The organism is Pseudoalteromonas sp. 2CM39R (genome assembly GCF_023161845.1).
The window spans coordinates 173,015-288,357 of the sequence record NZ_JALNTM010000003.1; the positions used below are offsets into that span (position 1 = coordinate 173,015).

General features: G+C 39.6%; 100 protein-coding genes and 1 pseudogene (2 of these 101 running past the window's edge). 52 read left to right on the forward strand and 49 right to left on the reverse strand.

Annotated features, from left to right (window positions below; all coding sequences use genetic code 11):
* The 3 genes from MTF66_RS08095 to MTF66_RS08105 form a co-directional block, all read right to left on the reverse strand.
* Positions 1–1,595, reverse strand: the 5' portion of a protein-coding gene (locus MTF66_RS08095; RefSeq protein ID WP_248527000.1) for a M28 family metallopeptidase. It extends 262 nt beyond the left edge of the window; only the first 1,595 of its 1,857 coding nucleotides appear in the window; it begins with the start codon at positions 1,593–1,595; its stop codon lies beyond the left edge, outside the window.
* A gap of 71 nt (positions 1,596–1,666) precedes the next feature.
* Positions 1,667–3,850: a pre-peptidase C-terminal domain-containing protein gene (locus MTF66_RS08100; protein WP_248527001.1), complete on the reverse strand. Its 2,184-nt coding sequence runs from the start codon at positions 3,848–3,850 to the stop codon at positions 1,667–1,669.
* Positions 3,851–4,282: 432 nt separating this feature from the next.
* Positions 4,283–4,516, reverse strand: coding sequence for a hypothetical protein (locus tag MTF66_RS08105; RefSeq protein ID WP_055012049.1), 234 nt, complete (start codon positions 4,514–4,516; stop codon positions 4,283–4,285).
* 397 nt (positions 4,517–4,913) lie between these two features.
* Between MTF66_RS08105 and hisG the strand changes: the two genes are divergently transcribed.
* From hisG to hisIE (MTF66_RS08145), 8 genes are read left to right on the forward strand one after another with little or no spacing between them, the layout of a single operon-like run.
* Positions 4,914–5,813 carry an ATP phosphoribosyltransferase gene (gene hisG / locus MTF66_RS08110; protein WP_076920229.1) on the forward strand — a complete coding sequence of 300 codons (900 nt, stop codon included), beginning with the start codon at positions 4,914–4,916 and terminating at the stop codon, positions 5,811–5,813.
* A 5-nt stretch (positions 5,814–5,818) separates the two neighbouring features.
* The gene (gene hisD / locus MTF66_RS08115; protein WP_248527002.1) at positions 5,819–7,120 is read left to right on the forward strand and encodes a histidinol dehydrogenase; all 1,302 of its coding nucleotides are present in this window, start codon (positions 5,819–5,821) and stop codon (positions 7,118–7,120) included.
* On the forward strand, positions 7,110–8,198 hold the full coding sequence (gene hisC, locus MTF66_RS08120) for a histidinol-phosphate transaminase (RefSeq protein WP_248527003.1): 1,089 nt from the start codon (positions 7,110–7,112) through the stop codon (positions 8,196–8,198). Before hisD ends, hisC begins: the two co-directional genes overlap by 11 nt.
* Positions 8,195–9,256: a bifunctional histidinol-phosphatase/imidazoleglycerol-phosphate dehydratase HisB gene (hisB, locus tag MTF66_RS08125; RefSeq protein WP_010388866.1), complete on the forward strand. Its 1,062-nt coding sequence runs from the start codon at positions 8,195–8,197 to the stop codon at positions 9,254–9,256. The genes hisC and hisB overlap by 4 nt, the downstream gene beginning before the upstream one ends.
* Positions 9,253–9,843, forward strand: coding sequence for an imidazole glycerol phosphate synthase subunit HisH (hisH, locus tag MTF66_RS08130; protein WP_054201601.1), 591 nt, complete (start codon positions 9,253–9,255; stop codon positions 9,841–9,843). The genes hisB and hisH overlap by 4 nt, the downstream gene beginning before the upstream one ends.
* 32 nt (positions 9,844–9,875) lie before the next feature.
* Entirely contained in the window at positions 9,876–10,610 is a 735-nt protein-coding gene (locus MTF66_RS08135; RefSeq protein ID WP_138570578.1) for a 1-(5-phosphoribosyl)-5-[(5-phosphoribosylamino)methylideneamino] imidazole-4-carboxamide isomerase, read from the forward strand.
* Positions 10,592–11,371, forward strand: coding sequence for an imidazole glycerol phosphate synthase subunit HisF (gene hisF, locus MTF66_RS08140; RefSeq protein ID WP_010388869.1), 780 nt, complete (start codon positions 10,592–10,594; stop codon positions 11,369–11,371). The genes MTF66_RS08135 and hisF (MTF66_RS08140) overlap by 19 nt, the downstream gene beginning before the upstream one ends.
* The gene (gene hisIE / locus MTF66_RS08145) at positions 11,362–11,976 is read left to right on the forward strand and encodes a bifunctional phosphoribosyl-AMP cyclohydrolase/phosphoribosyl-ATP diphosphatase HisIE (RefSeq protein WP_138570579.1); all 615 of its coding nucleotides are present in this window, start codon (positions 11,362–11,364) and stop codon (positions 11,974–11,976) included. Before hisF (MTF66_RS08140) ends, hisIE (MTF66_RS08145) begins: the two co-directional genes overlap by 10 nt.
* 496 nt (positions 11,977–12,472) lie before the next feature.
* Here hisIE (MTF66_RS08145) and MTF66_RS08150 read toward each other — a convergent pair whose 3' ends face one another.
* Positions 12,473–13,012 (reverse strand): cytochrome b, encoded by a 540-nt coding sequence (locus MTF66_RS08150; protein WP_248527004.1) that lies wholly within the window; start codon positions 13,010–13,012, stop codon positions 12,473–12,475.
* 16 nt (positions 13,013–13,028) lie between these two features.
* The gene (locus tag MTF66_RS08155; protein WP_109874962.1) at positions 13,029–14,036 is read right to left on the reverse strand and encodes a catalase family peroxidase; all 1,008 of its coding nucleotides are present in this window, start codon (positions 14,034–14,036) and stop codon (positions 13,029–13,031) included.
* 556 nt (positions 14,037–14,592) lie between these two features.
* Here MTF66_RS08155 and MTF66_RS08160 point away from each other — a divergent pair.
* The 7 genes and pseudogenes from MTF66_RS08160 to MTF66_RS08190 all read left to right on the forward strand — a co-directional run bounded on the left by MTF66_RS08160 (position 14,593) and on the right by MTF66_RS08190 (position 23,350).
* Positions 14,593–15,663 (forward strand): efflux RND transporter periplasmic adaptor subunit, encoded by a 1,071-nt coding sequence (locus tag MTF66_RS08160; protein ID WP_075170191.1) that lies wholly within the window; start codon positions 14,593–14,595, stop codon positions 15,661–15,663.
* Positions 15,664–15,673: 10 nt separating this feature from the next.
* Positions 15,674–18,721 (forward strand): efflux RND transporter permease subunit, encoded by a 3,048-nt coding sequence (locus tag MTF66_RS08165; RefSeq protein WP_248527005.1) that lies wholly within the window; start codon positions 15,674–15,676, stop codon positions 18,719–18,721.
* Positions 18,722–19,403: 682 nt separating this feature from the next.
* Positions 19,404–20,888 carry a diguanylate cyclase domain-containing protein gene (locus MTF66_RS08170; RefSeq protein WP_248527006.1) on the forward strand — a complete coding sequence of 495 codons (1,485 nt, stop codon included), beginning with the start codon at positions 19,404–19,406 and terminating at the stop codon, positions 20,886–20,888.
* 303 nt (positions 20,889–21,191) lie between these two features.
* Positions 21,192–21,878, forward strand: a pseudogene (gene hisF, locus MTF66_RS08175) (imidazole glycerol phosphate synthase subunit HisF).
* A complete protein-coding gene (gene hisIE / locus MTF66_RS08180) occupies positions 21,869–22,483 on the forward strand; it encodes a bifunctional phosphoribosyl-AMP cyclohydrolase/phosphoribosyl-ATP diphosphatase HisIE (protein WP_248527007.1) in 615 nt (204 codons plus the stop codon). The pseudogene hisF (MTF66_RS08175) and the gene hisIE (MTF66_RS08180) overlap by 10 nt, the downstream one beginning before the upstream one ends.
* A gap of 148 nt (positions 22,484–22,631) precedes the next feature.
* Complete coding sequence (locus tag MTF66_RS08185) at positions 22,632–23,147, forward strand: hypothetical protein (protein ID WP_010388878.1); 516 nt, start codon at positions 22,632–22,634, stop codon at positions 23,145–23,147.
* 14 nt (positions 23,148–23,161) lie between these two features.
* Positions 23,162–23,350 carry a DUF1289 domain-containing protein gene (locus MTF66_RS08190; protein WP_075170194.1) on the forward strand — a complete coding sequence of 63 codons (189 nt, stop codon included), beginning with the start codon at positions 23,162–23,164 and terminating at the stop codon, positions 23,348–23,350.
* A 16-nt stretch (positions 23,351–23,366) separates the two neighbouring features.
* On the opposite strand, the gene MTF66_RS08195 is transcribed toward MTF66_RS08190, so the two are convergent.
* Both MTF66_RS08195 and MTF66_RS08200 read right to left on the reverse strand, forming a co-directional pair.
* Positions 23,367–24,026 (reverse strand): NADPH-dependent FMN reductase, encoded by a 660-nt coding sequence (locus tag MTF66_RS08195; RefSeq protein ID WP_248527008.1) that lies wholly within the window; start codon positions 24,024–24,026, stop codon positions 23,367–23,369.
* Between the two features lie 68 nt (positions 24,027–24,094).
* On the reverse strand, positions 24,095–25,366 hold the full coding sequence (locus tag MTF66_RS08200) for an O-acetylhomoserine aminocarboxypropyltransferase/cysteine synthase family protein (protein ID WP_248527009.1): 1,272 nt from the start codon (positions 25,364–25,366) through the stop codon (positions 24,095–24,097).
* Between the two features lie 325 nt (positions 25,367–25,691).
* Here MTF66_RS08200 and MTF66_RS08205 point away from each other — a divergent pair, with 325 nt between their 5' ends.
* Both MTF66_RS08205 and MTF66_RS08210 read left to right on the forward strand, forming a co-directional pair.
* The gene (locus tag MTF66_RS08205) at positions 25,692–26,597 is read left to right on the forward strand and encodes a hypothetical protein (protein ID WP_248527010.1); all 906 of its coding nucleotides are present in this window, start codon (positions 25,692–25,694) and stop codon (positions 26,595–26,597) included.
* Between the two features lie 132 nt (positions 26,598–26,729).
* Complete coding sequence (locus MTF66_RS08210) at positions 26,730–27,560, forward strand: hypothetical protein (protein WP_248527011.1); 831 nt, start codon at positions 26,730–26,732, stop codon at positions 27,558–27,560.
* A 489-nt stretch (positions 27,561–28,049) separates the two neighbouring features.
* On the opposite strand, the gene MTF66_RS08215 is transcribed toward MTF66_RS08210, so the two are convergent.
* Positions 28,050–28,850 (reverse strand): chromosome partitioning protein ParA, encoded by an 801-nt coding sequence (locus MTF66_RS08215; RefSeq protein ID WP_248527012.1) that lies wholly within the window; start codon positions 28,848–28,850, stop codon positions 28,050–28,052.
* Between the two features lie 97 nt (positions 28,851–28,947).
* Between MTF66_RS08215 and MTF66_RS08220 the strand changes: the two genes are divergently transcribed.
* Positions 28,948–29,841 (forward strand): response regulator, encoded by an 894-nt coding sequence (locus tag MTF66_RS08220; protein ID WP_075170202.1) that lies wholly within the window; start codon positions 28,948–28,950, stop codon positions 29,839–29,841.
* A gap of 316 nt (positions 29,842–30,157) precedes the next feature.
* Here the strand turns inward: MTF66_RS08220 and MTF66_RS08225 are convergent, their stop codons facing one another.
* Both MTF66_RS08225 and MTF66_RS08230 read right to left on the reverse strand, forming a co-directional pair.
* A complete protein-coding gene (locus MTF66_RS08225) occupies positions 30,158–32,329 on the reverse strand; it encodes a S46 family peptidase (RefSeq protein WP_248527013.1) in 2,172 nt (723 codons plus the stop codon).
* A gap of 160 nt (positions 32,330–32,489) precedes the next feature.
* Entirely contained in the window at positions 32,490–34,280 is a 1,791-nt protein-coding gene (locus MTF66_RS08230; protein ID WP_248527014.1) for a M61 family metallopeptidase, read from the reverse strand.
* 225 nt (positions 34,281–34,505) lie between these two features.
* Between MTF66_RS08230 and MTF66_RS08235 the strand changes: the two genes are divergently transcribed.
* The 8 genes from MTF66_RS08235 (at position 34,506) to ilvN (ending at position 44,224) form a co-directional block, all read left to right on the forward strand.
* A complete protein-coding gene (locus MTF66_RS08235; RefSeq protein ID WP_248527015.1) occupies positions 34,506–36,014 on the forward strand; it encodes a GGDEF domain-containing protein in 1,509 nt (502 codons plus the stop codon).
* 77 nt (positions 36,015–36,091) lie between these two features.
* Entirely contained in the window at positions 36,092–37,435 is a 1,344-nt protein-coding gene (ppnN, locus tag MTF66_RS08240) for a nucleotide 5'-monophosphate nucleosidase PpnN (protein WP_054201618.1), read from the forward strand.
* A gap of 8 nt (positions 37,436–37,443) precedes the next feature.
* Positions 37,444–38,217 (forward strand): flap endonuclease Xni, encoded by a 774-nt coding sequence (gene xni / locus MTF66_RS08245; protein WP_054201619.1) that lies wholly within the window; start codon positions 37,444–37,446, stop codon positions 38,215–38,217.
* A 69-nt stretch (positions 38,218–38,286) separates the two neighbouring features.
* Positions 38,287–38,682: a DUF3192 domain-containing protein gene (locus tag MTF66_RS08250; protein ID WP_054201620.1), complete on the forward strand. Its 396-nt coding sequence runs from the start codon at positions 38,287–38,289 to the stop codon at positions 38,680–38,682.
* Positions 38,682–40,364, forward strand: a complete 1,683-nt coding sequence (locus MTF66_RS08255) for a hypothetical protein (RefSeq protein ID WP_248527016.1) — start codon at positions 38,682–38,684, stop codon at positions 40,362–40,364. Before MTF66_RS08250 ends, MTF66_RS08255 begins: the two co-directional genes overlap by 1 nt.
* A gap of 179 nt (positions 40,365–40,543) precedes the next feature.
* On the forward strand, positions 40,544–41,551 hold the full coding sequence (locus MTF66_RS08260) for an isocitrate dehydrogenase (RefSeq protein WP_008112567.1): 1,008 nt from the start codon (positions 40,544–40,546) through the stop codon (positions 41,549–41,551).
* Positions 41,552–41,999: 448 nt separating this feature from the next.
* The gene (locus MTF66_RS08265; RefSeq protein ID WP_054201622.1) at positions 42,000–43,724 is read left to right on the forward strand and encodes an acetolactate synthase 3 large subunit; all 1,725 of its coding nucleotides are present in this window, start codon (positions 42,000–42,002) and stop codon (positions 43,722–43,724) included.
* Positions 43,724–44,224, forward strand: a complete 501-nt coding sequence (gene ilvN, locus MTF66_RS08270) for an acetolactate synthase small subunit (protein ID WP_008112561.1) — start codon at positions 43,724–43,726, stop codon at positions 44,222–44,224. Before MTF66_RS08265 ends, ilvN begins: the two co-directional genes overlap by 1 nt.
* A 65-nt stretch (positions 44,225–44,289) precedes the next feature.
* On the opposite strand, the gene MTF66_RS08275 is transcribed toward ilvN, so the two are convergent.
* The 15 genes from MTF66_RS08275 to MTF66_RS08345 form a co-directional block, all read right to left on the reverse strand.
* Positions 44,290–44,565: an HU family DNA-binding protein gene (locus MTF66_RS08275; protein WP_008112559.1), complete on the reverse strand. Its 276-nt coding sequence runs from the start codon at positions 44,563–44,565 to the stop codon at positions 44,290–44,292.
* A gap of 205 nt (positions 44,566–44,770) precedes the next feature.
* Positions 44,771–45,313, reverse strand: coding sequence for a DUF3833 domain-containing protein (locus tag MTF66_RS08280; protein ID WP_010388902.1), 543 nt, complete (start codon positions 45,311–45,313; stop codon positions 44,771–44,773).
* A 1-nt stretch (position 45,314) separates the two neighbouring features.
* The gene (locus MTF66_RS08285) at positions 45,315–45,803 is read right to left on the reverse strand and encodes a chalcone isomerase family protein (RefSeq protein ID WP_248527017.1); all 489 of its coding nucleotides are present in this window, start codon (positions 45,801–45,803) and stop codon (positions 45,315–45,317) included.
* 23 nt (positions 45,804–45,826) lie between these two features.
* Positions 45,827–46,327 carry a DUF2878 domain-containing protein gene (locus MTF66_RS08290; protein ID WP_248527183.1) on the reverse strand — a complete coding sequence of 167 codons (501 nt, stop codon included), beginning with the start codon at positions 46,325–46,327 and terminating at the stop codon, positions 45,827–45,829.
* Positions 46,305–47,567, reverse strand: a complete 1,263-nt coding sequence (locus MTF66_RS08295) for a cyclopropane-fatty-acyl-phospholipid synthase family protein (protein ID WP_248527018.1) — start codon at positions 47,565–47,567, stop codon at positions 46,305–46,307. Before MTF66_RS08295 ends, MTF66_RS08290 begins: the two co-directional genes overlap by 23 nt.
* A gap of 49 nt (positions 47,568–47,616) precedes the next feature.
* Entirely contained in the window at positions 47,617–48,354 is a 738-nt protein-coding gene (locus tag MTF66_RS08300) for a DUF1365 domain-containing protein (protein ID WP_248527019.1), read from the reverse strand.
* The gene (locus tag MTF66_RS08305) at positions 48,347–49,600 is read right to left on the reverse strand and encodes an NAD(P)/FAD-dependent oxidoreductase (RefSeq protein WP_248527020.1); all 1,254 of its coding nucleotides are present in this window, start codon (positions 49,598–49,600) and stop codon (positions 48,347–48,349) included. Before MTF66_RS08305 ends, MTF66_RS08300 begins: the two co-directional genes overlap by 8 nt.
* Entirely contained in the window at positions 49,597–50,307 is a 711-nt protein-coding gene (locus MTF66_RS08310; protein WP_248527021.1) for an SDR family NAD(P)-dependent oxidoreductase, read from the reverse strand. The genes MTF66_RS08305 and MTF66_RS08310 overlap by 4 nt, the downstream gene beginning before the upstream one ends.
* Before the next feature lie 2 nt (positions 50,308–50,309).
* Positions 50,310–50,738 (reverse strand): nuclear transport factor 2 family protein, encoded by a 429-nt coding sequence (locus MTF66_RS08315; RefSeq protein ID WP_248527022.1) that lies wholly within the window; start codon positions 50,736–50,738, stop codon positions 50,310–50,312.
* 1 nt (position 50,739) lies between these two features.
* Positions 50,740–52,134: a deoxyribodipyrimidine photo-lyase gene (gene phrB / locus MTF66_RS08320; RefSeq protein WP_248527023.1), complete on the reverse strand. Its 1,395-nt coding sequence runs from the start codon at positions 52,132–52,134 to the stop codon at positions 50,740–50,742.
* Positions 52,134–53,087: a DUF523 and DUF1722 domain-containing protein gene (locus tag MTF66_RS08325; RefSeq protein WP_010388912.1), complete on the reverse strand. Its 954-nt coding sequence runs from the start codon at positions 53,085–53,087 to the stop codon at positions 52,134–52,136. The genes phrB and MTF66_RS08325 overlap by 1 nt, the downstream gene beginning before the upstream one ends.
* A gap of 8 nt (positions 53,088–53,095) precedes the next feature.
* Positions 53,096–53,770 (reverse strand): ChrR family anti-sigma-E factor, encoded by a 675-nt coding sequence (locus MTF66_RS08330; RefSeq protein ID WP_010388913.1) that lies wholly within the window; start codon positions 53,768–53,770, stop codon positions 53,096–53,098.
* Positions 53,763–54,386 carry a sigma-70 family RNA polymerase sigma factor gene (locus MTF66_RS08335; RefSeq protein WP_010388914.1) on the reverse strand — a complete coding sequence of 208 codons (624 nt, stop codon included), beginning with the start codon at positions 54,384–54,386 and terminating at the stop codon, positions 53,763–53,765. The genes MTF66_RS08330 and MTF66_RS08335 overlap by 8 nt, the downstream gene beginning before the upstream one ends.
* A gap of 70 nt (positions 54,387–54,456) precedes the next feature.
* Complete coding sequence (locus tag MTF66_RS08340) at positions 54,457–55,053, reverse strand: LON peptidase substrate-binding domain-containing protein (RefSeq protein WP_054201633.1); 597 nt, start codon at positions 55,051–55,053, stop codon at positions 54,457–54,459.
* Positions 55,054–55,263: 210 nt separating this feature from the next.
* Positions 55,264–55,542 carry a hypothetical protein gene (locus tag MTF66_RS08345; RefSeq protein ID WP_010388916.1) on the reverse strand — a complete coding sequence of 93 codons (279 nt, stop codon included), beginning with the start codon at positions 55,540–55,542 and terminating at the stop codon, positions 55,264–55,266.
* 281 nt (positions 55,543–55,823) lie between these two features.
* Here MTF66_RS08345 and MTF66_RS08350 point away from each other — a divergent pair, with 281 nt between their 5' ends.
* The 5 genes from MTF66_RS08350 (at position 55,824) to MTF66_RS08370 (ending at position 59,858) form a co-directional block, all read left to right on the forward strand.
* Positions 55,824–56,453 carry a hemolysin III family protein gene (locus MTF66_RS08350; protein ID WP_248527024.1) on the forward strand — a complete coding sequence of 210 codons (630 nt, stop codon included), beginning with the start codon at positions 55,824–55,826 and terminating at the stop codon, positions 56,451–56,453.
* A 299-nt stretch (positions 56,454–56,752) separates the two neighbouring features.
* Positions 56,753–57,187, forward strand: a complete 435-nt coding sequence (locus tag MTF66_RS08355; protein WP_198527814.1) for an HIT family protein — start codon at positions 56,753–56,755, stop codon at positions 57,185–57,187.
* Between the two features lie 50 nt (positions 57,188–57,237).
* Positions 57,238–58,011, forward strand: coding sequence for a hypothetical protein (locus MTF66_RS08360; RefSeq protein WP_248527025.1), 774 nt, complete (start codon positions 57,238–57,240; stop codon positions 58,009–58,011).
* Between the two features lie 60 nt (positions 58,012–58,071).
* Entirely contained in the window at positions 58,072–59,097 is a 1,026-nt protein-coding gene (locus MTF66_RS08365; RefSeq protein WP_138594608.1) for a hypothetical protein, read from the forward strand.
* Positions 59,098–59,246: 149 nt separating this feature from the next.
* On the forward strand, positions 59,247–59,858 hold the full coding sequence (locus MTF66_RS08370; RefSeq protein ID WP_171040310.1) for a MalM family protein: 612 nt from the start codon (positions 59,247–59,249) through the stop codon (positions 59,856–59,858).
* Between the two features lie 271 nt (positions 59,859–60,129).
* Here MTF66_RS08370 and MTF66_RS08375 read toward each other — a convergent pair whose 3' ends face one another.
* Together MTF66_RS08375 and MTF66_RS08380 are read right to left on the reverse strand one after the other, a co-directional pair.
* Positions 60,130–60,435: an MGMT family protein gene (locus tag MTF66_RS08375; RefSeq protein ID WP_054201638.1), complete on the reverse strand. Its 306-nt coding sequence runs from the start codon at positions 60,433–60,435 to the stop codon at positions 60,130–60,132.
* Positions 60,425–61,327 carry a LysR family transcriptional regulator gene (locus MTF66_RS08380; protein WP_054201639.1) on the reverse strand — a complete coding sequence of 301 codons (903 nt, stop codon included), beginning with the start codon at positions 61,325–61,327 and terminating at the stop codon, positions 60,425–60,427. Before MTF66_RS08380 ends, MTF66_RS08375 begins: the two co-directional genes overlap by 11 nt.
* A gap of 122 nt (positions 61,328–61,449) precedes the next feature.
* On the opposite strand from MTF66_RS08380, the gene MTF66_RS08385 reads away from it, so the two are divergent.
* Positions 61,450–62,532, forward strand: coding sequence for an efflux RND transporter periplasmic adaptor subunit (locus MTF66_RS08385; protein WP_248527026.1), 1,083 nt, complete (start codon positions 61,450–61,452; stop codon positions 62,530–62,532).
* A 2-nt stretch (positions 62,533–62,534) separates the two neighbouring features.
* A complete protein-coding gene (locus tag MTF66_RS08390; protein ID WP_248527027.1) occupies positions 62,535–65,603 on the forward strand; it encodes an efflux RND transporter permease subunit in 3,069 nt (1,022 codons plus the stop codon).
* A 61-nt stretch (positions 65,604–65,664) separates the two neighbouring features.
* On the opposite strand, the gene rluF is transcribed toward MTF66_RS08390, so the two are convergent.
* The 10 genes from rluF to MTF66_RS08440 all read right to left on the reverse strand — a co-directional run bounded on the left by rluF (position 65,665) and on the right by MTF66_RS08440 (position 81,086).
* Complete coding sequence (rluF, locus tag MTF66_RS08395) at positions 65,665–66,654, reverse strand: 23S rRNA pseudouridine(2604) synthase RluF (protein WP_075170220.1); 990 nt, start codon at positions 66,652–66,654, stop codon at positions 65,665–65,667.
* 43 nt (positions 66,655–66,697) lie between these two features.
* Positions 66,698–67,783 (reverse strand): DUF418 domain-containing protein, encoded by a 1,086-nt coding sequence (locus MTF66_RS08400; protein WP_054201642.1) that lies wholly within the window; start codon positions 67,781–67,783, stop codon positions 66,698–66,700.
* A gap of 26 nt (positions 67,784–67,809) precedes the next feature.
* Positions 67,810–69,024 (reverse strand): EAL and HDOD domain-containing protein, encoded by a 1,215-nt coding sequence (locus MTF66_RS08405; protein WP_075170221.1) that lies wholly within the window; start codon positions 69,022–69,024, stop codon positions 67,810–67,812.
* 83 nt (positions 69,025–69,107) lie between these two features.
* Complete coding sequence (locus tag MTF66_RS08410) at positions 69,108–70,640, reverse strand: glycogen synthase (RefSeq protein WP_138623389.1); 1,533 nt, start codon at positions 70,638–70,640, stop codon at positions 69,108–69,110.
* Positions 70,641–70,687: 47 nt separating this feature from the next.
* Entirely contained in the window at positions 70,688–71,962 is a 1,275-nt protein-coding gene (gene glgC, locus MTF66_RS08415; protein ID WP_010388932.1) for a glucose-1-phosphate adenylyltransferase, read from the reverse strand.
* A gap of 20 nt (positions 71,963–71,982) precedes the next feature.
* Positions 71,983–74,508, reverse strand: a complete 2,526-nt coding sequence (locus MTF66_RS08420) for a glycogen/starch/alpha-glucan phosphorylase (RefSeq protein ID WP_248527028.1) — start codon at positions 74,506–74,508, stop codon at positions 71,983–71,985.
* Positions 74,501–76,564, reverse strand: a complete 2,064-nt coding sequence (gene glgX / locus MTF66_RS08425; RefSeq protein ID WP_055012004.1) for a glycogen debranching protein GlgX — start codon at positions 76,562–76,564, stop codon at positions 74,501–74,503. The genes MTF66_RS08420 and glgX overlap by 8 nt, the downstream gene beginning before the upstream one ends.
* Positions 76,557–78,779: a 1,4-alpha-glucan branching protein GlgB gene (gene glgB / locus MTF66_RS08430; protein WP_138623395.1), complete on the reverse strand. Its 2,223-nt coding sequence runs from the start codon at positions 78,777–78,779 to the stop codon at positions 76,557–76,559. The genes glgX and glgB overlap by 8 nt, the downstream gene beginning before the upstream one ends.
* Entirely contained in the window at positions 78,780–80,774 is a 1,995-nt protein-coding gene (gene malQ, locus MTF66_RS08435; RefSeq protein ID WP_248527029.1) for a 4-alpha-glucanotransferase, read from the reverse strand.
* Positions 80,775–80,783: 9 nt separating this feature from the next.
* Positions 80,784–81,086 carry an isoamylase early set domain-containing protein gene (locus tag MTF66_RS08440; protein WP_010388937.1) on the reverse strand — a complete coding sequence of 101 codons (303 nt, stop codon included), beginning with the start codon at positions 81,084–81,086 and terminating at the stop codon, positions 80,784–80,786.
* Between the two features lie 377 nt (positions 81,087–81,463).
* On the opposite strand from MTF66_RS08440, the gene MTF66_RS08445 reads away from it, so the two are divergent.
* Complete coding sequence (locus MTF66_RS08445) at positions 81,464–82,387, forward strand: hypothetical protein (RefSeq protein ID WP_248527030.1); 924 nt, start codon at positions 81,464–81,466, stop codon at positions 82,385–82,387.
* Between the two features lies 1 nt (position 82,388).
* Here MTF66_RS08445 and MTF66_RS08450 read toward each other — a convergent pair whose 3' ends face one another.
* The 3 genes from MTF66_RS08450 to MTF66_RS08460 all read right to left on the reverse strand — a co-directional run bounded on the left by MTF66_RS08450 (position 82,389) and on the right by MTF66_RS08460 (position 84,619).
* On the reverse strand, positions 82,389–83,414 hold the full coding sequence (locus MTF66_RS08450) for a GGDEF domain-containing protein (RefSeq protein WP_010388940.1): 1,026 nt from the start codon (positions 83,412–83,414) through the stop codon (positions 82,389–82,391).
* A 143-nt stretch (positions 83,415–83,557) separates the two neighbouring features.
* The gene (locus MTF66_RS08455) at positions 83,558–83,935 is read right to left on the reverse strand and encodes a hypothetical protein (RefSeq protein ID WP_010388941.1); all 378 of its coding nucleotides are present in this window, start codon (positions 83,933–83,935) and stop codon (positions 83,558–83,560) included.
* Between the two features lie 255 nt (positions 83,936–84,190).
* Entirely contained in the window at positions 84,191–84,619 is a 429-nt protein-coding gene (locus MTF66_RS08460; RefSeq protein ID WP_010388942.1) for an Lrp/AsnC family transcriptional regulator, read from the reverse strand.
* Between the two features lie 188 nt (positions 84,620–84,807).
* Between MTF66_RS08460 and MTF66_RS08465 the strand changes: the two genes are divergently transcribed.
* The 4 genes from MTF66_RS08465 (at position 84,808) to MTF66_RS08480 (ending at position 89,423) form a co-directional block, all read left to right on the forward strand.
* Entirely contained in the window at positions 84,808–86,013 is a 1,206-nt protein-coding gene (locus tag MTF66_RS08465; protein WP_248527031.1) for an aspartate aminotransferase family protein, read from the forward strand.
* A 69-nt stretch (positions 86,014–86,082) separates the two neighbouring features.
* Positions 86,083–87,117: an arginine N-succinyltransferase gene (astA, locus tag MTF66_RS08470; protein ID WP_010388944.1), complete on the forward strand. Its 1,035-nt coding sequence runs from the start codon at positions 86,083–86,085 to the stop codon at positions 87,115–87,117.
* Positions 87,118–87,125: 8 nt separating this feature from the next.
* The gene (gene astD, locus MTF66_RS08475) at positions 87,126–88,592 is read left to right on the forward strand and encodes a succinylglutamate-semialdehyde dehydrogenase (RefSeq protein ID WP_248527032.1); all 1,467 of its coding nucleotides are present in this window, start codon (positions 87,126–87,128) and stop codon (positions 88,590–88,592) included.
* Positions 88,593–88,619: 27 nt separating this feature from the next.
* Complete coding sequence (locus MTF66_RS08480; RefSeq protein WP_010388946.1) at positions 88,620–89,423, forward strand: DUF1338 domain-containing protein; 804 nt, start codon at positions 88,620–88,622, stop codon at positions 89,421–89,423.
* 71 nt (positions 89,424–89,494) lie between these two features.
* On the opposite strand, the gene MTF66_RS08485 is transcribed toward MTF66_RS08480, so the two are convergent.
* Entirely contained in the window at positions 89,495–90,775 is a 1,281-nt protein-coding gene (locus MTF66_RS08485; protein ID WP_248527033.1) for a flavohemoglobin expression-modulating QEGLA motif protein, read from the reverse strand.
* Between the two features lie 145 nt (positions 90,776–90,920).
* Here MTF66_RS08485 and MTF66_RS08490 point away from each other — a divergent pair, with 145 nt between their 5' ends.
* The 7 genes from MTF66_RS08490 (at position 90,921) to MTF66_RS08520 (ending at position 97,727) form a co-directional block, all read left to right on the forward strand.
* A complete protein-coding gene (locus MTF66_RS08490) occupies positions 90,921–91,178 on the forward strand; it encodes a DUF3081 domain-containing protein (RefSeq protein WP_010388948.1) in 258 nt (85 codons plus the stop codon).
* On the forward strand, positions 91,178–91,480 hold the full coding sequence (locus MTF66_RS08495) for a hypothetical protein (protein WP_248527034.1): 303 nt from the start codon (positions 91,178–91,180) through the stop codon (positions 91,478–91,480). The genes MTF66_RS08490 and MTF66_RS08495 overlap by 1 nt, the downstream gene beginning before the upstream one ends.
* 439 nt (positions 91,481–91,919) lie before the next feature.
* On the forward strand, positions 91,920–92,495 hold the full coding sequence (gene betI, locus MTF66_RS08500; RefSeq protein WP_081374111.1) for a transcriptional regulator BetI: 576 nt from the start codon (positions 91,920–91,922) through the stop codon (positions 92,493–92,495).
* A gap of 1 nt (position 92,496) precedes the next feature.
* On the forward strand, positions 92,497–93,960 hold the full coding sequence (betB, locus tag MTF66_RS08505) for a betaine-aldehyde dehydrogenase (protein WP_248527035.1): 1,464 nt from the start codon (positions 92,497–92,499) through the stop codon (positions 93,958–93,960).
* 9 nt (positions 93,961–93,969) lie between these two features.
* Positions 93,970–95,631: a choline dehydrogenase gene (gene betA, locus MTF66_RS08510; RefSeq protein ID WP_248527036.1), complete on the forward strand. Its 1,662-nt coding sequence runs from the start codon at positions 93,970–93,972 to the stop codon at positions 95,629–95,631.
* A 165-nt stretch (positions 95,632–95,796) separates the two neighbouring features.
* Positions 95,797–97,014 carry a BCCT family transporter gene (locus tag MTF66_RS08515; RefSeq protein WP_010388954.1) on the forward strand — a complete coding sequence of 406 codons (1,218 nt, stop codon included), beginning with the start codon at positions 95,797–95,799 and terminating at the stop codon, positions 97,012–97,014.
* Positions 97,015–97,022: 8 nt separating this feature from the next.
* Positions 97,023–97,727 carry a TorF family putative porin gene (locus tag MTF66_RS08520; protein ID WP_075170234.1) on the forward strand — a complete coding sequence of 235 codons (705 nt, stop codon included), beginning with the start codon at positions 97,023–97,025 and terminating at the stop codon, positions 97,725–97,727.
* A 98-nt stretch (positions 97,728–97,825) separates the two neighbouring features.
* Here the strand turns inward: MTF66_RS08520 and MTF66_RS08525 are convergent, their stop codons facing one another.
* Both MTF66_RS08525 and fdxA read right to left on the reverse strand, forming a co-directional pair.
* Positions 97,826–100,072 carry a carbohydrate binding family 9 domain-containing protein gene (locus MTF66_RS08525; protein WP_138623408.1) on the reverse strand — a complete coding sequence of 749 codons (2,247 nt, stop codon included), beginning with the start codon at positions 100,070–100,072 and terminating at the stop codon, positions 97,826–97,828.
* Positions 100,073–100,213: 141 nt separating this feature from the next.
* Complete coding sequence (gene fdxA, locus MTF66_RS08530; protein WP_010388957.1) at positions 100,214–100,537, reverse strand: ferredoxin FdxA; 324 nt, start codon at positions 100,535–100,537, stop codon at positions 100,214–100,216.
* A 188-nt stretch (positions 100,538–100,725) separates the two neighbouring features.
* On the opposite strand from fdxA, the gene MTF66_RS08535 reads away from it, so the two are divergent.
* Positions 100,726–102,333 (forward strand): NAD(P)/FAD-dependent oxidoreductase, encoded by a 1,608-nt coding sequence (locus tag MTF66_RS08535; protein WP_010388958.1) that lies wholly within the window; start codon positions 100,726–100,728, stop codon positions 102,331–102,333.
* A 92-nt stretch (positions 102,334–102,425) separates the two neighbouring features.
* Complete coding sequence (locus MTF66_RS08540) at positions 102,426–103,931, forward strand: amidase family protein (RefSeq protein ID WP_248527037.1); 1,506 nt, start codon at positions 102,426–102,428, stop codon at positions 103,929–103,931.
* Between the two features lie 28 nt (positions 103,932–103,959).
* On the opposite strand, the gene MTF66_RS08545 is transcribed toward MTF66_RS08540, so the two are convergent.
* On the reverse strand, positions 103,960–105,261 hold the full coding sequence (locus MTF66_RS08545; RefSeq protein WP_054201651.1) for a DEAD/DEAH box helicase: 1,302 nt from the start codon (positions 105,259–105,261) through the stop codon (positions 103,960–103,962).
* A gap of 317 nt (positions 105,262–105,578) precedes the next feature.
* Here MTF66_RS08545 and MTF66_RS08550 point away from each other — a divergent pair, with 317 nt between their 5' ends.
* Together MTF66_RS08550 and MTF66_RS08555 are read left to right on the forward strand one after the other, a co-directional pair.
* Positions 105,579–106,046, forward strand: a complete 468-nt coding sequence (locus tag MTF66_RS08550; protein ID WP_010388962.1) for a DUF3015 family protein — start codon at positions 105,579–105,581, stop codon at positions 106,044–106,046.
* Between the two features lie 39 nt (positions 106,047–106,085).
* Positions 106,086–107,903, forward strand: a complete 1,818-nt coding sequence (locus MTF66_RS08555) for a DUF4105 domain-containing protein (RefSeq protein WP_138623412.1) — start codon at positions 106,086–106,088, stop codon at positions 107,901–107,903.
* Positions 107,904–107,975: 72 nt separating this feature from the next.
* Here the strand turns inward: MTF66_RS08555 and dapA are convergent, their stop codons facing one another.
* Positions 107,976–108,893 carry a 4-hydroxy-tetrahydrodipicolinate synthase gene (gene dapA, locus MTF66_RS08560; RefSeq protein ID WP_138623414.1) on the reverse strand — a complete coding sequence of 306 codons (918 nt, stop codon included), beginning with the start codon at positions 108,891–108,893 and terminating at the stop codon, positions 107,976–107,978.
* Positions 108,894–109,065: 172 nt separating this feature from the next.
* On the opposite strand from dapA, the gene MTF66_RS08565 reads away from it, so the two are divergent.
* Complete coding sequence (locus MTF66_RS08565; RefSeq protein ID WP_076919783.1) at positions 109,066–109,719, forward strand: DUF6058 family natural product biosynthesis protein; 654 nt, start codon at positions 109,066–109,068, stop codon at positions 109,717–109,719.
* 37 nt (positions 109,720–109,756) lie between these two features.
* Here MTF66_RS08565 and MTF66_RS08570 read toward each other — a convergent pair whose 3' ends face one another.
* The 3 genes from MTF66_RS08570 to MTF66_RS08580 form a co-directional block, all read right to left on the reverse strand.
* A complete protein-coding gene (locus MTF66_RS08570) occupies positions 109,757–110,044 on the reverse strand; it encodes a putative quinol monooxygenase (protein WP_248527038.1) in 288 nt (95 codons plus the stop codon).
* Positions 110,045–110,110: 66 nt separating this feature from the next.
* Positions 110,111–110,926 (reverse strand): 2,5-didehydrogluconate reductase DkgB, encoded by an 816-nt coding sequence (dkgB, locus tag MTF66_RS08575; RefSeq protein WP_010388971.1) that lies wholly within the window; start codon positions 110,924–110,926, stop codon positions 110,111–110,113.
* Positions 110,927–111,075: 149 nt separating this feature from the next.
* Positions 111,076–112,248 carry an MFS transporter gene (locus tag MTF66_RS08580; protein ID WP_010388973.1) on the reverse strand — a complete coding sequence of 391 codons (1,173 nt, stop codon included), beginning with the start codon at positions 112,246–112,248 and terminating at the stop codon, positions 111,076–111,078.
* A 115-nt stretch (positions 112,249–112,363) separates the two neighbouring features.
* On the opposite strand from MTF66_RS08580, the gene MTF66_RS08585 reads away from it, so the two are divergent.
* Together MTF66_RS08585 and MTF66_RS08590 are read left to right on the forward strand one after the other, a co-directional pair.
* Entirely contained in the window at positions 112,364–113,251 is an 888-nt protein-coding gene (locus MTF66_RS08585; protein WP_248527186.1) for a LysR family transcriptional regulator, read from the forward strand.
* 113 nt (positions 113,252–113,364) lie between these two features.
* Positions 113,365–114,405 carry a metal-dependent hydrolase gene (locus MTF66_RS08590; RefSeq protein WP_248527039.1) on the forward strand — a complete coding sequence of 347 codons (1,041 nt, stop codon included), beginning with the start codon at positions 113,365–113,367 and terminating at the stop codon, positions 114,403–114,405.
* A 342-nt stretch (positions 114,406–114,747) separates the two neighbouring features.
* On the opposite strand, the gene MTF66_RS08595 is transcribed toward MTF66_RS08590, so the two are convergent.
* Positions 114,748–115,343, reverse strand: partial view of a GGDEF domain-containing protein gene (locus MTF66_RS08595; RefSeq protein ID WP_138621378.1) — the 3' portion only. Its footprint extends 313 nt past the window's final position; only the last 596 of its 909 coding nucleotides appear in the window; its start codon lies beyond the right edge, outside the window; its stop codon occupies positions 114,748–114,750.

A 115,343-nucleotide genomic window follows, 5' to 3' on the forward strand; every position in this document is an offset into this window, starting at 1 on the left:
GCATTTACGCTAATGTTATCTTCTACGCGATTGATTGGCTCTAAAGCACCAGCTTGCTCAAAACTACCTATCAAAGAAATATTGTTAATTGCGCTATATGCCTCAACCATTACATAGTAAGTTCCATCATCGCTGGTAGGAATATCACAACGTTCATTACTTGTGGCAGACGTACTTTTACAATCGAAATCGCTTAATGTTGGCGCCTGATTAAACTTAACGTATAAATCGGCATCGCCATTATCACCTGAGGTTTCAAAGCTTAAATTTTGCGCTCCTTTTGGTACATTTAATGTATAGATAAGCTGCTCTTTAGCAGTAGCATTGATACCAGAAATTGGCTCTCCATTTACTAACTCATTATTACTTGGCGGTGTTACATCACCAGCGTTTTTTGCCAATTCAGCTACAAAGCTTACAGCTAAGTTAGCAAATTTTATTGCATGATCAGCATCGAAATTACTGTCATTTTGTGTATGAATGAGTGGATTAATATCATTCATTTTTGATTCAAACGGCATAGAGGCAGCAAAGCCTTGTTGGTACCATGAAGCATGATCGGAGCAACCATAACCACATTGGTCAAAGCCATAACTAATTTGGGGTAAGTATGTATCTATAAGCTGCGCTAAAAACTGGTTTTGAGCATTATTTGTGTAATCCGTCATCATAATAATATCTTCGATACTGCCGTTGTTGCCGGTCATATCAAATTGCACCATACCCACTACATTTTTACCCTGCGCACGATAACTACTGGCTATATCTTTAGAGCCTCTCAGACCTACTTCCTCTGCCGCAAATGCTATAATTTTAATGGTTTTTTGCGGTTTATAATTTGTTTCAACTATCGCTTTTAAAGCTTCAGTTAACACTGCAATACCCGATGCGTTATCATCCGCGCCAGGAGAGCGTCCTTGTGCAGGATTCGCTTGGTTAATCGAGTCTAAATGGCCTCCAATAACTACAACCTCATCTGCATTTTCAGCACCGGCAATGGTTACAATGACGGATGATTGCGCCCAACTATGCTGATAACTTTCAATGGTTATATCACTTCGGGTAGTTGCAATTTGTTGCCAATAACTTTGCAACCATTGTGAAGCATCAACACCGGTTTGCGAGGTATAATAACGATTATTAAAGTTAGTCAGTGAATTTACTGTGCTTTGTAAGTTAATCGGACTTTGTGCATTAATTAAACTTTGTACCGTCTGCGCATTATCAATAGAATAATTGTAAGCTAATAATGCTTGGCTATTTTGAACGACCGCTAATTGTTTTGCGTAATCACTCGCTTCTTCAAACGAGCTATGAGCAACAAACCCACCACAACGATTGTAGTTATGATGCATAAACTCACTCAAATTATTTACCGTGTTACTAGGTACACTGAGTAAATCAACATCTGGTATAGGGCTTGATTTTCTGTGAGAAAAAGGTATTTTTTGTAAAAATGTACCTTGTTCATGTTGATAATGCTGGGCTGCAGTTGAATCAATAGTTACCCAAATATTGTCTGGATTTTCATTTGCTAAGCAATTAAAACTCATAGTTAAAGTAGTAATAACTGCTAGTTGTTTAAAGTAATTCATAAATATTCCTTATCATTTCACTTTTATTTTAAGCATTAAAAAAAGGGGCTAAGCCCCTTTTATAACTATGCCTAATTAGCAGTTACATTGAGTGTTACACCGCTTGCTATGCTGTAGCCTCTAAGATCAATGTACCAAGTACCCGATTGCGGGTTCTCAAATGTACACTCTTCATTGTTGCCATTTTTGTAAGGTCTACATAGATAAGAAGACGTACTTGAAGGCGAACCAAAGTTTACATAAAGATCAGCATCACCACTGCCACCAGCAATACTAATATTTAAAGTGCTATACCCTGCGGATAAATCTTGAGTGAAGCGACTCCAATTATTAGTTGTCACATTAATATTAGACTCAGTTCTGTTGATAGGCGTTACCCCACCATTATCACCTGAGTAACTACCCGTTAATGATACGCCAGATATAGCATCCCATGCTTCAACCATTACATAATAAGTTCCCGCTTGTGCATTACTTATGTTACAGCTTTCTGTACTAGTAGATGTTGTGCTATTACAGTCGTAACTATTTAAGGTCGGTCGGCTTGCAAATTTAACGTATAAGTCTGCATCACCTGAGCCGCCAGTAGTATTGAACTGAAGATTTGTCGCGCCAGCGGGAACATCTAAAGTAAAGAATAGTTGCTCTTTTTCAGCGCCACTGATACCCGTACGCGCTACCCCATTGGTTAATGCTTCATCGTCAGTCGGTGGTTGTGTTGTTGCACATTCACTACCTGAACTAAGATTTGAATTAACCCCAACGGCAGCTAAAGCAGCTTTAACATCATTTGGGTCATAATTTAAATCACAGGCTGCATCCATCACCCCGTTACCGGCTAAATCCCAGCCTACACCCGCACTCCAATATAGTTGGTTGGCACGAGCCATTACGATAAAGGCTTTTTGCGTATCCCAACCCGGCGTGGTTGCTAAATTATAAAATGCCTTATTATAAACCCCTGAACTATAATGCACGTCCATACCTGAATAATAGTTGCTTTGGTTATCTATTGAACGGCCATCTTGGGTAGGGTTATTCATGTAACGCAGCGCACCATTACCTTTAAAAATATCCTTACCAACTAGCCAATCGTTGCTGCCTTTCATATAAAATTCAGCAGCTTCACCAGCCATATCCGAAAATGCTTCATTTAATCCACCTGGTTTACCATTGTAAATCAAACCTGAATTTTGCTCAGTAAAGCCATGGCTAACTTCATGTGCAGATACATCTAAACTTACCAATGGATAAAACGTATTTTGGCCATCGCCAAAGGTCATTGCACTGCCATCCCAAAATGCATTTTCATAATTACTTGAATAATGAACGCGCATTTGTAACTGAAAACTCAAGGGTGCTGTACCTACCCAATCGTTATACATATTAAAAATAACGTTACCAAAAAAATGAGCATCATTTAGCGGTGAATATGCGCCATTAATTTCTTTGACCGTATTCTCAGGACACGTAAATGAATGTGCGGAAGAGCCACTCGTTCCACCATTTAAATTAATAGTGCGAACATTTGCGTTATTCATGGTACAAGTATTACCCGATTGACTAACATCTAGACTGTCAAAATCAGTTCCATAAATATACTTGCCTGTCTTTAGATTTCCGCCTGGACCTGTTGCATTGGCATGTTGTAAGTTATCGTAACTAAGTAATACCTCACCAGTATTAGCATCAATGATCTGATATGGTCTTGATGGTGACTTGCCATAAGTAACATAAGACACCTCATAAACTAAATGCGCCTTATTCTGATCGTCAACCCAAATAGCGAGCCTTGATTGCTCGTTATGTTTTTTCAAGCCGACTGATTTTGCTGCAATGCCAGTTTTTGATCCTTTTAAAATCGCATCTTTTTTTGTCAACTTAGCTGAAACGTCCGCTAAATCTTCATCAATGTTGTAAACAGCGGCACCATGGGCTTTTTTAAGCATCCCATTGTTAAATGTTAGGCTGACTGTATCACCAATAACAGGAATGCCTTGATACGTTTGTTGGTAACGACGTGTTACTTCTCCGTTATTGCTAGTAAACTCTTTTAATACAACTAATTCGTTCCCTACACTTAACCCAATCAACTGATTTGGACTTACTGATAGCAAGGAAGCAGAGTTTGATTGCACCATGTTATTAATTGTCGGTTGTTGATTTAGATATTTCTTATTCGCAGCTACTGCATTTGTTGCTTGAACCAAAGTTAAAGCAGCAAAAGTTGCTATTGTGATTTTAGATAAATTCACGTTTACGCTCCGTTAAAGTTTAAGTTTTTAGTATATTTGTATTAATCGGCACACCTTGTACCCGATTAGGGATCAGCATAGACCGCAAACTGCAATAACGAAAATTAAACATTTAATTTACAATTAAAGTATTAGTAATAATATTTAGTGCTTTATTTACAGTGTGTTACAACTAACCCTATTTACAGCAAAAACAAAATATAACATTATGTATACATATATTTACATTCTAAAGTTCAACAAGGGGATTGGTTTTATAAGTTGCACTAGTAAATTTTCATCACTCAACGATGACTAAAAAGTCGTGTTCTTGCTGTAAAAATTTAAACTAATGTGATTTGTAGAGAGTTAAACGGAATTTAAGCCGAGGGCTTAATTAAGTGAAGGAGGTTTTGTAATTACCTTTATACTCTGACAGGCAATAAACTTTATTTAAGCCCATGTATCTAGATGGGGTTTGTCGTCATCTTCTTCAGCGGTGTTATTGCGCGATTTATTTTCGTCAAACGACAGCTTATGTTGTTTTTCTACCTCTTTTTTTCTCCGCTCTTCTAGCTCTACTTTTTTGGCACTGGCACTTTGTTGAACCCCTGCAATATGAAAAGCCCCTTTAGATTCAAGCGTCAAACGCGTAATAGGCCCTAAATAAGGGATCATTATATCCATGCATGCCTCCATTGAATTGAACGTAATTTAATCACTATAAAGCTGTTGATAAATAAAGCAATACTCTAATTATTATCGGCAGTTATAAGATATTCTTTAATTAAAGAATATTTTTCTTGCCATGATGTTAGTGAATGTGTTTTTATAAATGCGAAATTTATTAAACAAACAGCAGCTAAGCGTTAACATAGTAACGAATAGCTAAACAGGATATAAAAATGCTTAATTCACTGACAGTTGTACATCACCACCATCATTCATCGGAATAACCTGTCAGGTCTTTCGCTGAGAGGTTGTTCCTAAAAGGAAACCTCTGGCGAATCAACATACCAAGATTCATTTTCGCCCTGAGGTTTCCCTCGGGGTTTTTAGTTTTTAAATTAAAGGAAAATGAGTAATGAATAATAGTAATCGTCTTCGTATCGCCATCCAAAAAGGTGGCCGCCTATCTAAAGATTGTCAAGATCTACTTAAACAACTGGGTGTAAAACTCAATCTTCGTGAGCAGCGTCTAATAGCACACTCAACCAACATGCCTATCGACGTTTTGCGTGTGCGCGATGACGATATTCCAGGCTTAGTTATGGATGGTGTATGTGATTTAGGTATTGTTGGCGAAAACGTATTAGTTGAAGTACAAGCAGAAAGAGAACGCCAAGGTGTACCGAGTGAAGTAACAAAGCTTGCTAAACTTGACTTTGGTTACTGTCGTTTAGCACTCGCATGGCCACAAGAACTTGGTAAGCAAGACAAGAGCTGGTTTGAAGGCAAACGCATAGCAACCACTTACCCAGAAATTTTAAGCCAATACCTAAAACGCGAAGGCATCAACGCCAGTACAGTAATGTTAACAGGTTCAGTGGAAGTAGCACCACGAGCAGGACTTGCCGATGCTATTTGTGATTTAGTTTCTACAGGCGCAACGCTTGAAGCAAATGGCTTAATGCAGGGTGATACAATTTTAGAGTCAAATGCTTGTTTAATCCAAAACACTCAACTACAAGATCCTGAAAAATTAGCGCTCATCAATAAACTAATGCCTCGTTTACGTGGTGTAAAGCAAGCTAAAGAAAGCAAATACATTATGTTACACGCACCAAAAGACAAGCTTGATGAAATTTGTGAAATTTTACCTGGCGCTGGCCAACCTACATTATTGGCTCTTGCGGGTAATGATGAATATGTTGCCCTACACATGGTGAGCAGTGAAACCCTATTTTGGGAAACCATGGAACAACTTAAGGCCCTTGGTGCCAATTCTATTTTAGTTATGCCAATTGAAAAAATGATGGAGTAACAACAATGCTTCGTTGGAATGAGGAATCATCACAAGTTCAAGCAGCGGCGCTTATGCGCCCTGCTGTATCAGCGAGTGAAAAAGTAGAAAGCATTTGCCAGACTATTTTGGCAAAAGTAAATGCGCAAGGCGATGCCGCTCTACTTGCATTAGCAAAAGAGTTCGATAATAGAGCCGAGCCGCGTTTACGTGTACCACTTGATGAAATTAATGCCGCTGAGAAAATGCTAAGCCCAGAGCTTAAGTATGCAATTGATACCGCTTATGCCAATGTGAAATGTTTTCACCAAGCGCAACTGCCAAAAGATATTAAGTTATCGACTCAACCAGGTGTTGACTGTGAACTGAAATATCAAGCCATCGAAGCAGTCGGTATTTATGTACCAGGAGGGAGTGCCCCTCTTCCATCATCGGTTATTATGCAAGGTGTATTGGCGCAGTTAAGCGGTGCAAAAACCGTGGTATTAACCACCCCAGTACAAGGTGATAAAGCAATTAACCCGGCTATTTTATATGCCGCTAAATTATGTGGTATCACTACAATTATTGAAAGCGGCGGTGCAGGCGCGATTGCTGCTATGGCCTATGGCACAGAGTCTGTTCCTAAAGTGAATAAGATTTTTGGTCCAGGTAACAGCTTTGTCACCATGGCAAAGCAATTAGTTGCACAAACGATTCCAGGTATGGCGATTGATATGCCAGCAGGGCCATCAGAAGTGTTAGTGATTGCAGATGAACGTGCAAACCCAGAGTTTATTGCTGCCGACTTACTCTCTCAAGCAGAACACGGGGCTGACTCACAAGTTATTTTATTATGTAACAGTGAAACCATTATTGAACAAACGCAAGATGCACTCACTCGTCAACTTGCCAACTTAAGCCGAAAAGACACTGCCGAACAGGCATTGGCTAATTCGTCACTTATTCTAGTTGATTCAGTAGCCCAAGCGTTTGACGTATCAGCGCAATATGGGCCAGAGCACTTAATATTACAGCTTGGCGATGCCACTCCTTATTTAGATAAAGTAAAGAATGCAGGCTCTGTATTTGTTGGCGATTACACCCCAGAGTCAGCGGGCGATTATGCCTCAGGCACTAATCACGTGTTACCCACTTATGGTTACAGTGCAACTTATTCTAGCTTGAATTTACTTGATTTTTTCCGTACTTACACAGTACAAACCATCAGTAAACGTGGCTTAACTGAGCTTTCAAAAGCTATTTTACCCTTAGCAGATGCAGAAGGCCTAGATGCCCACGCTAATGCGGTTTCAATTCGTTTAGAGGCAATAAAAAATGAGCAATGAGAGCGGCTTATTACCTGATAATATTGCAGCGCTTGCTGCGTATAGCTCAGCTAAAAGTGAAAAACTAACCGGCACAACCTGGCTTAATGCGAACGAAAGCCCGTATGCTAAAAACCTTGAAATAACAATTGAAGACTTGAATCGTTACCCCGATCCTCAGCCTCAATTGGTTATTGACCGCTACGCTGCCTATGCTGAGCTTGAAAACGAAAATGTATTAATGACTCGCGGCGCAGATGAAGGCATTGAATTATTAGTACGTACCTACTGTGAACCTTCAAAAGACAGTATTGCATTATTTTTACCAACATATGGTATGTACAAAGTAACGGCCGATACACACAACGTCGCAATCAATGGCCTAACACAAGCGCTTTTATTAAATGGCAGCGTGGATGAAATAATTGCCGCTGTGGGTAGCTCAAAACTAGTGTTTATTTGTAATCCAAATAATCCAACTGGAAGCTTAACGCCGCTAGATAAAGTAAAAGCCATTGCCACTGCGCTTGCAGGTAAAGCATTAGTGATTGTTGATGAAGCCTACATAGAGTTTTGTCCAGAGCAAAGTGCAACACAACTTATAAACGAGTTCAGTAATATTGTTGTGCTTCGTACACTCTCAAAAGCGTTTGCACTTGCGGGTTTAAGAACAGGGTTTACTCTCGCTCAGGCTAGTGTATTAGCGCCTATTCGTAAAGTCATTGCACCGTATCCGGTATCGGGTGTGGTGGCCAGCATTGCAGCGCAAGCCATTGCCCCTGATGCGATTACCTCAATGCGTCGCCAAGTGACGATTTTAAATAGCTTAAAGTTAAAGCTTATTGACTGGTTAAACGCCTCTCCTGCAGTATTAAAAATACTCACTGGTGAAGGCAACTTCGTTACTTTAAAATTAACGAACAAAGATTACTTTAAACAAGCGCTTAAACAAGGCTTAGTAATGCGCGCCTTCACCTTATTTAATGAAGACGACTGGCTACGTATTTCAATTGGTAATGAACAAGAATTAGAACAAGTAAAAATTTGGTTAGATGGCCTGCAATTGCCACAAACCGCAGCACAACAGGAAGTATCATGAGTAACCCCTATTTATTTATAGACCGCGATGGCACTATTATTGAAGAGCCAATCACCGATAAACAAGTCGACAGCCTTGAAAAACTAGCGTTTTTACCAGGTGTCATTCCTGCCTTATTGCAACTGCAAGCCGCAGGCTATCGCTTAGTGATGGTATCGAATCAAGATGGCTTGGGCACAGACAGCTTCCCAACTGCCGATTTTGACATTGCGCAAGACAAAATGATGGACATCTTACAAAGCCAAGGCATCAGCTTTGAGTCAGTATTAATTTGCCCACATTTTGATGAACAAAACTGTGATTGCCGTAAACCAAAAACAGGCTTACTCACTGAACTGATGCGCTCAGGCAAAGTTGATTTAGCACGTTCTTTTGTGATTGGTGATCGCCAAACCGATATTGGCCTTGCACAAAACTTATGTTGTGAAGGTATTTTATACGACGGCAGCTGGCCTGCCATTGTCACTAAACTGACCACGGCAAACCGTGAAGGTCGCGTAACACGCAACACTAAAGAAACACAAATAGATGTAGCGGTTAACCTTGATCAAACGAAAAATGGCAGCATCGAAACTGGCCTAGGTTTTTTTGATCACATGCTGGATCAAATTCGCACTCACGCCAATATTGGCTTAAATATTAAAGCCAAAGGCGATTTACACATAGACGAGCACCACCTTGTTGAAGACATTGGTATTGCTTTAGGTGTTGCCCTTAAACAAGCGCTTGGCACCAAATCGCAAATTGCGCGTTATGGTTTTGCCTTGCCTATGGATGAATGTAAAGCCGAGGCACAAATTGATTTATCAGGTCGGGCATCATTTGTATTAAACGCCAACTTTAGCCGTGAAAAAGCCGGTGATTTAGACGTACAAATGGTTGAACACTTTTTTAAAAGTTTAAGTGATAACGCCGCAATTAGCCTTATTTTATCGGTAAGTGACGGCAACTGTCATCACCAAGTGGAAGGCTTATTTAAAGCGTTTTCTCGTGCTTTGCGCATGGCTATTGCGCAAGATACCAGCCAACAAACAGCCAGCTCTAAGGGATGTTTATGATAGCGATAATTAATACCGGTTGTGCCAATATTAACTCAGTGCGGTTTGCATTTGAGCGTTTAGGGCAAAACCCTACGGTGATTACTTCGCCAGAACAATTAGCAGGCTATGAACGTGCTATTTTACCCGGTGTTGGTCATGCATCTGTTGCTATGAAGCGTTTGGTTGATAATGGTTGGCAGCAAGCAATTAACGAATATCAGCGCCCGCTAATGGGAATTTGCTTAGGCATGCAACTACTGTGTGAAAGCACTGAAGAAGGTAACGTGCAATGCTTAGGTAAAATACCAGGCCAAGTAAAATCACTGGATGTAGGGAGTTTAACGTCACCGCATATGGGCTGGAATAACCTATCTGTTCAACAAGCGCACCCGTTGACTCAAGGTTTGCACGCAGACGATCAGGTTTATTATGTGCACAGTTTCGCCCATACCGTTAATAACGCCACACTAGTCAGCAGCGAATACGGGCAAACATTTTCTGCAATTGTAGCTAAAGACAATTATGCAGGCATGCAATTTCACCCTGAACGCAGCGCTAAAGTGGGCACGCGTTTATTACAAAATTTTATTGATTGGCAACTTTAGGTTGCTCTTCATGCTTTTAAAAGAGAAATACAGTGATTATTCCAGCATTAGATGTATTACAAAATCAAATTGTCCGTTTGTATCAAGGTAAATACGATACTGCACAGTTTTATCCCTTTGAGCTTGGTGCTCGCTTAAAAGAGTATGCCGACAGTGGTGCCACTAAATTACATTTAGTTGATTTAGAAGGTGCACGGGATCCAAGTAAAAAACAGTGGCAACATATTCAAGCAGCAACAAAAGCTCTCAATGTACCTTACCAAGTAGGTGGCGGTATTCGTTCAGAGCAAGACGTGAGAGATTGGCTAAAAGCAGGTGCAAACCAAGTGGTTATTGGCTCAATGGCGGTTGAAAAGCGTGAGCAAGTGAAAGCTTGGATTGAACAATTTGGCGCCGAGCACTTTGTAATTGCCCTTGATGTAAATAAAACAGCCACAGGATGGGCACCTGCTACTCACGGTTGGCTAAGTGAATCTGAGTTTGGTTTACTTGAGCTTGTTGATTTTTACGTTGCTCTGGATGTTATTGACTTTTTATGCACGGACATCAGCAAAGATGGCACCATGTCAGGCCCTTCTTTTGCGCTTTATGAAGATTTAATTAATCATAATGCAAATATTAAAGTGCAAGCCTCAGGTGGGGTAAGCTCGTTAGATGATATTAAAAAGCTCAATGAACTTGGTGTGGGCGGCGTAATTTTAGGTAAGTCACTACTTGATGGAGCATTTAGTGTTGAGGAGGCGTTAGCATGTTATCAAAACGCATAATCCCGTGTTTAGATGTAAAGGACGGCCAAGTAGTAAAAGGCGTTAAATTTAAAGGCCATGAAATAGTGGGCGATATTTTAACAATGGCAAAAGCATACAGCGATGCTGGTGCCGATGAACTGGTTTTTTACGAAATCAGCGCAAGTGTTGAAAAGCGCCTACTTGATGTTAACTGGGTTGAAAACATTGCCCGCCACATTGATATTCCATTTTGTGTGGCTGGCGGTATTAAATCGGTAGCCGATGCAGCACGGGTTTTAGAGCGTGGTGCCGATAAAATAAGTATCAACAGCCCTGCTATTGCACGCCCTGAACTCATAAAAGAGCTACACGATGAATTTGGTAAGCAATGTGTTGTTGTAGGTATTGACAGCTTTTACGATGAAGTAACCGGCGAATACTTAGTGTATCAATTAACCGGCGATCCTAATGCATCAAGCCGCACCCGTTATAAAACCGAAGAATGGGTTAAACGCGTACAAGACTTAGGTGCAGGCGAAATCGTTTTAAATTGTATGAACCAAGATGGTGTTCGCAACGGTTACGACAACGAGCAACTCAGCAAAATACGCCAGCTGTGTGATATTCCTTTAATCGCCTCAGGCGGTGCAGGCAGTATGCAAGACTTTGTTGATGTCTTTCAACAAAGCGAAGTCGATGGCGCATTGGCAGCAAGCGTTTTTCACAAAAATGTGATTAACATTGGCGAATTAAAACAATATTTAACCGATAACCAAGTGGCAGCAAGATTATGCAATTAACACAACAAAACCAAACCCAAGTTGATTTTGCTAAAAGCGAAATGATCCCTGCTATTGTTCAAGATGCCCGCTCTGGCGTTATTTTAATGCAAGGCTTTATGAACAGCGAAGCGTTAAAAGTTACGCTTGAGAGCAATAAAGTGACCTTTTATTCGCGCTCTAAATCGCGTTTATGGACCAAAGGCGAGTCATCAGAAAACTTTTTAAACGTGGTATCGGTGCATACCGATTGTGACTACGACTCAATTTTAGTAATGGCTAACCCAGAGGGCCCAACGTGCCACTTAGGCACACAAAGCTGCTTTGGCGATGATGCTAAACCAAGCTTAAGCTTTTTAGCACAATTAGAAGATGTCATTGTTGAGCGTAAAAATGATGACCCATCAAAAAGCTACACTGCGTCACTGTTCGCAGAAGACTTAAGCCGTAGCTGTCAAAAAGTAGGTGAAGAAGGTGTAGAAGTGGCACTTGCAGCAATGAAACATGACAACAATGAACTTACCAACGAATCGGCCGATTTGTTGTATCACCTCGTTGTACTACTACAACGCCAAGGGTTAGAACTCACTGATGTAGTTGCTTGCCTACAAGGTCGTCATAAGTAAATACAACGATTACTGTGTGCGCCATTATGTGGCGCACATCGTTATAAAAAGCCATAATTTTTCTTTTTAATTCAGCCTCTCAATAGCATTTAATCCCTCCCTTAGGTATCCTTTAACTAGGGTCTGCTGACCTTTGCGGATTAATATTTGTTCAAACTAGGGGCGGTTTAATCGCGGCGCGAGGTTTGCAACCTAGTGGGCTCGATAACTGCTCCTGCGTTATTCTACTGGCTTACATCCATGTAAGAATAAGTAAAAACCGAGCAAAGCTTCCGCGTCCAGCTCACGCCCCTTACCTACATCCATGTAGGCAACAAAGAGTAAATAGCCTCTAGGCAGAACCCTTCGGGTAGCGCCTGTTTGGCATTGATGCTGCGTTATCGCCTATATATGTGGAATATTCACACTACTTAGGCTCTTCCTTGCCTAAATACCAAACAGACTGCTGCAAATTTAATCTCAAAAGGTCAACAGTCCCTAATTAACTTTGACTAAATTATTTATGCTTACCCGGTAACATAGAGCCCAATACGCCATCTTGCTTTATTAAACCATGATAAAGTGCAGCGCTTACATGCATAAAAATAAACAGTAAAAATGCATAAGCAATGAGGCCATGTGCTTCACGAAAAAACGCATAGGTCTCAATATTTTTACTAACTAAATTAGGCAAAGTAAATATACCAAAAAAGCTCACAGAACGTTCATCAGCACTTTGCATTAACCAGCCTGAAATTGGCATCAAAATCATAGACGCATATAAACCCACTTGGGTTAAATGTGCCGCTAAAGCTTGTGCTTTAGGCACACTTTGGGGTAATGCAGGGCTTTTATACAGTACTTTATTAATTAATCTTATCGTAACTAATATCAGTGCTAACACACCAAACGATTTATGTAGCTGTATAGCTTCTACTTGCCATACGGCTAAGCTTTGTACCATCGATAAACCAAGAAATAACATAGAAAGAATAATTAATGCCATTGCCCAGTGAATAAGCATACTCGACACTGAGTATTTTGTAATTGTGTTCATTGACTCGTTCCTGTGATTAATTATTTAAAAGTACTTCTTTAGCACGACGACGAAATGACTCTGCATACGCAGCGCCACGGGCACGTAAAATAGGATCGGCACTTGGCTCAATGCCTGTTGGTAATACCAGCGGATCAAAGTTCATGTTTTCACATACCCCCCCCTCTTGTGCTTGCAAGCGTGATATTACTAACGTACCGGCGTTGATGGTTTTGCGCGATTGTGGCCATAAAACAGTTGGGTTGTTTTCATCATCTTCTTCGGTTGCAAAACTAAACAGCATATCGAACTTAACCGAAGACTGAGCTACTTGGTCTTTAAGTTGTAGCTGCAACGCATCTGGTGAATCATTATTAAGTGGTTGGATGTTTTCATCACTTAATTGCGGTTTAGCTATCCAGCGTACGGCGTGCTTTTCATCATTTTTATCCACTAAATAAAAGGCATTAATGCTGTGATACTGCTCAGTGGCAAAGCTATTGGTTGGTGTATAGCTTGCCTTCCAGTTATTAAAAGCGGCACTTTCAGGGTGCGCTGCAAAAAACGCTTTAATTTTTTCTGGGCTGCGCTTTTTAGTCACCGGATCGGGTGAAAGTGCTTGAAGTTGTTTAAAAAACGCATCTGGCGTAGCTACAGCCATAACCGGAGGCGTATTCATTGCCACCCGCCATTCTTGGTTATCATCAGTAGTTATAGAAAACGCTAAACTACGCACAGGCGCTTTTAAATCAGGTGCAGTTGGATTATTACCCGCAATAGAAAAGCGACCTACAAAAGGGGTGGCCCCTAAATCAAATACCTTAGCTTGCGAATACTTAGCAAGTTCACCCGTTGACTCAAAAGAGCCAGCTAAACAAATACCTTTTGCATGTGCACGACGAAACCCCTCATGGGCATTATCGCCTTGCTGTAAATTAACAAAACGCTGTGCAGTTACTACGTCACGATTAAATGCGCCGGTAAAATATAAAATCGTTAAAGCAAATAAAGTGATTATTGCCATTAAGGTGATTTTTTTACTCATGGTAGGATTAGACCTCGTGTGATTATTTTTTAATGATTATGTTAGGAGTTATTCATAGTTAACATTACGTCTGTAAATAAATGGCTAACCATTACTGAGTGATGCCTTACGTTGAAGCGCTTTTATCAAGCGATACCAACATGACTTTTACAAGACCGCTGCTAAGCAATTAATATTTCAATTTAATTAATAAAAAATACAGTTTATGGTTTTAAATCTATAAACAACTTATGTTTACAGGCTTACACTTTTAAAAAACTGATTGTTAATTATACTTAGGCCTATATGAGCAAGTACTAAGTTGTAATTTTGGTGCTTTCTACACAATCAAACAAATTAATACAAAACCGTACAAGTAATAATAAACTGTTGAAATTAAAATGTTATTTATTCCTCATTAGCTAACGGCTGCTTCCATTCAAGTAGTCAGTAGTTACTACTTAATACATTGCATTTAAGGTAAATTTGAAAACAAACTCAATTGGCTATTTTATAATTTTTAATTGCTTAAAAATGCCAACAATTAACAACGCACTTTTTATTTAAGGTAAACCAGATGATCAAAACACCTTGTTTTACTCAATTTAATTTGATTAGTATCATGTTTCTATTTTTATTAGCCGGTTGCTCAGAAAGTGAAGTCAGCACGCAAAAACAAAACGAACCACGTGCGGTTAAACTAATAACCATAGGTGATGAGTCGCAATCAAAAACGCTCACCTACCCCGCCACTATCGACACTATAAATAGCTCAAAGCTTGCTTTTCAAGTTAGCGGAAAGCTAGAAACGCTTAACGTTATTGCCGCACAAAACGTAAAAAAAGGCGATGTAATAGCCGTATTGGAGCAACGAAACTTTATTAATGAGGTTAAGTCGAGCAAAATTCAGTTTGAAACCGCCGACAATGATTACCAACGTGGTTTAAAGCTCGCTAAAGATGGGGTTATTTCACAACGAGATATAGAGCAACTAAAATCTAAAAAAGAAGTAGCAGAATCACAGTATGACTCAGCACAAAAAGCACTATCTGACAGTAAAATTATAGCGCCTTACGATGCCATTGTTGCTGAGGTGCCAGTAAAGCAGCTTGAAAACATAAGCGCGGGTCAACATGTTGTTACTTTATTTGGTAAAGGCGAAATGGAAGCGGTGGTAAATATTCCCGCTTCAATTGTGGCCACGGTTGACTCTAAGCAAAACAATGTAGCGTCAGTTATTTTACAAGATGTATCGACTCCCCCCATTCCAGCAACATTTAGACGTGCCAATTTAGAAGCTGACTCTGCGAGTCAAACTTATGAAGTGCGATTTGCATTTGCTGTACCAAATAACCTTAATATATTGCCAGGTATGAATGCCAGTTTAAAACTTACACGTGAAGCCAGCTCAGCATCCACTCGTTTATTAGTGCCAACCTTTGCTATTTTTGAACAAAATGGTGAACACTTTGTATGGACGGTTGACGCTCAAACTATGCAAGCTTCTAAAACTCCCGTTACTATTGAAAATGGCATTGGAGAACAACTCATTGTCACTGACGGTTTAAGTGCTGGCGATGTAATTGTTGGTGCAGGTGCAAACTATGTAACTGAGGGTATGAAAGTACGTCCTTGGACTAAAGCATAGGAGCGCGGTAATGGATTTAGCAAAATGGACAATCAATAATAAATTAATTAGCACCATACTCATTATTTTAACGCTAGGGTTTGGTTTTTCATCCTATAAAAATATGGCGCGGTTTGAAGACCCCGAATTTATAATTCGCACCGCGCAAGTGTTTGTCTCGTACTCAGGTGCAAGCCCACTAGAAGTTGCAAAAGAGGTAACTGAGCCACTTGAACGTGCAATTCAAGAACTACAAGAAGTTGATACTATATCGTCCACCTCATCTACAGGTTTATCTGAAATTAAAGTAGAGATTAAATCAGAGTTTTCCCCGACTAAATCTGAGTTGCAAGTTATTTGGACTAAGCTCAGAAACAAAATAAATGACACACGTCCAACATTACCGCCTGGTACTGGCACGCCACAAGTTTATGACGATTTTGGTGATGTGTATGGCCTGAGCTATTTAATAACCGCCGAAGGGTACTCACCCGACGAGTTACATGCCTACGCTAAAGATTTGCAAAGTGACATTTTACAAGTAGAGGGCGTAGCCAAAGTTGCTATGACAGGCGTGCAGCAAGAAGGCATATTTGTAGAAATAGCTCGTGAAGAGTTAGCCTCTTTAGGCGTGTCTATTAATAATATTTACGGCATTTTAGATGAGCAAAACGCTGTATTGAGCGCTGGTAACACTCAAATTGGCGATCAACGTATTTTTATCGACCCTACCGGAGAAATAAACTCCGTTGATACCATTAAAAATCTATTGGTTAGTGCCAGCGGTGAAGGTAAAACAATTTATCTTAAAGATATTGCTAATGTATACCGTGGCTTTCAAAGTCCAGCAACCAAGTTAGTCCGTTATAACTCTAAACCTGCAATTTCACTTGGGGTCGCCAGTGTATTGGGTGCTAATGTGGTTAAAGTATTTGACCGCGTTGATGACAAAGTAAAACAAACTGAAAACCTCAGACCGCTGGGTATCACAGTGCATGAGTTTTACCACCAAGGTAAAGTAGTACAAGATTCAGTCGACAACTTTGTAGTGAATGTTTTAGTCGCACTGGTGATCGTAATGGTTACCCTGCTGCTATTTATGGGTTTGCGCTCAGGAGTTATTATTGGCGCCGTATTACTGCTAACCATTTTTGCGACCCTTGCAACCATGGATTTGAGCGGTATACCCATGCATCGAATTTCTCTTGGAGCGCTGATTATCGCGTTAGGAATGATGGTTGATAACGCCATAGTTGTGACCGAAGGGATTTTAGTTGGTACACAAAAAGGCCGTAAAAAGTTAGAAATTGCTAGCGAAGTCGTCAAGCAAACTAAATGGCCACTACTGGGTGGTACCTTGGTAGGCATTGTTGCCTTTGCGCCTATTGGTCTTGCCCCAGGTGATACCGCTGAATTTACCGGCCATTTATTCTGGGTTATTTTAATTTCTCTATTATACAGCTGGTTATTTGCCATTACCCTAACCCCCTTATTTTGTTATTGCTTGTTTAAAGAGCAAGATAGCGACACCTCAGGCTCAGCAAAACCAAATAAACTCATGGTGTTATATCAGTCTGTTGTGGTTTCGGCATTGCATCACCGCTGGCTTAGTATTGCCATTGTGGTTGCCACTTTCAGTGTGTCTATGTGGGGATTTCAATTTGTAAAATCAGGTTTTTTCCCAGCTTCTACTACACCGCAAATGGTAGTTGATTTTTGGCTACCACAAGGTACCGATATTGAAAAAACCAAAAAAGATATGCTCAAGTTAGAGGAATTTGTAAAGCAACAAAATGGCGTTGAAGGTATACAAACGCTTATTGGTGGCGGCGGGCTTCGCTACATGCTTATTTATGGTAGTGAGTCACCAAATAGTTCTTATGGGCAAATTTTAGCTAAAGTCGATGACTACAAAAAGCTAGATCAACTTTTACCTACCGTACAAAATTACATTGACGATAACTTTGTCGATGCTCAAGGCAAAGCATGGCGCTTTGTGATGGGCCCTGGTGGGGGCTCTAAAATAGAAGCCACATTTAAAGGCCCAGACCCAGATGTATTAAGAGAGCTAGCTGCACAAGCAAAAGGAATATTAATTGATGATGGCGGCGCTCTATCAATTAAAGATACATGGCGACAACGCATTAGTGTTATTGAGCCACAGTATTCTGCCATTAATGCACAGCGCGCTGGTGTAACGCGTAAGGCAGTTGCTGAAGCCTTACAGCAAAATTTTTCGGGGCAAATCGTCGGGCAGTATCGTGAAGGTGAAGAGCTCATTCCTATTATTGTTAGAGCACCACAAGCTGAACGTGTCGACATAAACGATATTGGCAACATTCAAGTACAAAGCAATATCACTGGTGAAACACTGCCCCTTGCGCAAGTAACCAATGGGTTTAAAACCGTCTGGCGCGATGGTATTTTAAAGCGTGAAGACCGCGAATGGACTATAAAAGCCCAAGCCGATCCACTACCAGGTGAACTAGCCTCAGAGTTATTTAATCGGGTAAGGCCTAAAATAGAAGCCATTGACCTACCTCAAGGGTATCGACTTGAATGGGATGGCGAATACGGACAATCGAAAGAATCTAACGAAATGCTGGCCTCAACTATTCCGCTGGGCTTTTTAGCCATGGTGCTGATTGTTATTGTGTTATTTAACGCTTTAAAACAACCAATTATTATTTGGCTTGTCGTGCCATTAGCCTTAATTGGTGTTGTTTTTGGACTGGTAACCACACAAATTCCACTAGAGTTTATGGGCATATTAGGATTGCTATCGCTCTCTGGTTTGTTAATTAAAAATGCCATTGTATTAGTAGATCAAATGGACATGGAAATTCGCCAAGGTAAAGCTGCATATAATGCCATTATCGATTCGGCAAATAGTCGGGTAAGACCGGTAATGATGGGCACACTGACCACGGTGTTAGGGGTTATTCCACTGTATTTTGATGCATTTTTCCAATCAATGTCTGTGGTTTTAGTATTTGGATTACTGTTTGCTACCCTGCTGACTTTAATCGTGATACCCGTGCTATATGCTATTTTTATGAATGTTAAACAAAATCAGTAAGCGAGTAATTAAGCTCTAAATTGTAGGATTCGGTTAAACAATGTTCTGCTTTGACCGGATCCTTATTATACTTTAGTCAAAACTACAGTTAATTTAATAAACTTTATAGTAATTCTCATCCTTTATAATTATTATATAGTTACAAAATGTTTTCGTTTTGAAATTCAATAATAACACTTACTCCACGGATACTTTCATGCCAATAAAACGCTTACTGATCCTCTTTTTATCTTTAGCGTTTAGTGAAGCTGTTATTATGCTTTTTTTAGCCGCATTTGTTACCCAGTTTACCGGTGTTTGGCTTTCAGTAATATTAGATTCCAGCCTTATCGCGTTAGTAGCGATTGTCACTACCCTTTACTTATTTCGCGATAATGACTTTGTAACTCACCAAAAGCTCAGAACTGAGTTCCTTATTATAAAAATAGCTATGATTGTGTTCACTGTTGAAGCAATCATAATGTTTGCCTTTAATTTTGATGCTCTCATGTTAAAACAATGGCAAATCATGCTCATTGACGGCTTAATTTTAAGTAGCTTAAGTGTCTCGCTTATTTATTTATTCGTAATTAAATATGCTTTTTCATTAAACCAATCACATAACACACAAAAAAACACGACAAAACTGACTAGTTCATTGGCCTACTTTTGCTCTGCGGTATTGTTATATATCGCCTTATATATGTTTTACCAAAGCCAATTACAAACACGTATTAATAATGTTATACAACATGAAAAAAATGAATTAAAACAAGCAAAAAAAGCTTTTTTACAACAACTTAATCATGCCTCTCGTGACTTGCTGATTTTAAGAAACAATCATCATTTTAAAGATCATGACATTTTGAGTTCGGTCAATAGAGCTCAGCTAGAGCAAGACTATGCTAACTTTATTTCTATTAAAAACTTTTATACACAAATTCGAATTCTTGATCTAACAGGTAAGGAACTATTAAGGGTGCATAGAGACAAGCACAATGTTGCTATAGTCTCAGCAGAGCAGCTACAAGACAAAAGCCATCGTTACTATTTTAAACAGGCTATAAAAATGAACCCGTCAGCTATTTTTATTTCCCCATTAGATTTAAATTTTGAAAACGGTGAGATAGAACGCCCTTTTAAACCAATGATACGTTTAGCTTCTGTGCTAATGGGACCCAAAGGAACTAAAATAGGGCTACTTATCGTCAACCTTGAAGGAGCTCACTTACTTAGCCAATTAGACAATATCTCAAAAAATTCATCAGGCAATATTATGCTGCTTAATAAGGACAGCTATTGGTTATTTGGAGATACCAATAAGCAATGGTCATTTATGTTTGCTAACAAACCGCAACACCGTTTTAAAGATCAACAGCCACACATATGGCAAAGCATGCAAACCCAAGCGAATGGAATTATTGAAAATGAAAACAATGTTTATATTTATGAGCACTTAACTTTATTAAACGACATGTTGCTCCCAAATAATATCGCTAATAGCCTAATAAACAGACCCGAATGGACATTAATAAATAAAGTTCCGCTGGCTAAAATTGAGAGTGAGTTTAGTAGCTTAAAGAAACTTATTATCGCTCTTTATCTTGGTATTATGACGTTAATGATATTTGTTATTTATACTTTTGCCATCCACACAATTAAAAGAAGAAAATATCAAGCCAAAGTAGAAAACTATGCTTATTTTGACAGTTTAACAGGGCTTTATAACCGCCGTATTTTTTTAGAGCAGCTTGATTTAGAAATCATAAAAGCAACGCAGCTTTCCTGCCCTTTGGTACTTATGTACCTTGATTTAGATTACTTTAAACCCATCAATGATGAACTAGGCCATGGTGCAGGTGATGAAGTTCTTAAAGAGGTGGCGATTCGCATCAAAAGTTGTTTGCGACAACAAGATATTATTGCGCGCATTGGGGGAGATGAATTTGCAGCAATTCTTCCTCAGTTAAACGATAAAAAAGCAATAGCGGATATTGCAGAGCGAATTATCACAAGTATTAACACCCCCTTTACTATTTTTGATCAGCAATGCAGCTTAGGTATAAGCATTGGTATTGCAACCAGCGCGTCAGAAACTCAAACCAGCATTAAGCTTAAAACACAGGCAGACCAAGCCCTTTATGAAGCTAAAAACTCCGGCAGAAACTGTTATCGCTTTTCCAAATAAACATTTTAAATTTAGTATTTTATAAATTTAAAATAAGCTTTGAAGCGAATACTTTTTTAAGGCATTAATTATCACTTTAAGTTCTAGCTTTAAGTATTAATATAGCCGGAGTTCTATTATATGGTGAGGCTAAGAATTCATTGCATAGTAATGCATTAAGATTCATTCATTAAATGAACTATTCAAATTTATCAAATAAATAACATATCAAGTGCAGTCTATGTGTCTTCTATTTAGTCATACAAACGATAAATGTAAAAACAGCTTTATTTCAAATCAAAATTTTAAAAACTAGGCATTCTCATGTTATCAAAACGCATAATTCCTTGTTTAGATGTAAAAGACGGCTAAGTCGTTAAAGGGGTTAAATTTAAAGGCCACGAAGTGGTTGGCGATGTACTTACCCTAGCTAAAGCTTACAGCGAAGCCGGTGCTGATGAACTGGTGTTTTACGAGATCAGTGCAAGTGTTGAAAAACGCCTACTCGATGTCAATTTGGTGGAAAACATTGCCCGCCATATCGATATTCCATTTTGTGTAGCCGGTGGTATTAAATCGGTGGCTGATGCAGCTCGTGTGCTTGAACGTGGCGCTGACAAAATCAGTATTAATAGCCCTTCTATTGCGCGTCCAGAGCTAATTAAAGAATTACATGATGAGTTTGGCAAGCAGTGTGTAGTTGTTGGCATTGACAGCTTTTTTGACGAAACAACCTGTGAATATCTAGTTTATCAGCTTACTGGCGATCCTAATGCGTCAAGCCGCAACGGTTACGACAACGAGCAACTCAGCAAAATACGCCAGCTGTGTGATACTTCTTTAATCGCCTCAGGCGGTGCAGGCAGCATGCAAGATTTTGTTGATGTATTTCAACAAAGCCAAGTGGATGGTGCGCTCGCAGCCAGTGTTTTTCACAAAAACGTGATAAACATCGGTGAACTAAAACAATTTTTAATCGATAACCAAGTGGCAGCAAGACTATGCAAGTAACCTTAGAAAAACAAACTCAAGTTGCTTTCGCTAAAAGCGAAATGATCCCTGCCATTGTTCAAGATGCCCGCTCTGGCGTGATTTTAATGCAAGGCTTTATGAACAGCGAAGCGCTTAAAGTAACACTTGAAAGTAATAAAGTGACTTTTTATTCGCGCTCTAAATCGCGTTTATGGACCAAAGGCGAATCATCAGAAAACTTTTTAAACGTGGTATCGGTGCATACCGATTGCGATTACGACTCTATACTCGTACTTGCAAACCCAGAGGGCCCAACCTGTCATTTAGGCACGCAAAGCTGTTTTGGTGATGATGCAAAACCAAGCTTGAGCTTTTTAGCGCAACTTGAGGATGTCATTGTTGCTCGTAAAAATGATGATCCAGCTAAAAGCTACACTGCGTCACTGTTCGCAGAAGACTTAAGCCGTAGCTGTCAAAAAGTAGGTGAAGAAGGTGTAGAAGTGGCACTTGCGGCAATGAAACACGACAACAATGAACTTACCAACGAGTCGGCCGATTTGTTGTATCACCTTGTTGTACTATTACAACGACAAGGGTTAGAACTCACTGATGTAGTTGCTTGCCTACAAGGTCGTCATAAGTAAATACAACGATTACTGTGTGCGCCATTATGTGGCGCACATCGTCATAATTTTTCTTTTTAATTCAGCCTTCTCAATAGCATTTATTCTCTCCCTTAGGTATCCTTTAGCTAATATTCAAGGAATAGCTATTACAAAAGGATAGCGCACTATGAAAACTTATATATCGCTTATACTCACTGGTCTTATTTTGTCTGGCTGTAGCAGTTTAACCAGCGAGCAAAAAGCCAAATTAGACAGCTTAACGCCCTGTGAAAAAATGGATGGCTTAATAACCGAATTCGATAATCGCTTTGATGCGTTAAAAGACACCAAAGTACAAAACTCATATTTAGATGTGTGGACTGCAAAGTACAACGTTTTTGGCGATAACTGCCAAGTGACTAGCTTTAACAATCAAACTGTGACCTATCAATGCCAAGAAAGCTACAAAGATCAACAGCAGGCGGTAGCTATGCATCAACAAGCAGTTGAACTCACTCGCCAATGTTTAACCAAAAAAAATAACTGGTTAGAAACACAAAAAGAGTCAGAAACGTCGCTGCGTACCACCTTTGTACTTGATGATAAGTCGCCGGTTATTTCTGTTTATACCAGCAAAACGTTATCAAAAATTAAAACTTGGTCGACCTCTTTAGAAGTAGGAAAGCCCGTCGCCACTAAATAATAACGAGAGAATTTATGCGCCAAACACCCAGTAAACAATCCACTCATTTAAAAACAGACTGTATCGGTGAATGTTATAGAATGAATGGCTACTGTACTGGGTGCGGGCGCACAAGTGACGAAATATTCGACTGGATTATTTTAACCGATGAGCAAAAGCAAGCTATATTGGCCTCCCCTCGTGAAGACGCCAAAAAAGACTAGCTTAAATTTTTAACCGTTAAGGCGCATTACGCTGTGATGGGTCACGTTTAAAATCTTTGCTTAATTGCTTAGGATCTAACGCTTCACGTTGTTTGCTAGCACCTTCTGCCCACCACATTAATTGATTAAAGGTGCGCGAAAAATAGCTATCCCACGATGTTTGCTCTGCCGCATTGTTTGCTTCACCACTTTCAATAAACACATCTTGCGCTTTTGGTACATGGATCATTGCTGATACCGGTAAACAACCCAGTTCGCTTAAAAAACTGCGCATACCAACAGCAGCGCGTACGCCGCCCCATTGCCCTGCAGAATAGGTCACAATCGCGCTGGGTTTATAGCCAAATAGAGAACTTCCAAAGTGGTTTAGCAAATTAGCGAGTGCCGGACTCATAGAATGATTATATTCAGGGCTTACCATAACAAAGCCATCACATGCTTTAATTTTTGCAGCTAAATCAGCTAGCTGTTTAGGTGCCTCAGCCTGCGAATAGGCAAAGTGCGGTTTAAACACAGGGTCTAAATCATAATCGAGCGGATCAATAAGCTCTATTTTATGCTCAGAGTAATGCTCAAGCAAACAACGCTCACATGCTTTCGCTACCCTTTCCCCTAAACGCGCAGGCTTAGGTGGGGTACTTTTTCTAACCGAACCGAGAAAAATTAAAAATTTCATGTATCAGCACTCCTTTTTAATTGCAAAAATAAATACCTCATAAAAGTTTGAGGTATTTACTGTACGATTTAAGCTTTATCGAGCGCTTGGCTTACATCGGCAATAATATCGTCAATGTTTTCAATACCCACCGATAAACGAACTAAATCGCGGCTAACGCCAGCATTGGCCAGCTCGTCATCATTTAATTGGCGGTGAGTGGTAGATGCTGGGTGGCAAGCAAGCGATTTAGCATCGCCAATATTTACCAAACGTAAAATCATGTTTAGAGCATCAATAAACCGCGTACCGGCTTCAAGGCCACCGGCAATACCAAAACTTAAAATACCTGACGCTTTACCATTGGTAATTTTTTGGCTCATTTCGTTATACGGGCTTGATTTTAATCCCGCATAATTAACCCAAAGCACCTTAGGATGGCTCTCTAAATATTCAGCAATTTTTTGCGCGTTTTCGCAGTGGCGATCCATTCTTAACCCTAACGTTTCAAGGCCAATTAAAATATCAGAGGCGTTTTTAGGCGCAAGCGCCGCACCGGTATTTCTAAGTGGTACAACGCGGCAACGACCAATAAACGCCGCCTCAGCAAACGCATCGGTATACACTACATTATGGTACGACGGATCAGGCTCATTCATCATCGCAAAACGGGTGGCATTGGCTTTCCAGTCAAACTTGCCCGAATCAACAATCATACCGCCAATCGCGGTTCCATGGCCGTTAATGTATTTAGTAAGTGAGTGCACCACAATATCGGCACCTAACTCAAATGGCCGACATAAATACGGCGTAGCCACAGTGTTATCTACAATTAAAGGCACCCCTTTGCTGTGGGCAATTTTCGCAAGGCGAGCAATATCAACTATATTTCCTGCAGGGTTACCAATTGACTCACAAAAAACTGCACGGGTGTTTTCATCAATGGCATTTTCAAAACTGTCAAAATCATCGGCTTTAATCATTCGCGCTTCTATACCTTGGCGCGGCAAGCTGTGAGCAAATAAATTATAAGTGCCGCCATACACTTGGCTGGTGCTTACAATATTAGTGCCCACTTCACATAAACATTGAATCGCATAGGTAATCGCCGCCATACCCGAAGCCACAGCCAGCGCACCAATGCCGCCTTCCATCGCGGCAATACGCTGCTCAAGTACCGCATTGGTTGGGTTCATAATGCGGGTATAAATATTACCTGGCACTTTTAAATCAAATAAATCAGCGCCATGCTGGGTATTATCAAAGGTGTACGAAGAGGTGTTATAAATCGGCACCGCCGCCGACTTAGTGGTGGCTTCAGATTCATAACCATGGTGCAACGCTAAAGACTCAAGTTTCATAATTTATTCCTTCAATATAGTTACATCTAACGTAGCATTTAATGGTTACAAAGTGCACATGAAATATACTAAAGAATGTTGAAGTAATTTGATTGAATGCTGTATCTAGGTAAGTGTTAAAACTATCGTTTGCTCATATATTCAAGAAAATGAGCCAAACGCGCATGTTACTCCTCTAAATAATTATTAAATACAATAAAAACTTAGTGATAGTAATATGTTAGGTAATTTGTTAAAACTATATAAAATAGAAAAGTGAGCGCGACATTGGCAGAGATATGCGCGATGAGCGCACTATTAAATTGTTAGCTCTCTAAGGAGCACGATGAACTCTGAATTGAAAAATAACCTTATAATGGCGTTAGTAGGAGCAATACTCGCATCAGCTGGTTTTCTCGTGAAGGGCCATTTTGAGGCAGAGGGAAAAAAGGAAAAGTTTGTCTTTGACCTTCATAAAAAGCTCTATGATGACGGTGCTGCATCAATTAAGGATCTGAATAGGGCGTATTCAGAACTCTATGCCTTGTATAGTGAAGGCTATGGGCTAACTCCGCTTGAGCTATCTGAAAAGCAAGAAGCTTTTCGTGAAACTCTAAAGAAATATTCAGATTATATTGATGAACTGGAACGTTATGGCACTACTGGGCAAGTTGAAGTAGCTAAAAACCATATTGAGTGGTTTTGGGGGATTTATTCAGAACTGGAGTTACAATATAAGACTGCTAATCGGGTAGAAAAGAGAGCTAAAGAGTTGTTGCTAATTAAGGATGTTGAGTCTGAACATTTTGATTTCGTTAATAAAGCTCTCGAATCTGAAGTAGAAAATTTGGTCAGAAGTGAAAACAGGCTATTTTATTCAGTAGGATGGTATAAAAAGCCTGTAGTTAATGGGATAGAGCAGTACTTGAACTTTCAGTTTAGAGAAGCCCTTGGCTTACCTGCAACAAGGGATATGGCGAATATAATTAATTCACTTCCCGAATTGAGTGAAAAAAGTAAGAGTTTTGAGTTTAAAGAAAAAAAGCTTCCGTTTATGTTTGCGGAAGGAAGGTCATTTCAAGCTCCAACATTAGAGTTTCAAGGTGGGGATGACTTTTTTAAAGAAAAAAATGATGTTCTCGCAGCAAATGTAAAAATGAAATTTATTGCTTCCGCTATTGAAAACGATAAATGGCTTCAAGAGGAGCTAAAGAAAAGGAAAACAGAAGCTGAGAGTGCGAACGAGAGCTAACAAGTTGATTAATCGGACAAATTTTACTGTACCGCTTTCGCGTTTCCGCTTCGCGGGCAAAAACCAGCCCAGAAAAATTTGCCAATTATCAAGGCGTTAGCTAGTTTAATTCACTTCACTCATAAGTTGCCAATGACGACACTCAAAAAAAATTTTGCCCACTTAGGAGCAATAACAAATTCAGAAGGCCTATTAAAGACGATTAAATCTTTTTTGGAAGCCAACGAGGTAGAACGTTCCACGAGAATTTGGGGCATAATAATTCTTTTTGAGGAAAAGGAATTAAAGAGCTGGACCGACTTACCAAAAACATTAATTTTCCACGAAGTATTAGAAGTTTTTGAAATTATTTCTATTCTTGGTCATATATGCCCAAAAATGATAGTAGAAGCAATTTCAAAAGATCATGTTAATGAATTATCAGGGAAAAGCCAAAAAGGTAGAAACACTCAGTTTGAACTATTTATTGCTTCTAAATACATACAAGCGGGATATAACGTTCAATTCGGTGAGCCTGATTTATTCTTTTATCACCTAGGTAATAGATACAATATTGCTTGTAAACGTCCTCAAAGTAAGAACAAAATATTGAGTAATATTAAAAAGGCATCAAAGCAAATTTCGTTACATGATGGCTTTGGTATCGTAGCCCTCGATCTAACTCCTACATCGATTAGAAACTTCGACTGGAGGAGTCCAGACTCGAGTAATGTATTTGAATCTGGTCAGGATTTAATTTGGAATAACTTTTTAAACTCAAACCGTAGAAAAATTAACGAATTAGTTGGGAAATACGTGTCGATCGTACATGTATATGGAGGCTTGAATCACAAGATAAAAAATAATTATGCATACTCTTTGTTTGATTATGCGCTTGAGATAAAAAGTAATAGGACCGAAAATGACTATTTTCACGAAATTATAAATAAAGTTCAAAGCGTTCGCCCTTGTAGAACAAGCTAACAAGAAATTAAACAAGGAAATTTATGAGTCTATGTCCTCGCTGTGAACATAAAATAGATGTTTTTAGCTTTTCTTTATCTGCATTCCCCTTTTACTTTAAATGTACCAGTTGCAAGACGAGATTGAAACTTATCAGCTCAAAATTATTTTGGGCTATATTTTTATTGTATTCGGCAGTCGTGTTTACATTGATAATGTATATTCCAATTTTTAGCAAATATGGTTTAGGCGTAATATTAGCCGTATCAGGCTGGTACTTTGTTTACTATAAATCGTCACCTTACATACTCAGCAAAGATAACGTAGTAATACATAGCAGCGACTAGCTAAAAACAGCTTTGTTTTATATCTTCCTCTAAAAGCGCAGCGTCTTTTCGCCCTCTTTGTGCATAAATCACTAAAAAGACCTTATTTAACAAAGAGAAGTGAATGAGCACAAAACACAGTAATAACGTTTACTCGCTCAGACTAAAAAAACAAAGTCGTTAGCTAGCTTGGCTTTTGGCTATTTTTCATCATTTCTAAATAGCGTCCTTCAATGAATTTTTTTTCTTTTGTAAGGTGTTTAAGTGCGTACTGGGTTTTTTCTAGCTCTTGCTTTAGAGTATCTAATTCCTCACTACTTTCTGGCCCGTCAGTTTGTAACTGCAATTGCTGTAGCAGTTGGTCTTGCTCTGCAATTTGCCTTTTATATTCGTTTAAAGTATTAAGTAATCTTGTTTGATCGAGCGTTGAGGATGCATCTGCGTTTGATGTTTTATCACTATTTTTGCTTGCGGTTTTAAGCGCTTCGTAATCTGCTTGTAACTGATCTTTTTCTTCTTGAAGTACAGTCACTGCATCATATTGTGCATATAGTTTTTGACGGGTAACTTTTAATTTTTCAACACTTTTATCCAAATCCCCTTTAAGTTTGCGAATTAGCTTATGCGAGCGTTTTAATTTTTTATTGAGATCATCGATTAGCTGTTGTTCTTTTTCGGTAACATGATCTTTGGTTGATGAAGTTACCTCAGTTAATTGCTGTTGTAATAGCATTTGTACACTGATTAACTCAGCGATAGTTTTTCGATTATCGTTAACATAGCTCATAGCATTTTCAACAGATTCTCTGCACATAGCTAACGTCGCATCATCCATTGTTCCGTTACTTTTAACCATGCTAAGTGCAAATGCCCTAAACTCTCTGAGTATCAATAAAAGAATATAAAACCACGCGGCTAAAATAAGTAGCCCAAAATTTATAGCAATATAATGATAAACCTCTGGCGGAAATACGGCATATGGCATTATTTAGTTATCTTAAATTAAGTGTTTATTTACTAGAGTTTAGCGCTGTGAAAAAAATCTGCCATAATAACAACAACATTAAAAAAAAGTTACCCGTGTGAAAATACTTATCGTGGATGATAGCCATGCAACACTTGAAATAGTACGCCGAGGGTTGGAAAAGTTTGGCTATCGGAAGTTATTAATAGAAAAAGCCAACAATGCTAAATCTGCGTTAACGCTGATTGGTAGTTGGCACCCCGATATTGTCCTTACAGACTGGCATATGCCTGATATGTGTGGAGTGACGCTATTACGTGCAATAAAGCAAAGACAACTTAATATAATAGTCGCGATGCTAACCACTGTTGATGAAAAGTCTCAAATTGAAGAAGCTATTAGCTTTGGCGCATCTTTTGTTCTATCAAAACCTTTTACCGATGAACAACTTCACGATAAGTTATTACCTCTGGTGCAACTTGTAGAAAATAACGAAGTCATTCCTGATGAAATTGAATTAAATGATGATTTAGCGTTACCAAAGCTGTCGCAATTAGAACGATTGTTTCATAAACATATAAGTCAGTCTTTAATCGTAAACACAATTCAACCGCAGGTATTCGATGAATCTAAAGTACCCTGTGTAATGGCTGTTTATGAGGATCCAAAGAGTCAAAAAGTACGTGCCATTGCCATACTTGATATTTACGCCGCGTGCGTAATGGCAAGTGGCTATAGCAGCTTGTCGGCTGAAGATATTAGTAACTCAATATTATCGGGCGTTGTAACGAATACAGCATTAAGCGCATGTAAAAAAGCGTTAACGGAAACGGCTTTTGCCTTTTTAGACAAACGAACACGCGTTAGTTTACAAATCAAAACGGTCAAAGTGATTACCACGCCTTTTCGTAAGCTCACTTTGCTGTATAAAACACCTGCTGAAAAGCGCATTGATTTTAGCTGCCAGCTTGAGGGGATGGCACAAGGTAAAATAATGTTGGTTGGCATTTAATAAATTAAACGTAACGTATTTACCTTTATCAAAGAAGTTTAAATTTAAAAACACCCTGCTCCTACAAAAGCGCAGCGTCTCTGCACCCTCATGGTAAATCAATTACTTAAAAACCTTATTACACAAAGAGAAGTGAATGAGTAAAAAATGAGAAACAAAAACCATCACACAGTCTTAAACGCGCCAGTGAAAAGTCAAATATTAGCTCCCTCGAACCCCGTAGCCCGTACCCTAAGTTAGATTAATCGCCAAAAATGTTTAAACAAAAAAGGCGCTTCCGGTTAAGGTAAGCGCCTTTTGTTATTTTAACTGCTGCTTATTTTACGATTTTCATTTCGTCTAATAAGTTTTGGGCGTTATCTACTTTATCCATTAGCCACAGCATGTAGCGTGAATCTACATGAATTGAGCGATTTAGTTCAGGGTTATAATCCCAATCACCAATAATGCTTTCGTACACACCGTCAAACAGTAAACCCACCAGCTCAGCATTGCCGTTAAGCGTTGGCGAACCTGAGTTACCACCTGTCGTGTCTACATTTGATAAAAAGTTAACTGGAACAGTATTCATGCCACCAGTGTAATCACCATAAAGCTTCGCTTTAATTTGCTCTTGCAGCTTTTTAGGCGCATTAAATGGGTCAACATCGGTGTTTTTAGCCAATAAGCCTTCAAGTGAAGTAAACGGCGTAGCCACTAATCCATCTTGCGGAGAATAACCGCCTACCGTGCCGTAAGTTACACGTAATGTGCTGTTTGCATCGGCGTAAACCGGTTTGTTTTGCGCTTTGTTAAAGGCAATAATTGCACTCATTAACTCTGGGCGAGCAGCTTGTAACTTACCTGCCAGGGCTTTTGACTTATCTTCCTCGGCTTTCATCACAGCAAATATAGCTTTTGCATATTGCATGAATGGGTCTTGGCTTTGGTTAAGCTGACTTAGTGTTTGTTCAAATAATGAATTACGTACAATTTCGTTATCTAATCTTGATTTGGCATACATTTCATCTAACAATGCACTTTGTTTTGCTTTATCAAAACCGTTTTCTAAAGCAAAAGCTTTATCAATTTCACTAAATCGCTCTGCTTTAGGTAATGCTGCATATTGCTCTAAAAAGTGCAGTAATATAGCTTTATCTACATTGGCATCAAAGCGACGTGACATACGCTCAAGAGAAGATTTAATCCGCGGTAAATCGCGTTCTTGGTAACCTGATTCGCGCTCACTATTTGGCTTTTGTTTTTCAACCGCTAAGCGGTATAAACGACGTGCCGTGCTGATCATTTGTGAGCGATGAACATAGCCTACCATACGGTCGCGCTCACTGTGCTCTTGCGATTGTGCTACTAATGCCGATAACTCATTAAGCACATTCCCGTAGCGCTGTTTACGCTCGCTATCGCTGTTTATCCAGCTTGTAAGCTCTTGTTCAAACTGTTTTTTACGCTCAAACATGGTGCCTTTTTTGAAGCTTTCAATCATCGAACCATAGTTTTTAATGTAGTTGTTGTAACCTGCTATGGTGCTTTCGTAAGCAATACGGGCTTTGCTGCCATCTTCTGAGTTTTCTTCAATTAGTGACACGTATTTAGTATTGTGCATGCGCGCTTTAGGGTAACTGTCGTTAAATACGTAATCAACCTCTGCGGCAATACGGTAACGATTGGTACGCCCTGGATAGCCAGTTACCATAACAAAGTCGCCCTCTTGCACGCCTTTAGCACTTACACTTAAGTAAGACTCTGGCACGTACGGTACGTTATCTTCGCTGTACTCTGCTGACTTGCCATCTTTACCTACATAGGCGCGGTAAAAACCAAAATCGCCTGTATGGCGCGGCCACATCCAGTTATCGATATCGCCACCGTATTTACCTACGCCCATGGCAGGTGCATACGCTAAACGTATATCTTTAATTTCCAGTGATTTAATGAGGTAAAACTCTAAACCACCATGAAACGAATACACATTACAACGGTAACTAGCATCAGCTTCACACTGTGCAACGAGTGCTTTTTGATTCTTTTCTAACGCATCATAGCGTGCTTTTGCGCTTAGCTCGTTAGTGCCGCTAATCACTTTATCGGTCACATTGGTCACTGTTTCGGTTACGTACACACGTGAACCTGGCGCAGCTGGTAGGTCTTCAGCCGGTGTTTTTGCTAAAAAGCCATTTTCTAAAATGTTATTTTCAGGCGTTGAATTATATTGCACCGAACCATAAATACAGTGATGGTTAGTTACAACTAAGCCTTTTGGCGAAACAAACGAGGCTGTACAACCGCCTAAGCTGATAACCGCATTCATTGGAAATTCGGTTAATTTTGAAATTGAATCAACGCTAATTTCAAGCCCTTTGGCTTTTAAAATTGACTCAAGCTCTGGTAGTTGATGAGGTTGCCACATGCCTTCATCGGCATGAGCCGTAGAAGAAAGAGCCAGTGAACAGGTTGCTACCAACGTGGCAACAAGAGGTTTTAAACGCATTATAGAATCCCTTTTATTATTGAACCAGCAGATTACTCATTAAGTATGAGTCAGGTCAACTGCGCTGAGATAAATTGTTACAATATAGCGCCCAATAAACAAAAAAGGAGCTCAGGCTTTGTGACCCTAAACTCCTTTTTAAACAAAATGATATACGATGTTAGTCGTCTTTTTTCACATCATTTGGATGCGCTACGCCCATCCATGCTTTAAACAGCGCTTTTTGCTCAGCAGTAGCATTTTTATTCGCGACTACTTTTTTTGGTTTGTCGAAATCTTCAGACAACACAAGCTCAGTCGACATTAATGCGTCACGGCGAATAAAATCAACGGTTACCTTGTCCCCTGCTTTAAAGGTTTCTAGGCTCGCGGTTAAGTTTTTCCCTACATGCTTTTTGTTAATAGCGACGAGTTTATCGTCGGTAGTTAAGCCACCTTGCCATGCTGCGCCATCGCGACGAACATGGGTAAGTGTAAGTAACTCGCCAGTATTTTTAGTAAATGCATCTAAGCTTGGTGTGGCCTTGGCTTTTTCAGGTAGCTCAAAGCTCAAACCTACTTTTGCTAGTAGTGCATCAAAATCTAGGCTAGCTGGTGAGCTAACATTTGTTTGCCACCAATTGCTGTAATCACGCCCTGTTAGTTGCTTTAAAATAGCTAATACGTCTTGCTCAGTAAAACCCGCTGGTAGCTTATGTTGCTTATAAAGTTCGTTGTGTACGTCTTTATAGCTTATTTTACCTTGGCTTTTTTCAAGTAGGTCTATATCTAACGCCATCGACAATAACGAGCCTTCAAGATAAATATTAGTGCCGTAATTACGTGCATGATCGCCACCTTGATTTATCCATTTATCAAAGCTGGTTTCACTTGCACTTTGCACTTCACGACCAGGGGTAGTGAGGTGGCGATTAATGGTTTTACTAAAGTTCTTAAAAAATTCATCGGTGGTTTGAATACCCGAACGCACTAATAAATGATCTTCAAAATAGCTTGTAGACCCTTCAGCAATCCACAGCAATTTTGAATAATTAATATTAGTGTAGTCATATGGCGCAAGCCCTTTAGGACGGTATGCTTTTACATTCCAAGTATGAATAAATTCATGTGCCGCTGTACTGATAAAAGCTAAATAGTCTTCACGTTTAGCAAAGCGATCACGTGGGCGTTGAATAATAGTTGAGTTTAAGTGTTCGGTTGCACCGCCCGCGCCCGATGTAGCATGCACCATAAATACATAACGCTCATACGGGTAGCTGTCCCAAATTACATTGCCCGTTGCCACTAGCTTTTTAAGATCGGTTAGCATCAGTTCTATGTCGTAATTACCTTCGCCCCACACCACTAGCTCATACTCACGGCCATCAACCTCAAAAGTACGCAGTTCATTAACACCGGTTTCTATTGGTGAATCAACAAGCACGTCGTAGTCGCTGGCTTTAAAGCTGTGTTTATTTTTATAGTTTTCCATACCCGACACAGAGCGCCATGCTTTAGGTACGTTTAATTCAACCGTAACTGGCTCTTGGCGAAATGACTCGCTAAACATAAAAAAGCCCGATGCATCAACAAACGCATGGCTATCGTCAATATGGCGAGCGCGCTTACCTAACTCATTGGCATACACTTGGTAATCAACATTAACTTGAGTCGGCTCGTTTAAATGAACACGCCATGTGCTGTGGTCTATTTTTTCCCACTTTAATGCATTACCTTCATCGTCGCTGGCTTTAAAATAGCGAACGCCATTGGCAAGGTTTAAAATTTCATAGCGACCAGTACGCCATGCTGGCAGTTTTACATCTAAATAGGATTGCGCCGTTTTAGGAAACTCTACATTTACATCACCTAAATGATGCTCTGGCTGAGAGATATTTAAAGCGTAGTTAACGTCGGCAAATGCTGGTGCTGAACAGGCAGCTAAAATTGATAAGGCAAGTAGCTTTTTCATAAAGGCTCTTTTTTATATAACGTATTGTTGTACCAAGATTAACAAGACCCATTTTAAAAGTGAATTAAAAGCGGTAAATGCACTTATATTTAAGATCGCTCGTATTTTGTTATTAAAAACATTAAGTTTTTGATCTCATCCCTACTATTAATATGTTTTTGTTGTAAACTAAAACAATAGAGGTATTACGATGATGGTGTGTAGGTGTCTAGGAGCTCCAATACGGTGGAACAAAAACTAAAGCAAGCAATCGACAGTAGAAAAGTAATAGAAAGTGCTCGCCAACATCAAGTGAGTACGCTTTCTAATTTTGCAGCTAAGTTGTCTTTAAGCTGTAAGGGACTTGATACTGAGCTTGATAACCGCCTAGCTAAGTTTCGAAGCGCGTTAAACAAAGGAATGAGTTTTGAAGACTTTGCTCCTTTAGTGGATGATATTTTAGCTTTGCTTAAAAACCAAGAAGCCATTCAACTAGCACATCAACGCGACCTCTTTACCAGTGTACAAAATGCAGGTAAGCAATTACAACAAACCAAAGGCTTGCCTGACGATACCCGCAGAACACTGCGTCATTTGCTTGATAACGAGCTAGACGATATTCAATCTGTACATGGGTTTATCCCTGTTTTAAATCAGCTGATCACTTTTTATCATCAAGCCTTAATTGCTAAAAGCAACGATACCTTTGAGCCTCCAAATCTAAGTGCTCTTACTGAAAAGCTATTTAAATTAGTTAGTCAGTTAGTACTCGAAGAAGAAGCCAACGATGAGCTGTATTTAATAAAAAAACGTATCGCTAAAAATAAAGCCGTAGACCAGCTACTTGATGCAGCAATTGATGTAATCACACTTATTGTACAAAGCATTCAAGTTGAGCGCGCGTCAGCACAAAGCTTCTTAACCTCTTTAAACCAAACACTGGGAGAGCTACATCGCTCATTAGTTTCGACCAGCGAGCATTCTGAATCGATGACTGTTGAGTTTGACTCAATTAATCAACGAATTGGTGAAAAGCTAAGAAATTTAAATACACAAACAAATAAAGCAACATCAATTACAGAGTTAAAGCAATTGGTTGAAAATGAGTTACGCTCATTGAGTGCTGATATTTTAGAAAAAGAGCAGCTAGAACAAAAAGATCGCCAAATTTTAATTTCTAGCTTTGCACAAATAAACGATAGAATTGGCAGTTTAGAAAGCAAAGTTAGTAATTATAAGAAACGTTTGAATGAACAACGTTTTAAAAGTTTACTCGACAGTCTTACCAAATTACCTAATCGCGCAGCTTTTGATGAACGTTATAATCACGAAATCAATGTATTTAATGAACGCCCGTCAGACATAACCTTAGTGGTTATTGATGTTGACCATTTTAAATCAATTAACGATCGTTTTGGTCACACAGCCGGCGACATTACCTTGCAAGTGATTGCCAAAGCGCTGCAAAAATCGATTAGACAAACTGATTTTATTGCCCGTTATGGCGGCGAAGAGTTTGTGTTATTAATGCCCCGTACCTCACTTGAAAACGCCGTCGAGCATCTCGATAAATTAAGACTGTCGATTAAAAAGATCCCATTTAAATTTAAAGACAAGCAAATACAAATTACTGTTTCTTTAGGCGCAACCCAATTTGAAGTGGGTGATACGCCTCTAAAAGCATTTGATAGAGCCGATGAGGCTCTTTACGATGCTAAAAACTCAGGCCGGGATCGTCTGTGTATTAGTAAATAGTGTTATGCACTTTTACCCTTGAGTATAAGGCATAACTACGCAGTAAATTTACCCAAGAAGTTTCAAGGAGAATGTCGATGCTAATACAATTAAACCCTACAGGGGTATTAGATTTATTGTCGCAGCTAGAAGTAGACTTACTCGAGCAATCATCAACTAGCGAACGCTACAGACTATTTAGAAACTGTGTATTGGCCGTGCTCAATGTAGGCAGCCACACCGATGTAAGCAATGATATTTACGATAAACACAAAGATTTTGATATACGTTTGGTTAGCCGTGAACGCGGTATAAAAATTGAGTTAGAAAATCCTCCGCAAACGGCCTTTGTTGATGGTCACATAGTAACAGGCATCCATGAACATATATTTTCGGTTATTCGCGATATTTTGTTTATTTGCCAAAAGTATGAAAAGAATCTCCAAGAAACTAAAGCCATTACCCATATGGTTTTTGATATGCTTAGAAATGCCGACGCGCTTAAGGTAAATAGCGAACCTAACATGATTGTATGTTGGGGTGGCCACTCTATTAACGAAGTCGAATATAAATACACCAAGCAAGTTGGCTATGAACTGGGGTTACGTGGATTAAATATTTGTACTGGCTGTGGGCCTGGTGCAATGAAAGGCCCAATGAAAGGCGCAACTATTGGCCACGCAAAGCAACGTATTACCAATAATCGTTATTTAGGTTTAACTGAGCCCAGCATTATAGCGGCAGAGCCACCCAATCCGATTGTAAATGAGCTGGTTATTTTACCCGACATTGAAAAACGCCTTGAAGCATTTGTTCGCACCGCACACGCTATTATTATTTTTCCAGGTGGCGCAGGTACAGCCGAAGAGTTACTTTATTTATTAGGTATTTTGTTACACCCTGAAAACGACAAGCAATGTTTACCTGTTATTTTAACTGGCCCTAAACAGAGCAAAGCTTACTTTGAAGAGCTTTGTAAGTTTATTCAAATGACTTTGGGCGATGCTGCGCTGAGTAAATTTGAAGTGATTATTGATGACCCTCAATTAGTTAGTCAAAAACTGAAATCGGCCATGAATGGGGTACGCGAATACCGTAAAAGCCAAGGCGATGCTTATTACTTTAACTGGACGTTGAAAATAGAAAATGATTTTCAGCAGCCTTTTTATCCAACTCATGAAGCCATGGCGTCACTTGATTTACACCTTGATCAACCCAAACAACAGCTTGCCGCTAATTTACGCCGTGCGTTTTCGGGAATTGTTGCTGGTAACGTAAAAGAAGAAGGCTTAAATGCAATTAAAGAGCATGGCCCCTATGTGCTAAGTGGTGAGCCTGATTTAATGAAAGCAATGGACAAGCTTTTACAAGCATTTGTAGAACAAGGTAGAATGAAACTTCCCGGAAGTAAGTATATTCCTTGTTATACAATAAAAGCGTGAGTTTATAATTGAATCCCCATTTACTCCTTATTGATGCGCTTAATTTAATTAGGCGCATTTATGCTGTTGATGCAAACCAAAGCCATCACAGCGACGAGCACATGTTAAAAGCCTGCTGTGCAAGGGTTGCACATGCATGCAAAAAACTTTTAACGACCACCAATGCAACCCATGCAATTGCGGTTTTTGATGGTGACAAAAGCTGGCGTTACCACTTTTATAAAGACTACAAACATTCGCGTGCACCTATGCCAGAGACCCTAAAAAACGCGTTACCCCATTTTAAAGCGGCCATTGAAGAAACCGGTATAGTGGTATTTGAACCGACTAACGATGAAGCTGACGATATTATTGCGACTTTAGCGCATAAAGCGGCTAATAATCAGATAAACAATACCATTGTCTCTACTGATAAAGGCTTTTTGCCTCATTTGAATGAGCATATTGAAGTATACGATTACTTTAAAAAGCAACACCTCAATGAAGAACACATTGAAGAGCGCTTTGCTGTCGCTCAACATAAACTCATCGACTTTTGGGCACTCGCAGGCGATAAAACCAACGACATTCCTGGTGTTAAAGGTATTGGTGTTAAATCCGCGCAGCAATTGGTTAATCAATATAGCTCTATTGAAGAAGCGCTAAATGATGAATCGTTAAATACGCGGCTACAAAAAAAGCTTAATGAAGATATGGATATGTTTGTTATTTCTAAGCAATTGGTGAGTTTGCGTACAGATATCCATTTAGGCTTTAGTTTAAAGCAGTTAAGGCTTAATTAGTCGCAAGTTAATAGCACTGTACACTAGCAATACGTATACTAGCGATAGCTATTTTGGTCTGGGTTGGCAATGTTTAAAAAGTTTTTTAGGTATTTAATATTAGGATTAGGTTTATACGCTCTAATAGCTACGTCAGTTATTATGTTCTATAAAGACGATCCACAAGCTATGATTTGGCAAGACAGAGAAGCATTTAATAAACGCTATATCGAAAAATTGCGTTTAGAAGATACCTTTACGCTAAATGATGTGCTTGAATATTTAGGTAGCCCAGATTTAACCTATGCTAAGCGTGATGGCGAGCAAGTATGGCAGGTGGTTTTTTATCGTACCCAACACAAAACCTCAGACGGTATCACCACCATGGATGAATGTACTGGGTTATTATTTAAAAATGGCCAACTAATAATGTGGGGCCCAAGTGCTTATGAAAAATATCTTGAGCATAATGATGGGAAGATTTAATGGAAGCTCCACTGTCGGGTAAACTAAAAAAGCTATTCGAAAGCACGCAACTGCTTTTAAGCTCCCATAACAATAAAAGTCAGTGGCATACTTTCTACCCTCTTGTGTGTAAGCTTTCAGAGCAATACGCTGCATTATACAAACAAAACCCAGCGGCCTTGCAAGCTCAGTTAAATTTATATAAAACACATTATAGTTACGCAACCAATTTAGTGGTTAACCAATGTGTATTAACCTGTGCTTTGTGTCGTAGTCAAAACTACGACAACGATTTAACCGAGCTTTATATTAGTGCCTCATTAGTTGAACACCTTTGTGTTGCCAAACAATTAAATAAGTTAGCTCAACAGCAAACGTTTAACGAAGCCGATAAAAAAATGTGGCAGTTACGCCATAAACTTGCAGCCAAAGTATTATTAACGGCTAAACAACCCGCGCACCAAATTGCTCATATTTTGGCAAAATTAGGCAAATACAAACACGCATTATTAGATACACCTAAAATTATGCTTTATGACGGTGCCAGTGTGTTGGTTTCTTTAGCTAATATATTAGCACTTAACGTTACTTGTAATGAAAAACAACAGCACATAAATTTTTATAAAGCGGCCGCTGATTTATATATAAGAACTCCCAATTCATTTGCACAAACGTTATTAAAAGCGCTAGTTGCACACGTTGGACAATACGTACCTGGCAGCCAAGTCGTGTATGCCGACCAAGCTATGGTTTATTTAGCCACGGATACGCAAGGTCGACATATTATAGTTAATAACGCCAATACTAAAATGGCATGGTATCGTATTAAAGCGTCCTTAATGGATGACTCAAAAGCATGGGAATGCAATGATAACCGCTTATCTTTAAAAGTATGGGACAGTGAATATCTTAATATCCCGAATAGTGAACTCTCTGCACAAACGCCCTTGTACCAATTAGTTAAACAAATAAAAACGCAAAAAGAATACAGCTTTAAAGCTTTGAACACCTTACTTACCCCCTACCCTGACGTTATAAAGTCAGTATGCTTAGCAGTAAAGCACTACAACAAAGAGCTATTACCCGCTAAAGATTTAAGACATAGTTTATCTATGGTAGGTTACGATAAAGCACCGGCTATTATTCAAGGGGTGGTGTTTCAACAATTAGTAAATAGTATAGCTCATCCTTTACATGCCTTTTTATGCACCCGTATTAGTTGTTTAGTTAATATTTTAGAGCTATTAGTAAAGCATAATCCCCGCGTTCAAGGTGAGCGTATTAGTTTAAGCTTATATGCTTACTTATATTATGTGTTGATACATTACAGCGCAGATGTTTCTAGAAAAATCACTATTGATCAAACACCGAATAAATCTCTCGATACACCTTTTAGTACATTTTTTGGTGTAAACAACGTAGATGCCTCTCATTTAAACAGTGAGCTTAACGAATTACTTAGTGGCGACCCATGGGCGTCGGCTTTATTAAATGCAGAGCAATTGCCTAAAAAGCAGCTTGATGATGCTGGTCAATTATGGGCGGCATTAAAGGTAGTGGCACAACGCATACTTAAACCTAACCAGCCATTAACAGCATGGCAACAGCAAATATTAAATCAACAACTTAGTCGCCATGGTTGGCAAAGTGAAGTCGATTTTAATCAATCGCTGCTGCGCTTAGGGCTACACAATAGTATTTAGCTGACTTATTACCACTATAACTCAAGGTTATACCCTGTATTCATACTATAAACTGGCAAAATGAGAGATAAATTGGTATAAATGCCGGCTCAAATTTAGTACCCCTGTCATATAAGTAGTCTAAACTCTGTTGAGTATTTTTATTTATGTGTGTATCCAAATCTTTAAAGGAAAAGTTCATGGCCAAACAAACCATAACAGTGATCAAAGGCGACGGCATCGGCCCAAGCATTATCGACTCAGCACTTGAAATACTAAAAGCCGCAGGATGCGATTTTGATTATGAATTTGTTGACGCTGGCCTAGCTGCGCTTGAAAAAACAGGCGAATTGCTTCCACAAGAAACAATTGACACAATTGCTAAGAATAAAATCACCTTAAAAGGCCCATTAACCACGCCTGTAGGCGAAGGTTTTACATCTATCAACGTAACACTTCGTAAGCAATTTGGTTTATACGCTAACGTACGTCCAGTTAAATCGTTTGCCGGTACTAAAGCCCGTTACGACGATATTGATATCATCACTATTCGTGAAAACACACAAGGTATGTATTCAGGTGCAGGCCAAGTTGTATCTGAAGATGGTACTGAAGCTGAAGCAAAATCAGTGATCACTCGCGAAGGCGCAGAAAAAATTGTAACGTTCGCATACGAACTTGCTGTGCGCGAAGGTCGTAAAAAAGTAACTGCTGTACATAAAGCAAATATTTTAAAATCAACCTCTGGTTTATTCTTAAAAGTGGCGCGTGAAGTAGCTGAGCGTTACCCAGAAATTGAATCAACTGAAATGATTGTTGATGCAACATGTATGAAGCTTGTAATGACCCCTGAAGAGTTTGACGTGATCGTTACAACGAACTTATTTGGCGATATTTTATCTGACTTATGTGCTGGCTTAGTAGGCGGTTTAGGCATGGCACCTGGTGCAAACATTGGTGAAGATGCTGCTATTTTTGAAGCTGTTCACGGTAGCGCACCTGATATTGCTGGTAAAAACCTTGCAAACCCTACGTCAGTGATTTTAGCCTCTATTCAAATGCTAGAGCATTTAAACATGGGCGATACAGCTGAGCGTATTCGTAGTGCTGTTGCTGATGTAATTAAATCAGGCGACCGTACTACCCGCGATTTAGGCGGCAGCCACGGCACTACTGATTTCACACAATCAGTAATTGACCGTCTGTAACTAGTACTGTTAAATTAAAAAGCCAGCATTTGCTGGCTTTTTTTATGCCAGAAACACAGCATTTAAATTTTCTCTCTGACCATCCCCAACCCTAAGTGAACACGCAAAACTGCATAATTTCTGCTTATAAAGTGAAAATAACTCATATCAAATAGATTATTAGATTAAAAAACATTTAAAAATGAATTTTTAATCCAAAAATCAGTTTAATGGGTTGACATGTGCGTTCAAAAGCCTTAAAAATAACCACATACAAAAATTGTTATTTAAACAGCATTTTATTTTAAAGAGCAAAACATCATGAATACACAATTTCGCCTTTTAGTCTTACTCGTACTGGTCTTAGTGATAAGCCCAGCGGGGATGTATTAAAAGGTGAAAAATGCTTTTTAAAACCCTCGCACTACGCGGGGGTTTTTTTTTGCATGTAATCAACAGAGGAATGAGGATGAGTAAACAAGAATATAATGGCTCTGAATTGGTTGTTAAGTCATTAAAAGAGCTAAAGGTAAAGTATATATTTGGTTATCCCGGCGGCTCAGTATTAGATTTATACGACGCACTTTTTCAGCAAGACGATATTGAGCACATTTTAGTACGCCATGAACAAGCGGCTACACACATGGCCGATGGTTACGCAAGAGCCACCGGTGAAGTAGGTGTTGTACTTGCTACATCAGGTCCCGGTGCAACAAACTGTGTAACAGGCATAGCAACTGCGTATATGGATTCAATTCCTATGGTGGTGTTATCAGGTCAAGTGCCCACAAGTCTTATTGGTGATGACGCGTTTCAAGAAACCGATATTGTTGGTTGCTCTCGCCCGATTGTAAAACATAGCTTTAATTGTAGAAGCGCTAGTGAAATTCCCAATATTCTTGCTAAAGCCTTTTATATTGCCAGTACCGGCCGCCCAGGGCCTGTGGTAGTAGAACTTCCTAAAGACATGCTTAACCCAGAGCTAACTTTTGCTTACAATTTTCCAGCGGCAACAGAACTCAGAACCTACAACCCTAATACCAAGGGTCACTCTAAACAAATTCGTAAGGCCGTTACTGCTATTTTAGAAGCAAAAAAACTGGTTATCTACTCTGGTGGCGGTATTGTGCTTTCAAACACCTCAGAGCAACTAACTCATTTAGTCGAGTCACTTAATGCCCCTATTACTAACACGTTAATGGGACTGGGCGGTATATCGGGCGTTCACCCTAACTTTATTGGTATGTTGGGTATGCACGGCACATTAGAAGCCAATAAAGCGATGGCCAATGCCGATGTTATTTTAGCACTTGGCGCACGATTCGATGATCGGGTTACTAATAATGTTCAAAAATTCTGTCCAAATGCCACTATTGTGCATGTAGATGTTGATCCAACCTCTATTTCTAAAACCATTAAATCACATATTCCTGTTGTTGGCTGTTTGGCAACGGTACTGGAGCAATTACAAACTGCCATAGATAACAGTTCAATTAAAATTGATCGCAGTGCACAAGAAGATTGGTGGCGACAAGTGATCAGCTGGCGTGAACAAAAATGCCTTAGTTACAACAGCGATGGTGACAAAATAAAGCCTCAGGCAGTTATCGAGGCAATATATGAAGCGACCAACGGAGATGCTTATGTCAGCTCTGATGTTGGCCAACATCAAATGTTTGCCGCGCAGTACTATCCATTTAAACACCCTCGTCAGTGGATCAACTCAGGCGGCCTAGGCACTATGGGCTTTGGTTTACCTGCGGCTATGGGGGTCAAGCTGGCTTTTCCTGATAAAGAGTCTTTATGTGTGACTGGAGACGGCTCTATTCAAATGAACATTCAAGAGCTATCAACCTGTTTACAGTATAACTTAGCAGTAAAGGTGATCTCCTTAAATAACCGTTCATTAGGTATGGTAAGACAATGGCAAGACATGATTTATGGCGGTAGGCATTCTTCATCGTATATGGAATCTTTGCCTGATTTTGTAAAGCTTGTTGAAAGCTATGGCCATGTTGGGATCAGAGTAAACACCCTTGATGAATTACAACCCGCGATAGACAAAGCCATGTCGATAACCGACAGATTGGTATTTTTAGATATTTTAGTAGACGAAAAAGAACATGTTTACCCAATGCAAATTAAGCACGGTGGTATAGACGAAATGTGGTTAAGAAAAGGAGTGAAGGCATAATGCGTCGTATATTATCTATATTATTAGAAAATGAACCTGGTGCGTTATCACGTATAGTGGGGCTTTTTTCTCAACGAGCATACAATATTGATAGCTTAACAGTGGGTACTACAGATGATGAGTCTCTTTCTCGTATTACGGTAACCACTAAAGGTGATGACAGAATTGTTGAACAAATAACAAAGCAAGTAAACAAGCTGGTCGATGTACTCAAAGTTATTGATTTAACCGACATGAGTCACATAGAACGCGAATTGCTGTTAGTAAAAGTATTTGCCAAAGACGAAGCGACTCGTGCGGCAGTAACTCGTGTTGTTGATGTATTTCAAGGGGCTATTTTAGATATGGGTCGTCAAAGTTACAGCCTACAATTGGTAAGTAGCACCGATAAAATAGAGTCGTTCTTAGATACTTTACGCCATGAAACCGACATAATTGAAGTGGTGCGCTCAGGCGCAGTCGGCATTGGCCGAGGAGATAAAGCGCTTAAAGCTAAATAAGCGTTAAATTTACAACAAAAAAAAAGGGCTAAATAGCCCTTTTATTATATTTTATAAACCTATAATTATAGATTTACTTGGTCTTTAAGACCTTTACCTGGTTTAAAGCTTGGGATAGTCGCTGCTGAAATTTGGATTTCTGCACCCGTTTGTGGGTTACGACCCGTGCGTGCAGCACGTTCTTTAACTGAAAAAGTACCAAAACCAACTAATGCAACAGAGTTGCCTTCTTTTAATGAAGAAGTTACAGCGCCTGTGAATGCGTCAAGTGCACGTGTAGCGGCTGCTTTAGAGATTTCTGCGTCAGTAGAGATTTTTTCAACTAGTTGAGCTTTGTTCATTATTAGATTCCTATTCGTTATTATTTTGCCTTCGCAAATCCTATCTTTATGCATTTTCGAAGAGTTAGCAACAGCAAATTACGTTTTTTATCTAAAATACTAAGAAATTAGTAAAAATAGTAAAATTCACTGTAAAATACAGCGAGTTGAGTTAACAAAAGCTTAATTTAAGCACACTATTAGTGCAACTTTGCACCTTAATGACTCACTCTACCTTTTCTATTACTAAGGTTACTTCCCCAACCTCAACACCAAACTTAACAATAGACGTGCGGTTTATCAAGCGTGTATTTGTTACTAGGTACATCCAATCATCAAAATTAACTTCTAAAGTGCTGCCATCGTAAGGGATCTCTACATTATAATTCCAATGAAACACACTGCCGTCACTTTCTCCTGTAGCTATCCCTAAAACATCAGAGGCTGTTCCTGTTAATGTGTTATCGTCGTTTAAGGTAATTTTCCAAATGCGTTTTTGTGTTTCTCCATCATCGTAAACAAAGTCTTCTTCAATAGTGCCCTTATTGCCATCCCATGTAGCGTTTAAGTCAACAACAAGCTTTCGGGTTAATTCACCTTTAAAGTCTTGTACAACGCCATAGGCTTTCAAATCACCACTAAAGAAAGTCTTAAAATCGAAATTTGGTTCTGAACCCTTGTAATGTTCAACACTTGGGGCTGAACAACTGGCAATAAAAAAGCTAACGGCCAATACCATGGCAACTTTAACGCGTTTTAGATTAATCATATTAAATCCCTAATAGTTGATTTCTAATTGATGGTTCTGAGGTGTTTTCACTTAACCAAATAGCTAAAAAATCCTCAGCAAATGCGGCATCATCAATGCGACCTATTTGGTTATCGTTATGGAAAAAAGTACTGTGTCCTTGCTGATCAGTCAGCAAGGTTAACGATTCACCTTTTTTAATATTTGGCCATATCGAGAGTAATTTATCAGCATAGCGCTCTGAAAGTTGAGGTTTACCTAAGTGCTGCCACTGCTCATTAGTCGCTTTTACAATGTCTTTAGCGTCAAAATCGCGCAAATAAGTTAAGGTAAATTTAACAGGCGTTTGTTTTGCGGTGTAACTACCAGAAGGTGTATAAAGCGTTGCATCATAAACATCCCAAAACAGGTATTCCATGCGTGCTTCACCCACCTTGTTAAACTGAGTATCGGCATTAGCTACAGGGCTAAATAAAGCATAAACAATAAGTAAATTTAAAAGCGTTTTCATCGTTATCTCCAAACTGTATTGTGTTATTGCTTAACAAACTCGCCTATTTTACCGTTTAAAAATAAAATAAACGTAAATGTTGCAGCCCATAAAGCACCGTAAAGTGGCCAAAACTGCCACAGTGGCATCCCTAACTCTAATACCTCAAATCGTGAGCCGGCCCAATAACTGCCAGGGGCAAATAATAAACACACAGCAAATGCTTGCCATGGTTTAAGATTTGTCAGAAACGACATAGAGGTATTGATACACAGCAACAATGCGACCCATAAAAACACCAACCAAAATGGCAGAGGATCGACTTTAAATTCGAATAACCCTAACTGAACCGCAATAAACTCACACAACAGTGCTATTGGCAGGGCTTTTAAAACCAGCAAAGCATCTTGTTTTTTTTGTGCTGATAAATAAAACATCAAAGCGATGACTACAGCAGAGTATACAATTGCATGCTGTTCAAGTAGCAGGCACATAAACCACACTACTTGAAACAGCGCAAAATTAATAAGCGAGTGCAATCTCATCATTACTACTCGTAAAGCGGGGTTTGCGTGCCATTAAATGCACTGTACTGGTTGCTCGGGTTCTAAATGCGCCCTCGCAATAGGCAAGGTAAAAAAGCCATAAGCGATAGAAACGATCATCAAACTTATCGCTATCAAGCTTTGGCCAGCTGGCAATAAAACGCTCTCGCCAATCAGCAAGAGTGCGGGCATAGTGAGCACCAATGTCGTTTATGGTGTGAATATTCATGTCGGTGTTATTTTTAATTTGTTCACTCATTTCGTTAAGCGAAGGCAAACACCCACCGGGGAAAATATACTGTTGTATAAAGTCTGAATTTTTTAAATAGTGTTGATAACGCTGGTCGCTAATCGTAATTGCTTGAATAAGCATAGCACCGTTGTCTTTCAATAACTCACCGCACTTAGTAAAGAAGCTGGGTAAGTATTCATGCCCAACGGCTTCGATCATCTCAATTGAGACTAACTTATCGTATTTGCCAGTCAATAAGCGATAATCTTGCTTGAGCAAGGTTATTTTACTTTCAAGTCCAAGCTGGTTAACTTTGTTAGCAACATAATCGTGCTGTTCGTCAGAGATGGTTGTAGTTGTGACATGGCAGTCATAATGAGTAGCGGCATAAATAGCAAACGCCCCCCACCCGGTACCAATTTCAATAACAGTGTCGCCTTGTTGTAGCTCAACTTGTTCGCATATACGTTGTAGCTTGTACTGCTGTGCTTGTTCTAAGCTAGCATCTTTACTTGGGTATACTGCACTCGAATAAAGCATTTCTTTACTTAAAAAAGACTCGTATAAATCATTTCCTAAGTCATAGTGAGCGACAATATTCTTTTTTGAACCCGCATGTGAGTTCTTGTTTTTTATGTGATTTATACGGTGAGCGATGTTGCTAAAAAACGCGAACTTTTTTTCAAATGCATCTAGTTGATCTTGGTTAATCGCAAAAATTTCGATTAACCGAGTTAAATTATCACATTGCCATTGCCCTAAAATGTAAGACTCGCCTGCCCCCACGCTACCAGAAAGAGCGAACGCTTTATACATGGCATTGTCGTTAACGGTGACAGTAACTTTCAGCTCTGAAGACGCATCCCCAAATACAGACTGTTGGTTATTCTCAACCAACACTATCTGCCCCGTTTCAATTGACGAAAACGCTTTAAACACTAACTTTTTATATAAATTAGTAAACCAACTGGTGCGTTCCTGAACGCGTAAGCTCGATACCTTTTCCATATACTTACCTATATTATTGTTATTACTTATAAAACAACATAAATTAAATTTAAAGTTTGCCTGAATGACCTAAAAATGGGACTTTTTTAACAAACAATTTAAATGCCTGATAGTAAATACCTCTGAAAATAGACCATGTCATCGCAGGAAATCGCTTCAACAACTTGCTCATTTGTTTATTGCACAAGGGTTGGCGCTGTAACCTTAACGATGCATCAAAAAGTAGTTCTTCATCGCGCTTATTTTCTATACGTATCAGTATATTGTCTTTCTTTTGACGAACAGTCCAATGATAGTTCATATCCAAATTCATAAAGGGTGATACGGAAAATACTTTCTTAAAGTTCACTTTTTTTTGTAGTGGAACCAAGTAGTAATGTCGCTCATTCCATGGGGTATTACTCACCTCAGCCACCATGTAGCTAAATTCATTGTCTTGATGGCCAAAAAAATAAAAGTTAACTGGACTAAAATAAATCCCCAAACAGCGTAATTGCCCTAGCATGTATACATGGCTAAATTTGTCATCTACACCCAGCTGGGCTAACTGCGCATGAGCACGCTCTATGATGGGCTGATGCTGACTATCGGGTAACCCTTTTAAATAATCAGATTGCTCAAACTTCAATGCTTTAAACCCTGAAGTTCCAAGCTGCTTATGGACGCCATTAAGCGCATGAGTATTATTTAAATCAACCCACATCATATAAAGTGGGTAATTAAACGCATGGTGTTTTACAGCAAAACGGCGATGCTTTACATCGCCTAAATACACTGCATTAGTCAAACTCTACTCCAAGTTGTTTTGCAACATCGACGGCACTGCGCACACCATCCTCATGAAACCCGTTATACCAATAAGCCCCACAAAAATAAGTATTTTTTTGACCGTCAACCGTATTTTTCAGCTGTTGAGCAGCAATAGATTGTTGATTAAACACAGGATGGTGATAAGTAAACTCACGTAAAATCTTACTTTGATTAATCCCTTCTAAGTGATTTAAAGTGACACAAAATTGGGTATCAGACTCTATTCCTTGAAGTATATTCATTTGATAAGTAACAACAGCGGCTTTGTCGGTATTATTATTTAGTAAGTAATTCCAGCTCGCCCAAGCTGCTTTCCTATCTGGTAATAATGAAACATCGTTATGCAATACCACCGAGTTCTCAGTGTATGGAATAGCGCCCAACACCTTATTTTCTTGCTCGCAGGCATCACCGAGTAAAGCTAACGCTTGATCTGAATGACACGCAAAAATAACCTTATCAAACAGGGCTTGCTGGCCATCAGCAAAAGTAATGGTGGCTCCCTGCTCGTCTCTGGTTACCGATTTAATGTCAGTGTTTAACTGTATTTTATCAGCAAAACCAGCAATCAACGGTTTAATGTATTCACGAGAGCCCCCCGGAATAACGTACCATTGCGGCCTATTGGTAATGTCTAATAAACCATGGTTAAAAAAGAATTTTACAAAAAATTCTACGCCCACGTTTTCCATTTCTTTAATGCTTGTCGACCAAATAGCTGCACCCATTGGCAAAATATAGTGGTATTTAAAAAAGTCATTAAAGCGATGTTGTTGTAGCAACTCACCAAGTGATTGCTCAGTGTATTGGCCTTTTTCATACAAAGCCTTGCACAGTTTGTTAAAGCGCACAATATCGTACAAAAGACGCCAAAACTTAGGTCTCACTATGTTTCTGCGCTGAGCAAACAAACTAGTAAATGTATGCCCGTTATACTCAAAGCCAGTTGCTTCATTATGAACACTAAAGCTCATTTGGGTCGGTTTACGTTTTACACCAATACGTTCAAGCAGCTTTTCAAAGTAAGGGTATGTTCTATCGTTAAATACGATAAAACCGGTATCAACTGCGTAGTTAATACCGCTGTGATTTACATCTACCGTGGCAGTATGGCCACCAATATAATCATTCTTTTCAAATAGTGTGACATCATAATGCTTATGCAATAGGTGTCCGCAAGTTAAACCTGATACACCAGTCCCAATTATTGCTATTTTTTTCAACGGGTTAATCCTTTTGCAATTTTAAGCCAAAGCGAAAGTGGCAATATTCGCAGTGCTTTTAATATAAGTGTGAAACGATACGGAAAATGAACTTCTTTACGACGTTTGTTAACGCCTTTAATTATATAGTCAGCCGCTTTTTCAGCACTAACAGCCATAGGCATAGGAAAATCATTTTTGTCTGTAAGCGGTGTTTTTACAAAACCAGGATGGACTAGTGTTACATCAACGTCGTTTAAATCAACCGCAAGGGTTTTAGCTAAATAGCTTACGCCCGCCTTTGATGCGCCATACGCTTCTGAACGCGGTAAAGGTAAATAAGTAACACTCGAACTGACCATCACTAATTGGCCGCCTGATGTTATTTTGGGTAAAAGAGCTTCTAAGCAATACCCCATAGAAAGTAAGTTAACATTAATAACACGCTCAAAGAGGGCGCTATCAAAATTGCGTGCATCATCAACATACTCGCAATTACCGGCGTTAAGAATAACGCGGTCAAATTGCGGATAGCCGAGAGTGGCAGCTTTAATATCTTGCAAGTTGGTAGCATCAAACTGGCAGGTTTCTATGTTGTTATGTTTGGCAAGTTCAGCGAGCTTTTGCGTATTTCGTCCACACGCAATGACTGTGTCACCTTGCTCTGCATACTTTATCGCGAGTTGTTCACCTATGCCTGATGTTGCACCTGTAATAAGCGTAATCATAATTAACCAGCCCTTTTATCAATAAAATTAATAATGTTGCCCAGTAATGGAATATGCTTATACAAAAGCTCTCCAGCATTAAAGTAATCGCGGTGTTTAATAATTTTCGCACCTTCAAATACTAGTTTACTGTGCCCTTGCACTGAAATTGTATTGCCCGCGTTAAGTTTTGGGTGAGAATAATGCATTGTCCAGTATACAAATGCATTATTATCACTGGTAAATGAGTCGGTTATGTCAAATCGACAATACTTAACATTACTATATAAACCACAAAAATAACGTCTTAGATCTTCAAGACCATTAATTTCGTGCAGTGGATCTATAAAGTGAATGTTTTGACCGTAAATTTCAGTTAATAACTCTAGGTTATTTTTATCAAGCTTTTGATATATTTCTACAAATTTATCGACTGATAATTGGTTATCCATATCACACCTTAAATGCAGCTAAAGCCCTCGCTCGTGCCGCTTTATGATCAACTATTGCTGGCCAGTAACAGTGTTCACTTTGTCCCGTTGCTGCTAAGTAAGTATGTGGGAAATGAATGTGTTTATCTGGCACTTTTTCTAATTCAGGCAGATATTTACGAATAAAATCACCATTTGGATCAAAGCGTTCACTTTGGGTAATGGGGTTGAATACTCTAAAGTAAGGTTGTGCGTCACAGCCGGTACTTGCAGCCCATTGCCAACCACCATTGTTTGAGGCTAAATCGCCATCAATAAGATGCTGCATAAAAAACTGCTCGCCTTTACGCCAATCAATCAGTAGGTGCTTAGTTAAAAAACTCGCAACCACCATTCTTAAACGATTATGCATCCAGCCTGTTTGCAATAGCTGTTGCATGGCGGCATCAACAAGTGGATAGCCTGTACGGCCTTCGCACCATTGCTTAAACTCAGCGTCACTGTCACGCCAACTCACACTATCGTACTTTTCGTTAAAATTGGCACCGCGTGAAAGTTTTGGAAATTCAGCAATTAGGTGTTTGTAAAATTCACGCCAGATCAGTTCGTTAACCCAGGTAAACGTTTTACTTTTTGAGGTGGTCAGTATATCGGGGTAATGTTGTTGTATATTAACCATTAATTGTTTACTACTAACAACCCCTAGTGCTAAATAGGGGCTTAAGCCCGATGTTCCTTTTACACTGGGTATGTCTCGTACGTCATCATAGCTTGCTAATTTATCATGAATAAAGTTATCGACTACGGTTGATAGAGTATCATCATCAACGGGCCATTTTTTTGAACTTTCATCGCCACTGAGTAACTCACACGGTTCAATTTCTATCGGTTCTTCAGATAACGGCCACTGCACTAAACTAAAGTGTGTATCTTGATACTGCTTTAACCATGCGCGTTTAAACGGTGTAAATACTTTATACATTTCATTATTTTGAGTGCGCACACTACCTACAGGAGCAATGATATCGCCCTCGTATAAAGTAAATGTTATTTGCTGTTGGTCGCACTGTGCCTGAATCGCTTTGTCCCTATTAAATTCATTTAGCTCATACTCAGTGTTGGCTATTATGTGTTTAATATCGTGTTGCTGACAAAAATCGAGAAGTTTAGTTTGGCAATCGGCAAAAAAAGGGGCGTCTATTACATGCAAATTTACGCCATATTTGGCAAGCTTTTCGCGAATATAACTCACCCTGCGTTTAAGTAAGTCAATTTGAATGGCAGCAGTATTATGCTGTGCCCATTGTTTTTCGCACACAAAAAAAATGGCGTGTTTAGCACCATTATTTAGCGCTTCGATCAGCGCCTCGTTAGAAAAAAGGCGCAAATCGCGCCTAAACCAAAATAGTGTATTCATTACAAACCGTAACGTAGCTTAAGTTCATTAGGATAAGGGTTAAAGTAAATTTGCTTACTTAAATACTCATTTGGATGAACCTTTAAATGATGTTTAAGCAATGTTAGTGGTACATAAAGCGGCACCAACCCTTGGCGATACTCATCAATTGCATCTCGCATTTCTTCCTTTTCGATTTTTGATAAATCTTTTTTGAAGTAACCTTGCAAATGCATCAACGTGTTAGAATTATTTTTTCTTGAAGCAGGGCGTTTAAGCGCATTCATTAAACCTAATATGTACTCGTCGGCCAAAGCATTAACATCGTCACCAACAAACGTTCCGAGTAGATTGCCTAAATCACGATACGCTTGATAATTATGAGCCATTAACAAATATTTGTATTGAGCATGGAACTGGGTCAAACGATGCACAGTAACGGGCTCTTTCACTAACTGTTGCCAGTTATGTAATGTATAAACACGCATTACAAAGTTCTCGCGCAAATGAACGTCGTTTAAACGTCCATTTTCTTCGCAAGGTAGTAAGGGATTATGTTTCATGATTTGTTCAGCAAAGAAACCAACGCCTTCAGAGGTGTTACCGGTTCCTGCTTCATTGTAGATTTTTACCCGCTCCATGCCACAGCTTGGGCTCTTAGCACAAAAAACGAATCCGCTTAGGTGCCCTGCTTGTTCTGTAGCTATTTTTTTACCGTATTCTGTGAGCTGTGGGCCAACATCTCCCGTGCCATCCGGACGACACACTTTGATAGTATCGCCTGTTTTTACTTGACGAATGGTTGGACGAGGTATTGGTAATCCTACCGCAACCTCTGGGCAATACATTTTATATTCAACATGCTTGGCCAGCTCTTCCATACAAAAATTTGATTTTTTATGGCCACTGTCAAATCTTACCTTTTCGCCTGCCAAGCAGGCGCTAATACCTATTTTTATTGTATCTGTTTGCATAGATTCTCTTAATAAATCAAGCCACCAATTGGGTTAAGTAACTTGCTAAGTCCTTTATTGAAATGTAGAGCACTACTAACAACAGTAAAGCACAAACATCCCTCTTTTGTTAGGGGGGTGTGTTGATGACGGCCATCTTGCCAAATAAAGTCACCAGGAACATAACTGCCCTCTTCGTCTGTAAATTCACCATCAAGCAGTAAAGTAACCTCAAAACCGGTATGTGTGTGCTCCGGAATTTCTCCACCAGCATCTATATGTAACAAGCTTGAACGTAAATGGCCATCATCAAGGGCTATTCGAGAACGCGCAAGCTTACCTACTTGGGTAAATTTACCATGCGAGATCCGTGTTAAAGCTCTCGGCAAGCTGTAATTATGCTCATTAACATTAATACTAACTGGTTCAACAGAATATACTTCATCAATCGAGTCATCGGCCGTGATCATATCAAGTAAACTTGATTCAATTACATCATCGGCTTGATCGGCTTGCTCATCAGTTGCCACATCCATATTGTCACTAAAAACTGCTCGCGCATTAGCCGCTTCAAGTTTTTCAACTTTAGCTTGGCACACTGGGCACATATCAACATGTATTGATACGGCAAGGCTAAGCGATGCTGGAAGTGTTGCTGCACAGTATTGTGTCAGTAGTGTTTCACTCGGGTGATGTTTAATCATGCTGATCTCCCATTTCATTACGTAATTTCTGCAAGGCTAAACGTAATCGTGATTTTACCGTGCCTACTGGAATGTTTAATTGTTGAGCTAACTGCTCTTGCGACATGTCTTGAAAATAAACGCCGCGCACAACTTCTCTTTGCGCTTGAGGCAATTTATCTAAATAACGTTTAATTTGTTGGTCTTCAAGGTGGTCGCTGTATTCGTGATGTGTATCTTCAGATTCGTTCAATAACGGCCAAATGTCTTCGCTAATATTTTCTTCTTTGTTACTTTTCATTTTACGAAGCATGTCAAAAGAGGCGTTACGCATTACGGTATAGACCCAAGTAGTAGCTGCACCCTTTTCACTATTGTATAAGTGGGCTTTTCGCCATACGGAAGTGAGGGTTTCTTGAACTAATTCCATTGCTTGGGCTTCTACACCAAACTGCTTTATGCCGAAGCGCTTAATCTTAGGTGCAAAATATTCAAACAAGTACGCGAAAGATTTTTTATCGCGAGATTGAGCTACATTAACTAATGCTTCCCTGAGTTCCGTACTTGGTGTTTCTGGCATGGCAGTGTACTTACCTGTGTTAGGTTCACAACTTAGTGATTGTTGTTGACTTACCATAGTAAAATGTCCCGTTATTGCTTTAGTAAATACCATTACGAGCAATGGTTACAAGCGGATCATAATTATTTTAGGCAAATTCGTTATTAATCACAGTATGGAGGAAACTAAGCAAGTTATCAAAGTTAGTCTCAAATGCAAGTTGTTGTTTTTTCTCAATAGAAATGGGAAGTAATTCAAGCCAACGCGCCACAATCCACGCAAGCTGATTAAATTTGGTGGTTTTATAAAGCGATTGCAAATCGGGGTTATTCGCAAAAACGTCTTCTAGTGCTACTTGTAAAAGTTGGTGTTGACCAATTTCGTGGTTATCTTTGTTGTACCAATAAGGTGTGTTGCAAGCGGATACATCACCATGGCGAAGTTCCTGCTCATCTTGATACACGTTATCTATTTGCACACTCTTAGATGCAAATACATCAATTAACAGCATACCGCTTTCGTCTTGATCAAAGTCAATAACATCCATTAAACAGCCTTGGGCGCTTATGTTTAACGGGGTGTCATGCTCAAAGGTACATAAAACAAAACCGCTATTGGTTTTTAATGCGTTTTTTACCATCGTTAAATAACGAGGCTCAAATATACGTAATCGCGTATAGCCTTCAGGTAATATAAATATAGGTAATGGGAAAATCGCACGTTTCATAAAGTCTACTTCTTTCAAACACTCTGCCTTTATTTACGTGCGCTTTATTCAAGTCGATCAGCTTTAGTTACATCAATTGCTTTACAGTGCAAATGCATCCGCTAATTAAACCTCGTTCCCACATTTTTTATCATGTAAACCAAGTAATAAACACTCAGTATACTTGCCACAGGTGCCAACATTAAGGCTAATAATTCGAACTCACTGTTCATTACTTTTATTCCCTTTTTATTGCTTTGGTTGTGCTTTAACTACACGTTGTTTTTCGTCCATGTTGCTGTTATCAACCACAGGATTATTTTCAAGTAAGCTGTCAAGAATAACCTGTGCATCAAAAGAAACGGCTTCTTTTACAGACTTTTCAAGTTCGTTGCTTGCCTGTGACACATAAGTAGACACAGTGTTAGTTAGCATATCTGTAATATTTAAATCGACTTCTGTAGCGTTAACGTTAGTTGAACCTAATACAAGTAAGCTTGCGATTGTGATGTTGATTGAAGTATTCATAATAGTATTCCTTGTTTATTTATTGGTTAGTACGCTTAGTTACAATCAAGGGCTATGCCACAATGGAAAAACTTTATAAACCATTGTTTTAAAATGAAATAAATAAATTAAAAAGAAATCCACAAAATCTATATTAGTAATTTTGACCAATGAATTTAAAAATAAAACCAAATAATAGTGTGTTTGTTAATGTTCAGTAAATTAATGACTTTATTTCGTATTTGAAAATTTCAGCGTACACATGTACACTAAAATTTATTCGCAAAGTGGTAGGATCTGTTATGTCTTTTGAAGCTCCCTATTCTAAAAAAGAAGAGCTGTTAAATGTTATTAGTCATGCCTTAGGCATTGTATTCGCTGCTTTTGTTGTTTGGGATTTAGTAAAACAAACTAATAGTGTGAAAGGCTATGCCAGTACTCTGGTATACGGCAGCAGCTTGTTTATTTTATTTTTATCTTCAACGCTTTATCACGCCAGTGTGCGCCCAAGATTGAGAGCGTTTTACAAAAAATGTGATCATTGCGCCATCTATTTACTGATTGCAGGCACCTACACGCCCTTTTTGTTGCTGTCGTTATCTGGGCTCTGGTCTTGGGCTACCTTAGCCTTTATTTGGACAGTAGCGTTTGCAGGCATCGCTTATAAGCTATTGGTTAAAAATGGCAATAAAAAAGTTTCACTGGCTACTTATTTATTAATGGGATGGTTTGCATTAGCCATTGTGTATCCGCTTTATTTAAACGTGCCTATCAATGCACTTTATTGGCTATTAGCTGGCGGCTTATTTTATAGTGTAGGTACTATTTTTTACAGTGCAAAAAGCACTCAATATAGCCATGCTATTTGGCACCTCTTTGTTATTGGTGGATGTGTTAGCCATTATATTTCGATCAGTAATTATGTTTATTAGGCTGGTTAAGCCATTTAGATTAGTCTGGTTTGAGCGAGGAACTGCCATTGAGATTGACTAAATATTGTCGTTAATAGATTAGTTAAACTGTTCTTGCGAATATATTCATGAAAATGAGCGCTGTGCGCATATTGATGCATTTAACTTTACCTAAATCATTTAGAAAACTTAGTGATAGTAATGCCTTAGATAATTTGTTAAAACTATATAAAGTAAATAAATGAGCGTTAAGTCGGCAGAAATATGCGCGATGAGCGCACTATAAAATTGTTATGCATTTCCGTAAGCTGGAGAAATCAGTGAACCCAATCTACGACACGAGTAATACTTTCGCGAAGATTATTGCTGGAGAGGCCCCCTGTGTAAAGGTCTATGAGGATGATTTAACGCTCGCATTCATGGATATAATGCCGCAGAAGGATGGTCACGTATTAGTAGTACCCAAGGAACAAGCGGTCACAATTTACGATCTGTCTGCAAAAGCTGCTCAAGCATGCATGCTAACCGTTCAGAAAATAGGTAAAGCTCTCGAGCGCGCTATGGGGGTGACTGGGTCAACCATATTCCAGCACAATGGCTCTTCTGCCGGTCAAACTGTGGGGCATTTTCATTTTCATGTTTTTCCAGGACCTTTGTTGGTGATAAAAGACCATGGCGTGCAGTTTGAAGAGGTTGGGAAGCTTAAAGAGATAGCTGCGTTAATCATTGCACAATTAGAAAGTCCACATGCATAACAAGTGCAGGCACGGCGACGCCCACTACATTGCGCCTCCGGCTCCATTTCGTGGGCGCGCGTGCTGCAAGCGTTATGCTACTAAAGGAGTATCTAGCATTGGGTGATCTAATAACAAAAATCAAAAGTGTCCCTAACGAAATTTGGTGGAGAACTCTTTCATATATTCTTTCCGCTTTTTTTCTTGTGCCAAATATTACGATGATCATGTTTCTAATTTACATGGGGGAATATGACTTTTTCTCTTACGACTTCTTTACGGAAGGTGTATTTGGGATGAAATTGTTTTTCGTAACAACTGCTTTTTTCTTATTTATTAGCTCTTTAGCAATATTTAGCCCTGTGTTATTGATTGTTGGAAAAATCAAGAAAAAGCAAATTGATAAACAACTAATTGCCCTAAGTATTTTATTTACTTTAATAACTTGGTCTCTCCTTATTTTGGAGCTCATTTCTGGTGCTGATACTGCTCGGATTTTGTTTGTATTAGGGATGTGTACGGTTATTATTGCTCATATTTCAGTGCTAATTTACTTTAAGGCTAAAGCACAATTTATTAGTTTAGGGGCTATTACTTTTTGTATAGTTTTTATGTCTTTTAATTGGCCTGCTCAATCCTCTAAAGTAATTTCAATTGGCTTACAGGCGTTTGGTGTTGGTGGTGATTTACCAATAACAATAACTAATGCTCAATCTGGGGTTATAACTAAAGGAAAGCTAAAATTAATATCCCCTAAATTTATATACTTTACCCCTTCAACTGAAAAAGGCGTTGCTACTTATTCTTTATCAAATGTAGGTTATTATGTTGTGGATAAAAAGTAGCATAACAAGTTACTCAAACGGACGCTGCTTAGTAAGGCGTTATATTTTTTTGAGGTCAGTATGTCTAAAATTTCTTTAGTCGTTGGTAATGGATTTTCTATTAGCTTTGGCTATTTTTCTGGATTAGTTGACGAGCTTAATTCTCAGGAGCCGATTACGTGGGATGTTACTTGCCCTTCAACAGGTGAAGCGTTCTTAACTAGTCTGCATAGATTAGAAACTCTGTATAAATTAAATTCAGAGAAACCCCACTTTGATGTATTTAAATTAGCCTTAGACGAGAGCTACTGCAACAGCATTGGTTTGGACAGCTTCAAAACAGCCCTTGAATCGAGGCATTTTTTAACAATAGCTTTTTCAATGTATAGCCAACGACAGCGCGAGTTATTTTCAACTGATTGGGCTTGGTTTCGATGGTTGAAATTACACCGAGATGAAATTACAGCGGCATTCTCGTTGAATTATGATTTATTGCTTGAAACAGCTTTAGACCGCTTAAATCGAGAGTACTACTCTCTTCAAGTTAACCATCATGGTTATGGTATTCCGTTGGTTAAACCACACGGGTCTGTGGATTTTGAAATTACGCCTAATAGCATTTGTTATACTCCTAACTATCCTTTGAACAACTTTGTTGATCTGAACGATACTGGAATCATCAAACTGGAGGAGCATGAGCTTATGTCTCCTAGGAGGCAAGCTCTATGTATCGTGCCAAATGAAGCTAATAAATATGCTTCATATCAATGGGTCGCCCCTGCTAACCAGTTGTTTGAAGGCAAGCTAAAAGACAGTGAGTATTGTTTATTCATTGGTATATCTTACTTCGAATGCGATAGAGCTGAGTTAGATAAAATAATCGATTCTCTTCCAAAAGATTGCGTTATTATTGTTGCGAATCCATTTCCGCCTAAAGCATTTATCGACAAAATTAGTGATAGGCCATATATCGTTTGGGATAACCCAGAGGGACCAGTGGATGAGAATGGTGCAATATTAAGTTTAAAATGCTTGGCTACAGGGAAAGCATTGAGAAAGTGTTTTTGTCGAAGTGGCGTTCCTTATCAGTACTGTGGTTGCCATTAAAAATATAACAAAGCGTTTAAGCCAGATTCCCCAACGCATGGCATTTTTTATTCCATCGTTGGGTTTTGTGTTTACGATGGTATGGCTCGGTTTCGTGGTGGCGTTGCTCACTACCTAACGCGGCGTTAGCTACCTAAAGGAGTATTGTTTTGAATTTAAGAATTGCATTAGCAATCTCGGTATTATTTTTAATTGGCTGTACATCTACTGTAAAAAAAGATGTCAGTAAACTTAATGAAACTAACGTCTGCTGCACTAGCGCTAGTGACTTTAAATACACTTCATTAAGTCCAAATAAAGAAACCACTATTAAACTAACATCCAAGTCACTTTCGTTTAACTTTGATAGTGGGAAAAGCTACTTTAAGCCTTTTGTTCTTAAAAACACTCAGTCAAAATTTACTCTTATAATCAAAAGCTATTTTAACAATACTTTCTCAATAGTTGGCGGAGATCACACAAACAGCTTTTTAAAACCACAAGTTCTGGTTTACGACAGTCAGTTTAAGTTGCTCTGTAATTTGAATAGTGCGGCTAAATATATCGAGCCAACATGGACTACTGATGGACACTTTCTTTTTAATTACTCGTATTCCAATGAGCGAGCAAAATATTTGGTAATTACTGCAAATACAGAAAACCTGACCTATTCAAATGCGCGGTTAAAAGAGTCAGGCAATTACGGTATAAGCTATCACACAACAAAAATTGATCATTCTCCAAAGGGAAAGCTTAAAGTAATACTATCAAACGGTAGCTAGCAAACACTTCAACCAAGGGACGAAAAACAGCAAGCTTGCGCTCCTTCGTCGCTAATTTTAGCCTGCTACTTTGCGCCGGTTAAGCGAGGCGTTAACGTCCGCAATTGGCACTCAGTCAATATAGGTGGTTTAACTTACAGTATAAATCAGTTATTTATATCGCTAACGTGTAAATTGGGTTGTTTCTGGTAAATTCATTATTTTTGTCGGGTGGCGTGGCTCCGCCACTTGTCCAACCTACACGGGCACTTATCTGACGAGAGTGGTGATATCACTCCCATCTACACTCGCGCATATTCACTTTATTATTCTTAAAATTAACACCTTCTAATAACAGTTTTTGTCGTTGTTCTTGGTATTTATCACTTCCTTCGGGAAACGATATTTTACCTTGGCTATTAACCACTCGATGCCAAGGGATCGCCGAATCTTTTGGCATCTCTTTTAATAAACGACCTACCAACCTAGCATTATTAGGATAACCCGCAAGTGCTGCTACTTGGCCATAACTGGCAACACTGCCTTTGGGTATATTGGCTATGATAGTGTAAATAACCGTTTCTTTATTAACGTCCATTCTTGCTTAAATACTCCTGACTGAGTAATTTAAATTGCTGCCAGATTTTACGCGCTACAGGCCCATGATGCATAGCATGCTGACGAAAGGCTCTAATTTGCGCACTAAACTGGTGCTCTCTGTCGGTTACAATTATTTGCTGTAATGAGCCAGCGGCTATTTCTTTTTTACAATGCCCTAAACTCATCATTGCCCAACCCGCCCCTGAAAGTAGAAAAGACTTCAAGGTAGATATATCATCAATTTTCATCACCGCAGCCCCTTTTGAATAGGAAAGTCTATCGCTGTCTATGCTCAAGCCACTTTCAAACATAGCCAAACACGGGTAAAGCTGTAATTCATCATAGCTAAGCTGCTTAGGTAAAACCCCTTTAGCTCCTACAATGCCAATATCTAGTTTACCAATGGGTAGACTTTCTAAATCACCAGTTGCATGAAATAAATCAAACCACGGGCCTATTCCAAGCTCGGCTTGACCGGTATTAACTTGTTCTAAAGATACAAACCGCTTACCACTGGTTAAACGAAATTCGGTACTCGAAAAATGCTTAAAAGTATTACTTATGATCTCGTTATAACTTTGCATATGACAAATTTGCTCGTAGCAGACTCTATATTGCGCTTCATTGCCTAATGCCAGCTCTGTTGCGAGCTGAGTAAGTTGCTCATTAGCGGCTAATAGCTGTTTAGCCTCGCGATGAAAAATACGTCCCTTTTCGGTGAGTTGTAAACGATAATGAGAACGGTCTAGTAGGTCAAAGCCTAACTTAGCTTCTAAGTTTTTAATCGCCAATGTGAGCGCTGGTTGCGTTTTATGTAGCTTTAATGCCGCTCCACTTAAACTCGCGCTTTGCACAATAGCATCTAATATTTGTAATTGGTTAAGTTTCATCGGCCACTCAGCACATCATAAGTAAAACTTATTGAGTTTCTAAAATTTAATGAATTTTATTTTATATGTTTGCAGCGTATGCTGCACACACTTATTTAGCCTTTTTTTATCATGGAGATATCATGCCACTGTTTCGCTTATGTTTACTATCTGCGACATTACTAAGTTTAATAGGCTGCTCAGAGCCCGAGAATATAGCTAAAGAAGAGCCTATTCGTCCGGTTAAATTATTTAGCATTGGTCATGATTCACAAACTAACATTCGCAGCTTCCCCGCTGAAGTGGTTGCAAACCAAGGCTCATATCTTGCTTTTAGGGTCAACGGTGAGTTGGTTGAATTTCCTGTATTAGCTGGTGAACAAGTTGAAAAAGGACAACTATTGGCTAAGTTAGATCCTGAGGATTTTCAATTACAATATAACGAACGTAAAGCACGATACGAACTGGCAAAATCACAGCTAAAACGCATTAAACAATTATTCGACAAAAACATCACGAGTCAATCAGAGCTTGATCAAGCGGTTGCTAATGAGCAAGTTGCCGAGTCAGCCTTTAAAATTGCAGAAACCAATTTAGAATACAGTGAGCTTCGTGCTCCTTTTGCTGGCATAGTAGCTAAAGTGTTCGTAAAAAACTTTGAGAGTATTCAAGCAAAACAAAATGTTCTGCGCCTAGAAACTCGTGATTTTATGGATGTAGAAATACAGGTTCCTGAAAAAATAGTGGCGCGCATTCAAAAAGATACCCAATACCAACCTATGGTTGAATTTGATGGCTATCACGACAAGCAATACAAACTCACACTAAAAGAATGGGATACTCAAGCCGATCCGGCAACGCTTACCTATAAAGTGGTGTTTTCATTACCGGTGCCAAAAGATTTTAATTTGCTTGCGGGTATGTCTGGCCAAGTGATGATAGATTTAAGTAAAGTAACTCGCTCACAAACTCCCTACACTATTTTACCAATTGAGTCGGTTTTTTCAGATCCGAATAAAAGCCTAAGCGATAATGCTCATGTGTGGGTTTTTAATAAGCAAACTGGCACTGTACATAAGCAAGCAGTGCAAGTAGGTCAATTACATCACGACACTATTGAAGTGCTTAGCGGCGTAAAAGAAGGCCAACAAATTGTGTCTGCCGGTGTTCACTCTTTACAAGAAGGCATGTCTGTTCGCCCTTGGAATAAAGAGCGAGGCTTATAATTATGGGCTTTGCGCAACTATCTATTGAAAAGAAAGTCATTAGCTGGATGTTTACGTTGTTGCTATTAATAGGCGGCAGCGTGTCTTACTTTGATTTAGGCCAGCTAGAAGACCCTGAGTTTACTTTGAAAAAAGCCATGGTAATCACTTTGTATCCGGGCGCATCTCCACAGCAGGTAGAAGAAGAAGTAACATTTCCAATTGAAAACGCCATCCAACAGCTCCCCTATGTTGATTATGTCACCTCTATTTCATCTAATGGTAAATCACAAATTACCGTAGAAATGAAAAGTAACTATCGTAAACAAGAGCTAAGGCAAATATGGGATGAAATGCGTCGAAAAATTAACGACCTAAGCCCGTCGCTACCAAGTGGTGTTTACCCGAGTAATGTAATTGATGATTTTGCCGATGTTTACGGCGTTATGTTTGCCGTTACTGGCGATGGCTACTCTTATGATGAATTAAAAGACTATGTTGACTATTTAAAGCGTGAACTTGTTTTAGTCAAAGGTGTGAGTAAAGTCACAATTGCTGGGCAACAACAACCACAAGTAATGGTTGAGGTATCGACCCGCAAGCTTGCACAGCTAGGTATTGCACCTAGTCATATTTATGACTTGCTGCAATCACAAAACACGGTGTCTAATGCTGGACGCATTCGTGTCGGTGATGAGTCTATTCGCTTACATCCAACCGGTGAATTTAAAGATGTAACGGAGCTGGAAACCTTATTAATCTCAAAGCCTGGAGCGAGCGAACTAATTTATTTAGGCGATGTTGCACAAGTGTACCGTGAATATGCTGAAGTACCGACCAATGTCATTCATTACAATCAACAACAGGCGCTGCTTATTGGTGTTTCGTTTATGTCTGGGGTTAATGTTGTTGATGTAGGTAAGCACATAGATGAACATTTAGCATCTCTTGAATATCAACGCCCACATGGTATTGATATTAGCTCGGTGTATAACCAACCAAAAGAAGTAGAGCAGTCTGTAGATGGTTTTATTGTTAGCTTAATAGAAGCCATTGCAATAGTTATTGTTGTGCTACTTATTTTTATGGGCTTGAAAAGCGGTGTTCTTATTGGCGGTATTTTATTACTGACGGTATTAGGCACCTTTATATTTATGAAGCTGTTTGCAATTGATCTACAGCGTATATCATTAGGCGCGCTAATTATTGCGCTAGGTATGTTGGTTGATAATGCCATTGTTGTTACCGAAGGGATTCTCATCAACCTTAAGCGCGGTCAAACAAAGCTTAAAGCCGCAGTTAATATTGTAGATCAAACGAAATGGCCATTACTTGGCGCAACGGTCATTGCTATAACTGCTTTTGCGCCTATTGGTTTAAGCTCAGATGCCAGTGGTGAATTTGCTGGCAGCTTATTTTGGGTGCTGTTTATCTCATTGCTATTAAGTTGGATCACCGCAATTACCCTCACCCCATTCTTTGCCAATTTAATGTTTAAAGAAACCGAATTTAAACACGAACATAATCAAGAACATGAAGACCCTTATCAAGGAATCATCTTCAATGGTTATAAAGCGATATTAAATTTAGCTATGCGCTTTAGAAAAACAACCTTATTCCTTATGGTTGCCCTTTTATGCAGCGCTGTAGTGGGATTTGGCTCGGTAAAACAATCGTTTTTTCCAGCCTCAAATACACCGATGTTTTATGTGGATTACTGGCAAGATCAAGGTGCTGATATTCGTGCCACCCTTGAGGGCATAAAAAAGCTCGAAGCTTATTTACAAAAGGATGAACTGGTCACAGAAATCACCAGTACGGTGGGCCAAGGTGCGCCGCGCTTTATGCTAACTTACGCGCCAGAAAAGTCTTATCCTGCTTATGGGCAGTTAATTATTCGTGTCACCAACCGTGATGCGGTCGCTAAAGTAATGCAAAAGGTGCGTGATTACGCACAGCAACATCCGCTGTCAGCAAAGCTAAAAGTAAAACCAATGGAAATTGGTCCGTCAACCGATGCTAAAATAGAGGCGCGGTTCTCAGGCCCCGATCCGGTGATATTAAGACAGCTATCATCTCAAGCAAAAGAAATTATCGCCAAAGACGACGGTGCCTTTAACATTCGCGATGATTGGCGTGCACGCACTAAAATGATTCGCCCCCAATTTAACGAACAAAAAGCACGCCGCTTGGGGATCACCAAGTTTGACCTTGACCAAGTTCTGTTAACGAGCCTGTCGGGTAAGCAAGTGGGTGTTTATCGTGATGGTACGCAATTGTTGCCTATTATTGCCCGCTCACCAGCTAGCGAGCGCCTAAATGTAGACAGTGTTCACGATTTACAAATTTACAGCCCAGTATTACGCGTGTTTGTGCCGGTAACTCAAGTAGTTGATGAATTTATTGTTGAGTGGGAAGACAGCTTAATTATGCGTCGTGATCGTAAACGTACCATAACGGTAATGGCAGATCATGATGTATTGGGTGATGAAACACCTGCAAAATTATTTGCTCGGGTTCGCGCTGAAGTTGAAGCAATTGATTTACCGCGAGGCTATGAAATGCAATGGGGCGGTGAGTTCGAATCATCAAGCAAAGCGAAAAAGGCTATTTTTGGTTCGTTACCGCTGGGTTATTTAGCCATGTTTGCGGTAACAGTATTACTGTTTAACTCAGTGAAAAAGCCCTTAGTTATATGGGCAACCGTGCCATTAGCTATTATTGGTGTAAGCGCAGGCTTGTTAGTAATGAACGCCCCCTTTAGCTTTATGGCGCTACTGGGTTTATTAAGCTTAAGCGGCATGCTGATTAAAAACGGTATTGTATTGGTCGATCAAATAAACTTAGAACTTAGTGAAGGAAAATCACCCTATCAAGCTGTGTTTGACTCAGGCGTAAGCCGTGTGCGTCCTGTAGCCATGGCCGCTATCACTACAATACTTGGCATGATCCCATTATTATTTGACGTATTCTTTCAATCAATGGCGGTCACCATTATGTTTGGCTTAGGTTTTGCCACCATACTAACCCTGATTGTGGTGCCGGTTTTATACACTGTGGTGTTTAGAATTGACTACCCTAAACAGTCTTAATCATTAATAAAAAACGCAGCCTAGGCTGCGTTTTTTATTTGCTTGATTTATAGCAACTTAATTACTTTTTTAAGCTTAACGTGCCACTGCTCTTAGCTTTAGTTCCTGATGCGGAATTAGCTTTATTGGCATTTGATTTACCAACATAGGTGGTTGAACGTTTCTGATATGGCGTATTACGGCTGCTTTTGTTGGCTTGCTTATGTTGTTCGTTGTTCTTTGTACCTCGAGGCTTGTCACCTTGATACTCACGCTTATGCACTGATTTTGCTTGGTTGCTTATGGTTAGCCCAACGTTATTATTCGATGTACTATCGTCATACAATGAGTGTTCTTGTGTTTTACCTGAATCAGCAATCGAGTCGTTAATAACCGCCATTTCTGCATCGCTTAAATGACGCCATTGCCCTACTTTTAACCCTTTAAGGGTTACATTCATAATACGCACACGCTTTAATGTAACCACTTCGTAGCCTAAATATTCACACATACGACGGATTTGACGATTTAAACCTTGAGTTAAAATAATAGTGAATTGCTGGGCACCCGTTTGCGTCACTTTACATTTTTTGGTCACGGTATCTAAAATAGGAATACCGTTTGCCATTTTATTCACAAACTGGCGGTTTAGTGGTTTATCTACGGTAACCACGTATTCTTTTTCGTGGTTATTGCCAGCACGAAGGATTTTATTAACGATATCCCCTTCATTGGTTAAAAAAATCAACCCCTCTGAGGGCCTATCCAAGCGACCAATAGGAAAGATACGGTCAGGATAATTAACCGCTTTTACAATATTACTTTGAATTTTTCGTTCTGTGGTACAGGTAATACCGACTGGTTTATTGTAAGCAATGTAAACCCGTTTTGGTGGTGCTTTTAATGGCTTACCATCAACCAATACCACATCGCTTTGTGCGACTTTAACACCCATTTCGGGTAATTCACCATTAACAGTAACACGACCTTGCTCAATATATTTATCGGCTTCACGGCGTGAGCAAAACCCTGTTTCACTAATAAATTTATTTAAACGCTTTAAGTCTGTCATATGGCAAATCTTCTTAAATATAAAGGCGCATAGTTTAAACTACTCAAGCTATTTTTTCGCGCTTAATTTGCGCTAATTTACGCCATAGGTATTCAAGAGGCCCTTGCTTAAAATAACGACAGTAGAGTGCAGTAAACATAAGCTGTACAACCACTAAGCAAATAGCAACAAGCCAATAATCGATGCGGTTAAAACTAAGCGCCCACTGAGGGAAAAGCACTTTAAACAATAATAACTGCATAATGGTTTGGCTTATGTATAAAGTAAACGCTAACCGCCCTACGTGTTGAATGAGCCCCCCTATTTGCGCGCTGTTATTGCATAGTTTAACGATTAAATGAATATAAAGCAGCGCCACACATAAAGCAGCCAGTTCATTAACAGGCTCTTGTAACGCATAACCAATACCTTGTTCATATGACTCTAACACTAATCGTAAGCTAGTCAGCAACACACTTAACACAGCAAGTTTAATTAGCCCCGACCTGCTAAATCCATCACTAAACACATTACATTTGTAGGCAACAATACCAATTAGCATAAAGCCAGCACTTGCCCACAGTAATAAAATAGGCACTGTTAGCAACATATAAATGCTCATTGTTATATTTTGGCTAAAATGCGCACCAATACTTTGGTAATAACTATTATATATCTGGTAAAACTCGGGAGAATCCCTATAGAGTGGTTCTTCATTAAGCCCTAACATAAACATTGCTGTGGCAAGTAAAGCGATAAAAGTAAAAAAGGCCGCTTTGCTTTTAAGCTCTTCGTCCGTGTAATCTAAATAGCGTAATACCAGTAATGCTGACACCCCATATAAAAACAAAATGTCACCCGCCCACAGTAACAACCCATGTATTAAGCCAAACACAATAAGCCAATATAGGCGTTTTTTTAATGGCTGAATACATTGCTGACGCTGAAACTGAATATAAAGACCAGCACCAAATAATAACGTAAATAATGTGCGAAACCGCCCTTCAACAAATATAAGGCTTAAGGTGTGTAAAAAATTATCGCTAGCTGGAGGTGTGGTAAGTGGAGTGTAATTGAGTTCAAAAATTGCAAAGGAATAGCAGTTAATAAATACCAGTCCAAGTACTGCTATGCCCCTTATAAAGTCCATATTATAATTGCGCAAACCCTATCCTTTTAAATATTATCTTTATAGCTATCGGCCCATTTTACAGCTTGTTTGTATAATTTTGGTAAAAAAGCACTGTCTAAATTAATGAGTGATACCGCTTTCTCAAGCGCCCACCAACTTCCGGTTTCATATGCTTTTACCGTTTCAAGAATATAATATAAGTCATTTTTCTCGCCGGTTAGTGCTGCTTTAATTTCATCGGGGAATGGCAGTTTATCAACCAACAAGTCCATTGGCTTATCTAAAATAGCATCAAGCAAAGAAAACAGCCCAGTTAAAAATGCCTCACCTTGAACTTGTTTGGCGACTTTGCTGGCTATTAATTCACAAAAGCGAGCGCGAATAACACACATTTGCATAAGCTCTATCGGCTTAGTGCGCGCGGTGTGTGCTGTAACAATTAGGCTAACAAACTTTTTTAAACGTGCTTGCCCTAGGTAAACCAGCGCTTGTTTTAATGATGATATTTGGCTTTGCAGGGGAAATACACCACTATTTAATAAACGCAATAGTTTGTATGCTAGTGCTGCATCAAGCTCAAATAACCCGGTGATTACTTTCACATCAGGATCTGGCTTCATTACTTCTGAATAAATGGCAATGACAAGACCATAATTATAATGAATATCTTTTTGCTCTATCATTGCGGGGCGGGCAAAGTAATACCCTTGGAAATAATCAAACCCCATTTGGCGAGCTAATTTATATTCTTCATCGGTTTCTATTTTTTCAGCTAACAGCTTAATATTTTTGTGTTTTTTTAGCTTATTGACCACCAGTGGAATTTCATCCAGTGGCGTGAGCCGAATATCAAATTTAATTAAATTAACTAGCTTTAAAAAACGTTCCCACTGCGGTGAGTAAACAAAGTCATCAAGGGCTAATTTATAGTTACTGTGAAAGAGTTTACGGCATAGCTCGTAGGTATCGTCGGTGGGCTCTATGGTTTCGAGTAATTCAATAACCACATCTTTACAGGGTAAAAATTCGCATAAATCGAGTTTTAATGATTCAGGACCAATATTGATCAGTGCTTTTTTACCCGAAGTAATATGGCGAGTACCTAAGTTAAGCTGGTTTTCCATGATCAGGCGAGCCGTTGCTTGACCATCAGAAACACCAGGAAAGCAATTTTCAGGGCTATCGCGAAACAGTAGTTCATATGCAACTACATTTTGATTACGATTAAGGATTGCTTGCCTTGCCACAAATACCGACACATTACCTACTTTTTATTATTTCCACCAGACTAAGTAATTAAAGCGCAAATAGGAACGGATGTCACTGAACTTTAATAAATTTTTTAATATAAGTAGGTAATATAATCAGTTACAACGTCATCCCAACCAAAGCGGCTGTTCTTAGCGCTATTTTTTATCGCTTGCCATTGCTTAGGATTAGCGTGATTTACATTCAAGGCCTCAGATAAACTATGCAACAGTGCCTCTGCCTGAGCTAATAAGGTATCACCAGTAAAACTAAAACCAGTCACATTATGCTCAACTGTATCTTTTAAGCCGCCAACACTGTGCACAAGACAGGGCTGACCTGCTCGCATTGCCAGCATTTGGCTAATGCCACACGGCTCAAAAGAACTAGGCATTAAAAATAAATCCCCTAGTTGATACATTAAATCACCAACACCTTGGCCATAACCTTTTAAAAACAATAAATTGCTATTTCGAGCCATTGCAGTGGTAAATAATTGTTCTAGTTTTTTATCGCCCGAGCCCAATACAATCAAGCGACCATTATATTGGTTTATAACCTTGCATACCTCATCAATAGTTAAACTATTGTTGTGTGGCTGGCACAGCAGCAATACTTTTTGCTCGGTGAGCCGCCCTACACTGGTCACTAAAGGCCCTTGCTGCTCTGATGCCATAAATTGTAAAACACGTTGGTGAGCAATATAGTGGCTGCTGTCTAAGTGTACGTTTTTTGCCATCCAGCTAAAAAGCGTAGCTTCTATCTGCTCTAAAAGCTCGCTAAGCGTTGCCTGCTTCGGGTGTTGAGTTGTGTAATCACAGCCGTTGAGGATCCCAATCAGCTTGCCCTGCTCAGCCGCTTGTTGTAAATCACGCTCAAGTCCTTCACCACCAAAAAAACCGCCTGCATCGTTACTCGCAATCTGCACTTCTTGGCTATAACTGGGTGAAACCACATGTACTTTATCGGCTAAATTAATAGCACTGCGCATGGGGTTAAAGCAATGAGGGTAACGGGGATCACAAAGCAATTGGCCATCATAACTTAATGAGGGAAACCACGCTTCTAAGCTAGAGTCATCGTCTTTAAAAGGGCGAATACCTTGTAAGGCTAAGTTATGAACCGTGTACACCAAGCGCAGCTTAGCAAGTTTACGATAGCGAGGCTCAAATTTTAGTAACACCGCCACACAAGCACTGTGCCAGTCGTGTAAATGTAACGTGTTTGGTTGTTTTAAAACCCCTTGTAAAAGCGCTTCACAAATCGCGGCATTAAACAGTGCAAACTTACTCGCATCAGTAGCAAATGGACGATTGTCATCATCGTTGCAATACACACTATGTGATTGGCTGAACAAAGGGTGGCTTATTACTATTTGCCTCACTGCATTTTGCGTTTGTGGAATTTCAAACAGCGATAAAACGTGAGAGGCTGAATTAAACGCAACGTTGACTTCACCAATAAAACGGCGCTCACCCAATTCAAAGCCATAATCAGGAATTACCACATCAATCGTTAGTCCCTGTGCCGCTAACGCTTTAGGTACGTCACGTATGACATCGGCAACACCACCGACTTTGGCATTAGGTAACGCATCATTTTCTGCGGCAACCATTAATACATGCATTTATTTACTCTTATAGTTAGCTGCAAGGCTTTCGCCTTGCTATTTAATTATTGATTTAACTTAGTGTCTAACTTTGTCAGCATCTCGCGGGTTACCAAAACAATTCCCTTTTTAGATACTCTAAAGCCATTGGCTTCGTCGGTTTTACGATCATAACCAATTTCTAATCCTGGGGGGATCTCACAGCTTCTATCAATAATGGCACGTTTAATTTTACACCCACGGTTAACTATAACACCGGGTAAAATAACCGACTCTTCAATAGTACAATATGAGCGAATATGTACATTAGAAAACAGCAATGACTTTCTCACTAATGAGCCTGAAATAATACAGCCACCGGATACGGTTGAATCAACAGCCATACCCCGACGATCGTCATCATCAAAAATAAACTTAGCTGGAGGAAGCTGCTCTTGGTATGTCCAAATTGGCCAAGTAGGGTCGTACAAATCCAATTGAGGCTCAGGCATAACCAACTCCATGTTCGCTTCCCAAAATGAATCTAAGGTCCCTACATCGCGCCAATAAGGTTGCCCTACTTGTGCAGGATCTCTAAATGGGTAAGCAAACACATTATGCTCTTCGATAATGGCGGGAATAATGTCATGACCAAAATCACGTCCTGAGCCTTCGGTTTGTGAATCTTTTTGTAATTGCTCAAATAAAAACTCAGTATTGAATACGTAATTACCCATTGACGCTAAACACGTACCTGGTTTGCCAGGCACAGAGCTTGGTTCAGCTGGTTTTTCGTCGAATCGTCGCACTCGATTTTCTTGATCAACGGTCATTACCCCAAAGGTGTTCGCTGCTTCTTCAACCGCGACTTCTAAACAGCATACGGTCATATCGGCACCATTTTCGACATGCTTTGCTAACAAACCGCCGTAATCCATACGATATACATGATCGCCTGACAAAATCATTACATATTTAGGTAGTTCATGGCGAATAATATCCATATTTTGAAATACCGCATCGGCAGTACCGCAATACCATTCATCACCATTACGCTGTGATGCTGGTAAAATCTCAACTGACTCGCCTAATTCCTTTTTAAAGTGCCCCCATGCACGATTTACATGGCGTATTAGCGAATGAGATTTATATTGCGTTGCAATTCCGACACGTCTTACACCAGAGTTAATACAATTTGATAGTGGAAAATCAATAATACGGTGCTTGCCGCCAAAATAAACGGCTGGTTTTGCACGCCAGTCTGTTAGCTCATGAAGACGAGAACCTCGTCCGCCGGCTAGAATGAGTGCATAGGTGTCTCTGGTTAAATTACTTATATAGCGATTTGCATAACTGGGCATATTACTCTCTCCATTTAGTGTCAGCTATTAGTGTCAGTGTTTGTTTTTACTGTTTGCTGTGAAGTATCTAGTGGGGTTAAGTGCCATATGTCATCACAATATTGGCCTATTGTTCTGTCACTAGAAAATAAACCACTGGCCGCGGTATTTAAAATACTCATTTGAGTCCAGTGGGTTTGATCAGCGTACGCTTTATCCACTTCACGCTGCGCTGCAATGTAACTGGCAAAGTCATGTGCGGTTAGCCATGCATCGTCTTTGCTTTTAATGCCGCTAATGACATCATCAAATAAGCCGGGTTCAAATAGATTAAAATGACCACTTTCAAGGAGATGCATCACGCTATTTAGATCTGAGTTATTCGCAATAATTTCACTGGGATTATAATGCGCTCTAATTTCGTCAATGTGCTCGGCTTGTGCGCCAAATAAGAAGAAGTTTTCAGCTCCTACTGCATCGCGGATTTCAATATTCGCGCCATCTAACGTGCCTATTGTGAGCGCACCATTCATCATAAACTTCATGTTGCCGGTACCGGATGCTTCTTTACCTGCTGTAGAAACTTGCTCCGACAAATCTGTTGCAGGACATATAGTTTCCATGGCGGTCACATTGTAATTTGGTAAAAAGGCAACTCTTAAAAACATCGATACTTCAGGGTCTTTGTTGATCACCTCAGCAACATTATTAATCAGTTTAATAATTTTCTTCGCCATCATATAACCAGGTGCGGCTTTACCTCCGAGTAATACACAACGAGGTACCATGCCTTGTGTATCGCCACGACGAATGCGGTCGTATAAATGAATAACATGTAGGACATTGAGTAACTGGCGCTTATATTCATGAATACGCTTTACCTGCACATCAAATAGCATATTTACATCAAACTCGACGCCACACTTTTGTTTTACTAAATCGACTAAACGCTGCTTGTTTTGCCGTTTTGTCTGCTGCCATGTTACGTGCAATTGCGGATCATCATAAAAACGGCGTAATTGGCTAATTTTTGCAAAGTCGCCTACCCAGTCTTTTCCTATTTTCTCGCTAATAATATGGCTCAGACCCGGATTACAATAAGCAAGCCAACGCCTTGGTGTCACCCCATTGGTTTTGTTATTAAACTTTTCAGGCCATAATGAGTAAAAATCTTTAAACAAACCCGCAGTTAATAACTGGGTATGCAGTGCGGCTACGCCATTGACTGAATAACTACCAACAATGGCTAAGAAAGCCATGCGAATTTGCGGCTCTTCGCCCTCTTCAATTAATGATAAGTCTCGTTGCTTTTGCACATCACCCGGCCAATGCCTTGCAACCTCTGCTAAGAAACGGGCATTAATTTCATAAATAATTTCTAAAATACGTGGTAATAATTTAGCAAATAACCCCACTGACCACTTCTCTAATGCCTCCGGCAATAAAGTGTGATTTGTATAAGCCATGGTTTTGGTTGTGATGTTCCATGCCTGATCCCAGTCGAGTTCATGGTCGTCAACTAAAATTCGCATCAGCTCTGCCACGGCAATACTAGGATGAGTGTCGTTAAGCTGAAAAACATGATGCTGAGCAAAATCAGTAAAATTATCTCCGTATTGCTCAATCCACTGGCTCAGTACATCTTGAATGCTTGCCGATGATAAAAAGTATTGCTGGCGTAAACGCAGTTCTTTACCATTTTCACTGCTGTCGTTAGGGTACAACACCATGGTTATTTGCTCTGCGAGGTTTTTTTGTGCCACCGCTTCTGAATAACTACCGGCATTAAATTCGGCTAAATTAAATTCATCGGTTGCTTCAGACTTCCAAAGCCTAAGGGTATTAACAATATTATTTTTATAGCCCGGAATGGGAACATCATAAGGAACCGCAAGCACATCTTGGGAGCTCATCCACTGGCGATGTTCACGACCAAATTTATCGGTATAACTTTGTACATAACCCGAGAACTTAACTCGTTTAGCTTGCTCTGGTGCGCTCAATTCCCAAGGGTGACCTTCGCGTAGCCAGTTATCTGGCTGCTCAATTTGGTAGCCTTCTTTTATTGATTGATTAAACATGCCGTATTCATAGCGAATTCCATAACCCACTACTGGCAGCGCTAAACTCGCGCAACTATCTAAAAAGCATGCCGCTAAGCGCCCCAAGCCACCATTACCTAAGCCGGCATCATGCTCTGCTTGTTCTACATTTTCCAGCTCAGTACAGTAAGCTTGCAGTGCAGTACTTACCTGAGATTCTAAATCAAGGTTGAGTACCGCATTACCCAGTGCTCTACCCATTAAAAACTCTAGCGATAAATACGCTGTTTTGCGGCGTTTTTGTTGTTTAATTTGCTGATTAGTTTCTCTGCAACGCGCAACGAGTCTATCTCTTATTGTCAGCGCCAATGCATGATATAAATACAACTGCGACTCTCCCACCACATCACGCCCTAAGGTGTAATAAAAGTGGCGAGTTAAATCATCACTTAAGGTACTTTCATCAATAACCGGGCCTTCTTGCCAGCCTTTTACCACACACACTTGCTCGTCTTGCTTAGTCATAATCTTCGCCTTCTAAATTGGCACTAAAAACCCAACTACTTTGTGCTGAAATATTCACGGTTGCATCTTCTTCAACAACAGTTGATGCGTTATTTACGCTTGATAACACTAACGCCCATGTCGCAGTAATGGGCGATTGTGGTAATTGGCAGACCACGGGCTGTTTACTGGCGTTTAAAATAATTAATAAGGCGTGCTTATTTTGCTTATCAAGTAAGCTATACATTAAAAATTGTCGCGTATCTTCATGCCAATGTGTTTCATCCATTTTTTTACCTTGCTCGGTGAACCACTTAACGGTGAAACGTTCATCAATATCATCTAAAAACACACTGTGTTTAAACGCACTGTGACCGTGCCTAATTTTTAATGCATCATCTATAAACTGAATTAAGCAATGGTTTAGTTGTGAGTCTTTCCATGCCAGCCAGCTTGTGCGGTTATTCTGGCAATAAGCGTTATTATTACCACCTTGAGAATGGGCCATTTCACTGCCAGCGGCTATCATTGGCACCCCTTTAGAGAGTAGCAAGGTAAGTAAAAAGTTTTTTTGTTGTTGGAGCCGTAAGTTTATTATTTCAGGATCGCTACTAAATCCCTCAACTCCGCAATTAAACGAATAATTAGCGCTGTGGCCATCTTGATTGTTTTCACCATTTGCTTGGTTATGTTTGTGCTCATAACTGACTAAGTCGGCAAGGGTAAAACCATCATGACTGGTAATAAAATTAATACTATTAAGCGGGCCGCGGTTACTGTGTTCAAAAATATCAAACGAGCCATGTAAACGCTTAGCTACATCACTAATAATGCCTTTTTCACTTTGCCAAAAGCGTTTAATCACATCACGGTATTGATCATTCCACTCACGCCAAGGAGCAGGAAAAGCACCTAACTGATACCCGCCAGGCCCTATATCCCACGGCTCACTAATCAGTTTTACCTTATTTAATATAGGATCTTGTGCAACGGCCTGTAAAAACGTATGAGACGCACTAAAACCCGTACTTGAACGCCCTAAAATGGTGGCTAAATCAAATCGAAAGCCATCAACCCCCATAACTTCCACCCAATAACGCAAGCTATCAAGAACCAATTGCAAGGTTTTTGGATGATCAATATTTAAGGTGTTACCACAGCCAGTATCATTTATATATACATTGGGCTGCCCATTAATAGTGCGATAATAAGTGAGGTTATCGAAGCCACGTAAAGACAATATAGGTCCATCACTGCCGCCCTCAGCAGTATGGTTGTATACAACATCTAAAATAACTTCAATATTGGCGCGATGTAGTTCGCTGACCATCTGTTTAAATTCGTTTATATCGTCATTAACCAAATAGTCTTTGTGGGGAGTAAAAAAATTGATGCTATTGTAGCCCCAGTAATTTTGCAGGCCTTTAGTAATTAAAAACTGTTCACTTATAAACGCATGCACAGGCAAAAGCTCAATAGCGGTCACCCCTAAACTTTTTAAATGCTCAATAAAGCACGGGTGGCTTAGGCCTAAAAACGTGCCTTGCTGTACTTTTGGAATACCTGGATGACGACACGTAGCACCTTTTACATGACACTCATAAATTACCGTATTAGCCCAGCTATGCTGTGGCTTTTTATTGGTATAAGCAACCGATGTAGTCACTTTAGATTTAGGCATATCTATCGCATTATTAACCTCGCTTTTAGTGCCTATCGGCATTTGTCCGTAATGGCGCTCGCTCCAAGTAAACTCGTTAAACAAGTCTTTTGCATAAGGGTCAATCAGCAACTTATGTTCATTAAATAGCATGCCCTTTTCATGGTTATACTCACCATCAACCCTAAAGCCATATAATGCGCCAGCGCTAAGTGGCGCAACGTGAATACTCCACACCCCGCCTTCATTAATATTCATAGCTATTTTTAATATTTCTGTATGGCCACTTTTATCAAATAAACAAACAAAAGCTTGGCTTGCATTAGGGGCGTATAAGGCAAAGTTGACGCCGTTGTTTTGTACAGTCGATCCCAATGGAAGAGATGCACCATGGGTAACCTCAAAGCAATTACTCATCATTCACCTTTTGCAAGTAAACAGTGGTTAAGCCACCCATCTGTAATGTAATACTGTGATCAAAGCCATGGCTTGGTTGATTAATTGAATGAATAAGTTGGCTTGGCTCATCAGTGATATTAATGCCTGAGCCAAAAAAACATGACTCATCAGTATTTAATATCACCTTATAACTGCCTTCAGCAGGCACGCCTAAAGTAAAGTGTTGATATGCTGTAGGGGTAAAATTAGCGACAATAACCATAAAATCGTCAGCACTTTTGGCATAACGAATAAAGCTAAATATACTTTGCTGACTGTTATTATTATCTATCCATGAAAAACCAGTAGCGCAACTATCAAGCTCATAAAGTGCTGGATGTGCTTGATACACATGATTAAGGCGTTTAACCGTATCTTGAATACCTTGATGACTTTGGTGTTCAAGCAAGTGCCAGTCTATTGAATTGTCATGATCCCACTCTTTTCGCTGTGCTATTTCGGCGCCCATAAACAGTAGTTTTTTTCCTGGATGCGCCCACATAAACGCATAATAAGCCCGTAAATTAGCAAACTGTTGCCAATCGTCACCAGGCATTTTGTTTAGTAGTGAGCCTTTGCCATGCACCACTTCATCATGACTGAGCGGTAAAATGTAATTTTCACTAAAGGCATACACCATAGAAAATGTCATTTTATGATGATGGTATTTCCTAAATAGTGAGTCTTGCTGCATGTAATGCAGGCTGTCGTTCATCCAGCCCATATTCCATTTGTAACCAAAGCCCAAACCATTATGCTCAACGCTTTGCGTTACTCCGGGCCACGCCGTTGACTCCTCAGCAACCATCATAATACCGGGGTTATTTTTATAACTGCGTATGTTTACCTGTTTAAGGCACTCAATTGCCCCTAAGTTTTCTCTGCCACCGTAGCAATTAGCCACCCATTGCCCTTCTTTTCGGCTGTAATCAAGATACAACATAGATGCCACCGCATCTACTCGCAGTCCATCTATGCCAAATTGACTGAGCCAATACATTGCATTTGATATTAAAAAGCTTTTAACTTCAGGGCGATCGTAATTATAAATATAGGTATTCCAATCAGGGTGAAACCCTTGACGCATATCAGCATGTTCATATAAATGGGTGCCATCAAAACAATGTAACCCATGAGGGTCGCTTGGAAAGTGCCCCGGCACCCAATCGAGTAAAATACCGATATTGGCTTTATGGCATTGCTCAACTAAGTATTTAAAGCTGTTGTAATCACCAAAGCGGCTTGTAGGCGCAAACAAGCCTACCGGCTGATAACCCCAAGAACCATCAAACGGGTATTCACTGATAGGCATAAGTTGTAAATGCGTAAACCCCATTTTAACCACGTAACTTACAAGCTTATCTGCCAGCTCGCTGTAGCTTAAATAACGATTATGCTCAGCGCGTTGCCAAGAACCTAAGTGCACTTCATAAATACTAATAGCGGCATCAATATGATTACGCTTTTGCCTATTTTTGATCGCTTGTTCACTAAGCGTGATAGGGGTGGGTTTGTATTGTAAAATGCTTGCTGTACCAGGCGCTTGCTGCATTTTAAAAGCAAATGGATCGGCTTTATCTAAAACTTCACCACTGATTGTGGTGATAGCAAATTTGTAGCACATATCGGCGCACAGCTCCGGGATAAATAACTCCCATACTCCACTGGCCGGATGAAATCGCATAAAGTGACGATTGGACTGCCAAAAGTTAAATTCACCAATCACTGAAACGCTGGCAGCATTTGGCGCCCACACACAAAAACGAACACCGTCAACGCCCTGTTGAGTAATAAATTGCGCGCCTAAGTGCGCATAAGCATGCTCAAGACTCCCTTCATTGAACAAGTACATTGCTTGCTCATCAAGGGTACTACTAAAACTGTATTCATCGTAAAAGGAAATATTATTGCTTTTATAGCTAACATGGCATCGATACACACTGCTCGGCATGCTTGATAGCTCAGCTATAAATAAATCACTTTGTTTATAGCGCAATGCAGTAATTGTTTGATCACCAATTAACAATTCAACCTGCAGTGCTGCTGGCAAATACACTCGAACTTCTATGCCGCTTTGTGTACTGTGCGCTCCTAAAAAACTAAATGGGTCTTTAAAGCGTCCTGCTGCGAGCGCAGTAACTTGTGAATCATAATCAGTCACTGGCGTTGATTTCATATTTTTTATACTGCCCATTTATCCATTCCTCATTGAATGTATTGCAGTCAAAAGTGATGCGTTATCAGTAAAAATATCCTCGCACGTATGTGTTAACACCCGTCTCCAATTGGGATACTCTTTATCTGTACCCGGAATGTTAACTGGGTAGCATTGTTTGTCTAAGTCATCAATTTGTAGGGCAAATAATCGCGATGGCGACTTTGCTAAACACAAAGCCAGCGCGCTATAAATCGCAAAAGCATCGGTGTTTAATGACATGTCAGAATGTGTGTCTTGTGCATTAATAAAATCAACTAACCGTTGTTGCTCTTGTTGACGTTGCTGCACTAGCTGCTGGTGTTTAGTGGCATCAATCAGCTGATACTGTTGTTTGAGGGTTAAATCACTATGCTGCCACCAGCCAACAAATGGCGGTACGTCATGATTGGCAATCATTAGCAGGCATTGTTCGCTAAGATCATCACGATTAACAAATTCATCATTTTGTTGTTTTTCGAAATAAAATAAACTGTTTGAAAAAATTCCACTGCTCACCAGCGCTTCTTTTACTTCAGGTGGCACAACACCTAAATCTTCGCCTATCACGACAGCCTTATTTAGGTGAGATTCTATTTTCAAAATAGCTAACAAGTGCTCGAATGGATAGTAAACATAGCAACCATCTTGGCTGTTATTATTGTTAAAGCACCACCATAAACGTCTAATTGCCATAACATGATCAATGCGTAATCCACCCACAGCATTCATATTGGCGCGTATAAGTGAGCGGTAAAAGTAATAGTTATTGTCAGCAAGGCGCTGAGGATTTATTGCTGGCAAACCCCAATTTTGGCCACTTTCAGCCCAAGGATCTGGTGGAGCTCCTACAGTCGCATCTTGGCTAAACAGTTTCTGCTGATGTTTATATTCGCTGCCCTCTTTGGCACAGCCAACTGCTAAGTCGTTAATCAAACCAATCGCCATTCCTTGGTCGATACAATGTTGTTGGCACAGTATGAGTTGGCTGTGTGCCTGCCATTGCAGGTAATGGTCGAATGTCGGCTGCGTAGTTTCTAGCATAGCAAGTACATCGCGGTGCTGTTTACAAAAGGCTGTAAACTCGTCTTGCCGTGCTTGACTACCCTGTTGTTGAAAATGCGCAAAAAGCAGTTTAAAGGCATTATATTTCTGCTCAGTAACCGTTTTATAATTAATAAAGGTTATATCTTGCTCGCTGTGCGACGTTAAACAACAAGAAGATAAGTAATCATCTAAAGTGGGGTTGTTAATACTATCTGTCGATAAGTTAATTGCTATATACAATGGATTGAGTAACGCGCGGTTACTGGGGTTATAGGGACTAGCGCACTCTGGGTTATCTGCAAATAATAAGTGCAGAGGATTAAGTAAAATATAATCCATTTTTTGTTTTGCACATAACGTGGTTAATTCAAGTAAATCATTAAAATCACCAATTCCCATTCCGGCTTGGTTTTTTAATGTATATAACTGAATTGATAAGCCAAGGCGTTTACTATCGGCAATTTGATAAACTTGTTTAGGGATAGACCAAATTTGTGTAGTTGCCGATTGCGCTCCCATACTCAGCAACGCATCATAATAACCCGTAGGTAAATGGGTAAGTGGCAACGCTATTTCAATATAACGGCAGTCATTTAAAAAATACTCGCCTAATGGCGCATAGTCAGCAATTTGTTCAAATTGTAGCTTAATATTTAATGCAGGTATGTTAAGCGTAATTTTATGGTGCGCGTCGGTTTCTTTAATACGTACTTTAAGCACATTGCTAGGCTGTTTTACTAAGCTAACAGCCGGTGCAAGCGTTAACCAAGTGGCCGCATCTAATTGGTAATTTAACTTATCTATTTGCTCTGCATCACTGGTGTCAACGCCACAACACTGTAAGGCTAACTTGCGCGTTTGTTCGCTAAAAACAACGTGTTCACCAGTGTACTTAGTGTATTCATAGCCTATTCCATGCAAATAAAATAATTGCGATAGTGCGTCCATTCACCAACCTTAATTAATGCGTTGTGTATTTACTATACTGTTCTCTGAACCAAAATTATTAGCCCGATAACCATCAGCCTGATGGTCGTTATCCCACTGCTTACCATTAATCAAATAACGAAAGTGAAACTCTTTATCAACAGGCAAACGCTGTTTACACTTAAACACACCCAACTTTTTATTTAATTTCATTGGCACTGGCTGCCAATCATTAAACTCCCCAAGTAAACAGACATCATCAGCATCAGGATGAGAAAATTCAAACGTGACTTCTGCTTCGTTTTTTGTCTTAAAAAAGCGTTTATTCAACATAATAGGCTCCAACTAAACCGTAAGGGTTATTCATCTTTGCCACAGGCCAAACAGCTTAAATAGGCGATGTGGAATCCATTCATTCACATAAAAACAAGCTTAAAGTTAAACAAAACTTTATTTACGCATTATTACAGTGCGTTATTTATTTTACCGCACTAGGTTGGTGCAGTTTTTAACCATTTTGAACAGGTTTTTAGGTAAGCTCTTTAACTGAGCAATTTTTAAACCAACTACACCCGATTAAATTTCTTTTACAACAATTCACACATAATCGTTTTTTATTACCGCATTGAGGTTAAAAAACCTTTAGCTTAACCACATCATCAGCGATAATAATTATCTACCTAGCCAATGCCGATAAATATTTAAAAACTATGATTAAAAAAAGTATTCTTATTACCTCTGTTATTGTTTTTCTCACTACCATCGCTGTTGTGGGTAGTTCAATTTATACACTATATAGTAAAAAGCTTGTCTCTGTAGACCCAAAGTTAAAAGAAATTTCCGGCATTGAGTTTGATAAATATAAACGTCTGTGGGCTATTAATGACAGTGGCGACGAACCTAAGCTATATAGACTCAATGACAATGGCTCTATCGCTAAAGAAATTTTAGTCAGCAACGCAAAAAACATTGATTGGGAGGACATGACACAAAATAAATTTGGTCATTTTTTCTTGGGTGACTTTGGTAATAATAAAAATGAACGTAAGTGGCTAACCATTTATAAAATAGAAAACCCGATTGATATTAAAACAAATACCACTGAAGCCGAGATAATTAAATTTACCTACCCAGAATTAGACGGCAGTCCAATACAACCTGATCAACGCAATTATGACTTAGAAGCTTTTGTCGCTTTTGGCCGGCACTTATATTTATTTACTAAAAACCGAACTGAACCCTTTGATGGTATTACCAATGTTTACAAAGTAGGCGATCATGCAGCAAATTTTGACGCCCAGCTAATTGACTCATTTAGAACCTGCACCACCATGGAAAAGTTATGCTGGATCACCTCTGCAGCACTCAGCCCAGATAGAAAAAAACTTGCGCTACTAGACTCAACCAGCATTTGGCTGTTTGAAAATTTTAAAGGGGATAAGTTTTTCTCTGGTGATGTGTCTAAAATTGATCTTGGTATTGTGACCCAAAAAGAAGCGATCACGTTTTATGATGATAATACAATTGCCTTTACTGATGAGGAATTTAAAGGCATTGGCGGTAATGTTTATTTTTTAAAGCTCGATCAAGTTACTAAGGTAAAGGTACAGCGAAGCCACGCACAAGCCCAGTAGGTTAAAATAAATCTATTTCTGAATCGTTTTCTTGTACGTTGATTAGCTGTTCAGCGATTAAATCTTCGTATACACAAAACTTATCTCGGCCATTATTTTTAGCGTAATACAGTGCTTTGTCGGCGCTTTCTATTACAGTGATTGGGAAATCATAAGGGCTAATACGTGCTAAACCAGCACTGATCGTCATGTTTTCAACAAAAGGAAACGAAGTATTTCTGACGAGTTGTAAAAATTCTGCCATTTTATTACATATGGAATCTGCATCAGTGGGCTCAAAAACAATCACAAATTCTTCACCACCAAAGCGAAAAATTAAATCGGTTGAACGAAAAAAGTGACGCATTTTTTGCGCTAATATCAGCAGTACTTCATCACCGCAAATATGACCATACTTGTCGTTTATATTTTTAAAATGATCAATATCTAAAATAGCTAACCAAGAGGTAGATGCGTATTTTTGTTGCCTTTTACCCTCATCTCGAGATGAACTGTGGACTTTTAATACTTGTTTTTCAATCAGTTGCTTTATTTTTTTCTCAAAAGTTTGTCTATTTAATAGTCCTGTTAATTTATCTCTTTCGTTTTCATGAAGAATCACTAAATAATTTTCAAAAATACGACAAAAAGCATTTAACATCACCTGGGCTGGACTATCTAGGCTGTTTGAAACCACAGAAATTGCGGCGACTGTTTTCTCTTGGCGGGTAATGGGTAACCAACGGCGTTCGATGCCATCTGTTGATTGCACCGTGATAATGCAAGCAGAACGTAAGCATGATAGAAGCTCATCCTCGGGGTGTGCAACAATTTGTCGTTGTACCCACTCAAATTGCTTTTCACCAGTCACTTTCAAACAAAGGCTTTGTTCAATGGTAAGTTGACCCTGAACTTCTATGTCTTTATAAACTGAAACTTCTTTACACCCAATAAACTCTTGGATGGTCGATATCAAGCTGTATTCAAGTGAGTCTACGTCTCTGTTTTTTGTTATTTTGATAACTGAGTTTAGTAAATTTTCTTGCATTGTACTCCCTAAAGCAAACTGGGCATTAACAACTCATAAATTCAGCATAGACCACAGGGTATAATATGCTAATTAAAATATTGAAATACCAATGTCACCCAGTCAAATAGGGAGTTTCGGGCAAAATTTGAACAAAATATAACTTAGCTATTCGTCATGCAATTTATAAATTTTTCAGATACGAGCGTTATGGCAACCTTATCAGTGTACATAGCCTGACTATTTTTTGTAATAAAGTCAGCACATTGCGCTTGTGATTGTTTGAATTTTTGCTTACATGAGTTTACTGACTCACCAATAACTTCTTGATAAATACTTTCATCACATAAGCTATTGGCAAACTGACTCGCGCCAGTAATAATCTCATCAATATTGACGGGTGAGGATTCTAGTTTAAAAAATATGTCGCTGTAAGTTTCAACCGTTATGTTATCGCTTGAGTCAAATAAAGTGGCCTTTGCACTTAAATATGAGCCACCTATTATTAATAGGGCTGCAGCAGCTAGTGTTGTGTATTTCATAACATTTCCTTGTAATGTTTTTGAGCTGTTTTGCCAAAACGTCCTGTTTCTCACATTGTAATCAACTAGTGTTCTTGCATGTAATAACTATACTTATCAGGTTTGTTAAGTATTGGAGGATTGTGGCAAATGTAGGGGCGAAAAGCCTATTGATTTGGCAAAAACAATCCTTGTTTCTAATAACGAGGAGATTACAATTAAGTGAGCCTAAATGCAAATAATTAATACTCACTGAATGGTTAGAAATAAATCTAATTAACGCTTAAATTTGGTTTCTAAAATTACCGATGAACGAGTGCGCTCTACCCCATCTAAATTACCTATATCGTCTAATAAGTGGCTTAACTGCTCGAGGTTTTGAGCTTCGACAATGGCAATTAAATCAAATTCACCGCTAATTGCATACAACTGAGATATGGCATCTATTTGTTTTAACTCTACGTTGGTTTTAGTCGTTAGCTTTTGTTTGACCTTTATTGAGACATGTGCAGAAACTAAGCTATTTAAAAAATCATCTCCAAAGTCAACGTTATACCCTTTAATCACCCCACTTTGCTCCAACTTAAGCATGCGACTTTGTACTGTTGAGCGGGATAAATTTAAATGCCTTGCAAGGTCAGAAATACTTGCTCTAGCGTTCGTTTTTAATACTGATAGTAGCTTTTTATCTTGGGGAGTTATCATAATGCTAATAAGGTTCGTTATTTTGACTATTATTCTAATCATTTTTCACAAAATAGCACTGCAAATTTAATCCATAACCTTTGATAATGACATTTTTAATAAGTATGAACGCATTGTATTGCTGAATAAGCCTGAGCTTATCGTTATTTTTCAGCAACGTTTTTTATGTGATTAATTTAGGTGTAAAAATGCAAGTAACCAGAGATTTATTTAACGACGTAATGGTCCCTAATTACAACCCATCTGCAGTTATTCCCGTTCGTGGTGAAGGCTCACGCGTGTGGGATCAAAATAACAACGAATTTATCGATTTTGCCGGTGGTATTGCGGTTAATTGTTTAGGTCATTGTCACCCTGCATTAGTGGGCGCACTAAAAGAGCAAGGCGAAAAAATTTGGCACTTAGCAAATGTAATGACCAATGAGCCAGCACTTCGCTTAGCTAAGAAAATGGTTGATGCTACCTTTGCAGAAAAAGTTTACTTTGCAAACTCAGGAGCTGAAGCAAACGAAGCGGCTTTAAAGTTAGCGCGTCGCTTTGCCTTGGAAAAATTTGGTGCTGAAAAGTCTAAGATCATCGCTTTTAATAAAGGCTTTCATGGCCGTACTTTTTTCACTGTAACTGTAGGTGGCCAAGCCGCTTATTCTGATGGTTTTGGGCCAAAGCCTGCTGATATTGTTCATTGTGACTACAATGATATTGCTGCCTTTGAAGCCTTAATTGGCGATGATACTTGTGCAGTAATGATGGAGCCATTACAAGGTGAAGGCGGTATTGTGCCACCAACCAATGAGTTTGCACAAAAAGTACGTGAGCTGTGTACTAAACACAACGCACTGCTTATTTTTGATGAAGTGCAAACGGGTGTTGGCCGTACAGGTCACTTATACGCATACGAAGGCCTAGATGTTATTCCTGACATTTTAACCACGGCTAAAGCATTAGGTGGCGGTTTCCCAATTGGAGCTATGATCACGACTACTGAAATTGCAGCACACCTAAAAATAGGGACTCATGGTTCTACCTACGGTGGTAACCCATTGGCATGTGCTGTTGCAGAAGCTGCATTTGATACAGTAAATACCCCTGCGGTTTTAAATGGCGTAAAAGAACGTGAACAAATGTTCCGTGATGGTCTAAATGCCATTAACGAAAAATACCATGTATTTAGTGAAATCCGTGGTAAAGGCTTACTTATTGGTGCTGCATTAAATGAAAAATTTGAAGGCCGTGCTCGCGACTTCTTAATTGCAAGTGCTAATAACGGTTTAATGAATTTAGTAGCCGGAATGAACGTTATCCGCTTTACACCTTCATTAGTGATCCCATTTGAGGATATTAAGGAAGGCTTAGCTCGCTTTGAAAAAGCAGTAAGCGAAGTTGTAAACGGTTAATCACTAAGTAAAACATATAAAGCCCTTAGATAAATGTTTACCTCAGGGCTTTATTGGAGCAAGTAGTTAATGCAAGTATTACGTCCTATTACTGTCAATGATTTTGCAGCACTTAAAGAGATTGCCATTGAATCAGGCCATGGTTTTACCTCTTTACCTGTCGATGATGGACAACTACAAGAAAAAATAGACCGTGCACAAAACAGCTTTACTAAAAATGTAAATAAGCCTATCGATGAAAGCTATTTATTTGTTTTAGAAGACAGTGACACTGGCAAAGTAATTGGTACTACCGCCATAGAAGCGGCCGTCGGTTTGTCTGTGCCTTTGTATCACTACCATTTAGGTAAAACTGTCCATCATTCACCCACCTTAAACGTTTACAATACCGTTGATATTTTAAGTATGTGTAATGACTACACAGGCTGCTCAGAAATATGTACTTTATTTTTACGTGAAGACAGCAGAAAAGGCTTAACAGGGCGGTTTTTATCACGTTCACGCTTTTTATTTATGGCACAACATAGTGAACGCTTTGCCGACACTGTAATTGCTGAAATGCGTGGCGTAAGTGATGAACAGGGGCACTCTCCATTTTGGCAATGGTTACAAGAACACTTTTTTAGTATTGAATTTCCACAAGCTGATCACTTAGTTGGTTTAGGCGATAAAGTATTTATTAGCGAGCTTATGCCTAAATACCCTATCTATGTAAACTTGCTAAGTAAAAAAGCACAAGCGGTGATTGGTCATGTTCATGATAAAACCAAGCCTGCACTTAAGTTGCTTGAAAAAGAAGGGTTTGAACATCGTGGCTACGTTGATTTATTTGACGCAGGTCCCACGGTAGAGGCAAAGCTCGGTAATATTCGCAGTATTCGTGATTCACAAGTGTGCCCAATTACCATTGGTGAACTTGAACATATTAATGAGCAAAGCTCAGATACCCTAGCTATTTGTAATCAAGGGGTTAGCGACTTTAGAGCCACGTTCACTAAACACGCTCATTATAATCAAGCAAAGCACACCTTAGTTATCAGCCAAGAAGTAGCTGATGCACTTCATTTAAATCAAGGAGATGCAGCGCGATTTTTTCGCCTGTAACACTATTTATGAACACACAACTAATTAATAACCAATGGCACGCAGGCCAAGGCCCTGCTTTTAATTCTGTTAATCCAAGCAATGGTGAAGTTGTTTGGCAAGGTAATGGTGCCAGTCCCGAACAAGTTAGCAGTGCTATTGAAGCGGCAAGAGCCGCGCAAATTCAATGGGCAGATATGCCAATTGAACAACGTATTACCATTTTAGAAAACTTTGTTGCCCAATTAAAAGAACACAGCGAAGAATTTGCTAGCATTATTGCTCGTGAAACAGGTAAACCACTATGGGAAACGCGCACAGAAGTCGGTGCGATGACAGGCAAAGTTGCTATTGCTATCCGTGCTTACAATGAGCGAACTGGCACAACCGAAAACCCAATGCCTGGCGCAAAAGCCTTCATTCGCCACAAACCACATGGTGTAGTGGCTATTTTTGGCCCATATAATTTCCCTGGGCATTTACCAAACGGTCATATAGTCCCTGCTATATTAGCGGGTAATACCGTGGTGTTTAAACCATCAGAACTAACTCCTCACGTAGCACAGTTTACTTTAGAGCTGTGGCTAAAAGCAGGCTTACCTGCTGGGGTTATAAACCTTGTTCAAGGTGAACTAGAAACAGGTAAAGCACTTGCTTCACATCAAGATATCGATGGCTTATTTTTTACTGGTAGCTCAAACACAGGGCATTTATTACATAAACAATTTGCAGGCCATCCAGGTAAAATCTTAGCGCTTGAAATGGGCGGTAATAACCCGCTAGTGGTTAAAGATGTTGCTGATGTGAGCGCAGCAGTTCACGATATTATTCAATCGGGCTTTATTACTTCGGGTCAGCGTTGTACTTGTGCACGTCGATTATTTATTGAAAAATCAGCCAATGGCGATGCTATTTTAGAAAAGCTGATCAGCGCAACCAAAAATATCCTTGTAGATGATAGCTTTGCTGACGTTCAACCATTTATGGGTGCCATGATCAGTGAAAAAGCCGCCTTAGGCATGGTTGCAGCGCAAGCTGACCTAGTTAAACAAGGTGCTGAGGTACTCGTTGAGCTTAAACAATTAAAACCAGGCACTGGCTTTGTCAGCCCAGGTATTATTGATGTCACTAAAATCGATGAAATCGCCGATGAAGAACACTTTGGCCCGCTAATTAAAGTATATCGTTACACTGACTTTGATAGCGCTATAGCAGAGGCGAATAACACCAGCTTTGGTTTATCTGCAGGTTTACTTGCAGACAGCGAAGATGATTACAGCCACTTTTTAAAACGTATTCGTGCCGGTATTGTTAACTGGAACCGCCCTATTACAGGCGCATCAAGCGCAGCGCCATTTGGTGGCATAGGTGCCAGTGGTAACCACAGAGCTAGTGCATACTATGCTGCTGATTACTGCGCATACCCAGTGGCCTCAGTAGAGTCAGAAAAAGTTAACTTACCGCAAACCCTCGCGCCGGGCTTAATTATTGAATAACAATTTTAGAAAATTTAAGGATTTACCATGCATACTGATGTAAACACATTATTTGATAACTTATGGCAAAACTACCTAACAGTAACGCCATCAGCTGATAAAATTCATGACTTATTAGGCTCAACGCAAAAAGACGACATTATTAACGACCATATTGCACTGCGTACTTTTAACATAGAAAAAGTAGGCCTTGAAAAACTAGCTGCGCACTTTTTAGCTATTGGTTATAAAGAATGTGGTGAATATCACTTTGAAGCAAAAAAACTCTACGCCAAGCATTATGAGCATAGCGATCCGACACAGCCTAAAGTGTTTATTTCTGAATTATTAGTTGAAAAATGTTCGCCTGAGCTACAAGCAATCGTTACGGATATGGTGGCACAAATTGACGAAAGCGCTGTGACTGCCGATAATTTTTTATATTCAGGCACACATTGGCAAGTAAGCACTGATACTTACAAAAAGTTATTAGCTGAGAGCGAATATGCAGCGTGGATGTCTGCGTGGGGTTACCGTGCAAATCATTTTACTGTGAACATTAATACCTTAGCTAAATTTGATAACATCCATGATGTAAACCAAGCTCTTAAAGATGCCGGTTTTGCACTTAATACCTCAGGAGGCGAAGTAAAAGGCTCACCAGAAGTGCTATTAGAGCAATCATCAACATTAGCTGATGAATACGCTGTGACCTTTAGCGATGGCGATATGCGCATTCCTAGCTGTTTTTACGAGTTTGCTATTCGTTATCCAAAACCTGATGGTGAAATTTACACTGGATTTGTTGCAGCCTCTGCAGACAAAATTTTCGAGAGCACCAACGCACGTTAACTGTGTTGTGCTAAATTAAAAAAAGCCCATTTTGGGCTTTTTTTGTTTCTGAGAAAAAGCTCACTTATAAATCATAAAAACAACGGCTTGTAGTCGTTTTCTAATTGTTCAAATGACAAATTACCAATAAAACGACCAAAGCTCAGCCACGTAGCAAGTCCTCTTAAATCTTTAAAATGAGGCGGCACAAATTGTGGGTTTTTAATCACACCTAAATCATGTAGTTGCGATATTAACCTAAAGTCATCAATTGATATTTTACCCACCAGCAATAGCGGTAATTGGTCAATTCTGCCAAGCTGTATCGCCACCCGAATTAAGTTATAAACCAATACAAAGCCTTTTATATAAGCAATGTCTTTAGTAAACGGTAAGCCGGTTGCGGTGCTACCTCTAAATACACGCTGTGCAAGGGTGTAGCTGTCGTCTTTTGATAACCCTTGTGCTACATAATCTCGGTATATATCTACAAACTCAGCACCATCAATCACTTTGGTGACCGCTTGAATACGGTTTACTAATTTTGATAAGCGACGTGGTGTTGATTTAAGAGTGATTATTTCGGTCAGTACTGCAAGCCCTTCTTGGGTAACGGTAGAGCTTGGCGTGCCTTTACTCAAGCAAGTTAAATAAGGTTGCGCTAAGCCATTTTGAGTGGTGCCTACATGGATCCAGCCCTCGTGCACCTCTAAAATATCTAATTCGCGCTGAGAAAACTTAACATCTTGATTAAGCTTTATATTGTTAGCTCCTGCTGCCGCATCACTGACAATTCCATCACTAAGCATTACTTCCACATTAATCCCTTGCATACTGGCATTGACCTGCTCAGACAAAATACGCACCGCATCACTGGCATCAATATTTTTAGGATCTTCAGGCAAAATGTTCGCATCAAGCAAACTTTTTAATGGCTGCTCAAGCATATTAGCAAGCTCAGATAACGATGGCTCACCAGCATGAAAAAGGTCTTTTGGATGCCCAAAAAGCTCTACCGACAAGTCATGAAATTCGGCAGTACCTCGGTACTCCAGCATATTAAGCACTGTTTTATATTCGCTACACATTTTACCCATATATTGAGTTATTGGGTTTAATTGCCCCAACTGATTAATAATATTTCGGTGCAGTGTTGAAAATGCTTGGCGCAACTCACTAGGCACAAACCCTAAATCTCGCTGTTGGTAGTAAGCACGGTCTATTAAAGGATTTTTTTGGCATTTTTGCCGAAAAAACTCTTCTTTAGTCTGTTTATCCCAATTAATTGCATCGAGAATTCTAATTGGGGTTTGCAGCGCAATGAGTTGGTCGGATAAGTCACGAGTTTTTAAAAGTAACGCCTTGTCTATCATGGTAAAAGCTCAACATAGAGTGAGCTCTGAGCATAATTTATAAATTAAAAATAGCAAAGCAATATCACACATTCTTGACTATTGTTTTTATGATGATCGACCCGCATATCTATAGCGTATGAAAGAGTAAATAAAGGTGCAGACAATGAAAAATGAAATCGACAACAAACAGATTCTAGCGGTTTACGAACGTATCCAGCAACGAGGTGAAACCACAGAAGAAGGTAAGCTTTATCAGGGAGTCACTGCATTTTCTGATATTGACGGCTATACCGTTTACTTACAAGGCAGTGGCGTGTTACTACGCTTTGGATTTCATAATACCTACCATTTAGATTACGAACATGACAAACACAAAGACGATTTTTTGAAGAAACTTTACAACATAGCTAACGAAGAGTAATGCGACCAACAAATAGACGAAATAGACCAACTAGTTCGCGCAATTTGCAGTTTATTCACCAAGTTATTGCGCAATTAAAGGCTGAGCCTGAAAAGCTGCAACTGATAAAAAAGAATCTTGCTTATTACCGCGAACAAACACACTTAAAGCGCGGTTTTTTGCTCGCGATTGAACGTTTTGATTGGGTGTTTGAAGCGACTGATAACATCGACGAAATTTGTGAGCAGATCATGGCCGATGACTATATTGGCAATCGTTTAAGACGTTATCCCTTATTATTTAAAGGTGTTGTTGAAAGCTAAACAGCGCCTTATTTCCCTCCTACTTCGCGTTAACATTTGTTTAATTTACCTCCCATATTTCTCTTTGAAACCTAATTTTGATCGCAACAACATATCTATTCCCTTTACCTTTATATAAATGCCCTGCTGGTAAAAAATACAATTAGTACTCTAATAGTTATCGCACTAACAAATAAATCACCAAAAGTTTCACTCACCTCGTAAAGAATTGATTACACTATAAAGAACAACACCAATAAAACATACAAACCATTGTTATTTAAAGACTTTAAACAAGGTCTTGAGTTGTTAATTTTGCATCATTTCATACTCATTTTGTTAATTATTTATCCATACTTTACTCTCTTGCCATTTACACAAGCCTTGAATTGTTAGAGCTATTACCTTAAGCTTATCTTTATTGAACGATCAATTAATAAAAATTATGCCTAAAGTTGGAATGGAACCTGTAAGGCGTCAGCAGCTAATTGACGCGACTATAGAGTCAGTTGCTCAAAAAGGATTACAGGCGACTACGATCAATAGTATTAGTAAAAATGCTGGAATGTCATCAGGCATAATTAGCCATTACTTTGGTGGGAAACAGGGGCTAATTGAAGCAACTGTGCGTTACTTACTCTCGAACTTGAAAGACGACTTAATTAGTAAGGTTAATGAAAATACCACAGCAACTCAAAGGTTAATGTTTATTGTTGAATCAAACTTTGCGCTAGTACAACAACGTAAAGACACCACGCGGACGTGGTTAAGTTTTTGGGCGCAATCAATGCACGATAAGGAACTTCATCGTTTACAAAATGTAAACAGTAAACGCTTGCAAAGCAATTTAACTGTTTCATTTAAGCAATTAATGCCTTTAGCGCAAGCAACTCTCGCGGCTGAATTAACCGCAGCAATGATTGATGGCTTATGGCTTCGTGCCGTATTAAGCCAATCAGACGAAAATCAGTTTAAACACAGTGAATCACTAGCTAAAAACTACGTGCATTCACTTATCAAGCAATATGGAGCCTAACGTGACTACACCTATCTATCAAAACTTTATCAACGGCCAATTCCTTGCAAATAAAAGCGGCGAAACATTTGATGTAGTAAATCCTGCAACCGGCCAGGTAATTTATGCCGTTGAAGTCGCTGACCAGCATGTTCAAAACGCAGCGATAGAAAGTGCAAAACAAGGCTTTAAAGTTTGGTCAGCGATGACCCCTATTGAGCGCAGCCGTATTTTACTAAACGCCGTTGCTATTTTACGCGAGCGCAATGATGAGCTTGCACTGGTTGAAGTGCTCGATACTGGTAAACCAATGCAAGAAGCTAACTGCGTAGATGTTGAAACAGGCGCAGATGTAATTGAATATTTTGCAGGTCTTGCCCCTGCACAAGTTGGTCAACAACAAATGGTTGGCGATGACTTTTACTACACACGCAAAGAGCCTTTAGGTATTTGTGCCGGTATTGGTGCATGGAACTACCCATTACAAATTGCATGTTGGAAATCAGGCCCAGCCCTCGCAGCGGGTAATGCATTTATTTTTAAGCCGTCTGAAGAAACGCCGCTTGGTGCAATTAAATTAGCCGAGGTGTTTATTGAAGCAGGCGTCCCTGCTGGCGTATTTAATGTAGTTCAAGGCGCTGGTGAAGTAGGCCAATGGCTTACTGCACATCAAGATATTGAAAAAGTATCATTTACTGGTGAAGTAGATACCGGTAAAAAAGTAGTCGCCAGTGCTGCAGGCACATTAAAAGATGTGACTATGGAACTAGGTGGTAAATCGCCATTATTAGTATTTGATGACGCCAACATTGAGCAAGCAGTAAGTGCTGCCATGCTAGGTAACTTTTATACCCAAGGTGAAATTTGTACGAACTGCACTCGTATTTATGTTCACAAGAATGTGTATCAACAATTTATTGATGAACTTAAAACACGTACCGAAAACAATATTATTGCCGGTGACCCGCAAGATTTAAATACTAACTTTGGCGCGCTTATTTCTAAGAAGCATCAAGATTTAGTGATGAGTTACATCGACAAAGGCCTTGAAGAAGGCGCAACATTATTAACCGGTGGCTCAACGCTTTCACCAGCATCAGCGCCAAATGGCTATTTTGTAGCGCCGACAGTGTTTGTTGATTGCAACGATGAAATGACCATCGTTAAAGAAGAAATTTTTGGCCCAGTAATGAGCGTTTTAGTATTTGATGATGAAGATGATGTAATTGCACGTGCTAACGGCACTCACTTAGGTTTAGCTGCAGGCGTTTTCACTAGCGACATTAAACGCGCTCATCGCGTAATTCATCAACTTCAAGCCGGTATTTGTTGGATTAATGCTTACGGTAACTCGCCAGCAGAAATGCCAGTGGGTGGCTATAAGCAATCGGGTATTGGTCGTGAAAATGGTATAGAAACACTTGATCATTACACGCAAACTAAGTCTGTTTATGTTGGTATGGCCGACATAGAAAGCCCGTTTTAAGGAATCATCATGAACTTTGATTATATTATTGTAGGCGCGGGCTCAGCTGGCTGTGTGCTAGCAAATCGCTTGTCTGAAGATTCAAGTAACAAGGTATTGTTACTTGAAACCGGCGGCAGCGATAAAAGTATCTTTATAAAAATGCCTACCGCATTGTCTATTCCAATGAATACCGATAAGTTTGCGTGGCAATTTCATACGCAACCAGAGCCACACTTAGATAACCGTGAAATGCATTGCCCTCGCGGTAAAGTACTTGGTGGCTCATCTTCGATTAATGGCATGGTGTATGTTCGTGGCCATGCTAAAGATTTTGACGAATGGCAACAGCACGGCGCTAACGGCTGGGATTACCAAGCGTGTTTACCGTATTTTAAAAAAGCAGAAAGCTTTTACCTAGGTGAAAATGCTCATCGTGGTAGTAAAGGCCCACTAGGTGTTAATAACGGCAATAACATGGAAAACCCGTTATACACTGCATTTATTGAAGCGGGTGCAGAAGCTGGTTACTCAACCACAAATGACTACAATAGTGCTCAACAAGAAGGCTTTGGCCCTATGCACATGACTGTTAAAAACGGTGTGCGCAGCTCTGCTTCTCGCGAGTACTTAGACCCAATTAAGCATCGTAGCAACTTAACAATCGTTACCGGTGCACTTGCTCAGCGCGTTATTTTAGACGGTAAAAAAGCAACTGGTGTTGAATACAAACTCAATAGCGCAGTAAAAACAGCACAAGCAAGTAAAGAGGTTATTTTAAGTGCGGGCTCTATTGGTTCGCCACACCTACTACAGCTTTCAGGTATTGGCGATACACAAACCCTTGAAAAAGCAGGTGTTGATGTAAAGCATCACTTACCAGGTGTAGGTCAAAACTTGCAAGACCATTTAGAGTTTTACTTTCAATATAAGTGTAAACAACCCATTACTTTGAACGGTAAATTAGGCTTGTTTTCAAAAGGCTTGATTGGTGCAAAATGGCTGCTTACCCGTAAAGGTTTAGGCTCAACTAATCATTTTGAATCATGTGCCTTTATCCGCTCAAAACCCGGTGTTGAATGGCCAGATATTCAGTATCACTTTTTACCGGCAGCAATGCGTTACGATGGACGCAGTGCTTTCGCAGGGCATGGTTTTCAAGTGCATGTAGGTCATAACAAGCCTAAGAGCCGAGGCAGTGTCACTATTGCATCAGCTGATCCAACACAGCCACCTAAAATTGTATTTAACTACCTAGAGCATCAAGATGATATTGAAGGCTTTAGAGCGTGCGTACGATTGACGCGTGAAATCATTGAACAACCTGCCTTTGACGACTTCCGTGGTGAAGAAATTCAACCAGGGCAACAAGTTCAAACTGATGAGCAAATTGATGCCTTTGTTCGCCAAGCTGTAGAAAGTGCTTACCACCCTTCTTGCTCTTGTAAAATGGGTGAAGACGACATGGCCGTAGTTAATTCAAACACTCAAGTGCATGGCATGCAAAGCTTGCGTGTGGTTGACTCGTCAATTTTTCCAACAATACCTAACGGTAATTTAAATGCACCTACCATTATGGTTGCCGAAAAAGCCGCTGATATTATTTTAGGAAATAAGCCCTTGGCTCATACAGGAGTTGATGTTGTGAATGCCACTAATTGGCAAACTACACAACGAAATAAAATCCTTTAATTTAGCCTGCCATAAAGGCCACTCTTTTAAGCAAAATGCTTTAAGGAGTGCCTTTATGCGCCTTGCAGTGGCTCACAAGCATAAATAGGTTATGTCTGTGTTAATGCAAGCACAATAAAAACGGAGTATATATGTGTTACTTTTATTCATTCTGGGAGGGCGATAATGACTATTTGGCTTAATGCTGGCATTATTTTCACCTTACTTGCGATTGTTGCTATTTTAATTAAATGGGGCAATGTACGCGTAGTAGGCGTCACACCAGTGAGAACATTCACCTTTATAGCAATCCTGTTTACCTCGGGCCTAGACGTTGGCCTCATTATGTTTCCTTTAACCGAATTTGCCGGTTATGCAGACATAAAAGCAAGCCCAGAATATGCATTTGCCAATCCTCTCTCTATTGAGTTTGGTTATTGGGGATTTTTAATTTGGGGATTTTATTTTCTTACGTGCTTTTATTTCTGTGTAATAGAACCCAAAGTAAAATTTTTTGAAATTCCATGGGTTAAATTTTTAAACAACGTAGTCATCATTGGTACTTGTGCGTTTACCGCTTACTTACTATTGAGCAACCTACCGTGGTATTTACCTGAACTCGGAGACGGCTCAAATGTTATTCCTGAGTTTTACTTAATCGTGCTTGCCGCTATTTGTTTTGCGGTGTATTCAAGCACCGATATTAAATATGTTCGCTTTTTAAGCATTGCTACTACTTGGTTGTTTATCGCGTTAATTGGTTTTATGTGGGCTGATGCCTTCTTATTTGGCGATAGCGAACTCTCTGCATTTACTAAAAACATTGGATTAATTGGTAATTACTTTGCCAACATCAATGAGTTTGTATTACCACTGAATGATTACCATGAGTTTTACCTATTTTGGTGGTTTGCGTGGAGCATCATGATTGGCCAGTTTACATCACGTTTTGTGGGTGGTTTAAAAACATACCAAGTACTCGGCGCTATGTTAATTTTCCCGTCAATACCAATCGCTATCTGGTTCAGTGTGTTATATCACTACCACGAAGCGGGCATTCCAACTGCAGGCATTAAAAACTTTGCCATGGTGTTTGTAGGTATTGTGTTTGTTATTAACTCGCTTGATTCACTGATCCGTCTATACACAGATAATTTAAACTTAACTGTAAAACGCTTTGGTAAATTTAAGTATATTGCCATGAATGTCGTCGCTTTATCATTATTAACACTGTTATTTAAACTTGAGTTTTTGCAAATTCAATGGGTTGGTGCTTTAGTTATAGGGTTATTCTTTATTTGCATTGGTTTTATTGCCTACAGCAAACTTAAAACAGTCAGCAATATCGAAGGATCGCCTAAAGCGAATAAAATTGATTACACAAAAATAGAAACTATCAGCTAGGAAATCACATGAACAATAAATTAAAACAACTTTTTATCGCTTTACCATTAACTGTTTTATCAACAACAGCAGCAGCTAACTGGTCAACAACAATTACTGCTGCATCTGATTACACCTTTAATGGTGTTACTCAAACAGATAACGATCCAGCGCTACAAGCAAGTCTTGACTATGCGTACGATAACGGTGTTTATGCCGGTGTATGGGCATCAAACGTAGATTTTGGTGATGATACCGACTTCGAACTAGATGCATATGTAGGCCGATACATTCAGTTAAACCAACAAGTAAGCCTTGATTACGGTATTGCTTATTACACTTACCAAGGTAATAACAGCGATGGTAACTACGCAGAAGCGTATACTAAATTTGGTTACGCCAGTGACTACGGTCAAACAGAGCTTAACTTTTGGTACAGCTGGGATTACTTTGGCTACGATACTGGCCATGTGATTTCGATGATTGCGCACACTTTCGAGCTTGCACCAAATCATGCAATTCGTGCCAGCTTTGATATTTCAAACTCACTCGATGGCAACAAATTTCAGTGGGATGAAGCTAAGGGCGACAAATCGTATCACCATTACCGCTTAGCTTACCAAACAAGCTATGAAGGGTTTGGTATTGAAGTAGCTGCTGAGAATACCAGCTTGGACTACGATTACGCAGATGAGCGAATTGTACTCGCTATTTCACGTACTTTTGACTTGTAATAACTAGGTTTACCATTTAGTAAACACAAAAAAACACGCTACTGGTTAGCGTGTTTTTTATTGCCTAGCAAAATCTTGCTTTTATAGTATTTATAGCGTTATAACTGCCACGCATAACTGACTTTAGTAAAGAAAGTACGTTGGTCACGCTCAATGCTTTTTAACGAGTCATCCTGATAGCCTTTATCTGAATAACCTAAATAAAATAGCGTTTGTGCGTTAATTTTGTATGAGTAAACCAGCTGACTACCATAATCTTTGTTGATTTCGCTAACCTGATAAAAATAAGCATCTTCATTTCTGTCTATGTCTTCAAACTGTAAAATCAACTTAAGCATAGCGCGCATACTAAACTTATAATAAAGCCTAAAATCAACAAGGTTTGCGGTAAATACGCGTCGCCCTTGGTAATCATCTAAATGACTATAATTATGTCTAACATCTAACTGCCAGTGATTATTAATATCCCAAACAGCCTGTGATTGTGTAGTTAAAACATCACCTAGCTGCTCATTAGTGTAATCTATACGGCTTGCGTATTCGGCGTATAACGATAGTCTTAAGTCTTTAGTAGGTCTAAAAGCCGTATATAAATAACCAATATTTTGGTTATAAAAATTGCCATTATAGTTTTCATAGCGATTTAATAAACCAAGCTCAAATACAGACTGCTTTTGACCTTGAAAGGTCATGTAACCTTCATATTCTTCTTCAAGCAAGTCGCCATTTTGAGCCCACGTTTTATCCCAATCGGCGGTGTATGACCAAGTTGTTAGCATATCATGTTCATCACCATACCAAGTTTGACCGCCACCAAAGCCTACTTTTTCGTAGTCTACTTTTTCTTGATAACCTAAATCGGTGCGGTAATCCTCACCTATATTGTCATAGGTAGCGTAAAGCTTATAATCGCGCTTATCGCGGGTCAGCTTTAATGCATAAGCCATATCAGACTGAGACTCTGCTAAATTGTAGTTATCAACTAAAAACTGCGAGTTGTTGGTATCAGCATGGGCTATTTGGTAATTAAGCGTATCTGACTGATTAAACCAATAGCTGCCATCAACCGATAACACCGTATTATGGTAATCACTACTTTCTCTATGTGTTGAAGTAACGCCAATAGTGCCTTGTTGGCCAATATCATATTGGTATCGCGCCACCGCCGCCTTGGTTTTATCATTTAGGCTGGCAAAGCCTGAGCCTTGGTTGCTGGGCAGTAAAACATTACTGTTGTCGTCATCAGCAAACATTAGCGCATAACTGTGGCTATCGGTTTTACCGGTGAGCTTTGCACCAATATTAGGCTCAGCTATGGTACGGGTATAAAGCAGTTCAAATAAATTACTTTTGAAATATGATGCGCCATCTAAGAAAAACGGACGTTTTTCAGCGTAATAAATAGAATATGTGGTATTTACATCCAGTTCTAACGAATCGGTTTCTACTTGAGAGAAATCAGGGTTTATGGTGGCATTAATAACTGCATCTTTAGTGACGCCCCAACGCAGATCAAGCCCTACTTCTGTATTTACATCGCCGTTATCCCACGCACCAGGTACCTGTGTTTTTTGATCGTTTCTTAATGCGGTTAAGGTTGGCGTTAATTGCAGATTTTTACTCGGTGCTAAATTATTAAATCCAGTTATTTTGTCAAACTGACACAAACTACATTTAATATCACGGTCAAAGCCTGTACTTGATAATTGATACAACACATCACGCTGATAGTTGCGCATCATCGAAAAGCCCCAAGTAGAGTCGGCTTGGTTTTGTGCAAAGCGCAGAGCTTTAAACGGAATACGCATTTCAACCACGTAACCTTGCTCGTTTATGGTACCGGCACTATCCCAAATAGCATCCCACGATAAATCAGATGCCCACTCATCGGTATCCGTCATGCGAATGTCGCCTTGGGCACCCAGTGGGTTTACATAAAACTCATAGCCAGTACGCTCATCGTTAAAGGTATCAATCACCAAACCAACGTTGTCATCTTGCCAAAGCGTGTCTCTATCACGAAGTGCAGCGCGAATTTTACTCGGCTCTGGGTCATAAGCAACAAAAGCTACATACAAATTATGACCATCGTCATAAATATACGCATCGGTTTTTACCGGTGGTGTGCCCTTTTCATTCGGCTCATCTTGATAATTTACCGCAACACGGGTTGCTTCTTGCCAATGCGGCTCGTTAAGCACGCCATCTACATCAATGTTTTTATTAATGTGTGCAAGTTGATAATTAAGCTTATCGGCAAGTGCATAAGGGCTGAGAGTTAAAACAAGGCTGAAGCTGATCAATAACAGCAATTTTATTATTTTTGTAGGTATAAAGTACTGCATAAACATCCATTTAGGTTTATTTACTTGTTGAAAGTAAACTTTGGTCTGGAGTGTAAATTATACAGGTACGTTTGTTAATACTTGCGTGTTAAAATTTGCAATAAAATTAACAAAAAACTAATAATAAGTTTTAGGAAGTAGTTATGTGTCGAGAAGTTTTAATTTATTAGCCACACCATTCCAGCTATCGGCATCTTCAGGTGCAGGTTTAACTTGCGTTATACGTGGCCATATTTCTGCCAGTTCTGCATTAAGCTGGGTGAATTCTTTTTGCGACTCAGGTAGTTCATCTTCTTGATAAATGGCATCAGCTGCACACTCAGGCACACATAAACCACAGTCAATACAGTCTATTGGGCTAATAGCCAAAAAATTAGGGCCTTCAAAAAATGCATCTGCAGGGCACACCGATACGCAATCAGTGTACTTACATTTTATACAGTTTTCGGTGACTACAAACGCCATAGTGGTTTAATACCTAATATTTAATTTTACCAGCTGCGGATCATACCCAACCCTTACCAAAACACAATAAATATGTGCCAAAAGCGAACAATTTAACGTAATATATGGCACTTATAAATTAGCGCTTTGTGCACTCCCCTTATTGTGAGCGGTATTTACTTTCCGCTATGACACCAAAAGAGATATTAATGATACGTTTAACCGAAATAAAGCTGCCGCTTGACCATGACGAAAATGCTATTGGCCAAGCCATCATCAATAAATTAAATATAAGTCCAGAGCAGCTACACAGCTACAATGTGTTTAAACGCGGTTACGATGCACGTAAAAAAAGCGCCATTTTACTGATTTACACGCTTGATGTTGAGGTAGATAACGAAGCACAACTGTTAGCCTCGTTTGAAAAAGATCAACACGTTAAAGTCTCCCCTGACACCAACTACAAATTTGTAGCACACGCTAATAGCAGCATTAAAGAGCGCCCTGTAGTAATTGGCTTTGGCCCATGTGGTTTATTTGCCGGTTTAGTATTGGCACAAATGGGCTTTAAACCAATAATTCTAGAGCGCGGTAAAGAGGTACGTGAACGCACCAAAGACACCTTTGGCTTTTGGCGTAAAAAGGCCCTCAATACCGAATCAAACGTTCAGTTTGGTGAAGGGGGTGCAGGCACGTTCTCAGACGGTAAGCTCTACAGCCAAGTAAAAGATCCTAAACATTATGGCCGTAAAGTGATCACTGAATTTGTAGAGGCTGGTGCTCCTGAAGAAATTTTATACGTTAGTAAGCCGCACATTGGTACTTTTAAACTAGTAACCATGATTGAAAAAATGCGCGCCCGAATTATAGAACTTGGTGGTGAGATTCGTTTTAGCACCCGCGTTGACGATATCCATTTAGACAACGGCCAAGTTACAGGGCTGACACTTTCTAATGGTGAAAAGCTTGAAACTCGCCATGTGGTTTTAGCGGTTGGTCACAGTGCCCGTGATACGTTTAAAATGATCCACGATAAAGGCATTTATGTTGAAGCAAAACCCTTTTCAGTAGGCTTTAGAATAGAACATAAACAATCAATGATTGATGAGTGCCGCTTTGGCGATAACGCGGGTAACCCTATTTTGGGCTCTGCCGATTACAAATTGGTACACCATTGTAATAATGGCCGAACCGTATACAGTTTTTGTATGTGCCCTGGCGGCACTGTAGTTGCCGCTACCTCTGAAGAAGGCCGTGTGGTTACTAACGGTATGAGTCAATATTCTCGTAGTGAGCGAAATGCGAACAGTGCTATTGTTGTGGGTATTTCGCCAGAAAAAGATTTTCCAGGCCATCCTCTAGCTGGTATCGATTTACAGCGTAAGCTAGAAGAGCAAGCCTATGAGCTTGGTGGTAAAAATTATGATGCCCCAGCACAGCTGATTGGTGACTTTTTAAAAGGTAAATCGTCGGCTAATTTAGGCGATGTACAGCCTTCGTATACACCAGGTATAAAACTGACTGATTTAAGCAAAGTACTGCCAGCTTTTGCCATTGAAGCGCTACGTGAAGCAATTCCTGCCTTTAACAAACAAATTCGTGGCTTTTCAACCAATGATGGCTTACTCACGGGTGTAGAAACACGTACGTCTTCACCTATCAGCATCAAGCGCGATAAAACTTTCCAAAGCATTAATACCAAAGGGCTTTACCCTGCAGGTGAAGGCGCAGGTTATGCAGGCGGTATTTTATCAGCGGGTATTGATGGCATTAAAGCCGCTGAAGCGGTTGCGTTATCGATGTTAGAAAACGCTTAACTCTATTAAATTATACTTTATCGAAAAACCTCACAACGTGAGGTTTTTTTGTGCTAAAAATAACCTATGTTTTCACAAAATAGATAATAACAATGATTATAAAACGGCTACTTTTAACATTATTTGTTTGTACAATACCTAATTTATACGCAGCGGATAATAATACAGAGCTTAAAACCATTAGTGACATTCACAATGCCTATAAAAATAATACCACCACGGCTGAGCAGCTTACCCGCACTTATATCGACAGAATAAACGAGCTCAATCCTAAATATAATGCGGTAATTAGTATTGAGCCCACTGCAATTGAACAAGCCAAACAACTCGATGCGCTGTTTAAAGCCGGAAAATGGGCAGGCCCTTTACATGGTATTGCGGTATTACTAAAAGATAACATTGAAACAACAGGTACATTACCCACCACAGCGGGTTCATTAGCACTTAAAAATAACGTTACTAATAAAGATGCCTTTGTGGTTAAACAATTACGCCAAGCAGGCGCTATTATTTTAGGCAAAGCGAACTTAAGTGAATGGGCTAATTTTCGCTCATCGTATTCGTCATCTGGCTGGAGTGCCATTGGCGGACAAACCCATAACGCCCATGATGTAACTCGTAATCCGTGTGGTTCAAGCTCAGGTTCTGCTGTGGCGGTTGCTTTAAATTTTACGCCTATTGCGCTGGGCACAGAAACTGATGGTTCGATTACCTGCCCTGCTTCGGTTAATGGGGTGTACGCCATTAAACCCAGTATGGGGCAAGTTTCACGCGCAGGCGTGATCCCCCTTTCTAGTAGCCAAGATTCGGTAGGTCCAATGGCGCATTCTTTAAAAGATGCACTCGCGGTATTATCAGTCATTCAAGGTGAAGACTCAGACGATGTATCGACACTCAACGTAAATAGAACGCTTGATGGCATAGCGCCTAAGCCATCACTGAGGATAGGCGCGTTACCTGCCAGTAAGTTTACTGTGGCAACACAAAAGCTTTACGCTAAGCAGTTACAAACATTAAAAGACGCAGGTCATACCGTTGTCAATGTTGCAGTAAAAGATGACTTAAGCACGCTTTACGTTGATGAATACGCCATCCTACTTTACGACTTTAAAGCCGAAATTAACCACTACTTAAGCAAAACACCAACGCAGGTAACCGTAAAAAGTTTAGACGAGTTAATCGCATTTAATATCGCAAATAAACAGCAGGAAATGCCCTACTTTGAGCAAGATATTTTACAACAAGCTAACGCAGTTGATTTGAGTGAAAAACAACAATACAAAAGCACCAAAGCGCGATATCGCGCACTTGCAAAGCGCGCTATTAGCAATTTATACCGCAATAATAAGCTAGATATTGTAATTTCGCCCACCGTTTCACCGGCTTGGAAAACCGATTTAATTAACGGCGATAACTTTAAAGGCAGTAGCAGTTCATTACCTGCCATTGCAGGGACGACCCATATTACTTTACCGGTTGGCAAAGTAAGCCACTTACCGGTTGGTTTGTCGGTTATTGCTAATCAAAACGATGAAGCGGCTGCTTATGCGTACGCTGCTATTATCGATAATGTATTAGGCACAAAAAAACCTGAGTAAACTCAGGTTTTTTAATGGCTTAGCTGTCTTACTTTTTAAGTGACAGCTTTTCGCCTTTTAAGCTTTTACGTACATTAGAAATTCGCGAGCGGTTTTTCGCTCTCGCTTCACCGGTAGCCTGGCCTGATGGCTTATTAGCACGGGTGCGGCGTAAATGCGCTGGCTTTTTACCAATTTTATCAATCAGTACTTCACGATTACTTACTTCGTAACCTTCTAAGTAAACACGTTTAATTTTTTGACCAATTAAGGTTTCAATTTCAAACAACATGTTTTCTTCTTCGCGACTCACAAACGAAATTGCTTGTCCTTGGTTACCAGCACGACCAGTACGGCCAATACGGTGAACATAATCTTCAGCAAGCCAAGGTAAATCAATATTAATAACACGCGGTAAACCGTCAATATCAATACCACGGGCCGCTACTTCTGTTGCAACTAGCACGCGTACTTTGCCTTCTTTAAATTCACGCAACGCACGACGACGATTACCTTGCGATTTATCGCCATGACATACTGCCGCTGGGATACCGTCTAAGTTAAGTTCAGTTACTAGCTCATCTGCGGTTTCTTTCATGTTTACAAACACTAGCACTTGCTGCCAGTTTTTCTTACCAATCAGCTCAGAAAGCAACTCTTGCTTACGGCGCTCTTCTACTGGGTAAACCACGTGCTGTACTGTGCTTGCGGTGCTGTTAGTTTGATCAACACGAACAATTTCAGGCTGCTTTAACACTTTAGAGGCGAACTGTTTAATTGCTGCTGGGAAGGTAGCTGAAAACAATAAAATTTGACGCTCATCTGCACAGCTTTTTATTACGCTTTGCATATCATTAATAAAGCCCATATCAAGCATACGGTCAGCTTCATCAAGTACTAAATGTTTTACTTGAGCAAGGCTTAAGTTACCTAAACGAATATGATCAAGTAAACGTCCTGGTGTTGCTACTACAACATCAACACCTTCTTTGAGTGCAATTTCTTGTCCTGCGGTATTAACACCACCAAATAAGCTCACTACTTTTAACTGAGTGTACTTAGCAAAGTCTTTAAAGTTATTCGCTATTTGCTCTGCAAGCTCACGCGTAGGCGCAAGGACTAAGGCGCTTGGCGCATTCGTAGTGCTGCAATCTGACTCAAATAACTTTTGAATAATAGGGAGTGCAAATGCAGCGGTTTTACCTGTACCGGTTTGTGCACTTGCTAAAACGTCTTTACCTTTACGAACAGCCGGAATAGCTGCGCGCTGAATGGGCGTAAGGGTGTGGTAATTAAGTTCGTCTAACGCCTGAATAAGTTCAGGGGCAAAACTAAAAGATTTAAAATTCATTGCTGTATAACCTGCGGCCACATTATCAAGGGTCGCAAATTATACAGTAAAATCGCTTAAACAGTTAGTTTTAAACACCAGAAACCGCTAATTTATAAAATGCAGGATAATTAGCGATTATCAGCTGTTGTTTAAGTTAGCTAAATGGTATTAACTCGCTAGATTTATTCCCGTTAATTCGCGATTTTATTGCACTTTTATAAATTTTACACCGTTATTTTACATTGTGTTACATAACTATTTGCATTTAAATAACCAAAACAGGTAAACTTCTTCGCCCGTTTTGTGGGGTGTATATAAATTAAAGGAAATTAATAATGATAAAAAGATGTTTAACTGCTGCGGTATTAGTAAGCGCGTTCGTTTCAATGCCGTCACAAGCAAAAAGTGGCATCAACCCATGGCAACAATGTGGTATTGGTGCAATGGTTTTCCCAGACAATGGCGTTGCGGCAGCAATTTCTAATATTATTTGGGATTTAGGAACAACCGCGGTATCGTCTAACATTTCTTCAGTAGAGAGCTGTGAAGGCGCTAACGTAAAAACAGCACAGTTTATTCAACAAACTTTTCCTGTATTAGAACAAGAAATAGCACAGGGTGAAGGCGAGTATATCTCTGCAATGCTTAACGTACGTGGTTGTGATGTAACTGCTCATCAACAAATTATCACTTCGGTACGCAGCGATTACGCAAACGCACCAATAGACAATGCACAAGCATTTTATGAATTAGTTGAAGGTAAAATTACAACTAACTTTTCATCTCAATGCGCTGCAATCTAATAATTAAAGGGCTTAACAGCCCTTTTTTTTGGTTAAACAATGAAACCTTTATTTTATTTAATTAGCGTTTTTTTATTAATATCTTTCTCAAGTTCTGCCACGCAATCTATCTCTGTTTTAGCAAAACACCCAATATGGTTGAAATTAGGGCATTACAAAAATCAACCAACTACTATTAGTTATATTACTAACGCATCCTTTTTTATCGCAGATAACGGACGTAATGATCCGGTTGCCGAATTAAAAGCAACAATCCATGCTTTTAATAACCAGCCCTTAACACATTGTCGCTACCCTGCGCGTTACCAATGGCTTAAAGAGCAAGGTTTAACCTTTTCAATGCCAGCTGCAGAGTGTCCAAAGTTACAGCAATGGCGCGAGCAGCAAGCAATTCACTCTGTTAGTTTAGTATTTGCCTCTGGTTATATGAGTAACCCCGCATCGTTATATGGTCATTTATTACTTAAACTTAATCGCTCAACCGAATCAAAAAACAAATTATTAGATTACAGTATTAACTATGGCGCACATGTTCCTGACAATGAAAACGGCATAGTTTATATTCTTAAAGGCTTATTTGGTGGTTATAAAGCTGGTTTTTCAGATCAACTATTTTACCGCCACCAGCATAATTACGGCGAAATAGAGTTAAGAGATTTATGGGAATATACCCTAAATCTAAACGAGCGCGATGTGGCTTTTATTGCTAATCACTTATGGGAGATTTTAGGCACTGAATTTGATTATTACTTTGCCGATGAAAACTGCGCGTTTCATCTCGCACAGATTGTTGAGTTGATTATTGGCGATCAACTAACTAGCGAAAGCTCTCCTTGGGTAATACCTGCCACTATTTTTTCAAGGTTAAACTCGGCCACTTACCAAGGGCAATCAGCGGTTAAAAACATCACATTTACTCCCTCGCGCGACACTGTATTTTCAAAATATGTGCAATCTTTAAGTGAAAAAGAGCTCAGCTTTGCCAAACAAATCTTTGCCGAATCAGCAGTACTTAAAAACGAATCGTTTTTAGCTTTGCCGGTGCGGTCTCAAAAAGCCATTATTGGCGCTTTATTTGAACTTGTGCAAGTGAAACAAATTCAAAAGCAAACTCCTGTAAAAATAAGTGAGTTAAAAAATGCGCTAATCAAAGCGCGCTTAAAGCTACCCATGGGCGAAAACAAAGTTAAATTTCAATTTACCCAGCAGCCTCCACATAAAGGCCAAAAGCCCTCTAACAGCTCAATTTCTGCGATGCACACGGCTGAGCAAACACAGTACACTCTGGGTTTTAGGCTGAGCTATTTTGATACCCTTGCCTCTGATATTGCCCGCATTCCATTTTCTAATTTAGAAATGTTAGATACCGAACTGATGTTTACAGATGGCGAAACTTACATAAACAAAATTCATTTATTAGATTTGGAGTCATTCAATCCAAGCCAATTGTCTTGGGCTAATGAATCTAAGTGGTCATGGAAAATCAATGTGGGATTCGACAGACAACCAGCACTGTGCAGAACCTGTAAACGTAGTTTTGTTATGGGGGGAGCCGGACAAGCTTGGCAATTTAGCAACAACACCTTAGCCTATAGCTTAGTTAATGGTTACTTGGGTGATTTAGCTAAAAATAGCCACTTTTATGATTCGTCGGTAGAGGTGGGGATTATTACTGGTACTGACTCAGGTATTAAACTCAGAGCATCCTATGAAAAGTCATTCTTAAATGCTAAAAACCCAGCGCAAACCAAACTAGAACTGGCAGTGCCTATTAGCCAAGATATTGATATTAGATTAGCGGCAACACATGCCAATTCAGCTATGTGGCAGCTTAAACTCAACTACTATTGGCAGTGATATAAAAAAGCAGCCTCTGTGTTTACAGTAGGCTGCTTTGAAAATTTAGTATTTAGTAAATAATCTAACAGTTTAAGATAAAATCAAAACCTTACTAATATCTACACACTGCGCTCGACTACCGACAAAGTCTTGCTCATTAAGCTGATTAATTAGCGTTTCACCTTGTTGCTGTTGCTCATCGTTAAGCGGCACGTAAGGCATTCTAAACACAGGTTTTACCGCGCCGGTCATGATCATCGCAGTGTTAATCGCAATTGGGTTTGGCTCGCAAAACAGCCAGTTCATTAATGGTTGTAATGAGTTATTAAGCGCATCATTTTTACTATCCATTAATTGACGGAACAAACCCGGGATCAGGTTAGACGTAACTGAAATAACACCATGTGCTTTATGGATATGGCGTGCATCGTGTGCTTCATCATCATTACCAGACCAACATGCAATACCTTGTTGTTCATAGTGCGCTATACGCTCATTGCCACCACATTCTTTAACACCAATAAAGTGCTCATGCTGGGCCAGTGGTTCAATAATATCAGGGGTGAGGTCTTGACCTGTGCGCCCTGCTACGTTGTAAATAAACGCCGGACCAATATCAAGCACGCGTTTAAAGTGCTCTTTAACACCGGCAATTGATGTCCGCCCGTAGTAAGGGTTAATTTGCAATGAGGCATGCATGCCGCTGGCAAAACCATATCTTGTTGCTTTAATTGCTTCGCGCGTATTATTACTTCCGGTGTTACCTACAATCAGTAATTTATCACCAAATTTATTGGCACTGTGCGCAATTAGCATTAAGTGCTCTTCCCAGTTCATTAACTGGCCTTCACCGGTGGTGCCACCAACAACTATGCCGTCAACACCCGCTGCAATTTGTATTTCAACGAGTTCATCATACTTTGCAAGATCGATTTCACCATTGGCTAAGTAAGGTGTTTTAATTGCAGTAATAAGGCTTGCTTGTTTAATTTGTTCTAGGGTGCGCATAAAAAAATCATTGTTATTAATACTTGGCCTATTTGTACCATATTTACCGCGCTATTTGCAGTGATAGCCAGTATTTAATTATAAAATGGCTTGTGTTATTGGGTTTGATGATACAAAATAAATAGCTGTATAAATAAACAGTATTTTGTTTTTTACTATTAAGCGAGCCACTATGCGTTTATCTGACTATTTAAGCACTCACTTTTATCACACTGATGAGTTATGCCAAGCACTCAACATAGACACTGAAACTCTTGAAAATTGGCAAGCTCAAAGCATTTTTCCTAAGCCAAGTTATTGCATTAAAAACCAGATGAGTTGCAGCTCTTACTCAGGCTTATATGAGTGTGAAGAATACGACGATTATTATCCTCGTGGCTGCGTAAACTGGGGGCAAGGAGTTATAAAACAAAAAATTGAGTCATCTAATCAAGCGTTTAATTTGTTTGCCCAGCACTATACCCAATGCTTAGCTAAGCTTGCACAGCAAGGCTTTATATTTAACGAAGAGCTGTTTGGCTGTGAAATAGAAGAGCATTTACAGCAAGTGTGGCAACAATTTCTATGCAGCAAATATGGGGTGCTTACACAAAATGGCTTAATTGATGAAATTGTGGCTGTGGATATTGGCAGATTATTAGTAGACGATATAACCGAGCTGCGCAGCAAAGCCAGTTTAGATAAGGATGAGCGCACCCGCATTCACCCTGCCATGAAGCTTTTAAATAAAGCGCTAAGCCATGGCGCCGATCACGAAAAGCAACTCACATTACGAAGCCGCTATATTGATGCCCTTATTTTAAAATACGATTTATCGATTAAATAAAGGTTACAACTCCTACTTGGCTATTAGCTTTGTGCTGTTAACCAATGGTTTTATACACATCAATATTGATAGAGGTAATAAATGCACCTACAGCATCACCAAAGGCTTTAAAGTGAGGTGCGTTTTTATGGGCTTCGAAATGCTCAGTAGACGCCCATTGCTCACTCACTAAATAGCTAGTTTGCTCAGCATCGTTTTTAACTGATAGCTCGTAACGCAGGCAGCCTACTTCTTGCTGCGAGGACTGTTGTAAGTTTTCGAGCTCGGTTAATAGACGCTCTGCATCGCTATTTTCACTCGATAGTGTAGCAATTACCGTTAACATGGGTGTTCCTTGTTTAAAAAATAAAGGTGCAGCTCAACTGCACCTGTTTTGGTTCTGGCTTTTTGGTTATTGATCCCACTGTGGTGCAAAGTCGGGCGTTGCTTGGCGGTCGTTGCAATCAAGGCCATCAATTCGCGCTATATCTTCATCATCAAGTTTAACTTTGTCGTTAAAGTTATCCTCTAAGTTTTTACGCTTAGTCGATGATGGAATGGTGGTCATGCCGTTGGCATTTTCCCATGCAATAACCACTTGCGCTGGCGTTGCATCGTGCTTGTTAGCAATATCAATAATGGTTTGATCTGTTAATACCTTACCCACAACAAATGGCATATAGGCGGTAACATGAATTTTATGTTGATCGCAAAAAGCGCGCAGTTTAGTGTTGGTTAAATATGGATGTACCTCAATTTGATTAGTGAATATTTCGCGAGGATCTAAGGTTTGCATTGCCTCATTTAAGTTGGCAATGGTGAAGTTAGATACACCAATATGTTTAGTTAATCCCAGCTTTTTTGTTAATAGCAGCTCGGTTAAATATTCACTCATGGGTTCATTATTTACCGGTGCTGGCCAATGAATTAACAATAAGTCGACATAATCAAGCTGTAGCTTCTCTAAAGATGTTTTAACACTGTCAACAAAGTCAGCTTTGTTGAGCTTGTTATTCCATACTTTGGTGGTTATAAATAATTCTTCACGAGGAATATTGCTGTCTTTAATTGCTTGGCCAACTTGCTCTTCATTGCCATATATTTGCGCGGTATCAATGTGGCGAAATCCAACTTCTAACGCCATTTTTACAGATTCATAAGCTGTTTTACCTTCTAAACGAAAAGTACCCATACCTAAATCTGGCATTTCAATTACACGTTGTGTCATAGCTTTATCCTTGTTTAATAATAGGTTTAAAATTCAAACGACGCGTTTACTAAATACACCTATTACTTTTTTTGATTTAAAATTTTGACCTCATGTGAATACTGAGGTCATTAATTTTTATTTCAAGACTAACCTATATGAGTTCGGCTTTATTTAGCCTGAACATTATGTTTATCTAGCCTGCCACTGTATCGAGTGACTATTAAAGCCAGTAATGAAACAACGGCCCCAATCCATGCGGTATCTTTTAGTTCCATATGCTCGACTACAAGCCCCCCTGTAACAGAGCCTAAGGCTATTCCAATGTTAAACGCCGCGATGTTTAAGCCCGATGCTACATCTACCGCATTAGGAGTGTGCTTTTTTGCCTGTTTTACTACATAAAGCTGCAATCCTGGTACATTACCAAATGCAAATGCCCCCCATATTAAAATAGTCAGCACTGCGGCTACTTTTGATTCCATAGTAAAGGTGAAAGCCAATAAAATAATTGTTAACGCGCTAAATATAATACTCAGTGCACTAATTGGGCCTCGCTTGTCGGCTAATTTTCCGCCCCATATATTACCAACAGCCACCGACACACCATAAACCAGCATTATTAAACCAATAGCGGATGGTGCAAAGCCAGTTTGCTGCTCTAATATAGGCGCTAAATAAGTAAACGCGGTGAACGTTCCGCCGTAGCCTAATATAGTCATTAAATAAACGAGCAATAAGCGCGGCTTAACAATAACCTGTAGCTGCTCTTTAAACGTCGCCGGAATAGACTGCTTTAAGTTTTTTGGTACTAAAATAGCGCTGCCAATTAGCGCAATTAAACCTAATGCCGAAACCACTAAAAACGTTGCACGCCAGCCAAAGTGCTGGCCAATCCATGTTCCTAATGGCACACCCGTTACAAGCGCTACCGTAAGGCCGGTAAACATAATTGCGATAGCGCTCGCCTCTTTGTCTTTACTTACCAAGCTTGTTGCTATCATTGAGCCAATAGAAAAAAATACACCATGAGCTAATCCTGTTAGTATGCGCGCCAGTATTAGTGTTTCGTAACTCGGCGCTTGCCAAGCTAATAAATTACCCATAACAAATAAGCCCATAAGACTTATAAGTACCACTTTTCGGTTCCAGCGACCCGTTAATGCAGTGAGTACCGGTGCGCCAATAGCTACACCAACTGCATATAAGCTCACTAGTAAGCCTGCTGATGGTAAGCTCACGCCTAAATCGTTTGCAATAGTTGGCACTAAACCCACTATAACAAACTCGGTTGTTCCAATTGCAAATGCGCTTAAGGTAAGCGCCCATAAAGCCAATGGCATAAATACATCCTCATTTTTAATATAGATGCATAGTGTGTGTAAAAACTCCTTTGCAATAAATAGCATAAATGGCAAAATACTTTTGTTTATTTTGCAAATATAAATGAGTGAATTTATGCCTGTTCAAGCTAAAACTGAAGATCTAGAAATGTTTATTACCATTGTTGATTGTGGCAGTTTTTCCGGTGCGGCTAGTTTACTTGATTTAAATGTAGCTAAGGTTTCAAGAGCGCTATCTCGCCTCGAAAACAGGCTAAACTGCACATTACTAAACAGAACAACTCGGCGCTTAGAACTGACCGAGGAAGGGCATATATACATAGAATATGCGCGAAAGGCTTTAAACACGCTGCTCTTAGGGGAAGAAACAATAAAGCTACTTAAGCAAGCACCTAGCGGGCACTTGCGTATAGATGCAGCAAGCCCTTTTGTTTTACATCAACTAGCGCCACTAGTTAATGAATTTAAAAAGCAATACCCGCAAATCACGCTCGATATTACCTCACACGACAATATTATTGATTTACTTGAGCGCAAAACAGATTTAGCTATTCGCATTGGAGACTTAAAAGATTCAAACCTGCATGCGAGAAAATTAGGCCAAAGTAAATTAAAATTGGTCGCAAGCGCTGATTATTTAAAAAATGCGCCACCGTTACAGCAAGTTTTAGATCTTAAAAACCATAATTTAATTGGCTTCAGTGAGCCCAATACTCTTAATCAATGGCCCTTGAAGCATGAGCAATCACTGCACTTTGATTTAAGGGCTAGCAGCGGCGAAACCATTAGGCATTTATGTATTGCTGATCAAGGCATAGCACTTCTCTCACAATTTATGATTGCAGAAGATTTAGCCAAAAAACGATTAATAGAAGTTTTACCCCACAGCGTGAGTAGCCCAAATAATCGAGAATCTATTTATGGCGTTTATTACAAAAATGGGGCGGTTTCTTCCCGTATCGTTGCATTTTTAGATTTTATACAACCGCGACTAAGTTTATAAATCGCTTTTAAATTGGGTTTAAAGAGCAACTTAATGAAATAATTTACATTATTGACGGTTTTAAGATTAAGCTGAGTATAAACACTGCAGTTGCATTATTTGGATGAGGTAGTATGGATTCTTTAACACAAGTCGCATTAGGCAGTGCCGTAGGCTACGCGGTACTAGGCAATAAAGTAGGTAGAAAAGCCGTTGCGTGGGGCGCTATTTTAGGCACTTTACCCGATCTAGATGTATTTTTACCCTATGGCGGCAGTGTAGAGGCATTTACCTATCATCGCGGTTTTAGCCATTCTTTATTTGTGCATTTATTAATAAGCCCGCTAATTGTATGGCTAATATTAAAAATACACACAGGCATGCAGGCTTATAAAGCTCGTTGGTTTTGGTTAGTTTTTTTGTGCTTATCAACACATGCTTTATTAGATTCACTCACCGTTTATGGTACTCAGCTAATGTGGCCCTTAAGTGAATACCCTTTTGCGGTATCCAGCATGTTTATTATTGACCCCCTTTACACCTTACCGTTATTAATTGGTTTAGCTTTTACTTTATTACCTAAAATAAGCACAAGTAAAGCCTATAAAATCAATGCAATTACACTTAGCCTAAGCACAGCGTATTTATGCCTTGCCTTTGTGTTTAAACTCAATATTGACGACACAGTAAAAACAGCACTGAACAATCGCGATATTGACGCAACCGGCTATATTAGTACGCCTGCCCCGCTCACTACTTTACTTTGGCGTGTAGTAGTGATGTCTGACGGTCACTACTACGAGGGTTATGCCTCCGTGTTTGACTCGCCCAGTGATGTAACCTTAAATGCCTACAATACAACACCGTCTTTAATTAAGCCTATTGACAACCAATGGGGCATACAAAGGCTACAATGGTTTACAAAAGGGTTTTATTCTATTCGCCAGCAAACCGATAACGTGATTTTGTCAGATTTAAGAATGGGTATGGAATGCCAATATGTATTTAACTTTGTGGTAGGTGAGCAAGCTGATACCGGTATTAAAGTGGGTAGTTTTGAGCGACTCTCTCAGCGCCCTAGTTTAAGTAATGCCGGTAATATTTGGCAGCGAATTTGGCAACCTGAAGTCTCGCTGGCATCTCCATTAGCTAAAAATAACTGCTCGTTGCCATAGTTAGGGGTTAAGCAAGCACTGCCTGTAAAAAGAGCCAAACAACATTGTTGCTTAATCACTCGAATAGGGTCTGTTGACCTTTCAGGTTATATTTGCAGCAGTCTGTTTGGTATTTAGGCAAGGCAGAGCCTATGTAGTGTGGTTATTCCCCATAAATAAGCGATAACGCAGCATCAATGCCAAACAGGGGCTGCCCGAAGGGTTCTGCCTAGGGGCAATTTACTCTTTGTTGCTCGGTTTTTACTTAGCCCACTAGGTTACAAACCTCGCGTCGCGATTAAACCGCCCCTAGTTTGAACAAATTTTAATCCGCAAAAGTCAACAGACCCTAATAACAATGAATTAAGAATGCATGTAAGTGGTGTTTTTGCCGTTTGCCTTAGCCTGATAAACAGCGTTATCAGCATGCTTAAACAGCTCAGTAAACGTGCTGTTACTATCACTCATACATGCACCTACACTGACTGTTAGCCCTTCACTGCCCACTTTAATTTCAGCAATTAATTGGTGTAGTCTTTGGCAAAATATTAAGGTATCTGCACTATTGGTGTCGGGCAGCATAATTAAAAACTCTTCCCCACCATAGCGTGCAACTAAATCAGTTTGTCTGCTTATTTTTTTAAGACATTGGCCTAGTTCTTTTAGCACCCTGTCGCCCTCTAAATGACCATAGGTATCGTTGATCTGTTTAAAATCATCAATATCAATCACTAATAGTGCAACTGAGCGGTGTGTTCTTTTTGCTTGTTCGAGTAGTAAAACACTGCGGTAATCCATTTCACGCCTGTTTAATAGCGATGTTAGCTCATCGGTAGACGCTAAAGATTGCAAGCGCTCAGTTTGTGCTTCTAGCTTTTCCCGTGTTTTTATCAACTCATCGTAGAGTTTATCTCGCTGCGTAGCATTAAAAAAGCTCCAGTATATAAACCCCTTTTCGT

What these genes read in the sequence shown, in the direction of transcription:
- MTF66_RS08325 (WP_010388912.1), bottom strand. Translation starts at nt 53,087, where the DNA reads ATGCAAACAGATACAATAAAAATAGGTATTAGCGCCTGCTTGGCAGGC.
- MTF66_RS08280 (WP_010388902.1), bottom strand. Translation starts at nt 45,313, where the DNA reads ATGATTAATCTAAAACGCGTTAAAGTTGCCATGGTATTGGCCGTTAGC.
- MTF66_RS08315 (WP_248527022.1), bottom strand. Translation starts at nt 50,738, where the DNA reads ATGGATAACCAATTATCAGTCGATAAATTTGTAGAAATATATCAAAAG.
- MTF66_RS08480 (WP_010388946.1), top strand. Translation starts at nt 88,620, where the DNA reads ATGCATACTGATGTAAACACATTATTTGATAACTTATGGCAAAACTAC.
- MTF66_RS08485 (WP_248527033.1), bottom strand. Translation starts at nt 90,775, where the DNA reads ATGATAGACAAGGCGTTACTTTTAAAAACTCGTGACTTATCCGACCAA.
- MTF66_RS08310 (WP_248527021.1), bottom strand. Translation starts at nt 50,307, where the DNA reads ATGATTACGCTTATTACAGGTGCAACATCAGGCATAGGTGAACAACTC.
- hisF (WP_010388869.1), top strand. Translation starts at nt 10,592, where the DNA reads ATGTTATCAAAACGCATAATCCCGTGTTTAGATGTAAAGGACGGCCAA.
- MTF66_RS08155 (WP_109874962.1), bottom strand. Translation starts at nt 14,036, where the DNA reads ATGAGTAAAAAAATCACCTTAATGGCAATAATCACTTTATTTGCTTTA.
- ilvN (WP_008112561.1), top strand. Translation starts at nt 43,724, where the DNA reads ATGCGTCGTATATTATCTATATTATTAGAAAATGAACCTGGTGCGTTA.
- MTF66_RS08520 (WP_075170234.1), top strand. Translation starts at nt 97,023, where the DNA reads ATGAACAATAAATTAAAACAACTTTTTATCGCTTTACCATTAACTGTT.
- MTF66_RS08275 (WP_008112559.1), bottom strand. Translation starts at nt 44,565, where the DNA reads ATGAACAAAGCTCAACTAGTTGAAAAAATCTCTACTGACGCAGAAATC.
- MTF66_RS08160 (WP_075170191.1), top strand. Translation starts at nt 14,593, where the DNA reads ATGATCAAAACACCTTGTTTTACTCAATTTAATTTGATTAGTATCATG.
- hisD (WP_248527002.1), top strand. Translation starts at nt 5,819, where the DNA reads ATGCTTCGTTGGAATGAGGAATCATCACAAGTTCAAGCAGCGGCGCTT.
- MTF66_RS08200 (WP_248527009.1), bottom strand. Translation starts at nt 25,366, where the DNA reads ATGAAACTTGAGTCTTTAGCGTTGCACCATGGTTATGAATCTGAAGCC.
- MTF66_RS08590 (WP_248527039.1), top strand. Translation starts at nt 113,365, where the DNA reads ATGGATTCTTTAACACAAGTCGCATTAGGCAGTGCCGTAGGCTACGCG.
- MTF66_RS08535 (WP_010388958.1), top strand. Translation starts at nt 100,726, where the DNA reads ATGATACGTTTAACCGAAATAAAGCTGCCGCTTGACCATGACGAAAAT.
- hisIE (WP_248527007.1), top strand. Translation starts at nt 21,869, where the DNA reads ATGCAAGTAACCTTAGAAAAACAAACTCAAGTTGCTTTCGCTAAAAGC.
- MTF66_RS08195 (WP_248527008.1), bottom strand. Translation starts at nt 24,026, where the DNA reads ATGAAATTTTTAATTTTTCTCGGTTCGGTTAGAAAAAGTACCCCACCT.
- MTF66_RS08295 (WP_248527018.1), bottom strand. Translation starts at nt 47,567, where the DNA reads ATGGAAAAGGTATCGAGCTTACGCGTTCAGGAACGCACCAGTTGGTTT.
- MTF66_RS08420 (WP_248527028.1), bottom strand. Translation starts at nt 74,508, where the DNA reads ATGACTAAGCAAGACGAGCAAGTGTGTGTGGTAAAAGGCTGGCAAGAA.
- glgX (WP_055012004.1), bottom strand. Translation starts at nt 76,564, where the DNA reads ATGAGTAATTGCTTTGAGGTTACCCATGGTGCATCTCTTCCATTGGGA.
- hisG (WP_076920229.1), top strand. Translation starts at nt 4,914, where the DNA reads ATGAATAATAGTAATCGTCTTCGTATCGCCATCCAAAAAGGTGGCCGC.
- MTF66_RS08410 (WP_138623389.1), bottom strand. Translation starts at nt 70,640, where the DNA reads ATGCATGTATTAATGGTTGCCGCAGAAAATGATGCGTTACCTAATGCC.
- fdxA (WP_010388957.1), bottom strand. Translation starts at nt 100,537, where the DNA reads ATGGCGTTTGTAGTCACCGAAAACTGTATAAAATGTAAGTACACTGAT.
- ppnN (WP_054201618.1), top strand. Translation starts at nt 36,092, where the DNA reads ATGCTAATACAATTAAACCCTACAGGGGTATTAGATTTATTGTCGCAG.
- MTF66_RS08545 (WP_054201651.1), bottom strand. Translation starts at nt 105,261, where the DNA reads ATGAATTTTAAATCTTTTAGTTTTGCCCCTGAACTTATTCAGGCGTTA.
- MTF66_RS08380 (WP_054201639.1), bottom strand. Translation starts at nt 61,327, where the DNA reads ATGAAACTTAACCAATTACAAATATTAGATGCTATTGTGCAAAGCGCG.
- MTF66_RS08570 (WP_248527038.1), bottom strand. Translation starts at nt 110,044, where the DNA reads ATGTTAACGGTAATTGCTACACTATCGAGTGAAAATAGCGATGCAGAG.
- astD (WP_248527032.1), top strand. Translation starts at nt 87,126, where the DNA reads ATGAACACACAACTAATTAATAACCAATGGCACGCAGGCCAAGGCCCT.
- MTF66_RS08550 (WP_010388962.1), top strand. Translation starts at nt 105,579, where the DNA reads ATGATAAAAAGATGTTTAACTGCTGCGGTATTAGTAAGCGCGTTCGTT.
- MTF66_RS08260 (WP_008112567.1), top strand. Translation starts at nt 40,544, where the DNA reads ATGGCCAAACAAACCATAACAGTGATCAAAGGCGACGGCATCGGCCCA.
- MTF66_RS08440 (WP_010388937.1), bottom strand. Translation starts at nt 81,086, where the DNA reads ATGTTGAATAAACGCTTTTTTAAGACAAAAAACGAAGCAGAAGTCACG.
- MTF66_RS08400 (WP_054201642.1), bottom strand. Translation starts at nt 67,783, where the DNA reads ATGGACTTTATAAGGGGCATAGCAGTACTTGGACTGGTATTTATTAAC.
- MTF66_RS08375 (WP_054201638.1), bottom strand. Translation starts at nt 60,435, where the DNA reads ATGGACGTTAATAAAGAAACGGTTATTTACACTATCATAGCCAATATA.
- MTF66_RS08450 (WP_010388940.1), bottom strand. Translation starts at nt 83,414, where the DNA reads ATGCAAGAAAATTTACTAAACTCAGTTATCAAAATAACAAAAAACAGA.
- glgB (WP_138623395.1), bottom strand. Translation starts at nt 78,779, where the DNA reads ATGGGCAGTATAAAAAATATGAAATCAACGCCAGTGACTGATTATGAT.
- hisH (WP_054201601.1), top strand. Translation starts at nt 9,253, where the DNA reads ATGATAGCGATAATTAATACCGGTTGTGCCAATATTAACTCAGTGCGG.
- MTF66_RS08150 (WP_248527004.1), bottom strand. Translation starts at nt 13,012, where the DNA reads ATGAACACAATTACAAAATACTCAGTGTCGAGTATGCTTATTCACTGG.
- MTF66_RS08390 (WP_248527027.1), top strand. Translation starts at nt 62,535, where the DNA reads ATGGGCTTTGCGCAACTATCTATTGAAAAGAAAGTCATTAGCTGGATG.
- MTF66_RS08250 (WP_054201620.1), top strand. Translation starts at nt 38,287, where the DNA reads ATGTTTAAAAAGTTTTTTAGGTATTTAATATTAGGATTAGGTTTATAC.
- MTF66_RS08460 (WP_010388942.1), bottom strand. Translation starts at nt 84,619, where the DNA reads ATGATAACTCCCCAAGATAAAAAGCTACTATCAGTATTAAAAACGAAC.
- MTF66_RS08215 (WP_248527012.1), bottom strand. Translation starts at nt 28,850, where the DNA reads ATGCCATATGCCGTATTTCCGCCAGAGGTTTATCATTATATTGCTATA.
- MTF66_RS08255 (WP_248527016.1), top strand. Translation starts at nt 38,682, where the DNA reads ATGGAAGCTCCACTGTCGGGTAAACTAAAAAAGCTATTCGAAAGCACG.
- MTF66_RS08445 (WP_248527030.1), top strand. Translation starts at nt 81,464, where the DNA reads ATGATTAAAAAAAGTATTCTTATTACCTCTGTTATTGTTTTTCTCACT.
- MTF66_RS08210 (WP_248527011.1), top strand. Translation starts at nt 26,730, where the DNA reads ATGACGACACTCAAAAAAAATTTTGCCCACTTAGGAGCAATAACAAAT.
- betI (WP_081374111.1), top strand. Translation starts at nt 91,920, where the DNA reads ATGGAACCTGTAAGGCGTCAGCAGCTAATTGACGCGACTATAGAGTCA.
- MTF66_RS08555 (WP_138623412.1), top strand. Translation starts at nt 106,086, where the DNA reads ATGAAACCTTTATTTTATTTAATTAGCGTTTTTTTATTAATATCTTTC.
- MTF66_RS08565 (WP_076919783.1), top strand. Translation starts at nt 109,066, where the DNA reads ATGCGTTTATCTGACTATTTAAGCACTCACTTTTATCACACTGATGAG.
- MTF66_RS08105 (WP_055012049.1), bottom strand. Translation starts at nt 4,516, where the DNA reads ATGGATATAATGATCCCTTATTTAGGGCCTATTACGCGTTTGACGCTT.
- betA (WP_248527036.1), top strand. Translation starts at nt 93,970, where the DNA reads ATGAACTTTGATTATATTATTGTAGGCGCGGGCTCAGCTGGCTGTGTG.
- MTF66_RS08335 (WP_010388914.1), bottom strand. Translation starts at nt 54,386, where the DNA reads ATGGTAAGTCAACAACAATCACTAAGTTGTGAACCTAACACAGGTAAG.
- MTF66_RS08580 (WP_010388973.1), bottom strand. Translation starts at nt 112,248, where the DNA reads ATGCCATTGGCTTTATGGGCGCTTACCTTAAGCGCATTTGCAATTGGA.
- MTF66_RS08290 (WP_248527183.1), bottom strand. Translation starts at nt 46,327, where the DNA reads ATGAGATTGCACTCGCTTATTAATTTTGCGCTGTTTCAAGTAGTGTGG.
- astA (WP_010388944.1), top strand. Translation starts at nt 86,083, where the DNA reads ATGCAAGTATTACGTCCTATTACTGTCAATGATTTTGCAGCACTTAAA.
- dapA (WP_138623414.1), bottom strand. Translation starts at nt 108,893, where the DNA reads ATGCGCACCCTAGAACAAATTAAACAAGCAAGCCTTATTACTGCAATT.
- MTF66_RS08265 (WP_054201622.1), top strand. Translation starts at nt 42,000, where the DNA reads ATGAGTAAACAAGAATATAATGGCTCTGAATTGGTTGTTAAGTCATTA.
- MTF66_RS08165 (WP_248527005.1), top strand. Translation starts at nt 15,674, where the DNA reads ATGGATTTAGCAAAATGGACAATCAATAATAAATTAATTAGCACCATA.
- MTF66_RS08525 (WP_138623408.1), bottom strand. Translation starts at nt 100,072, where the DNA reads ATGCAGTACTTTATACCTACAAAAATAATAAAATTGCTGTTATTGATC.
- MTF66_RS08330 (WP_010388913.1), bottom strand. Translation starts at nt 53,770, where the DNA reads ATGATTAAACATCACCCGAGTGAAACACTACTGACACAATACTGTGCA.
- MTF66_RS08185 (WP_010388878.1), top strand. Translation starts at nt 22,632, where the DNA reads ATGAAAACTTATATATCGCTTATACTCACTGGTCTTATTTTGTCTGGC.
- MTF66_RS08350 (WP_248527024.1), top strand. Translation starts at nt 55,824, where the DNA reads ATGTCTTTTGAAGCTCCCTATTCTAAAAAAGAAGAGCTGTTAAATGTT.
- MTF66_RS08345 (WP_010388916.1), bottom strand. Translation starts at nt 55,542, where the DNA reads ATGAATACTTCAATCAACATCACAATCGCAAGCTTACTTGTATTAGGT.
- MTF66_RS08385 (WP_248527026.1), top strand. Translation starts at nt 61,450, where the DNA reads ATGCCACTGTTTCGCTTATGTTTACTATCTGCGACATTACTAAGTTTA.
- MTF66_RS08540 (WP_248527037.1), top strand. Translation starts at nt 102,426, where the DNA reads ATGATTATAAAACGGCTACTTTTAACATTATTTGTTTGTACAATACCT.
- MTF66_RS08585 (WP_248527186.1), top strand. Translation starts at nt 112,364, where the DNA reads ATGCCTGTTCAAGCTAAAACTGAAGATCTAGAAATGTTTATTACCATT.
- phrB (WP_248527023.1), bottom strand. Translation starts at nt 52,134, where the DNA reads ATGAATACACTATTTTGGTTTAGGCGCGATTTGCGCCTTTTTTCTAAC.
- glgC (WP_010388932.1), bottom strand. Translation starts at nt 71,962, where the DNA reads ATGCCCAGTTATGCAAATCGCTATATAAGTAATTTAACCAGAGACACC.
- dkgB (WP_010388971.1), bottom strand. Translation starts at nt 110,926, where the DNA reads ATGACACAACGTGTAATTGAAATGCCAGATTTAGGTATGGGTACTTTT.
- MTF66_RS08495 (WP_248527034.1), top strand. Translation starts at nt 91,178, where the DNA reads ATGCGACCAACAAATAGACGAAATAGACCAACTAGTTCGCGCAATTTG.
- MTF66_RS08365 (WP_138594608.1), top strand. Translation starts at nt 58,072, where the DNA reads ATGTCTAAAATTTCTTTAGTCGTTGGTAATGGATTTTCTATTAGCTTT.
- rluF (WP_075170220.1), bottom strand. Translation starts at nt 66,654, where the DNA reads ATGACAGACTTAAAGCGTTTAAATAAATTTATTAGTGAAACAGGGTTT.
- hisIE (WP_138570579.1), top strand. Translation starts at nt 11,362, where the DNA reads ATGCAATTAACACAACAAAACCAAACCCAAGTTGATTTTGCTAAAAGC.
- MTF66_RS08225 (WP_248527013.1), bottom strand. Translation starts at nt 32,329, where the DNA reads ATGCGTTTAAAACCTCTTGTTGCCACGTTGGTAGCAACCTGTTCACTG.
- MTF66_RS08515 (WP_010388954.1), top strand. Translation starts at nt 95,797, where the DNA reads ATGACTATTTGGCTTAATGCTGGCATTATTTTCACCTTACTTGCGATT.
- MTF66_RS08455 (WP_010388941.1), bottom strand. Translation starts at nt 83,935, where the DNA reads ATGAAATACACAACACTAGCTGCTGCAGCCCTATTAATAATAGGTGGC.
- MTF66_RS08205 (WP_248527010.1), top strand. Translation starts at nt 25,692, where the DNA reads ATGAACTCTGAATTGAAAAATAACCTTATAATGGCGTTAGTAGGAGCA.
- MTF66_RS08190 (WP_075170194.1), top strand. Translation starts at nt 23,162, where the DNA reads ATGCGCCAAACACCCAGTAAACAATCCACTCATTTAAAAACAGACTGT.
- hisB (WP_010388866.1), top strand. Translation starts at nt 8,195, where the DNA reads ATGAGTAACCCCTATTTATTTATAGACCGCGATGGCACTATTATTGAA.
- hisC (WP_248527003.1), top strand. Translation starts at nt 7,110, where the DNA reads ATGAGCAATGAGAGCGGCTTATTACCTGATAATATTGCAGCGCTTGCT.
- MTF66_RS08285 (WP_248527017.1), bottom strand. Translation starts at nt 45,803, where the DNA reads ATGAAAACGCTTTTAAATTTACTTATTGTTTATGCTTTATTTAGCCCT.
- MTF66_RS08170 (WP_248527006.1), top strand. Translation starts at nt 19,404, where the DNA reads ATGTTTTACCAAAGCCAATTACAAACACGTATTAATAATGTTATACAA.
- MTF66_RS08465 (WP_248527031.1), top strand. Translation starts at nt 84,808, where the DNA reads ATGCAAGTAACCAGAGATTTATTTAACGACGTAATGGTCCCTAATTAC.
- MTF66_RS08490 (WP_010388948.1), top strand. Translation starts at nt 90,921, where the DNA reads ATGAAAAATGAAATCGACAACAAACAGATTCTAGCGGTTTACGAACGT.
- malQ (WP_248527029.1), bottom strand. Translation starts at nt 80,774, where the DNA reads ATGGACGCACTATCGCAATTATTTTATTTGCATGGAATAGGCTATGAA.
- MTF66_RS08230 (WP_248527014.1), bottom strand. Translation starts at nt 34,280, where the DNA reads ATGAAAAAGCTACTTGCCTTATCAATTTTAGCTGCCTGTTCAGCACCA.